Raw genomic sequence first — 115,343 nt, forward strand, 5'->3', positions numbered from 1 at the left:
CCCCGGCGGTCGCGTGCTCGACGGTGACCTTCAGCCCCTGGGACGCCACCTGGTCCCAGGCGTAGACCTCGTCCAGGGTGCGCACCTTCCCCGCCGGCACGCCCGCGGCGTCCAGCCGGGCCAGCAGCTCGGGCGCGGGATCTCGGCGAACGCGCCCTCCAGCAGCTCGATCACCTGCGCGCGGTGCTCGACCGCTCACCGTTCGTGGCCATGCGCGGCGCTGCGGGGTCCAGCCCGAACTCGTTGCACAGCCGGCGCCACAGGCCCTCGCTGCCGCAGGACAGCTGCACGCTGCCCCGGCGCAGCGGAAGAGGCCGTACGGGGCGATCGAGGGGTGGTGGTTGCCCTGGGCGCGGGGCACCGGCCGGCCACCGTGTGCGCCGTGCCCTGGAAGGCGTGCACCCCGACGACCGAGGCGAGCAGCGAGGTGCGCACCACCTGGCCGCGGCCGGTGCGCCTCCCGCTCGTACAGCGCGGCGAGCACGCCGTAGGCGCCGTACATGCCGGCCAGCAGGTCACCGATCGGCACGCCCACCTTCTGCGGGTCGTCCGGGCCGCGCCGGTCAGCGACATCAGCCCGGCCTCGCCCTGGGCGATCTGGTCGTAGCCGGCCCGCTGCCCCTCCGGGCCGTCGTGCCCGAAGCCGCTGATCGACAGCTGCACCAGCCGCGGGTTCAGCTCGGCGAGCACGTCGGTGCCGAAGCCGAGGCGGGCCAGCGTGCCGGGCCGGAAGTTCTCCAGCAGCACGTCGGCGCGGCGCAGCAGCTCGGTGAGCACCGCCTTGTCCGCGTCGTCCTTGAGGTCGAGGGCGATCGACTCCTTGTTCCGGTTCGCGGAGAAGAAGTAGGTGGACTCCGCCCTTGGGCCGTCTCCACGAACGGCGGCCCCCAGCCGCGGCTGTCGTCCCCGCTGCCGGGGTTCTCCACCTTGATCACCCGGGCGCCCAGGTCGCCGAGCATCATCCCGGCGTGCGGCCCGGCCAGCGCCCGGGTCAGGTCGACGACGAGGACGCCGTCCAGTGCTCCGCTCACGGTCGTTCCTCTCTCAGGGTGGTTCACAGCCAGCCCGGCACGACGAAGACCAGCCACGCCAGCAGCGGCCCGGCGACGACGACGATCCCCGAGTAGCCCAGCATCTGCTTGTAGAACCGGTCGCGGTCGACGTCCTGCGCGTTGGCCAGCACGAGCGCGCCGTTGGTGGAGAACGGGCTGACGTCGACGATGGTCGAGGCCACCCGACAGGGCGACCACCACGCCGACGGCGCCGATCTGCCCGCTCATCAGGAACGGCACGGCCAGGGCGATCGCCACCCCGATGATCGCGGTGGAGGACGCGAACGCCGAGACCACGCCGCCGATGTAGGCCAGCAGCAGCGCGACCAGCAGCGGGCTGCCCAGACCGGTCACGGCCTCCCGACGTAGTCGATGGTGCCGGCCTCCTGCAGCACGAAGACGAAGGTCAGCACGCCGCCGATGAGCAGCACCGTCGACCAGCTGATCTGGGAGACCGCGCCCTTGTGCCGGGCGGCGGAGAACAGCGCCAGCACGGTGGCGATGGTGATGGACACGAAGCCGATGTCCAGGTCGAAGGCCAGCGCGAGGACGGCGAGGGTGACCAGCCCGATCAGGGTGAGCACCTGCTCGGGCGTGACCCGGGGTCGTGGCGTGGCGGTGTCCACCGTGCTCGTGGCCACCCCGCCCGGGCTCGCGGTGTCCGGGCCGACGCCCGGCCCGGTCGCGGCACCGTGGCCGCTGACCTCGACGTCGTCCGGGTGTCGTCGGCTGCGACACCCCGGCCCGCGTCGGTGACCCGCCGGCCGATCAGGCCGCGGCCGCCCAGCACGAGAACAGCACCAGCGCGATCGCGATGTTGAAGAACAGGCTGCCCAGGAAGACGGTGAGCGGGCTGCTCGGCAGGTCGTTCTGCTCGACGACGCCGTTGACGGTCACCCCGTAGACGCTGATCGGGGAGAAGCCGCCACCCTGGGCGCCGTGCACGACCATCATGCCCATCAGCAGCGGGTTGATCCCGTAGCGGGAGGCGAAGCCCAGCGCGATCGGGGCGATGATCGCGACCGCGGCGGGGGAGAGCGCGCCGATCGCGGTGAGCACCGCGGGTGACGGCGAACATCACCCACGGGATCAGTGCGATGTACCGCCGACCAGGCGCACGGCACCGCGGACCAGCAGGTCGACGGTGCCGTTGTTCTGCGCGATGGCGAACAGGTAGGTGACGCCGATCAGGGTCAGCACCAGCTCGGGGGGAAGCCGGCGACGATGTCGTCGGTGCTCATCCCCACCGCCAGGGTGCCGACCAGGAAGGCGGCCACGAAGGCCAGCGCGCCCATGTTGATGGGCAGCACGGTGGCGATCGCGAAGATCACCCAGCGCGATGATCGAGATGATCTCGGGTGACACGTGACCTCCAGGACGTCGTCTCGCCGGTCGGACGCCCGGAGACGGAGGTCACCTTCTCTCACGTCGTTGGGTCCTGCACCTCCGGGAAAGGACGGCGGTGCCCGGTGCGGGTGTGCGCGGCGTCGCCTGCTGCTTCACCACCTCGGGGAGTCGACCACCCGCGCGGGGCTGGCTAGGGTGGCCCGCATGCCGAGCCAGCCTGCCGAGCGCCCGACCACGACGAAGGCCGTCATCCCGGTCGCCGGGATGGGGACCCGGTTCCTGCCCGCGACCAAGTCGGTGCCCAAGGAACTGCTCCCGGTCGTCGACCGCCCGGCGGTCCAGTACATCGTCGAGGAGGCGGCCCCGCGCCGGCCTGGGCCAGGTGCTCATGGTCACCGGCCGCAACAAGGGCGCCATCGAGGACCACTTCGACCGCACCCCGGAGCTGGAGACGGCGCTGGAGGCCAAGGGCGACCAGGGCCGGCTCGACGCCGTCGCCGAGTCCACCGACGTCGCCCAGGTGTTCTTCGTCCGGCAGGGCGAGGCCCTGGCCTGGGGCACGCCGTCCTGCAGGCCGACGGTTTCGTCGGGGGACGAGCCGTTCGCCGTGCTCCTGGGTGGACGACATCATCGACGCCCGCGACCACCTGCTGGAGCAGATGATCGCCGTCCAGGCCGAGCACGGCGGTGCGGTGATCGCGCTGCTCGACGTCGGCGCGGACAACATCTCCAAGTACGGCGCGGTCGCCGTCGAGACGCGCACGTCTCCGGCGACGCCGCCGGCGACCCGGTCTTCCGGTGACCGGCATGGTGGAGAAGCCCCCGGCCGACGAGGCCCCAGCTCGCTGGCGATCATCGGCCGCTACGTCCTCCCGCCGGAGGTCTTCCCGGCCATCCGCGACACCCCGCCCGGCCGCGGCGGGGAGATCCAGCTGACCGACGCGCTGCTCAAGCTGGTCGACGACGGCGTGCCGGTGCACGGCGTGGTCTTCTCCGGCCGCCGCTACGACACCGGTGACAAGCTCGACTACCTGAAGGCCGTGGTCCGGCTCGCCTCGAGCGCGAGGACCTCGGCCCCGCGTTCGGCCCTGGCTGCGTGAGTTCGTCGCCGACCTGCCCGCCGAGGGCGCGTCGCCCGCCTGACCGGACCCTCCAGGGGGGCACCATCGGGGGCCAGGTCCGTCGAACGGCGGCCCGGCCGGGCACCCCGGCCGGCGGAGATGACCGACGACGGTCGGACGACGGTGGTGGGGATGAGCGAGGACGACACCCGGGCTGGCTGGCCACCGGGACCCGGGAAGCGAGCGGGACCGACCCGGCGGTGGTGGGCGTGCCCACCCCGCGGGACACCAGTTGATCGACCCCGGCAGCGGTCCGCGACCGCTGGGCCGGGACACCGTGCAGGTCGACCGGTCGGCGTTCGCCTCCGACCGGGTGCCCTCCCCGGCGGTCGCCACCGGCGATCGCACCCCCGACCCGCAGGCCGACACCGGCTCGGTGGACGTCTCCGGGGTGCGGCTGCGCACCGTGGAGCACCACCTGGACGTCGTCCTCGGTGCCGTGCCGCAGCCCGACCCGATCGAGCTGGCCGTGCTCGACGCCCAGGGGCTGCTCTGCGCCGAGCTGGTGACCAGCGAACTGGCGCTGCCGGCGTTCGACCAGGCCGGCCTCGACGGGTACGCCGTGCGGTCGGTGGACGTCACCGCCGCCACCGTGGAGGAGCCGGTCGACCTCGCCGTCGTCGGGGACACCGAGGCCGGGTCGACCGGCGCGCCGGGGATCTCCGCCGGGCTCGCGGTGCGGGTCGCGGTGGGGGCCATGCTCCCCGCCGGGGCCGACGTCGTCGTCCCCGCCGCCTGGACCGACCAGGGCGTCGCCCGGGTGCGGGTCTTCGCCGCCCTGGCGCCGGGCAGCTACGTGCGCCGGGTCGGCGACGACGTCGCCCCCGGCGACGTCGCGGTCCAGGTCGGCACCCCGATCGGCCCCGCGCAGATCAGCCTGCTCGCCGCCGTCGGGCGGGAGCGGGTCGCGGTGCGGCCGCGCCCCCGGATCTCCGTGCTCTCCGCCGGTGACGAGCTGGTCGACGTGGGCACCCCGCCGGCGCCGGGCCGGGTCGTCGACGTCAACAGCTACGCCCTGGCCGCCGCGGCCCGCGACGCCGGCGCCGAGGCCTACCGGGCCGGCATCCTGCCGCCGGACCGGCGCCGGATGGTGGAGCTGATCGAGGGGCAGACCCTGCGCAGCGACGTCGTGCTGATCGCCGGCACCTTCGCCAACGCCGGCCCCGACCTGCTGCAGGAGGCGCTGGACGAGCTCGGTGGGCTCACCTTCACCCAGGTCGCGATGCACCCGGGCCCGGTGCACGCCTTCGGCAAGCTCGGCCCCAACCAGGTCCCGGTGATCTGCGTGCCGGGGGAGCCGGTGGCCGCGCTGGTCGCCTTCGAGGTGTTCGTGCGCCCGGCGATCCGGCTGATGCTGGGCAAGCGGCAGCTGTTCCGCCGCACCGTGCAGGCCGTGTCGGCGCAGCAGCTGCTCTCCCCGCTGGGCTACCGCCAGTACCTGCACGGCCAGGTGATGCGCCACCCCGACGGCGGGTACGTGGTCGAGCCGATCGGCGACGGCGACCAGGCGATGCTCGCCCGGATGGCCAAGGCCAACTGCCTGATCGTCGTCGACGAGGACGTCACCGAGGTCGCGGCCGGCGGGCTGGTCACCGTCATGCCCATGCTGCTGGGCGGCTGAGCTGGACGCGTCCCCGCACCCGGGGTGGCCGGCCCGGCTGGCGTGGGGTGCCGTCGAGCTGCACCCCCTGCAGCGCTCCGACGCGGCCGCCTGGTCCCGGTTGCGGCTGGACAACGAGCAGTGGCTGACCCCGTGGGAGCCCACCTCCGAGCTGCCGTGGTCGCAGCGGCACACCCCGGCGGCGTACCGCGCGATGCGGCGGATCTCCGACCGGCGGGCGCGGACGGGTGGCTCGCTGCCGTTCGCCATCCGCTGGCAGGGCCGGCTGGTCGGGCAGGTGACCGTCGACAACATCGTGCGCGGCGCCCTGCGGTCGGGGCACCTGGGCTACTGGGTCGACCGCTCGGTGGCCGGGCAGGGGGTCACCTCGCTGGCGGTGGCGCTGGTCTGCGACCACGCGTTCGGCCCGGTGGGGCTCCACCGGCTGCAGGCGGACATCCGGCCGGAGAACCGGCCCAGCCGCCGGCTGGTGGAGCGGCTGGGCTTCCGCCAGGAGGGGCTGCTGCGCGGCTACCTGGACATCGACGGCGCCTGGCGGGACCACCTGGCCTACGCGCTGCTGGCCGAGGACTCACCCGGTGGGGTGTTCCACCGGTGGCGGGCCCGGGTCCCGGACTGAGTCGACCGACGGTGATCAACTGGGTACGGGCCGTTACCGCTCCGAGACCGGGGGAGGACGCCGACACGCCGGTGTGGACCGGCATCGCGCCGACACACCGGTGAACGTCCCCTTCATCGGCAGACCGCAGCCTTACCTTGACTCCGCGAGTGACTGATGTGACTCGTGTGGCCCCAGGGATCGGGGTCGGATCGTGGTGCCAGGGATGGATCGGGGTGTTCGTGATGGGATCAGGCGTACTGCTGGCCGCTCTCGTCGTGTTGTGGTTCGTGGTCCTGGTGCCGATGGTGGTCACCCGGGGCGACGGCTCCAGCAGGACGGCGGCTCCCGACTCGGGGCGCACTCTCCAGCGGCGGCGGACGGTGGACCCGGTGGTCCACGCCGAGACCGAGCGGGTGTCGATCGACCGCGCCCAGCTGCGCAGCAGCGGTGAGCTGCAGGTCGACGTGCACGCGGTGCGCCGGCGCACGCTGGCCGGCCTGGTCGCGCTCGCCCTGCTGGCCCTCGTCGGCGCGGTGGCCTGGCGCAGCTGGATGTGGGCCCCGCAGGTGCTGCTCGACGTCGCCGTCGTCGGCTACCTGATGGTGACCCGCGCCGCCGCCCAGCGGGAGCGCCGTGCGGCGGCCCGCCGGGCCGCCCGCGCCGCCGCCCACCGTCCGGTGCGCCGGCCCGCGCCGCGCGCCGCCGCCCACCCGAGCGCCCGTCCCGCCCCCGGCTGGGACGACGCCCGCCCGGTCGTGCCGGTCCAGGCGCCGGCGGCGCAGCACCCGAGCGTGCCGCTGGCGCCGGTGCACCCGCTGCGCCCCGGCCGCGTCGTCGCCGCCCGGACCCCCGCGCCCGCCGGCTGGCAGCACAGCGCCGTCGTGGGCCTCGACGACGACGACATCGGCTTCGCCGACGTCGACGTCTACCAGCCGCGCCGCGTCGCCAACGGCTGAGCGACCCGCCGGCGCCGCCCCCCGTGGCAGCGCCGGCGGGAGCGGCAGGTAACCTCGTTCCCGCACCACGGGGCTGTGGCGCAGACCGGTAGCGCACCTCGTTCGCATCGAGGGGGTCAGGGGTTCAAATCCCCTCAGCTCCACCACCCAGGCCGGGTCCCGTCAGGGGCCCGGCCTGTTGCGTTCCCCGGGACGGGCCCGCGCGCAGTGCTCCGTCAGGACCCCGACACGCTGTGTGGCGGAGGGCGGCGGGTCGTGGGGCGCGCGCTCCGGGTCGTCGGCGCTGTCCGTCGCCTCTGGTTGCCTCTGCCGGGTGGGCCCGGGGAACCAGCGCAGCCGCACCACGTCGTCGCCCGCGCGCACCTGGCAGCTGCCGCGCGCACTGCTGGTGCTCGCCCTCCTGGTGACGGCCACGCTGGTGGCAGCACCCGGGCGGGCCGTCGCCGCGCCGTCGCTGCCGGCGGGCTTCGTCGTCCGGGACCTGCCCAGCGGTCAGGACGGGCTGCTCACCGACTTCGCCTTCGCCCCGGACGGCAGCTGGTACACGACCGGCAAGAACGGCCGGGTGGCCTGGGTGTCGCCCGACGGGCGGGCCCGGACGCTCGCCGAGCTGTCCGTGGTGACGGTGCAGGACCTGGGGCTCACCGGGCTGGCCGTCCCCGCCGACCACGCCACCAGCCGGCGGATCTTCACCGCGCGCACCCTGCTGGTCGACGGCCGGTGGACGATGCGCTTGAGCTCGTGGGCCGTGACGGGTGCGCCGGAGCCCACCGGTCTGGCGGACGAGCGGGTCATCTGGGACCTGGAGAGCCACGCCGACGTGCACACCATGTCGAGCCTGGTCCCGGACCCGGACGGCTCGCTGTGGGTCACCATCGGTGACGCGGCCGACTTCCGCTACGTCGACGAGCGTGCGCTCGGGGCGCTCGACATCGACGACGGACGGGGCAAGGTGCTGCACGTCCTGCCCGACGGTCGGGGCGTGCCGAGCAACCCGTTCTACGACCCGGCCGACCCCTCGTCCTGGCGCAGCCGCGTCTACGCCAGCGGCTTCCGCAGCCCCTTCCGGATGAGCCTGGACCCGGCCACCGGTGCACCCGTCCTCGGGGACGTCGGCTGGAACACCTGGGAGGAGATCAACCTGGTCCGCCCCGGGGCGAACTACGGCTGGCCCTGCTGGGAAGGGGCGACCCGGACTCCCGGCTACGCCGACCTGCCCGGTTGTGACGGCGTGGTGCAGACCCCGCCCCTGCACACCTACGAGCACGGGCCGGCGGGCACCAGCGTCACCGGTGGCATCGTCTACACCGGCGCGGCCTACCCCGAGCGGTACCACGGCGCCTACTTCTTCGGCGACTACGCGTCCCAGCGGGTCTACACGATGCGCTACGACGCGCAGGGGCAGGTGGTCCGCCCGCCGGAACCCACCGGCTTCGGGGTCGAGAACGGCCTGCCGGTGAAGTTCGCGGCCGCGCCGAACGGGGACGTGGTGTACGCCGACATCGGCAGCAGCGTCCTCAAGCGGCTGGCCTACCTGCCGGGCAACCGGGCACCCATGGCCGAGGCGACGCTGGTCTCCGATCCGGCGACCGGGACGGTGACCTTCGACGGCAGCGCCTCCGCGGACCTCGACGGCCAGCCGATCACCCACGCCTGGGAGTTCGGGGACGGGACGAGCGCCACCGGGCCGCGGGTCGTGCACACCTATCCGCCGGGGGACCGCACCTACACCGCGCGGCTCACGGTCACCGACCCGCTGGGAGCCACCGGTACGACCGAGCTGACGGTCCAGCCGGCCAACGGCACCCCGGTCATCTCCCTCACCGCGCCCCCGGCGGACCGGCGCTTCGCCGTCGGGGAGACGGTGACGGCCGGCGCGACCGCCACGGACCGGGAGGACGGCGCGTTGCCGGTCACCTGGAGCGTGCGGCTCGTGCACTGCAGCGGCGGCTACTGCCACGACCACCCCGGCGAGTCCGCCACCGGCCCGTCGTTCTCCCGGCCCTTCGACGACCACGGGGACCAGACCCGGCTGCAGATCGTGGCCAGCGCCGTGGACTCCGCCGGGGTGCGGGTCCAGCAGGCGTTCGAGGCCGCGCCGCGGTTGCGCACGCTGGCCGTGGACCCCAGCACGCCGAGTGCCGTCACGGTCAACGGCGTCGCCCGGGCGAGCGTCCCGGTCACCGTGGGAGCGACCGTGTCGCTGACCGCGCCGACGGTCGCCGTCGACGGCGTGGCCACGTTCGAGCGGTGGTCCGACGGTGCACCCCGGGCGCGCACGCTGACGATGCCCGACCAGGACGTCGTGCTGAGGGCCGAGTACCTGACCCCGATCGACCGCCGGTACGCCACCGATCCGCAGGTGCGGACGGTGCTGGGGGCGCCGGCCGGCGCCGAGGCGGGTGACCAGGAGCTGCGCTACCGCCCGCACGCCGGGGGACGGATGTACTGGTCACCGGCGGCCGGCGTGCACGAGGTGCACGGCGCGATCGTGGGCACCTACCTGGGCGAGGGCGGCCACCTCCGGCACGGGGAGCCGCTGACCGACGAGTCGACCGCCCCCGACGGCGTCGGCCGGTACAACCACTTCGCGGGCGGCAGTTCGGTCTACTGGACGCCGGCGACGGGTGCGCACCAGGTCGGCGGGGACATCCGGAGCCGCTGGGCGGCGATGGGCTGGGAGCGGAGTGTCCACGGCTACCCCCGCAGCTCCGAGCGGAGCACCCCGAACGGCCGTGGGCGGTACAACGACTTCCAGGACGGCGGAATCTACTGGCTGCCGGGGCTCGGCGCTCGCAGCGTGCACGGCAGCATCTACCAGACCTGGGCCCGCTCGGGCTGGGAGGGCGGCCGGCTGGGCTTCCCGGTGACCGACGAGACCGGGACCCCTGACGGGGTCGGCCGGTTCAACCACTTCGAGGGCGGATCGGTCTACTGGACCCCCAGGACAGGGGCGCACGGTGTCGAGGGCGCCATCCGGGACAGGTGGGCGGGTCTCGGCTGGGAACGCTCGTGGTTGGGCTACCCGACCAGCGACGAGTACTCGGTCCCCGGCGGACGACGGTCGGACTTCGAAGGCGGCTCCCTCGTCTGGGACGCGTCCACCGGGCAGGTCACCGAACTGCGCCGGTGACGTCGGGCCGCTGGGAGCCCGCCGGGTCCGCGGCGACCCGCGCCCGGCTGCCCGGCGGATCAGAACCAGGAGGGGAACCACATCCGCTGCAGCCACTCGGCGTGCGACAGCGGCGCCCCGGTGAGCACCGGGTGGAAGAAGACGAACGTCATGGCGACCACCGCCAGGTACAGGCAGACCGCGCCCAGGCCCACCTGCCGGCGGAACGTGCTCGCGCCCGGGCGGCCGAGCACGTCCTGCAGCACCAGCGTCACCGCCAGCACGAAGAACGGCACGGCGGGGGCCATGTAGAAGATGAACATCGTCCGGTCGGTGTTGAGGAACCAGGTCAGCCACCCGGCGGCGATGGCGGTGGCGGCGACGCCGGCGGCCCGGTCGTGGCGCGCCACGATCCGCCAGAGCAGCCACAGCGTCGCGGGCAGGAACAGCCACCACAGCGTCGGTGTGCCCAGCATCAGGATGTAGCGGACGATCTGCCCGCCCGCGGCGTCGGTGAGCCCCTGCGGGTTCCACAGCAGGATCGGCCGGCCGTCGACGATCCACGACCACGGCCCGGACTCCCACGGGTGCGGGCTGGACAGCCCGCTGTGGAACGTCAGCCACTCCCCGTGCATGTGCCACAGCGCCCGCAGCGCCCCGGGCACGAACGGCCAGTCGGTGTCCGGGTTCTGCGCCGCCCAGTGCCGGCCCTGCGCGTTCTCCCCGCGGAACCACCCGACGAAGGTCGCCAGGTAGGTCAGCACCGGGACGGCCGCCAGCGCCCAGGTGGCGCCGGGCAGGCCCCGGCGCAGCGTGGCCACCGTCGGCCGGGCCGCGCCGGCCTCGCGCCAGGTGGCCCGGTCCCACCACAGCGACAGGACGGCGAAGGCGGCCAGGAACCAGACCCCGCTCCACTTCACCCCGCACGCGCAGCCGAACAGCACGCCCGCGGCGATCCGCCAGCCCCGTGGCCCCAGCCGGAACCCGGTCGCGGTCACCCGGTCGGCGCCGTCGCGGACCCGCTGGGCCACCCGGTCGCGGTCGACCACCAGGCAGGCGACCGCGGACACCACGAAGACCTGCAGGAAGACGTCGAGCAGGCCGATCCGGCTGAGGGTGAAGGAGAAGCCGTCCAGCGCCAGCAGCAGGCCGGCGACCAGGCCCAGCAGCGTCGAGCCGGTGAGCCGGCGGGCCAGCCGGGTCAGCACCACCACGGCGATCGTCCCGGCGATCGCGCTGGGCAGCCGCCAGCCCAGCGACTCGTAGCCGACCAGGTGCTCGCCCGCCGCGATCAGCCACTTGCCCAGCGGCGGGTGGACGATGAAGGTGTAGCCGCGGTTGTACTCGTAGCCGAGCTCCAGCAGCTCCGCGCCCTCCGGCGGGTAGTACGCCTCGTCGAAGACCAGGTCCTGCGGGTAGCTGATGCCCCACAGCCGGGACACCAGCGTGGCCAGGCCCAGCAGCGCGGTGAGCACCGCGGCCAGCCGCCGGTCGCCGGGCAGGGGGCGCACCGCCTGCCGCCGCGGCCGCGGCGGCCGGCGACGCCGCCGGGCCGGAGCCGGGTCCTCCGGTGCCGACTCGGTCCGCTCGGGGGCCAGCACCGCCATGCGGGCAGGGTATGTGCCGAGCCTGTCAGCGCCGGCGTGACAGGCTCGGCGTCGTGACAGGACGACTCGTGCTCGGCGGCGCCCCGCTGGGCCAACCCGGCGACGTCGGCCCGCGGCTGCGGCAGGCGATGGCCGAGGCCGACGTCCTGGCGGTCGAGGACACCCGGCGGCTGCACCGGCTGGCCAAGGACCTCGAGGTGACCCTCACCGGCAAGGTGGTCACCTTCCACGAGACCGTCGAGCGGGCCCGGCTCCCCGGGCTGGTCGCAGCGATGACCGAGGGCCGCACCGTGCTGCTGATCACCGACGCGGGCATGCCGTCGGTGTCCGACCCCGGCTACACGCTGGTGCGCGCGGCCATCGAGGCCGGCGTCGAGGTGACCTCGGTGCCCGGCCCCTCCGCCGTCGTCACCGCGCTGGCCGTGTCCGGGCTGCCCTGCGACCGGTTCACCTTCGAGGGCTTCCTGCCGCGCAAGGGCGGGGAGCGGCGCTCGGCGCTCGCCGCGCTGGCCGCCGAGCCGCGCACGATGGTCTTCTACGAGTCCCCGCACCGGCTGGCCGACGCGCTCACCGACGCGGCCGCGGCCCTCGGCGCCGACCGGCCCGCCGCCGTCTGCCGGGAGCTGACCAAGACCCACGAGGAGGTCCGCCGCGGCGGGCTGGGGGAGCTGGCCGCGTGGGCCGCCGACGGCGTGCGCGGGGAGATCACCCTGGTGGTGGCCGGCGCCGTCGCCGGGCCGGTGTCCCTCGAGCCGGCGGAGCTGGCGGCCGAGGTCGCCGCCGAGGAGGCCGCCGGCGCCGACCGCAAGGAGGCCATCCGCACCGTGGTGGCGCGCACCGGGCTGCCCCGGCGGGTCGTCTACGACGCCGTCGTCGCCGCCAAGTCCACCTGACCGCGCGCCGTTGTGCGCTGATCGTCGGTCCACCGGTGCTGGCGTGACGATCAGCGCACAACGGCGAGCGCGGCGGCGATCCGGGCGAGGAGCTCGGCCGGGCGGTGGAGGTCACGTGCGGTGACGAACACGACCCGCCAGCCCGCCGCCGTGAGCCGGTTGAGCCGCTCGCGGTCGTCGCCGAACTGGCGGGGATCGCGGTGCCACAGCCCGTCGTACTCTACGGCCAGCCGCCGGTCGGGCCACGCGAAGTCCACCCGGGCGACGAACCGGCCGTCTCGCCGCACCTCGTGCTGGGCGACCGGCCGGGGGAGGTTGCTGCGGTGCACCAGGAGGCGCAGTTCGGTCTCCTTCGGGGACTCGGCCAGGCCGTCGGCCAGCGCCACCGCGCGCCGTGCCCGACGGCAGCCCGGCCCGAGCGCCGCACCGGCCTGCCAGCGGATCTCGGCCAGGTCCGCATCGGCGAGCACGACGAGCTGGTCGACCGCCGCCACCGCGTCGTCCAGTGGCAACGCACCGGCCAGCCGGACGGCGGTCGCCTCCGGGGTGGTCAGGTGGACGCCTCCGTCCCAGACCACGGTGCGTTCCTCGAGGTCCGTCCGCCGGACGCGGAGGCCGGGCACGCGGACAGGGTGGCTGCCCGGCCAGCGGCTCACCTCCACGTCGTCGTCCGGGCCGGCGAGCGGGACACCCCACAGGGCGGCCGCGCTGACGCCGGTGACGACGTCGTCGGGGAGCAGCAGGGCGCCGGCCGCGCGAGCCCGCAGCGCGTGCGTGACCTCGACGTCCCGGTGCACGTAGACGTCGGGGAAGAGGCGGACCCAGCAGCGCCTGCGCAACTGCGCGTGGGTCAGGGCGCCGTCCCGCACGGCCACGGAGCCGCGGAACGGGACGGAACGGAGGTGGTCGGGGACGGCCAGCACCCGCAGCACCCTGCCGGTCCCGACCGGTGTCCCGCCGTCACCGTCCACAGGCCCCGCCGTTGTGCACGAGTCGTCGGTCCGGCAGCGGCGGACCGACGATCAGCGCACAACGGCGGAACAACGAGCGGGGGAGAGGAGGGTCAGATCCAGCCGCTGCGCTTGAAGCCGCGGTAGAGCCCGAAGCAGACGGCGACCATCAGCAGCACCGCCGCCGGGTAGCCCCAGACCTCGTCGAGCTCGGGCATGTACTCGAAGTTCATCCCGTAGACGCCGGCGATCAGCGTCGGGGTGGCGATGATGCCGGCCCACGCGGAGATCTTGCGCATGTCCTCGTTCTGCGCGACCGAGATCCGGGCCAGCGCCGCCTGCAGGATGTTCGACAGCAGCTCGTCGAGGCCGGCGACCTGGTCCCGGGTGCGCAGCGCGTTGTCCTGCACGTCGCGGAAGTAGGAGCGCATGCCCTCGGGCACCAGCTCCAGCGGCCGGTCGGCCAGGGCGGACAGCGGCAGCTCCAGCGGGCCCACCGCCCGGCGCAGCTGCATCAGCTCGCGCTTGAGCTGGTAGATGCGCGGGGTGTCGTCGGTGCGCTCGGGGCTGAACACCGAGACCTCGAGCTCCTCGACGTCGTCCTCGACCGCCTCGGCGACCTCCACGAAGTCGTCGACGACGTGGTCGGCGATGCCGTAGAGGACGGCGGCCGGCCCGTGGCAGAGCAGGTCCGGCTGCTGCTCCAGCGCCTTGCGCAGCTGGCTGAGCTCGCCGTGGTGGCCGTGCCGGACGGTGATCACGTGGTCCGCGCCGACGAACACCATGATCTCGCCGGTCATCACCACCTCGCTGGTGGCGGTGAGCTCGTCGTGCTCCACGTAGCGCGCCGTCTTCAGCACCATGAACAGCGCGTCGTCGTAGCGCTCCAGCTTGGGGCGCTGGTGGGCGTAGACGGCGTCCTCCACCGCCAGCGGGTGCAGGCCGTAGTGCTCGGCGATCGCGCTGAGCTCCTCCTCGGTGGGTTCGAACAGCCCCAGCCACACGTAGCCGCCGAGCTCGCGGGCCACCTCCAGCGCGCGGTCGGGCTCGACGTCGTGCCGCTCGCCCCGCACGTACACCGCGCAGTCGACGAGCGGGTCGGGGGTCTCCCGGGTCGTCTCCCGCGGCAGCCGCGGTGCGCCGGCCGGGCGCGGGCGCACCGTCTCCGGGAGCGTCGCCGCCGGCGGGCCCGCGGAGGGGCGCACGGCGCTGCTGTCGGTCTCGCTCACGGTTCTCCTCGTGGTCGTGGGGACGGCGGGTGGGCGCCTGCCGCGACCCGGGGCGCGGTCCCCACGTCGATGATCACCGCTCCGGCCCGGTGCCGCCCACCCGGGCCCGGTGCCGCTCCTCACCCCTCCGGGTGAGCTGGGCACCGGTGGTCCTCGGGGGCCGGCCCGCGGAGGTCGACGGAAGCGGTGACACCCCGTCCCCGGCCAGGAGCGACCCCCGTGACCAGCGCAGTCCTCGACGTCCCCCGCCCGGCCGCCCGCCGGCCGGCACCGGCCGTGGCACGCCCGCCGCGGCTGCCGGTCACCGTGGCCGCCGCCGGGCTGCTCGCCGTGGTGCAGGCCCTGGGTCTGCTCGCGCTCGGTCTGGCCGGCCTGGACGGCGTCTTCGGCACCGGCGTGCGACCCTCCGGGGCCCTGGTGGCGGGCAGCCTGCTGCTCCTGGCCGGCTGGGTGGTGCTCGCCGCCGGCGGCGGGGCCAGCCTGGTCGACGGCGCGGGCCGCGGCCTGCTGGTCGGCGTCAGCTGCGCGGAGATCGTGCTGCTGGTCGTGCTCGGTACCGCCGGCCTGCTGGGCGCCGAGCCCACCGTCGCCGGGGGGCTGCCGCTGCCCGGTCTGGCGCTGGTCGCCCTGGGCGTGCCGACCGGGAAGCTGCTGCTGGCCACCAGCCCGTCGGCCGCGGCCTGGGTCGCCACCGGTGGACGCCCGCGGCCCGCCCGGCGCGCCGTCCCCGCGGTCGAGCACCGCGACCTGCGCCTGGTGACGGTCGCCTGCATCGGCCTGGCGCTCACCGCCGTCGCCCTGCTGGGCACCCCGGCGGCGGAGGCCCCCGCGCCCAGCACCGCTGCCGTCGTCGACGCCCCCTGACCTCCCCGTACCCTCGTGCCGTGACTGATCGGCACATCCTCACCGCCGTCGCGTGGCCCTACGCCAACGGCCCGCGGCACATCGGCCACGTCTCCGGGTTCGGCGTCCCCTCCGACGTGTTCAGCCGGTTCCACCGGATGAGCGGTGACCAGGTGCTGATGGTCAGCGGCACCGACGAGCACGGGACCCCGATCACGGTCGCCGCCGACGCCGAGGGGATCACCCCGCGGGAGATCGCCGACCGCAACAACCGGGTGATCGTGGACGACCTGGCCAGCCTCGGGCTGAGCTACGACCTCTTCACCCGGACGACGACGCTGAACCACCGCGACGTCAGCCAGGAGATCTTCCTGGGCCTGCTGAAGAACGGCTACGTCTTCCCGCAGACGACGCTGGGCGCGATCAGCCCGTCGACCGGGCGCACGCTGCCCGACCGCTACATCGAGGGCACCTGCCCGATCTGCGGCTACGACGGCGCGCGCGGCGACCAGTGCGACAACTGCGGCAACCAGCTCGACCCGACCGACCTGGTCAACCCGGTGAGCCGGATCAACGGCGAGACGCCGAAGTTCGTGGAGAGCGAGCACTACTTCCTCGACCTGCCGGCCTTCACCCGCGCCCTGGGCGACTGGCTGGCCACCCGGAAGAGCTGGCGGCCCAACGTCCTGAACTTCAGCGTCAACCTGCTGGAGGACCTCAAGCCGCGCAGCTACACCCGGGACATCGACTGGGGCGTGCCCGTGCCGCTGGACGGCTGGCGCGACCGCAACGACAAGCGCATCTACGTGTGGTTCGACGCCGTGGTCGGCTACCTGTCGGCGTCGATCGAGTGGGCCCGCCGCTCGGGTGACCCGGAGGCGTGGCGGCAGTGGTGGCAGTCGCCGGACGCCGACGCCTACTACTTCATGGGCAAGGACAACATCGTCTTCCACTCCGAGATCTGGCCGGCCCAGCTGCTCGGCTACAACGGCGCGGGCGACAAGGGCGGGACGCCGGGCTCCTACGGGGCGCTGAACCTGCCCACCGAGGTGGTCTCCAGCGAGTTCCTGACCATGGAGGGGCGCAAGTTCTCCTCCTCGCGCAACGTGGTCATCTACGTGCGCGACTTCCTGTCCCGCTACGACGCCGACGCGCTGCGCTACTTCATCGCCGTCGCGGGCCCGGAGAACCAGGACACCGACTTCACCTGGGCGGAGTTCCGGCGCCGCAACAACGACGAGCTGGTCGCCGGCTGGGGCAACCTGGTCAACCGCTCGGTCTCGATGGCCGCCAAGAACGTCGGCGCCGTCCCGACCCCGGGTGAGCTGACCGACGCCGACCGGGCGCTGCTGGCCACCACCTCGGGTGCGTTCGCGCCGATCGGTGACCTGCTGTCCCGCAACCGGCAGAAGGCGGCGGCCACCGAGGCGATGCGGGTGGTCACCGAGGCCAACCGGTACCTGTCCGACCAGGCGCCGTGGAAGCTCAAGGAGGACCCGGCCCGCCGGGACACCGTGCTGCACACCGCGCTGCAGGCGATCAAGGACTGCAACGCCCTGCTCACGCCGTTCCTCCCGCACTCGGCGCAGCAGGTGCACGAGCTGCTGGGCGGCACCGGCACCTGGTCGGTCGCCCCGCAGGTGGTCGAGACCGAGGACCTGGACGACGGGTCGCCGTACCCGATCATCACCGGCGACTACGACCAGGGGCAGGCGGTCTGGGCGTCCACGCCGCTGCCGCCGCCGGGCACGCCGCTGGCCCCGCCGAAGCCGGTGTTCACCAAGCTCGACGAGTCGATCGTCGAGGAGGAGATCCGGCGGCTCGAGGAGGGCGGCCAGGGCGGCTCCGGCAACGGCGAGGCATGAGCCGGTCCGCCGCGTCCCGCGCCAACCGGCGGGGTGAGCCGCCGCCGTCCCCGGAGCCGCTGCCGGCGCCGGCGGTCGACAGCCACACCCACGTCGACATCGCCGTCGGCGGTGAGGACCGCACGCCCACCGAGGCGGAGGTGGACGAGGCGATCGCGGCCGCGGTCGCCGTCGGCGTCCCGCGCCTGGTGCAGGTCGGCGTGGACGTGGAGTCCTCGCGCTGGTCGGCCGAGCTCGCCGCCCGGCACCCGAACGTGCTGGCCGCCGTCGCACTGCACCCCAACGACGCGGGCGCCGGCGCGGCCACCGAGGCGGCGCTGGCCGAGATCGACCGGCTCGCCGCCCAGCCGCGGGTGCGGGCGGTGGGGGAGACCGGCCTGGACCGGTACCGCACCGGCGAGGACGGCTGGGCCGCCCAGGAGGCCTCGTTCCGGGCGCACATCGACATCGCCAAGCGGCACGGCATCGCCCTGGTCATCCACGACCGCGACGCGCACGAGCACGTGCTGCGGGTGCTCGAGGAGGAGGGCGCGCCGGAGCACACGGTGCTGCACTGCTTCTCCGGCGACGCCGCCTTCGCCCGGCAGTGCATCGACCGCGGGTACGTGCTCTCCTTCGCCGGCACCCTCACCTTCGGCAGTGCCGGGTACCTGCGGGAGGCCGCGGCGCTCACCCCGCGCGACCAGTTGCTGGTGGAGACCGACGCGCCGTTCCTCACCCCCGCGCCGCTGCGTGGGCGGCCGAACTCGGCCCGGCTGGTGCCGCACACGGTGCGGGCGCTGGCCGAGGTGACCGGCACCGACCTCGCGCAGCTGTGCGACGCCCTCACCGCGACCGCGGAGCGGGTCTTCGGCCCCTGGGGCTGAGCCGGCAGCGCCGGCGCCGCACGGGCCCGGGAAAGAGGGGACACTGGAGGCGTGGGTCGCCTCATCGCCGTCGTGCTGTTCATCGCCCTGATGGCACCCGCCGCGCTGCTCGTCCGGGGCTGGGCGCACGCGGGCGGCCGGCGGGCCGTGGCCGCGGCCGCCGTGGCCTTCGTCCCGGTGAGCGCCGGGACGGCGGCGGAGCTGCAGCGCCAGGCGGCGCACGGCCGCCGGTTGCGGCGGCTGGGGCTGCTGCTGGGCCTCACCGGGGTCATCGCCTCGCTGGCGGTGCTCGGCGAGGCGTCGGTGTTCCTCTGGGTCCCGGTGCTCGGGGTCGGGCTGCTGATCGGCGTCCTGCTGGCCGAGGCCACCCGGCCCCGGCCGCGCTGGCCCCACGCCACCCCGGCCCGCCGGCCGCACCGGGGCGATCAGATCTCCCCGTGGCTGCTGTGGACCATGCGCGGCGCGGTCGCCGGGGCGGTGGTCACCGCCGTGCTGCTGCGCGACGACCTCGCGGACCCCGTGCTGGCGGCGGCCCTGGCCGTGCCGCTGGCCGGCTGGCTGCTGGCCGAGGTCGCCCTGCTCCGGGTGCTGGTGCGGTCCCTGCCCGCCGGGGGCGCCGACGTGCCGGTCGACGAGGCGGAGCGCACGTGGACCGCGCACCTGGTGGTCGCGGCCGCCAGCGTGCTGGCGCTGCTGCCGGCGGGGGTGCTGCTGCTGCGCGCGGCCATCGACCTCGACGACCGGATCACCTCCACCGCCGGTGGGCTGGTGCCGGTGGCGTTGGTCGCCGGCGGCTTCTCCACGCTGGTCGCCGGGCTCGCGGTGGCCGGCTTCCTGGTCACCTGGCTGCGGCCGGTCCAGCAGCGCTCGCCGGCCCTGACCTGAGCGGTGCGCGGGCTGTACTCCTGTGCGGTTGCCCACGCGGCCGATCGGTGGACGACGCGCTGACACGCCGTCCAGTGTCACCGAACGTGTCGGCGTGCCTGCGAAGCGATGTGTCGACACGGTGATCTGCTGGTTCAGCACGGTTGTGTCAGCGAGCCCGTTCGTTATCGTGTCGTGACCGACAGCCGGGGTGGGGAACGCCCAGGTGGTCGTCCACCGTCCCGGGAGCCCGGGATCACGACGACGACGGGTCCGCATGGTCCCGGGCGCCACCTCACCGGTGGGGTCCACCGCCTGCTGCCCGGTTCCCCTGCCCGGGTCCTGTGAACCTGGATGTGTTGTGCGCCGATCGCTCCGAGTCAGCCTGTTCGCCCTGGTCCTGCTGGGCCTCGTGGGCGGGTCCGCTGCCTTCTACCTCGCCCAGAAGTCGCTGACCCTCACCATCGACGGCCAGTCGCGGGAGATCAGCACCTACGCCGGCACCGCCGGTGAGGTGCTCGCCGACGAGGGGCTGACCCCGACCGCCCACGACGTGGTGCTGCCCGCGGCCGACGCCACGGTGCACGACGGCGACACCGTCGTGCTCAACCGGGCCCGGCCGCTGACGCTGACGGTCGACGGCGTGCGCAGCGAGGTGCACACCACGGCCCTCTCGGTCGACGGGGCGCTGGCCGAGCTCGGCTTCCGGGCCGACAACCTCGTCCTCTCCGCCTCCCGCAGCGAGCGCCTCCCGCTGGACGGCATGGACCTGGCGATCAGCACCAGCAAGGACGTCACCCTCATCGCCGACGGGCAGCAGCGCGTGCTCACCACCACCGCGGCCACCGCCGGTGACCTGCTGGCCGAGCAGGGCATCGCCCTCTCGGCGACCGACCGGACCTCGCTGTACCCGACCCAGCCGCTGCTGGACGCCATGGTCCTGCAGGTCACCCGGGTCCAGGTCACCGAGGTCGTCGAGGTGCAGCCGGTCGACTACAGCACCGTGGAGAGCCCGGACGCCGACGCCCTCACCGGGCAGCAGACGGTGACGCAGAAGGGCGTCCCGGGCGAGCAGACCGTCACCTGGCGGGTCACCGTCACCGACGGCGTGGAGACCGGCCGCGAGCAGCTGTCCAGCGTCGTGACCAAGGCTCCCGTCGACCAGCTGGTCACCGTCGGCACCAAGGCCCGGCCCGCCGGTGCGGTCCCCGCGACCGCTGACGGGCTGAACTGGGCGGCGCTGGCCGCGTGCGAGTCCGGCGGTCGCCCCGACGCCGTCAGCGGCACCGGCAAGTACCGCGGCATGTACCAGTTCTCCACCGGCACCTGGGCCGCGGTCGGCGGCTCCGGTGACCCGGCGGCCGCCTCGGCCGAGGAGCAGACGCAGCGCGCCCAGATGCTCTACGCGCGATCCGGTGCCGGTCAGTGGCCGCACTGCGGGTCCCGCCTGTTCGGCTGACCGGCACGCTGAGCACCGACCCGGAGCCCGGTGGGCTGCTGGGCCCGGTCGCCATCCGCGACCTGGCCCAGCGGCTCGACGTGCGACCCACCAAGACCCTCGGGCAGAACTTCCTGCACGACGCCAACACGATCCGCCGGATCGTGCGCACCGCGGACCTCACCCCGGACGACGTCGTCCTGGAGGTCGGCCCGGGGCTGGGCTCGTTGACCCTGGGGCTGCTCGGGGCGAGCGCACACGTCACCGCCGTGGAGATCGACCCGCGGCTCGCCGACCAGCTGCCGCACACCGTCGCCGACCGGGCACCGGAGCTGGCCGACCGGCTGACCGTCGTGACCGCCGACGCGCTGCGGGTCACCGAGCTGCCCGGCCCGCCGCCCACCGCGCTGGTGGCCAACCTGCCCTACAACGTGGCCGTGCCGGTGCTGCTGCACCTGCTGGAGCTGCTGCCCTCGCTGCGCACCGCGCTGGTCCTGGTCCAGGCCGAGGTCGCCGACCGGCTCGCCGCCGGGCCCGGCACCCCGGCCTACGGGGTGCCCAGCGTGAAGGCCGCCTGGTACGCCGACGTCCGCCGGGCCGGGAACGTCCCGCGGCCGGTGTTCTGGCCGGTGCCCAACGTCGACTCCGGGCTGGTGGCGCTGACCCGCCGCCCGCACCCGCCCGGCGACCGGGCCGCCACCTTCGCCGTCGTCGACGCCGCCTTCGCCACCCGGCGCAAGGGCCTGCGCGCCGCGCTCGCCCGCTGGGCAGGCAGCCCCGCCGCGGCCGAGCAGCGGCTGCGCGCCGCCGGCATCGACCCCACCACCCGGGGTGAGCAGCTCTCCGTCGAGCAGTTCGCCCGGCTGGCCGCGACCGAGCCGGCCGGCGGGTAGCGGATGCCGGCGACGCGGGGCAAGGTGCTCCGGTGAGCAACGCGACCGCCGGCGGACCGGGCCGCCTCGCCGGCAACGGTGCGGTGAGCGCACGGGCGCCGGCCAAGATCAACGTGCACCTGGGCGTGGGCCCGCTGCGCCCGGACGGGTTCCACGAACTGCAGACGGTCTTCCTGGCCGTCTCGCTGTTCGACACCGTCACCGTCCGCCCCGGCGACGGGCTGTCGCTGAGCCTGCACGGCGAGGGCAGCGAGGCCGGCCGTGGTGCCGGCTCCGTGCCCACCGACCGGGGCAACCTGGTGTGGCAGGCGGCGGAGCTGCTGGCCCGGCACGCCGGGGTGCGGCCCGACGCCCACCTGCGGATCGACAAGTCGATCCCCGCCGCGGCCGGCCTGGCCGGGGGCAGCGCCGACGCCGCCGCGGCACTGGTCGCCCTCGATGCGCTGTGGGGCACCCGGGCCACCCGTGGCGACCTGACCCGGCTCGCCGCCGAGCTGGGCAGTGACGTGCCGTTCAGCCTGCTCGGCGGCGTCGCGCTGGGCACCGGGCGGGGCGAGCAGCTCTCCCCGGTGCTGGCCCGCCGCCGGTGGGACTGGGTGCTCGGCATCGCCGGCGAGGGGCTCTCCACGCCGACGGTGTTCCGGGAGCTCGATGCGATGCGGGCGGCCGGCGCCGTGCCCGACGGCGCCGCCGAGGCCGGCACCGAGCCGGTGATCGCGGCGCTGCGGAGCGGACCGCCGTCGGCGCTGGCCGCGGTGCTCGGCAACGACCTGCAGGCCCCGGCGCTGCGGTTGCGCCCCGAGCTCGGCCGGGCCCTGCGCGCGGCCACCGACGCCGGCGCGCGCGCCGCGCTGGTCAGCGGATCCGGGCCGACCGTCGCCGCGCTCGCGGAGGACGACGCCGCCGCCGTCGCGCTGGCCGCCGAGCTGGCCGGCGCCGGGGTGTTCCGGACCGTCCGCGCCGTGCACGGGCCGGTGCACGGGGCGCGCCTGGTCGGCTGAGGGGTCGGCTGAGGGGTCGGCTGAGGGGGTCGGCTGAGGGATTGGCCGAGGGGTCGACTGGGTCAGCGGGGGTCGACGAGCCGGGGTTCCGGGTCGAGGTGGGACAGCCCGTTGTAGGCCAGGTTCACCAGGTGGGCGGCCACCTCGCGCTTGTCCGGGGAACGGGTGTCCAGCCACCACTGCCCGGTCAGCGCCACCATGCCCACCAGCGCCTGGCTGTAGAGCTCGGCCAGCCGCGGGTCGTAGCCGCGCAGCGCGAAGTTCTCGGCCAGGACGTGCTCGACCTTGCTGGCCACCTCGCTGATCAGCGAGGAGAAGCCGCCCTCGGTGCCGGCCACCGGGGAGTCCCGGGCCAGCACCCGGAAGCCGTCGGTCTCCTCCTCGATGTAGTCCAGCAGCACCAGTGCGGCGCGCTCGGTCAGCTGCCGGGGGTGGCCACCGGTCGACAGCGCCGCGGCGAAGCGGTCCAGCAGCTGCTGCATCTCCCGGTCGACGACGACGGCGTAGAGCCCCTCCTTGCCGCCGAAGTGCTCGTACACGACGGGCTTGGAGACGTCCGCCCGGGCGGCGATCTCCTCGATCGAGGTGGCCTCGTAGCCGCGTTCGGCGAACAGCTCACGTCCCACGTCGAGCAGCTGCCGGCGACGCTGGGCGCCGGTCATCCGCACCCGGGCCGGCCCGCTGCGGGACCGGGGCTGCCGGATGCGCTGCTCATGCGCCCATCGTCCCCCGGGGCGGCCTCGGCCGTGGGATCAGGTCCGGGTGCCGGTGGCCCCGAGCCGCGGACCGGCGGACCTGTCCGCCTCCGGACGCCAGGTGCGATGACCCACGTGCCAGCCCAGGGTCCACAGCAGGGCACCCGCGCCGGGCCGGGCCCGCAGCAGGTCGCGGACCCCCGCGAGCGGGGACCGGGCGGCGGTGGCCTCGACCCCCACCCCGACGGTGCCGCCGGCCGGCACGGCCACCTTGCTGGCGGGGGTCCCGGTGCTGTTGGTGGTCTCGGTGCCGGCGGGGGTGGCTGGCCTCGCCGACGCCGGGTAGCGGTGCTCCAGCTCGGCGGTCGCCGCGCCGTACCGCCGTCCCTGGGTGAGCATGCCGGCGAGGGACGAACGCAACCGCATGTGCAGCAGGGCCTCGGGGACGAAGGTGAGTGGCCATCCCGCGAGCTGCACCCGCCAGCAGAAGTCGGTGTCCTCCAGGCACAGCAGGCTCTCGTCGAAACCGCCGACGGCGTCGAACACCTCCCGGTGGACGCCCATGTTGCCGGCTCCGGCGTGCGGCAGCCCGGGCCCGTAGCGGGACTCCTGCAGGGCGCTGCGCTGCTGGATCGGGCGGGAGCGGAGCACAGCGGGGTCGTTGAGCCGTGCTCCGTCGAAGCGCCCGGCCACGAACGGGTGCCGGGCCAGCGCGTCGACCATCGCCGCGACCCAGCCGGGGGCCACCTCGTCGTCGGCGTCCACGAAGGCGATCCAGTCGGCGCGGGCGGCGCGGACCCCGACGTTGCGGGCATGGGCCGCCCCGGCCCGGTCGGCGGCGGCCACGACGCGGACGTCCAGCCCACCCTGGTGGGCGAGAGCCACGCCGGCTGTCCCGTCGGTGCAGCCGTTGTCGCAGATCAGCACCTCGAACGGGACGACGTCGCGCTGCGCGGCCAGCGCGTCCAACTGCACCCCGAGCGTCTCCGCGGCGTTGTGGCAGGGGATCACGACGGTGAGCGACGGGATCACGGGCAGCTCCTCGCGGGTCGATCGGACCGCCCGTACGGCAGCGGCGCCGGGCGCACCTCCTGTTCGAGTGTCGCCGACGAAACGGATTCCTGGTTGACCGACGCACCCATGTGGGTGACGGCGCGGCGACGGACGGGGACCTGGCCCTAGGGTCGCCAGCGCGGGACGGGCACGGCTGCTCCCGCGACGGGAGGACGGTGGACGTGGGAGCAGGAGCGCAGCGGCCGGTGCTGGTCCGGCGGAGGTACGTGTGCGCCTACGAGGTGGGACCGCGCCCTCTCCCCGCGCCCGACCCGGTGCTGCGCTGGGGCCGGCCGGGGGTCCTCGCGGTCAGCTCGCTGACCAGCGTCGCGACCGACGACCCGGTCGTGGCGCTCACCTTCGACGACGGACCGGACCCCGACCAGACCCCCGGCGTCCTCGACGCGCTGGCCGCCGCGGGCGTGCCGGCGACCTTCTTCGTCCTCGCCGACCGGGCCGAACGGCACCCCGACCTCGTGCACCGGATGGTCGCCGAGGGGCACGTGGTCGGCCTGCACGGGGAGGACCACACCCGGCTGAGCACCCTGCCCGTCCACGAGGCGCTCACCCGGATCCGGCGTGGCCGGCGACGGCTGGAGCACGTGCTGGGAGCGCCGGTGACCCTGTACCGCCCCGCCTACGGCGCCCAGCGGCTGCTCCAGGCCGTCGGCACCCGCCTGCTGGGCCTGGAGATCGTGCTGTGGACGGCCTGGGCCCGGGACTGGGAGCCCGCGACGGCCGAGGCGGTCGCCGACCGCGCCGTGCGCGCCGTGCACCCGGGGGCGGTGGTCCTGCTGCACGACGCCACCGGCGACGCCGAGCCGGGCAGCGCACCGCTGCTGTTCGACCGCGCCGCCATGACCGCCTCCCTGGTGGCCCGCCTGGCGGACGACGGCTGGTCCCTGTGCACCGTGCCGGACCTGCTGAGCGGTCGCTCCGCCGTCCGAGCTCTGTGGGCCGAGCGCCCGGCGGCGGCCCGGGCCGCCGCCGGCGGGGACGGCGGCGCCCCGGTGTGAGCCGGGGCCGTCTCCCGTGGCCCGTGCCGACCGCACCGGGTACCGCCTAGGCTGCAGGCGCCGTCCGGCATCGATGGGGGATGGGGTAATCGGCAGCCCGCCGGCCTTTGGAGCCGGGAAGTCTCGGTTCGAGTCCGAGTCCCCCAGCCAGCCCGACCGGTGTGGCGACCTCCCGCCCGACGCCCCCGGTCACCGTCGTCCGCGAGGAGTTCCGTGAGCCCGTCCCCGTCCCCCCGCCCGGACGGCGCCGTCGGCGCCGTCGTCGTCCTCGCCGCCGGGCAGGGCACCCGGATGCGCTCGCGCACCCCCAAGGTGCTGCACGAGATCGGGGGCCGCAGCCTGCTCGGGCACGTCCTCGCCGCTGCCGAACCCCTGGGCGCGGCCGAGACCGTCGTCGTCGTGGGCTCGGGGCGGGCGGCTGTCGAGGAGCACCTTGCGCGGACGGCGCCGCTGGCCCGCCCGGTGGTGCAGGAGGAGCAGCGCGGCTCCGGTCACGCCGCCGCCGTCGCCCTCGACGCGCTCGCCGAGCTGACCGGCGCGGTGCTCATCCTCAACGGCGACGCCCCGCTGGTGCGCCCGGAGACCCTGCGCGAGCTCGTCGCCGGCCACTCCGCCGCGGGGGCCGTGCTCACCGTGCTCACCGCGGAGGTCGCCGACCCCACCGGCCTCGGGCGGATCGTCCGGAACGGCAGCGGCGCGGTGCGGGCCATCGTCGAGGAGAAGGACGCCGACGCCGACCAGCGGGCCATCACCGAGGTCAACGCCGGCGTCTACCTCGGCGACGCCGCCGCCGTCCGGGAGGCGCTGACCCGCGTCGGCTCGAGCAACCAGCAGGGCGAGCAGTACCTCACCGACGTGCTCGGCCTGCTCGTCGCCGACGGGCGGCCGGTCGGCGGGCACCGGGCCGCCGACCCCGACGACACCCTGGGCTGCAACGACCAGCGCGAGCTGGCCGCCCGCCGCCGCACCCTCAACGACCGGGTGCTCGACCGGCTGATGCGCGCCGGCGTCGTCGTCGTCGACCCGCTGACCACCTGGGTCGACGTCACCGTCGACGTCGCCGCCGAGGCCGTGCTGCACCCGGGCACCCAGCTGCTGGGTGCCACCACCGTGGGCGCCGGCGCCGTCGTCGGCCCGGACACCACGCTCGTGGACACCGAGGTGGGGGAGGGGGCGTCGGTCGTCCGGTCGCACGTCCACTTGGCCGAGATCGGCCCGGAGGCCTCCGTCGGCCCGTTCAGCTACCTCCGCCCCGGCTCCCGGCTGGCCCGCAAGGCCAAGGTGGGCGCCTACGTCGAGACGAAGAACGTGCAGCTCGGTGCCGGGTCGAAGGTGCCCCACCTGTCCTACGTGGGTGACGCGACGATCGGCGAGGGCACGAACGTCGGCGCCGCCACCGTCTTCGTCAACTACGACGGCGTGGCCAAGCACCACACCACGGTGGGTGACCACGTCCGGATCGGCTCGGACACCATGCTGGTGGCGCCGGTCACCGTCGGGGACGGTGCGTACACCGCCGCCGGGTCGGTGATCACCGGCGACGTCCCCCCGGGCGCCATGGGCGTGGCCCGGGCCACTCAGCGGAATGTGGCAGGCTGGGTGAGTCGCCGGCGCCCGGGATCCCCCGCGGCCCAGGCCGCCGAAGCGGCGCAGCGATCAGCAGCACCGGCCGCGGATGCGGCGGGCGCAGGACCGATCCCGGCCACGGACGAGGGCACCACCTCGTCCGGTGCGTCGGGGGCCGACCAGTAGGGGCGGGGACATGAGCGCCATCCGGCAGACCACCAACAAGAGCCTGATGCTCTTCTCCGGGCGCGCGTACCCGGAGCTGACCGACGAGATCGCCGGGCACCTGGGCGTCACCCCGACCCCGACCGCGGCCTACGAGTTCGCCAACGGCGAGCTGTTCGTCCGCTTCGAGGAGTCGGTGCGCGGGTGCGACGCCTTCGTGGTGCAGAGCCACACGGCGCCGATCAACACCTGGCTCATGGAGCAGCTGATCATGGTCGACGCGCTCAAGCGCGCCTCGGCCAAGCGGATCACCGTCGTCGCCCCGTTCTTCCCCTACGCCCGGCAGGACAAGAAGCACCGCGGCCGCGAGCCGATCTCCGCCCGGCTGGTCGCCGACATGTTCAAGACCGCCGGCGCCGACCGGCTGATGACCGTCGACCTGCACACCGCGCAGATCCAGGGCTTCTTCGACGGCCCCGTCGACCACCTGTTCGCCATGGACCTCCTCATCGAGGAGGTCAAGCGCAAGTGGGGCGACCGCGACCTCACCGTCGTCTCGCCCGACTCGGGCCGGGTCCGGGTCTCCGAGCGGTGGAGCGACAAGCTCGGCGGCACCCCGCTGGCCTTCATCCACAAGACCCGCGACGTCAGCCGGCCCAACGAGGTCGTCGCCAACCGCGTCGTCGGTGAGGTCGAGGGCCGGGTCTGCATCCTGGTCGACGACATGATCGACACCGGCGGCACCATCGCCAAGGCCGCCGAGACCCTCTTCGCCTCCGGCGCCGCCGACGTGATCATCGCCGCCACACACGGCGTGCTCTCCGGCCCGGCCGTCGACCGGCTCAAGAACAGCCGGGTCAGCGAGGTCATCGTCACCAACACGCTGCCCATCGAACCGTCCCGCCGGTTCGACAAGCTGACCGTGCTCTCCATCGCCCCTCTCCTCGGCCGCGCCATCAAGGAGGTCTTCGAGGACGGCTCGGTGACGAGCCTGTTCGGGGGAGCTAGTTAAGTTGCGACCCTCCGGGCCGCATCGCGGCCAGGAGCCGTGCCCGACGTGAGTTGAGCCGTTGCCCGCCGCGTCGGCAGGGACCCTCCGGGCCCCGTGCCGGCGCGGCGGACGGCCGTTCCGGCCGGGGACCGTCCTGCCCGTCCCGGCGGGAGCCTGCGGCCCCGCGCCGCCCCGGGCAGTCGTCCCTCCGGGACGGGCGGTCCCGTCCCCCCGCTGGTTGCGTCGGGGCTCGGTGTCGGTTCCGATGGCTCGCTTCCGATCGTCTTCCTGTAACCTCGGTCGAGTTGCCCGGCGAGGGAGCGGTTCTCCGACTCCGTGATCGACGTGCGCCTGCCCTCCAGGGTGTGCCGCGCTCGTGCGCCTGAGCACACAGTCCGATCCACCTGTTGAGGAGCACACCACCGTGGCTGACTTCCGCCTCGCCGCCGAGCCCCGCACCGAGTTCGGCAAGGGCAGCGCCCGCCGCACCCGCCGGGCCGGCCGCATCCCCGCCGTCATGTACGGACACGGCCAGGACGTCGTCCACCTGTCCCTGCCGGCGCTCGAGTTCGCCGCCGTGCTGCGCAACGGCGGCACCAACGCGCTGATCACCGTCGCCCTGGACGGCAAGGACCAGCTCGTGCTGATCAAGGCCGTGCAGCGCGACCCGTTGACCCGCGTGCACGAGCACGTCGACCTCGTCGTCGTGCGCCGCGGCGAGAAGGTCACCGTCGACGTGCCGGTCGTCATCACCGGCCAGGCCGCCCCCGACGCGATCAGCAACCACCAGCTGAACAGCGTCTCCCTCGAGGCCGACGCGACGAACCTGCCCGAGTCGATCGAGGTCGACATCACCGGCCGCACCGCCGGCAACGGCATCACCGCCGGCGACCTGACGCTGCCGGCCGGCGCCACGCTGATCACCGACCCGGAGGCGCTGGTCATCGGCTTCCTGGGCGCACCCACCGCCGCCGAGCTCGAGGCCGAGCTGGAAGAGGCCGAGGCCGAGGCCGGCATCGAGCGCGAGGAGTCCGACGCCGACGGCGACGTCGTCCCGGAGCCGTCCGACCAGGGCAGCGGCGAGTCGATGGACGCCGCCTCGAACTCCGCCGACAACTGAGTCCTGCGCTGAGCGAGAGCACGACCCGCAGGGGCGCCGGCACTGCCGGCGCCCCTGCGGCGTCTCCCGTCCCCGTGCCCCCCGTGTCGGAGGGGCCGTTCCTCGTCGTCGGGCTGGGCAACCCCGGCCCCGGCTACGCCGGCAACCGGCACAACGTGGGCGCCATGGTGCTCGTCGAGCTGGCCGCCCGGGCCGGGGTGAAGCTCTCCGCAGGCAAGGGGCCCCGCTCCCGGGCGCTGTCCGGTGAGGGCCGCCTGGCCGGCCGCCGGGTGGTCCTGGCCCAGCCGCTCACCTACATGAACGAGTCCGGTGGTCCGGTGCGCGGGTTGCTGGACTACCACCACCTCCCCGCCACCGACCTGGTCGTGGTGCACGACGAGCTGGACATCGCCTTCGAGGCGGTCCGGCTCAAGCGCGGCGGGGGAGAGGGCGGACACAACGGGCTCCGCTCCATCACCCGGTCCACCGGCACCAAGGACTACCTGCGGGTGCGCGTCGGCATCGGCCGCCCGCCCGGGCGCCAGGACCCCGCGGACTTCGTCCTCAAGGACTTCTCCGCCACCGAGCGAAAGACCCTCGACCTGCTGATCGTCGAGGCGGCGGACGCCACCGAGCTGCTCCTGGAGCGCGGCCTGGAGGCCGCGCAGAACGTGGTGCACCCCCGCAGCTGACCGATCCGGTCACTCTCCGCCAGGTGCGAACGGGTGACTGCCGCCTCCCAAAGGGTGAACGTCCCGCCGGCCGATTGCTGTGTGTTGCACCTTTCTGTGATCGTCACTGTGCGTTGTCGCGGGCGCCATCTCCGGGTCATGAAACCCGATGGATCCGGCCCCGACGGCAGCTTCCACACGCTGAGTGATCGACCGGGGGGGACCATGCTGCTGCTGCGCACCGAGTCGACGGAGGCCGTCACCCGCCTCGTGCCCTCCCCGCGCACCGACGGCGATGCCACCGCTCCCCGGCTGACCATCGGCCCCGCGGCCCGCCGCGAGCGGACGGCCTGGGTCGGCCGGCACCGGCTCGGCCTGGTCGCCGTCGAGACCGGCCTCGCCGGCGCGGCCGGTGCCGCCGTGCTGGTCGCCCGGGACGGCGCCACCGGTGGCGCGCTGTGGTGGGCCTGCCTGTCCCTGGTGGTCGTCTGGCCGCTGCTGCTCGGTGCCACCGGCGCCCACCAGGAGCGGTTCTTCGGTGTGGGCAGCGACGAGTTCCGCCGGATCGGCCGCGCCGGCCTGCTGCTGCTCGCCGGACTCGGCTTCCTCAGCTACGCCGCCGCGCTCGAGCTCAGCCGGGCCCTGGTCGTCGTCGCCGTCCCGCTGCTGACCCTGGCGACCCTCGTCGCGCGGTACGCCGCCCGCCGTCGGCTGCACCGGCGGCGACTGCGCGGGGAGTGCACGAAGCGGGTCGTCGTCGTCGGCCGTGGCGGCGCCGCACTGGAGCTGGTCGACCGGTTGCGCAGCACCGGCCACGCGGGACTGGACGTCGTCGCCCTGTGCGTCACCCCCGCCGACCGGGGGCGCGTCGCCCAGGTCACCGACCTGCCCGTCGCCGGCCTCGACGACGTCCTGGCGACGGCTGCCCGCACCGGTGCCGACACCGTCGCGGTGACCTCCGCCTCGGAGACCGCCGCCCAGTACCTGCGGGCACTGTCCTGGCAGCTGGAGGGCACCGGGCTGGAGCTGCTCGTCGCCCCCGGCCTGGTCGAGGTGGCCGGTCCGCGGCTGCACATCCGGCCCTTCGAGGGGCTGCCGCTGCTCGCGGTGGAGCAGCCCCGGTTCGAGGGCTGGCGCCGGGTGGTCAAGGGCGCCCTGGACCGCTCGGTGGCGCTCACCGCGCTCGTCGCGCTGGCCCCGGTGTTCGCCGCCCTGGCGGTCGCCGTCCGGCTCTCCGGACCCGGCCCGGTCTTCTTCCGTCAGCAGCGGGTGGGCGTCGGCGGCGCGGGGTTCACCATGCTCAAGTTCCGCAGCATGGTCGACGGTGCGCACCGCCAGGTCGCCGGCCTCTCCGACGGCAACGACGCCGACGGGCTGCTGTTCAAGATGCGCTCGGACCCCCGGGTCACCCCCGTCGGCCGGTGGCTGCGCCGGCTCTCGCTGGACGAGCTGCCGCAGCTGGTCAACGTGCTCACCGGGTCGATGTCGCTGGTCGGGCCGCGCCCACCGCTGCCCGAGGAGGTCGCCCGCTACGACTCCTCGGTGAGCCGACGGCTGCTGGTCCGCCCCGGGCTCACCGGCCTGTGGCAGATCTCCGGCCGCAGCGACCTCGCCTGGGAGGAGGCGGTCCGGCTCGACCTGCGCTACGTGGAGAACTGGTCGCTGGCGCTGGACGCCCAGATCCTCTGGAAGACCGCCCGCGCGGTGGTCTCCGCCAGCGGGGCCTACTGAGCGTCGGGGGCGACCCGGTCGGGTGACGCGAGTTGCTCGCGAGCCTTCCTCCCTCCGGGTGACGGCAGCGTCGCAGACGGCGACGTGAGCCTCCCGGCGGGGCAGGGTCGGAGCCGGAGCGGCCGGTCCCTGCACCGGCCCACCGCGTCCGGACCCGCCCGGACCGGGACCACGCACCCCTGACGGGGTCGCTGACCGCACCACCGGAGAAGGGGAGCCGCAGACCATGCCATCCAGGAGGTCGCACCCGCTCCGCATCGCGCTCGTCGGGACCCGGGGGGTCCCGGCCCGCTACGGGGGCTTCGAGACCGCGGTCGAGGAGGTCGGCCGCCGGCTCGCCGACGCCGGCCACGACGTCGTCGTCTACTGCCGGACGGCGGAGGGCCAGCCGCGCCCGGCCACCCACCTGGGCATGCGCCTGGTGCACCTGCCGGCGCTGCGCCGCCGGTCGCTGGAGACGCTCAGCCACACCGGGCTCTCGGTGGCCCACCTGCTCACCCACCGGGTCGATGCCGCCGTGGTGTTCAACGCCGCGAACGCGCCCTGGCTCCCGCTGCTGCGCGCCGCCCGCATCCCGGTCGCCACCCACGTGGACGGCCTGGAGTGGAAGCGCGCCAAGTGGGGCGGGGCCGGCAAGCGCTACTACCGGGTGGTCGAGGCGCTGTCGGTCCGGTGGTCGGACGCGCTGATCGCCGACGCGCAGGGCATCGCCGACTACTACCGCGACGAGTTCTCCGCACCGACCGAGCAGATCGCCTACGGCGCTCCGAAGCTCGACGACCCGGCCGACGGCAAGCTCGCCGAGGTCGGCCTCACCGCCGGCGGGTTCCACCTGGTCGTGGCCCGCTTCGAGCCGGAGAACCACGTCGACGTCATCGTCGACGGGTATCGGCGCAGCGACGCCCGCCTCCCGCTGGTCGTGGTCGGCTCCGCCCCGTACGCCGACGACTACACCCGCCGCGTGCACGCGCTCGCCGACGACCGGGTGCGGTTCCTCGGTGGCGTCTGGGACCAGGAGCTGCTCGACCAGCTCTACCGGCACTGCGCCACCTACCTGCACGGTCACTCGGTGGGCGGGACCAACCCCTCGCTGCTCCGCGCCATCGGCGCCGGCGCGGCCACCACCGCCTACGACGTCTCCTTCAACCGTGAGGTGCTGGAGACCAGTGGCCGGTACTTCCGGACCGCCGGCGACGTCGCCACCGCCCTGGCCGAGTCCGAGGCCGACGTCGCGGGCACGCGGCGGCGCGGCAAGCGGGCCCGGCTGCTGTCGGCCCGCTACGACTGGGACCACGTGGCGACGGCCTACGAGGCGCTGTGCCGGCGGCTCGCGGCCCGCGACTTCCCGCGCTCCCGGCCCAGCGGCCGGCGGCTCCGGCTCGAGCCGGCCGCCTCGTCCGTCGATCGCGAGCCGGCAGTGCTGCGGCCGCGCCCCGCGCCCGCGCCGGCTCCCCGCACCCCCGTCCGCGCCGCCGAGCGACCCGTGCCGCACGCGGCCGCCGACGCGCCGTCCGCCCGGTCGGCCGGGGCATGAGCGACGTCCTGGACCGGGCCGACCCGGCGCCCCGGCCGAGCGCAGGCGGGGAGTCCCTGCGGACGACCGTCCGCCGGCTGAGCACCGCGCAGAAGGGTGCGACGGGGGCACCGGCCTACTCGCGGTTCGTGAACCGGAAGCTCGGCCGGCTGCTCGCGGCGCTGGCCTTCCACGCCCGGCTCACCCCGAATGCCGTCACCGGCATCAGCGCGCTGTTCACGTTCTCGGGGATCGCGGTGCTGGCGCTGGTCCCGCCGTCGGGCTGGACGGGTCTGCTGGTGGCCGGCTGCCTGGTGCTGGGCTATGCGTTCGACTCGGCGGACGGGCAGCTGGCACGGCTGCGCGGCGGGGGCTCCCCGGCCGGGGAGTGGCTCGACCACATGGTCGACGCGCTCAAGATCGCCAGCCTGCACCTGGCGCTGCTGGTCGGGCTGTACCGCTTCGAGCCGGTCGAGCGCGGGCCGTGGCTGCTGCTGCCGCTGGGCTTCTCGGTCGTCTCGGTGGTGCTCTTCTTCGGCACCCTGCTCAACGAGTCGCTGCGCGCCCAGCACGGTGCCCGCACCCGTGCTGCGAGGACCGCGGGGGAGCGGCCCAGCGTGCTGCGCTCGCTCGTCGTCGTGCCCACCGACTACGGACTGCTGTGCCTGGTCTTCGTGCTGCTCGGCGCACCGGTGGTCTTCCTGACCGCTTACGCCCTGCTGTGTCTGGCCACGGCGGGCTACCTCGCCCTGGCGTCCGTGAAGTGGTTCTCCGAGATGGGTGGGTTGGCGTGACGAGTTCCTCCCCCGTGGGCGAGCAGCCGCTCGCACCGCGCCCCCGGCGGCGTGTCCGCGGCCTGCTGCTCGGTGCTGCGCTCGCCGCGGTCCTGGTCGCCGCGGTGGTCCTCGCCGTGGTCCTGGTGGGCCGGGACGGGGCGGACGCGGCCCCGGGGCGACCGGCGGGTGCCTCCACCGCGCCGAGCACCGCGCCGAGCACCGCGCCGGCACCGTCCGCCGCGGCCGGGCCGGAAGACACCGCGGACGCAGGACCCGGTGCCGGCTCCGACCCGGGCGCCGGCCAAGGCGCCGAGCAGGACGCGGAGCCGGCCGGGTCCGTGCTGCCGCCTGCCCTGCCGGCGGTCCCCCTCGACGCGGTGTCGGCAGCGCAGGACGGCACCTCCGCCCGCGTCACCGGTGTCGAGTCGATCGACGGATCGGGGACGGGTCCGGGCAACGTCGGTGGCCCGGCCCTGCGGGTGGGGCTCCGCATCGTCAACGGGTCCACCGGACCGTTGCCGCTCGACGCGGTCGTGGTCGAGCTCTTCCACAGCGGCGGGGCGATCCCGGCCTCGCCGCTCGAGGACCCTTCCCGCAGGCCGTTCTCGGGCACGCTCGCCCCGGGGGAGAGCGCCGACGGCGTGTACGTCTTCAGCGTCCCGCAGGACGGCCGGGACCTCATCCGGGTGTCGGTCGCCTACCAGCCGGGATCGCCGTTCCTCGTCTTCACCGGCAGCCCGGCCTAGCTCCCTGCCGCCCCTCGGTCGGGGCACACCCAGGTGCACCCGTGCGCGCCCCGCGCTGCACGGGTGCACCTGCACGTACCGGCTCGGGCCGGTGCACGTCCACCCGGCCGCGGCCGTCCGCGGCCGTCCGCGGCCGTCCGCGGACCCGCTCACCCGCTCCGGCGGGAACACGGTCGATGGGGGTCCGTGCGGTCGTGCCCGGCCGCCCGGGACGGGTGGGTGGGCACACGTCCTCCTCACGCCCGGTGACCTCCGTCTTGCGGAGATCTTGCGGTTCACCAGGGCATTGTCACCGGTTCAGGGGATGTCGGGCTGGCGATCGTCACCCTTAGTGTTCATCCGGTGGGTCGCGTGAACGTCATGCGGGCCGTGGATGACGGGGGAACCCAAGAGTGTCTGCACGAGTGAGCGCGAGTCCGCGAGGACTGGTCGCAGCGGTCATGAGCATGCTCCTCATGTTCGGGGCGGTCGGGGGTGCGCTGTTCCCGTCCACCGCCCGCGCCGACTGGGCGCCGGCCGAGCCCGGCAACCCGGTGACCCCCACGACCGTGACCGCCGACGCGCTGCCGACGGTGCAGATCAACGGCGTGGCGTGGGCACAGGTCGTCATCGGCAACACCGTGTACGTCGGTGGCCGGTTCACCAGCGCCCGGCCGGCCGGTGTCCGGGAGGGGACGCAGGAGTCCGCCCGTACGCACCTGCTCGCCTACGACATCCGCAGCGGTGACCTCATCACCTCCTTCGCGCCCACCCTGGACGGGCAGGTGCTGGCGCTCGCGGCATCGCCGGACGGCTCCCGCCTGTACGTCGGGGGCGACTTCTACACCGTCGACGGGAAGGCCCGCTCCCGCGTCGCGGCCTTCGACGTCGCCACCGGCCAGCTGAGCTCCACCTTCCGCCCCGCGGTCACCGGCCAGGTCCGGGCCATCGCCGCGTCGCAGTCCACCGTCTACCTCGGCGGTGGCTTCTCCGCGGTGGGCACGGAGGGGCGCAACCGCCTCGCTGCCGTGTCCGCGGGCAACGGCGAGCTGCTGCCCTGGGCGCCGCAGCCGGGCGTGGGCTCCACCGCGGGCAACACGCTGCCCAACAACAACCCGGCCAACAAGCTGACCAGCAACGACGTCATGGCGATCACGCTCGCCGGCCCGGCCGGCCAGGTCGTCGTCGCGGGCCGGTTCGACTCGCTGAACGACGTCAAGGCCACCGGTGTCGGTGCGCTCGACGGTGTGACCGGGGAGACGCGACCGTTCGCGGTGAACACCCGGATCAGCAACCAGGGCGTCAACGCCTCCATCTGGAGCCTGAGCACCGACGGCACCAACGTCTACGGCACCGGCTACGACTACTACGGGCCGGGGAACCTGGAGGGCCAGTTCGCGGCCCGCGCCGACGGCGGTGAGGCATTGTGGTTCAACACGTGCCTCGGTGACTCGTACTCGAGCTGGCCGGTCGGTGGGGCCCTGTACGTCGCGGGCCACTCGCACGACTGCAGCACGATCGCGGCCTTCCCCGAGCAGAATCCCCGGATCCACCAGTTCGGCACCGCGCTGAGCATCGAGCCCGCCGGTCAGATCGTCACCAGCAACCGGCCCGGTCCCTCGCTGGTCGGCCAGCGCTCCCCGCGCCTGCAGTCCTGGCTGCCGGACTTCGTCGCCGGTACGTACACCCAGCAGTACCAGGCGGGCTGGAGCGTCTCGGGCAACAGCGACTACGTCGTCTACGCCGGTGAGTTCCCCTCCGTGAACGGCACCGCCCAGCAGGGCCTCGTGCGCTTCGCGGCAGCCGCGCTGGCGCCCGGCAAGGTGGGGCCGACGGCGGGCACCGCGACCTTCGCACCCGCGGCGACCCTCGTCCCGGGCGCCGTCCGGCTGTCGTGGAAGGCCGCCTACGACAACGACAACGCGAACCTGACCTACCGCGTGTACCGGGACAGCGACACGGTCGCCCCGGTGTGCGAGATCGTCCGCCCCTCCACGTGGTGGGACCGGCCGACCCTGGGGTGCGTCGACACCGGCGCGACCGCCGGCGCGCACCGCTACCTGGTCACCGCGACCGACGCCTCCGGCAACCGGCTGGCCTCGTCCTGGACGACGGTCACGGTCGGTGCCGAGAACAGCGGCACCGCGAGCGCCTACGCCGCGCTGGTCTCCCGCGACGGTGCGATCGGGCACTGGCGGCTGGGCGAGACGGCGCCGGGCACGGCGTACGACGTGGCCGGTGGTGACGACCTGCGGATCGGCAGCCTGGTCACCCGCGGCCAGGCCGGTGCCCTCGCCGGTGACCCCGACGGGGCATTCGCCTTCCGCGGGTCGTCGAGCAGCGCCCTGACCTCGCAGGCGCGGGTGGCCGCCCCGATGACCTTCTCCGTGGAGGCGTGGTTCCGCACGACCTCGCGCACCGGCGGGAAGATCGTCGGGTTCGGCAACTCGGCCAGCGGCACCAGCGGCAGCTACGACCGGCACGTGGTGATGGACCGCACCGGCAACCTGCACTTCGGCGTCTACCCCGGCTACGAGTCCACCGTGAGCACCACCACGCCGCTCAACGACGGCACGTGGCACCACGTGGTGGCGACCCTCGGGAGCGGCGGGCAGAGCCTCTACGTCGACGGTGCCCTGGTCGGCACCAAGCCGGTCCACGCTGCCGAGCGGTACTCCGGCTACTGGCGGATCGGCGGTGACTCGGTGTGGAGCGGCATGGGCTCGCAGTGGTTCACCGGGCTGATCGACGAGGTCGCCGTGTACCCCGTCGCGCTCACGGCCGGCCAGGTCGCCACGCACGTGCAGACCGGGCGGACGGGTGTCGCCCCGAACATCGCACCAACGGCGTCCTTCACGGCCGACTCCACCGACCTCGCGGTCGCCCTCGACTCCGCTGCCTCGGCGGACCGCGACGGCGAGGTGGTCGGCCGGGCATGGGACCTGGGTGACGGGTCGACGGCCACGGGCACCACCGTGCGGCACGTCTTCGACGCCCCCGGCACCTACGACGTGCGGCTCACCGTCACCGACGACGACGGCGCAACCGCGACCACCACGCGCCAGGTGACCGTCACCGCGGCGCCGGTGGGGCCGGGGTCCGTCGCGGCCGACGCCTTCGGCCGGGTGGTCGCCCAGGGCTGGGGCAACGCCGACCTGGGCGGGGCCTGGGCGACGCTGGGGGCCACCTCGGTGTCCGGCGGCACGGGGCGGCTCGACCCGCCGGCGGGTCAGAGCGCCTCGGCGACCCTGAACGCGGTCCGGCGCATGGACACCGCCGTGCAGGCGGCCGTCACGTTGCCCTCGGCCCCCACCGGTGGTGGGACCTACCTGAGCGTGGCGACCCAGCGGGTGGGCACCAGTGACTACCGCGCGAAGCTGTACTTCACCGCGACCGGTCGGGTCGACGTGATGCTCGTCCGGATGCTGGACGGGGTCGAGACCATCCTCGGCGGGTACGCCCTCCCGGGCAGCTACACCCCGGGGACGTCCCTGACGGTGCGCTTCGAGACCAGCGGCGCGTTCCCGACGACGCTCCGGACGAAGGTGTGGGCGACCTCGGCGGGCGAGCCCGCCGACTGGGGGATCACCCGGACCGACGACACGACGGCGCTCCAGCGCAGCGGTTCGGTCCTGCTCTACACCTACACCTCCGGCAGTGCGACGCGGGCGTCCACCGTGCTCGTCGACGACCTGCGCGTCGAGCCCGCCGGCACCGTGGTGGTGCCGAACGTCCCGCCGACGGCCTCCTTCACCGCTTCGGCGACCGGGCTGGCCGTCGCCGTCGACGGCTCGGCGTCCACCGATGCGGACGGCGCCGTCACCGCCCTGACGTGGGACTTCGGCGACGGTGCGACGGGGACGGGTGCCAGGGCCACGCACACCTACGGCACCGCGGGCACCTACACGGTCCGGCTGACCGTCACCGACGACGACGGCGACACCGGGACGACGACCCGGCAGGTCACGGTGGCTGCTCCGCCGCCGCCGGCCGGTTCCCTCGCCGCCGACGCGTTCGACCGCCGGGTCACCACCGGCTGGGGTGCTGCCGACATCGGTGGCGACTGGACGACCGTGGGTGCGACGTCGGTGTCCGACGGGGTGGGGCGGCTGACCCCGGTGCCTGGGCAGAGCTCCTCCGCCCGGCTGGCAGGCATCTCCCGGACCGACGTCTCGGTGCGGACCACGGTCTCCCTCCAGGAGGCGGCCACCGGTGGCGGCACGTACGTCAGCGTCGCCACGCGGCAGGTCGGTGCCAGCGACTACCGGGTGAAGCTGCGCTTCACGGCCGCAGGGCCGGTGGAGGTCATGCTGGTCCGCATGCTCGGTGGCACCGAGACCGTCCTGGGCGGCTACGCCCTCCCGGGCACCTACCGGCCGGGGACGCCCCTGGCCGTCGCGTTCGAGGCGACCGGCAGCGCGCCGACGACCCTGAACGTGAAGGTGTGGGCGGCAGGCTCCGTGGAGCCGGCCGGCTGGGGCCTGTCCCGGACCGACGCGACGGCATCGCTGCAGCGCCCTGGCGCGGTGTACCTGTACGCCTACACCTCGGGGAGCGGGACCCGCGCCTCCGCGGTGCTCGTGGACGACCTGGTGGCCCTCGAGGTCGGCGGCGCGCCGCAGCCCGAGCCCCAGCCGGAGCCCCAGCCCCAGCCCGAGCCCCAGCCGGAGCCGGCGCCGAACGTCGTGCCGGTGGCTGCCTTCGAGGCGCTCCCGACCGGTCTGGACGTGGCCGTCGACGGTTCCGGCTCGAGCGACCGCGACGGCCGGGTCACCGCCTGGTCCTGGGAGTTCGGGGACGGAGCCACCGCGACCGGCACCACCGCCGCCCACTCCTACCGCGCGGCCGGCACCTACACGGTCCGGCTGACCGTGACCGACGACCGCGGGGCCACGGCGACGACCTCGCGGGAGATCACCGTCAGCGCACCGCAGCCCCCGGTCGGGCCCCTGGCCGCCGATGCCTTCGAACGGGCGGTCACCGGCGGCTGGGGCGAGGCCGACACCGGCGGTCCGTGGGTGATCGGCGGCCTCGCCGCCAACGCCTCGGTGGTCGACGGTGCGGGACAGCTGCAGGGCGGCGCCGGGCAGGGGACCAGTGCCACGCTGGGCAGCTTCTCCGGCAGTGACGTCGCAGTCCAGGCGGAGCTGACGCTCCCGCAGGTGGCGACGGGCGGCGGCACCTACGTCAGCCTGGGCACCCAGCGGGTCGGGTCGAACGACTACCGGGTGAAGCTGCGCTTCACGTCGGCCTCCTACGTCGAGGTGATGCTGGTCCGCGTGGTCGGGGGCGTCGAGACGGTGCTCGGGGGCACCGGTCTGCCGGGCGGCTACGCGCCCGGCTCGAGCCTGGCGGTCCGCTTCGAGACCAGCGGCACCGGCACCGGCGCCACGACGGTGCAGGCCAAGGTCTGGCGCACCGCCAGCGCCGAGCCGAGCTCCTGGTCGATCAGCCGGACGGACGAGTCGGTGGCCCTGCAGCGGGCCGGCGCGGTCTTCGTCGACCAGTACGTCTCCGGCAGTGCGAGCGCACCGTCGGTCGTGCGGGTCGACAACCTCTGGGTCGGTCCGTCGGGTACCGGCCCGTCGACGCGGTGACCCCGGTGCCCGCGGCTAGCGTGTCCGCGGTGAACCCGACGGACGAGACGCGCGCGGGCGGCGGTGGGCCGCGCAGGCTCGGCGTCGTGGTGGTCAACTACGGCTCCAGCGACCTGCTCCGCCGGAACCTGGCCGGTGCCGCCGCGCTGGGCGACGACGTCCGGGTCGTCGTCGTCGACAACCGGAGCACCTCGGAGGAGCGCTCGGCCGTGACCGAGCTGGCGGCGCAGCGTGGCTGGGAGCTCGTCGCGTCCCCGGGCAACCCCGGGTTCGGGGCCGCCACCAACGCGGGGATCGCGCGGGCCAGGGAGCTCGGCTGTGTCACCTTCTGCTGCCTCAACCCCGACGCGGTCGTGTCCCCCGAGGTGCTCGCCGAGCTCCGGAGGGCGAGCCTGGCCGACCCGGAGGCCCTGGTGGCGCCCCGGCTGGTCGACTCGTCCGGGCGGACCGTCTTCGCCGGCTCGACGGTGGGTCTGCGCGACGGCCGCACCGGGTCCCCGACCGGTACCGCACGCTCGCGGGGTCCGGTGGAGGAGTGGCTGACCGGCGCCTGCCTGGTCATCTCCGCGGTGATGGTGGACCGGACGGGGGGCTACGCCGAGGACTACTTCCTCTACTGGGAGGACGTCGACCTCAGCCACCGCGTGCAGGTCGCCGGCGGTCACCTCGTCGTGCGCCACGACCTGCTGGCCGTCCACGACGAGGGGGGCACCCAGGGCGAGCGGCAGGGGCGGGCCAAGTCCGACCTCTACTACCGCTACAACTGCCGCAACCGGCTGCTCTTCGCGGCGCGCAACCTCGGCCGCGGCGATCTGGTGCGCTGGGTGGTCCGCACCCCGGTGACCAGCTGGGAGATCCTCCTCCGCGGGGGGCGGCGCCAGCTGCTCCGTTCACCGCGCCCGCTGCTGGCGGCGGCCCGGGGCTCGCTGAGCGGTCTGGTGATCGCGCTCCTCGCGCTGGTCCGCCCCGGCGGGTGGACCGACGCCAGCAGGTCGGTGCTGGTCGCGCACCCCGGCGCCGAGCTGTACGGCTCGGACCGGGTGCTGCTCGAGTCGGTGGAGGCGCTGCTCGGCGCGGGACCGGTCACGGTGGCGCTCCCCGGGGAGGGCCCCCTGGCCGTGGAGCTGCGTGCGCGCGGGGCCCGGGTCCGGATCGTCGCCATGCCGGTCCTGCGCAAGGCGGCGCTGCGTCCCAGGGGTGCGGTCCGGCTGCTCGGGGACGCCCTGCGTGGTCTCCTGCCGGCGGCCCGCCTGATCCGTTCCGCGGGACGAGGCGGGGTCTACGTCAGCACCGTCACGGTGCCCAGCTGGGTCGTCCTCGCCCGTCTGCTGCGCCGCCGGGTGGTCTGCCACGTGCACGAGGCGGAGCGGGCCGCCCCCCTCCTGGCTCGCCGGGTGCTGGCCGTCGGGCCGTGGCTGGCCGACGCCGTCGTGGTGAACAGCCGGTTCAGCCTCGGCGTGCTCGGCGAGGTCGCACCCGGGGTCGAGGACCGGAGCACGGTGGTCTACAACGGGATCCGCGGCCCGGTCGCCGTCGTGCCGCCGCGGGACGAGCTGGACGGGCCGGTCCGGCTGCTCTTCGTGGGGCGGCTCAACCCCCGCAAGGGGCCCCAGGTCGCGGTGGCCGCGCTGCGCGAGCTCACCGACCGCGGCGTCGACGCCCGGCTGGCACTGCTCGGCTCGGTCTTCCCGGGCTACGAGGAGTTCGAGGCAGAGCTGCACGCCACGGTGGCCGCCGCCGGTCTCGACGACCGGGTCGATTTCCTCGGTTTCCACGCCGACGTGTGGCCCGTGGTGGCCGGCGCGGACGTCGTCCTCATCCCCTCGGTGCTCGACGAGCCGTTCGGCAACACGGCGGTGGAAGCGGTGCTGGGTGCCCGTCCGGTGGTCGTCAGCGACACCAGCGGGCTGCGGGAGGCAGCCGCCGGCTACGGCAGTGCGCAGGCGGTCGACCCGCAGCGCCCCGCCCTCTGGGCCGATGCGGTCGAGCGCGTCGTGGCGCAGTGGCCCAGTTTCCGCGAGCAGGCGCTCGAGGACGCGGGTGCGGCCCGGCGTCGGCACGACCCGGCCGCCTACCAGGAGGTGGTGGCCACGCTCGTGCGAGGTGCGACCGGTGCCGGCCGGGCCGCCGTGCCCCCGGTCGGGAGCACGGCGTGAGCGCCGAGCCGATCGGGGTCACGATCGCCGTGCCGACCTTCCGGCGTCCGGACGACCTGCGGTCGCTCATCCCGCTCCTGCAGGACCAGGCCGCGGAGGCGAGCGCTGGGGGCCGGTACGCCGTCGACGTGCTGGTGGTCGACAACGACCCCGTGGGCAGCGCCGCCGAGGCGGCGGACGCGTTCCCCGGAGTGCGCTACGTCGGTGAACCGCGGCCGGGCATCGCCGTGGTGCGGAACCGGGCACTCGACGAGGCGTCCGGCTCGCTGCTGGCCTTCATCGACGACGACGAGCGGCCGTGCCCGGGCTGGCTGGCCGAACTGCTCGCCACCTGGACCACGACGGGCGCGGCAGCCGTGTCCGGCCGGGTGCTCGCCGACTACGCCGGGGACCTCGACCCCTGGATCCGGGCCGGCGACTTCTTCGTGCGCCGGCGGATGCCGACCGGCAGCGAGATCGACGTCGCAGCGGCGGGCAACCTGCTCCTCGACCTCCGGCAGGTGCGCGGCTCCGGCGTCCGCTTCGAGTCCGCCCTCGGGCTCGGCGGCGGTGAGGACACGCTCTTCAGCCGCTCGCTCGCCCGCGCCGGAGGACGGATGGTGTGGAGCGACGAGTCCGCGGTGGTCGACCGGGTCCCGCTGGAGCGGATGACCCGGCGCTGGGTCCTCACCCGGGCGTGGAGCCACGGCAACGCCAGCGTGCTCACCGACCTCCGGCTCAGCCGCGGTCCGGCCGACCGGGTACGGATCCGGGTCCGGTCGGTGGCCCGCGGCCTGGTCCGGATGGGTGGGGGCGGGGCGCGCTGGTGCTGGGGCACCGTCCGGGGGTCGCTGCGGCACCGGGCGAGGGGGCTGCGGGCGGTCCTCCGCGGTGCCGGCATGGTGGGCGGTGGCCTGGGCGTCGTCTACGAGGAGTACGCGCGCAGCGGTCGGCGCTGGCGGCTGGCCCGGGTGGTGCCGCGGTGACGGCCTCCCGGCGGCAGCCGGCCCGCCGGACGGTCGTGCGCGGGCTCCGGCGAGCGGCCGGCCCGTGGGCGGGGTCCGTCGTGGCGGTGCGCACGCCCCGGCCGCAGGTCGCACTCACCTTCGACGACGGCCCGGAGCCCGGGGGCACCGATCGCATCCTCACCGCGCTGGCGGACGTGGGGGCGAGCGCCACCTTCTTCGTGCTGCTCACGCGGGTGCGACGCCACAGCGCGCTGTTCGACGAGGTCGTCGCTGCCGGTCACGAGATCGCGCTGCACGGGCTGGACCACCGGGCGCTGCCCGAGCTCCCGCCGGCCGAGGCGCGGGCGGCGCTGCGCGCCGGGCGCGCGGAGCTGGAGGACCGCACCGGGGCGGCTGTCCGGTGGTACCGGCCGCCCTACGGCCGGCAGACCCCGCGGACCTGGTGGGAGGTGGCCCGTGCCGGCATGGTGCCGGTGCTGTGGGGCCCCACCACCTGGGACTGGAAGGACGTCCCGGACGCCGAGCGGTTGGTCAAGGCGCAGGAGGGTGTGCACCCGGGGGCGATCGTCCTGGGCCACGACGGGTTCGCCGGGCCGGACGACCTCGCCTTCGACGGCCCCCCGCCGCTGCTCGACCGCGGACGACTCGTCGCGCGCGTCCTCGAGCAGTACTCGAGCCGGGGACTGCGGGCGGTCTCGCTGGGCACCGCGCTGGCCGACGGGACCGCGGTCCGCGAGGCGCGTTTCCGCAGGTGAGCCGGGGTCAGCCGCGCAGCACCCCGATCGCCTGGCGGTAGGCGGCCACGTGCGCCCGCCCGGCGTCGTCCCACTCCCGGCGGGACAGGTCGGGCCGGCCTGCCGGGGGCATCGCGCGCAGGCGGGAGACGGCGGCTGCGAGCGCCTGCCCGGTCAGCGGGCCGTCGAAGGTGAGCACCCATTCCGCCCCCACCTCCTCGGCGAGGCGGCGGTTCACCAGGTTGTCCGGGACGAGGACGGGGCGCCCCAGTGACAGGGCGGCCAGCGCGCCGCCGGAGTTGTGCATCTCCCGGTAGGGGAGGACGACGAGCTCGGCCGCCGAGATCTCGGCCACGAGCTCGGCGTCGGGCAGGAAGTCCAGCGACAGCGAGATCCTCGGGTCCGCGGCGGCGCCGGCTCGCAGTTCGTCGGCGAGCTCCCCGGACGTGGGCCGGCCGGCGATCCGCAGGCGCAACGTCGCGTCCTCCACCGACCGGAAGGCCTCGACGAGCCGGTCGACCCCCTTGTACCGGCGCACCTGCCCGACGAATGCCAGCCGGCCGGGCTGCACCTCCCGCCGGGGGTGCTCGGCGTACCAGTCGCGGTAGTGCCCGTGGACCACGGTGGCGACGGGCGTGCCGTCGTCGAGGGCGGTCGTCTCGTTGATCCGGATGCGCAGCGTGGTCCGGCGCTGCGCCCACCGGAGCAGGACCGACTGCCGCCGGGACAACCCCTGCGGGAGCTCGAGGTTGTGCACGGTCCGGACCAGCGGTGTACGGGTCACCCGCAGCCGGAGGAGGAGCAGGACGAACAGCGCCTGGCGGACGAACCGGCGCCCGGGGTCGCGACCGTCGACCAGGATCTCCGGCCAGTGCGCGTGGACGACGTCGTAGCGGGCCGTCAGCGCGCGGCGCCAGGAGAAGGTGAGGACCTCCACCCCGGGCAGGTCGTCCAGCGCGGAGCGCAGCATCACGACGTAGGGGTTGGTCGTGGGCCGGGGCTCGGGGAAGGACTGCAGCACCGTGAGGGGGCGGAGATCGGTGGACGGGTGACCGGTCATGAGCTGAGGGCCTCCCGACCGCTCGGGGTGGATGGTGGCGTCGGGGCGGCTGTGCGGCGCAGCATCGCGCGGCCGAAGGCGAGCACCCCGGACAGGTCGGCGCGCACCGTCCGGGACAGCAGGGGAGCCAGGGCGAGGGCAGCGACCCCGGCCAGGAGCGAGGCCGCTGTCGCGAGGACCGTCGGCAGCGCGGCCGCGGTGGACGCGACGACGAGGGACGCCCCGCCCGCCGGGACGGCGCAGGCCAGGATCCGCAGCGCCCCGAGGCAGAGGCTGCGGCCGGGGAACGCGGTCACGCGGGACAGCCACCACAGCGACACCGGCCACTCCAGGCAGGCCGCGAGCGCGTAGCCGGCCGCGACGCCCACCACGCCCCAGTGGCTGCCGCCGAGGACGCAGACGACCCGGAGGGACGAGGTGACCAGCGTGAAGCGGAACAGCTCGGCGCCGAGCCCGCGCGACAGGTAGACCCAGAAGCCGACGAAGGCCAGCGTCTGGGCGGCTCCCGCGATCGCCAGCAGCGCCAGGATGGGCGCCACCTCCGACCAGGTCGGGCCCAGGAGCAGGTCCACCAGCGGGCCGGCCGCGCCCGCGACGATCGCCAGCCCGGTGACGACCGTCAGCCCCAGGGCGAGCTGGGCGCGCCGGAGGTACTCGTCGAACCGCTCGGGCTCGTCCCGGAGCCGGGAGAGCACCGGGAGGGCGACGGTCGTCGCCGGGGACCGCACCTGGTTCAGCGGGGTCATGAGCAGCTGGAACCCGCGGTTGTACAGGCCGAGGGCGGATGGGTCGAACCGGAGCCCGATGGTGACGGCGTCGACGTTGTTGCTGGCGTAGCTCACCAGCTGGGTGCCCAGCAGGTGGCCGCCGAGGCGGAGCACGGGTCCCGTGCCGGCGGCCCACCGCGGCCGGCCGGGCAGCCACCCGGCCCGCCCCGCCACGACGATCAGCACGACGACCCCCTGGGTCAGCTGCTGGGCGACCAGCGACCAGTAGCCGGCGCCCCACCACGCGGCGGCGACCGCCACCAGCGCACCGGTCGCCTGCCCGGTCACGTCGGCCCCGACGAGGGCGCCGAACCGCATCCGGCGGGTGAGGGTGACCCGCGGCATCGTGGCCAGGCCGTTGAGCACGAACACCACCGACAGGGCGCAGGCGATGCCGGTCAGCTGGGGACGGTCGAACAGCGCCGACAGCAGTCCGCTCGCCGCGACCAGGAGCCCGCAGAGCGCGCAGCCGATGGCGGTGGTGGTCCAGAAGAGCGCATCGCGCACGGCCGGGGGGAGGGAGCCGGCCTGGACGGCAGCGGTGCTGATCCCCAGGTCGCGCACCATCTCGCCCACGCCCACCACGACCAGCACGATGGCCAGCAGCCCGTAGTCCTCGGGCAGCAGCAGCCGGGCGAGCAGGACGATCGAGCCGAACTGGATCGCGATCCGCAGTGCCTGGCCGGCCAGCGTGATGCCGGCGGCGCGGGCGGCGGGTGGCGGGGCGGCGGGGGTGGGCGCGGGGGCGGTGGTCACCGGAGCACCGCCTGGTCGGGCGCGATCGGTGCCGCTCCGGTGGAGGGCCGTGCGGCGTCCTGCTCGGGGAGTCCCCGGCCGGTGCCCAGGGTCAGCAGCACGACGGTGAGGACGGCGGTGGCGGTCCACTCCAGCACGTCGAAGGACAGGAACATCGCCACCATCAGCAGGGCCGCCGGCCGGGTCGCCCGGTGCCCGTGCAGGAGGCCGGCCGCGACCAGCCCGATGAGGGCGAGCGCGCCGACCAGCCCGGCCGTGGCGAAGGTGGCGACGAACTGGTTGTCCACGGCGAAGAACCCGTCGAGCTGGAGCAGGCCGGCGTCGAACAGGTCGCGCAGGGAGCCGGTCCCGCTGCCGAGCAGCGTCTGCGCCAGCGGTCGTTCCGCGAGCCGTTCGGCGGCGTCGAGCGCACCCAGCCGGTGGGTCAGCGACCCGGTCCCCTGCAGGCTCGTCACCACGCGCAGCGAGCCCACCTCGACGGTGAGCAGAGCCACCACCGCGCCGAGCAGCACGACGGTGCGCGCCACCGGCTGCACGCGGAGCGCGCCCGGTACGAGGGCGGCCACGAACACGGCCACCAGCAGCGCCAGGGCGGCGCTGCGGCTACCGGACAGGACCACGCCGAAGGCACCCCCGGCGGCGGCGAGCAGCCGCAGGGTCAGCGGCCAGCGCAGGACGGGTGAGAGCGCGAGCAGCACGCTGACGGCCATCAGGGTGCCGAAGGGGATGGGGTGGGCCATGGTCCCGGTGGCGCGGCCACCCAGCTCCGGGAGGAGCTGGTTGACCTCGAACGTGCTCCCGGCGGCGCCCAGGTAGCCCCACGGTGCCGGGGTGCCCAGCAGAGCGCTGGCGGTGGCCGCCACGAGCTGCACGACCGCGATGGCCATCACGCCACGGCTGAACCGCCGCACGTCCGCAGGGCCGGCGGAGGCCGCCAGCACGGCACAGCCCAGCAGCAGGAGCGCGGCCGACGCCGCGGTGGCCAGGTCCGCCAGCGTGCCGAAGTGGGCGACCGACAGCGTGCCGCACAGCAGGAGGACGGCGACCAGCGCGACCGGCCCGGACGGGCGCAGGCGCGCGCCGTGCCACCACAGCGCGTTCGCCACCAGCGCGAGCAGCAGCAGCGTGATCAGCCAGTTCAGCTTCGGGCTCGCCACCACGGAGGGCACGGCGGTCCAGGCCGCCATGACGGTGAGCAGGACGGTCCCGCGGCTGGTCAGCAGCGGTCCACCGGGCTCCTCGGGGGGCGGTGGCCCGGGCCGCCGCACGGCGGGTACCTCGTGCGCACCGGTGATCACGTCGTCGAGTCTGGCTGGCCCGGTGGGTGCCGACGGTGTCCTCGGGGTGGCTGCCACCCGGAAGGGTCAGCGCCGGCGCCGGGACGGGCTGCGCCCTCATCTCTTCGGGGCAGGCGCACCGCTGAGCGGACGCGGTACCGGTGGATCCGACCTAGCGTCCGGCGTGGTCGCACGAAGACCGGTGGGGCGACCAGCCGCGGCGCGCGACGGACGCGCGACCGGCCGACACGGGGGGACACATGAGCCTGCACCAGTACCTGAGAGTCCTGCGCCGCCGCTGGCGGTGGGTGGCCGGCCTCGCCTGCGCCTGCACGGCGGTCGCGGCGTTCGTCTCCTTCACCACCCCGCCGACCTACCAGGCCACCAGCACGCTCTTCTTCTCGCTCCAGTTCGGCAACTCGGCCAACGACCTGGCCCAGGGCTCCACCTTCGCCCAGAACCAGGTCGGCTCCTACGCCCTCCTGGCAACGACCCCGGCGGTGCTCGCTCCGGTCATCGACGAGCTGGACCTCGACGCGACCGTCCGCGAGGTCGCCGCGCAGGTGTCGACGAACGTGGTGCCCGACACCGTCGTCGTCGAGGTCAGCGTCGTGGACAGCACCCCCGAGCTCGCGTCCCGGCTCGCCAACGCGGTGACCGGCCAGCTGGCGGAGACGGCGGGCAGGCTCGCACCGGTGACCGCGGACGGGCAGCGGACGGTGGCGGCGACCACCGTTGCCCCCGCCACCGCCCCGACGGCGCCGGTCGGTCCCCGCACCGGTCTGGACCTGGCCATCGGGCTGCTCGCCGGGCTGGCGCTGGGCGTCGTGCTCGCCGTCGGGCGGGACCTCACCGACACCCGCGTCCGCACCGAGGACGACCTGGCGGAGCTGACCGACCGGCCGCTGCTGGCGACGGTGGACAACCCCCGGCAGCAGGGCGACCGGCGCGAGCTCGTCGTCGTCACCGATCCGCGGGGACCGGAGGCCGAGGCGTTCCGTTCCCTCCGGACCGCCGTCCAGTTCAGCGCCCGCCCGGGCCGGCCGCTCTCCCTGCTGGTGACGTCGTCCCGTCCGGGGGAGGGCAAGTCCACGGTCGCGGCGAACCTGGCGCTGACGATGGCCGAGGCGGGTCTGCGGGTCGTGCTGGTCGACGCCGACCTCCGTCGGCCCTCGGTGGCGACCACCTTCGACCTGGAGGGGGCGGCCGGGTTGACGAACGTGCTGGTCGGGCAGGTCGACGTGGCCGACGTCCTGCAGGATCACGGCAGCCCTGGCCTGGACGTGCTGGCGGCCGGTCCGCTCCCGCCCAACCCCAGCGAGCTGCTCGCCGCGCCGGCCATGGCGGAGCTGGTGGCCCGGCTGGGCGAGGACCACGACGTCGTGCTCTTCGACGCCCCACCCTTGCTCCCGGTGACCGATGCCGCCGTGCTGGCCCGGCTGGTGGACCAGACCATCGTGGTGAGCGACGCGTCGCGGACCCGCCGGGGATCGCTGACCCAGGCGCTCGGGCTCCTCGCACGGGTGGAGGGTCGGGTCGTGGGGCTCGTGTTCACCCACGTGCGCCGCCCACGTACGGACCTCTACGGCTACGCGGCAGCCCCCGTCGGGCCGCAGGCGACACCCGCCGGGTCCGCGGCGAGGGCGCCCGAGCCGGTCGGCTCGGGGCGGTCCCGGGTGCAGGGGTGACCCCCGGTCCGTCACGTCGGGACACCAGGGTGCTGCTGGTCTGCACCGGGAACGTCTGCCGCTCACCGGCCGCCGAGCTGCTGCTGCGCTCGGCGCTGGACGCGGTGGGCGCTGCGGGTGTCGTGGTGACCAGCGCCGGCACCCGGGCGCTCGTGGGGGAGCCCGTCCACCCCCCGATGGCGCAGCTGCTGGAGGACGCCGGGGCGCCCACCGGGTCGTTCACCGCCCGCCAGCTGACGGCGCAGGACGTGCGCGACGCCGACCTGGTCCTCGCGCTGGCCCGGGAGCACCGCTCGGCCGTGGTGACGCTCGTCCCGGGCGCGCTGCGCCGCTCCCTGCTGCTCAGCGAGGCGGCGGCGGCCGCCGCGGCTGCCCAGCACGCCGGATGGCCGGTAGGTCCCGGGCACACCGCGGCCGCGCGCCTGGGCTCGCTGCCCGCGCTGGCGTCCCGGCACCGGGCCCCGGACCGGGCCGCGGCCGTCGACGTCCCCGATCCCTACCGGGGACCGGAGGAGGTCTACCGAGCCTCGTTCCAGCTCGTGCGCGACACCGTCGACCAGTTGGTGCGCGCCCTCCGCTGAGCGGCACCGGGTCCGACCCGGACGGGGGACGGGGAGCTCGTCGATCGGGTGAACCCCGCCCCGGACGCTCCCCTTCGTGACACATCGTCACTAACGTCGACAGCGAAGACGACGACATGGCCGACGAGATCGGCCAGCTCGTCACCGAGAGTGAGGGTCCTCGCCGGACAGCGGCCGCCCTCCACCAGCTGGAGGTCGGACTTGACCGTCATCGGCTACGCGCCCGGGGCCTACGACCTCTTCCACATCGGCCACCTGAACGTCCTGCGGCATGCGGCCGACCACTGCGACCACCTCATCGCCGGCGTCGTCTCCGACGAGATGCTGCTGCAGACCAAGGGCCGGTTGCCGGTGGTGCCGCTCGCCGAGCGCATGGAGATCGTCCGCAACCTGCGCTTCGTCGACGACGTGCACGCCGAGGTGGTGCCGGACAAGGTCGACACCTGGCGCGAGGTCGGGTTCGACGTGATCTTCAAGGGCGACGACTGGCGGAGCACCGCCAAGGGCGACAAGCTCGAGCGCGACTTCGCCGCGGTGGGCGTCCGGGTGCACTACTTCCCCTACACGATGCACACCAGCAGCACGATCCTGCGCAGGGCGCTGGCCGCGATCGACGCCGAGGAGCCGGTGGGCCGGGTGGCCCGCGCACTGACCTCCTGAGCGGGGCCGCGCCGGTCCGGCGCCGGGACTAACCTGGACGCCGGCCCCCGCGCGCACCCCGCGCGCCCTGCCCGATGCGGACCCCGCCGTCGGCGCAGGCACGGCTGGGCCGTCACGAACCAGGAGTTGCCTCCGTGAGCTTGCGCGGCGTGCTCGACGTCGTCCTGACCGACGCCGGTGTCGCCTCGGTGGTGGACCGGGCCGGCTCCGCCGAGCTGGCGGTCACCGCCCCACCGTCGGTGCAGCCGCTCGTCGCCGCCGCGCTGGCCGCCGACCGGCCCGGTGCCGGGGTGCCGGTGCTGGTGGTCACCGCGGGGGAGCGCGACGCCGACACCGTCGCCGCCCAGCTGCGCTGCTTCGTCCCCGACCGCCGGGTCGAGGTGTTCCCGGCCTGGGAGACGCTGCCGCACGAGCGGCTCAGCCCCCGCGCGGACACCGTCGGCCGGCGCCTCGCCGTGCTCCGCGACCTGACCCACCCCGGCGACAACGGCACGATCGACGTGCTGGTCGCCCCGGTCCGCAGCGTGCTGCAGCCGCTGGCCCCCGGGCTCGGCGACCTGGTGCCGGTCGAGCTGGCCCCGGGCCAGAGCGCCGAGCTGGACGTCGTCGCCCGGGCGCTGGCCGACGCCGCCTACACCCGGGTCGAGCTGGTCGAGAAGCGCGGTGAGTTCGCCGTCCGCGGTGGCCTGCTCGACGTCTTCCCGCCCACCGAGCCGCACCCGGTGCGGGTGGAGTTCTGGGGCGACGAGGTCGACGAGCTGCGGTACTTCTCCGCGGCCGACCAGCGGTCGCTGGACGAGCGCCCGGAGCGGCTCTGGGCCCCGCCGTGCCGGGAGCTGCTGCTCACCGACGACGTCCGGGCCCGGGCCGCACAGCTGGGTACCGATCACCCGGAGCTGGCCGAGGTCACCGGCAAGCTCGCCGAGGGCATCGCGGTCGAGGGCATGGAGTCGCTCATCCCGGCCCTCATCGGGGGAGAGCGGATGCAGCTGCTCACCGACCTGGTCGCCCGGGGCACCCACGTGCTGGTCTGCGACCCCGAGCGGGTGCGCAGCCGCGCCGCGGACCTGGTGCGCACCGCCGAGGAGTTCCTCGCCGCCTCCTGGCAGACCGCCGCCGAGGCCGGGCAGGCGCCGATCGACCTCGGGGCGTCGTCCTTCCGCGACCTCGAGGACGTCGCCGCGGCCGCCCGCGGCCGCGGCCTGCCCTGGTGGACGACGGGCGTGTTCACCTTGCAGCCGGACGACGACGCCGCGCAGGTGACCTTGGACGCCACCGGCGTCGAGCGGTTCCACGGCGACCAGCAGCAGGCGTTCGACCAGTTCCGCCGCTGGGGCCGCGACGGCTGGCGGGTGGTGCTCACCTTCGCCGGCCCGGGACCCGCGCAGCGCGCCGCCGACCAGCTCACCGAGGCCGACCTCGGCGCCCGCCTGGTGCCCGGCATCGAGACCGCACCCGAGACCGGCGCGCCGCTGGTCACCCAGGGCAACCTGGACGCCGGCTTCGTCTTCCCCGGCGTCGGGGTCGCGCTGGTGACCGAGCACGACCTCACCGGCCAGCGCGGCACCAGCATGCGCGATGCGCAGAAGATGCCGGCCCGCCGCCGCAACGCCGTCGACCTGGTGCAGCTGCAGCCCGGCGACCTCGTCGTCCACGAGCAGCACGGCGTCGGCCGGTACGTGGAGATGGTCAGCCGCACCGTGCACGGCGGGCAACGCGACTACCTGATCGTCGAGTACGCCCCGGGCAAGCGGAACCAGCCACCGGACCGGCTGTTCGTGCCCACCGACTCCCTGGACCAGCTGACCCGCTACGTCGGCGGGGAGGCCCCGGCGCTGTCCAAGCTCGGCGGGGCGGACTGGCAGAAGACGAAGGCCCAGGCGCGCAAGGCGGTCAAGCAGATCGCCGCGGAGCTGATCCGGCTGTACTCGGCGCGGATGGCGACCACGGGGCACGCCTTCGGTCCGGACACCGTCTGGCAGCGCGAGCTGGAGGACGCGTTCCCGTTCCAGGAGACCCCCGACCAGCTCGCCGCGATCGACGAGGTCAAGACGGACATGATGAACCCGGTGCCGATGGACCGGATCATCTGCGGCGACGTCGGCTACGGGAAGACCGAGATCGCCGTCCGGGCGGCGTTCAAGGCGGTGCAGGACGGCAAGCAGGTCGCCGTCCTCGTGCCGACCACGCTGCTGGCCAACCAGCACTTCAAGACCTTCGCGGAGCGGTTCGCCCAGTTCCCGGTCACCGTCGCCGTCCTGTCCCGCTTCCAGTCGACGGCGGAGTCCAACGAGACGCTGCGCAAGCTCGCCGACGGCGAGATCGACGTCCTGGTCGGCACCCACCGGCTGCTCCAGCCCACCACCCGGTTCAAGGAGCTCGGGCTGGTGATCGTCGACGAGGAGCAGCGCTTCGGCGTCGAGCACAAGGAGTACCTGAAGACGATGCGGACGGCGGTCGACGTGCTGTCGATGTCCGCGACGCCGATCCCGCGCACGCTGGAGATGTCGCTGACCGGCATCCGGGAGATGTCGACGATCCTGACCCCGCCGGAGGAGCGGCACCCCGTGCTCACCTACGTCGGCGCCTGGGACGACAAGCAGATGGCTGCCGCGATCCGGCGCGAGCTGCTCCGCGACGGCCAGGTCTTCGTGATCCACAACCGGGTGCAGTCGATCGACAAGGCCGCGGCGAAGATCCGCAACCTGGTGCCCGAGGCCCGGGTGGCGGTCGGCCACGGCCAGATGAAGGAGCACGAGCTCGAGCGGATCATGGTCGGCTTCTGGGAGAAGGAGTACGACGTCCTGGTCGCCACCACGATCGTCGAGTCCGGGCTGGACATCCCCAACGCCAACACCCTGATCGTCGACCGGGCCGACACCTTCGGCCTCTCCCAGCTGCACCAGATCCGCGGCCGCGTGGGCCGTGGCCGGGAGCGGGCCTACGCCTACTTCACGTACGACCCCTCCCGGCCGTTGACCGAGACCTCGGTCGACCGGCTGACCACCATCGCGCACAACACCGACCTCGGCGCCGGGATGGCGGTGGCGATGAAGGACCTGGAGATCCGCGGCTCGGGCAACCTGCTCGGCGGGGAGCAGTCCGGGCACATCGCCGGCGTCGGGTTCGACCTCTACGTCCGGCTGGTCGGCGAGGCGGTCACCGACTACCGCGCGCAGGCGACCGGGGAGTCGCCGCCGGTGGAGCCGGCCGAGGTCCGGGTCGACCTGCCGGTCGACGCGCACCTCCCGCACGACTACGTGCCCGGCGAGCGGCTGCGGATGGAGGCCTACCGCAAGGTCGCGAGCGTGCAGGACGACGAGCAGGCGCAGGCGGTGCTCGACGAGCTCACCGACCGCTACGGCGCCGCGCCGGCCCCGGTGCTCAACCTGCTCGCGGTGGCCCGGTTCCGCGCGGCCATGCGCCGGCTGGGCGTCACCGAGGTGTCGATGCAGGGGCGCAACGTGCGGGTCGGCCCGGTCGAGCTGCGGGAGAGCCAGGTGATGAAGCTGTCCCGGCTCGCCGAGGGCGCCACCTACAAGGAGGCGGTCCGCACCGTGTCGATCAAGGTGCCGGTCGGGCCGGACCGGCGCACCCCGCTGCGGGACGTCGCGCTGCTGGAGAAGCTGCACGCGCTGCTGTCCGCGGTGCTCGAGCAGCCGGTCCTCGCCGCTTCCTGACCTCCCGCGGACCGCTGTCCTGATCCGAGCCACCCCTCGCGTGAGGGAGACGCAGGTCACATGCCTGTGGGACGCTGCGGGGCGTGACGCCCCGCAGAGCCCTCGCCGTGCTCGCCGCCGGACTGGTCGCGGTCGCCCCGCTGGCCGGCTGCCGCACGGCACCGACGGTGGCCGCCTACGTCGGTGAGGAGCAGATCGGCGTCGCGGAGCTCGACGAGGCCGTCGACGCGCGGCTGGCCGACCCGGCGATCGCCGACTACGCGGCGGGGCAGCGGGCCGACTACACGCGGCAGGTGCTGAGCCTGCGCATCGACGCGCAGGTGTACGCCGAGGCGGCCGACCGGCTGGGCGTGGCGGTGCGCGACGGCGAGGTGCGCGAGCGCATCGCCACGCTGCTCGGCGGCAGCGACCCCGACGCCGTCTACGCCCAGGTGGCCCAGCAGCAGGGGGCCACCCCCGAGGACGTGTTCGCCAGCGTGCGCCAGGAACTGCTGCGCCAGCGGATCGCCGACGCGGCCGGGCGGGTGGACCTCTCCGAGGCCGGCTTGCGGGCCCGCTACGAGGAGCTCCGCCCGCAGCTGCAGCAGGTGGCCGTCGGCTTCGTCACCGTCCCGGACCAGGCCACCGCCCAGGCGGTGCTCACCCAGCTGGTGGCAGACCCGGCGAGCTACCCGGCGGTGGCGGCGCAGTACCCCGGCCAGGCCACGCTGCCGCAGGTGCAGACCACCACGCCCGACCAGCTGGCCGGGCCGCTGGCCGAGGCGTTCGCCGCCACCCCCGCCGGGCAGGGCTTCACGCTGCCGGTCCCCGAGGCCGGCGGGGTGGTCGTCGGGTTCGTCGCGGCCCGCACCGAGCCGTCCTTCGCCGAGGTCCGCGGCCAGCTCGCCGAGCAGGCCGGGGAGCAGGCCGGCGAGCTGGGGGCGGAGATCGTCGCGGAGGTCCGCGAGGAGCTCGACCCGGTGGTCAACCCCCGCTACGGCGTGCTCGAGGACGCCCGGGTGGTCCGCCTCACCGAGGGCGTCGTGCAGCCACCCGCCGACGGCGAGGCGGTGGCTGTCGGAGACTGAGCGGGTGCCGATCGCCCTGCTGGTCACCGTCAGCCCCCGCCTGCCCGGACTGCTCGCCCCCGCCGGCTGGCGGGCGGTCACCACCGCGCCGCTCGTCCTCGCGCTGCCCGGCGCGGCGGCCACCGCCGCCGCCCTGCGCGCCGACGGCGAGCCGGTCACCGACGTCGCCGGCCCGGCCGAGGCCGCCGCCGCTGCCGCCCCGGTGCCGGACACCGTGCTGCTGGCCACCCCGGAGGAGGCCGCCGGCTGGACCGTGGTGCCCCGGGTCGCCGGCGCGCCGGAGCCGCCCGGCGCCCGGCTGCTGGACGTCGTCTCGGTGATGGACCGGCTGCGCTCACCCGGCGGCTGCCCGTGGGACGCCGAGCAGACCCACGCCTCGCTGCGCGCGTACCTGCTGGAGGAGGCGCACGAGGCCTACGACGCGATCGTCGACGAGGACCCGGTCGCGATGCGCGAGGAGCTCGGCGACGTGCTGCTGCAGGTCGCCTTCCACGCCCGGGTCGCCGCCGAGGCGGAGCCGGGGTTCGACGTCGACGACGTCGCCGGTGACCTGGTCGACAAGCTGGTCCGCCGGCACCCGCACGTCTTCGGCGATCGCGTACCGGGCTGGGCACCTCTCGACGTCGCGGCCGTCGAGCGCGGCTGGGACGAGATCAAGCAGACCGAGAAGCAGCGCCGCTCGCCGACCGAGGGCGTCTCCCGCTCGCAGCCGGCCACCTCCTGGGGTGCGGCGCTGGCCGGGCGCGCGGAGCGCGCCGGGCTGCCCACCCCGCCGGCCGGTGAGCTGGCCGCCCGCGACGCCGAGGAGCTCGGCACCCTCCTGCTGGGGCTGGTGGTGGCCGCCCGCCGGCGCGGTTGGGACGCCGAGGACGCGCTGCGCGGCGCGGTCCGCCGGTACGCCGACGAGCTGGACGCGGCCGCGGCCGTGCAGTCAGGGCACCCGGGCGGGTGAGGTGACGCGGCGCGGCGGTGGGCGGACGCCCTAGCGTGGAGGGCTGGCCGAACACCCCTGCTGCCTGAGGAGGCGCCCGCGTGCTGACCACCCTGCTCGCCGCCGACGACGGCGCGGTGACCGAGGTGCTGCCGACGAGCACCTGGCTGCTGCTGCTCGTGGTCGCCGGTGCCGCCCTCGTCGCCTGGCTGATCGCGCTGGTCGTCGGGGTGGTGATCACCCGGTTCGCGCGCAGCTCACCGGCGCTGGCCGACCTGTCCCGCCGGGGACGCCGGCCGTTCCGGCTGTTCGTCGTGCTGCTCGCGCTCACCGTGGTGCTCGACGCGGCGCCCGGGGTGGGGGACTGGCGGGACGTCGCCGTCCGGGTGCTCGGGCTCGCGCTGATCGCCGTCGCCGCCTGGCTGGTCGCCGTCGGCGCGTTCGTGATCGAGGACATGGCGCTGGCCCGCTACGACGTCGACGTCGTGGACAACCGGCACGCCCGCCGGGTGCGCACCCAGGTCACCCTGGTCCGCCGGCTCACCGTGGCGGTGATCGCCGTCCTCGCGATCGCCGGGATGCTGCTCACCTTCCCCTCGGCCCGGGCCGCCGGCACCAGCATCCTGGCCAGCGCCGGGCTGCTGTCGGTGGTCGCCGGCCTGGCCGCGCAGACGTCGCTGGCCAACGTCTTCGCCGGCATGCAGCTGGCCTTCACCGACGCGATCCGGGTCGATGACGTGGTGGTCATCGAGGACGAGTGGGGGCGGATCGAGGAGATCACGCTGACCTACGTGGTCGTGCACATCTGGGACGACCGGCGCATGGTGCTGCCCTCGACCTACTTCACCACCACGCCGTTCCAGAACTGGACCCGCAAGGAGTCCGCCGTCCTGGGGTCGGTGGAGCTCGACGTCGACTGGACCGTGCCCTTCGACGAGATGCGCACCGAGCTGGTCCGGCTGGTCGAGGGCGACGAGCTGTGGGACCGCCGGGTGCAGGTGCTCCAGGTGACCGACGCCGTCGGCTCGGTGGTGCGGGTGCGGGTGCTGGTCAGCGCCAAGGACGGCCCCACCCTGTTCGACCTGCGCTGCCACGTGCGCGAGGGGCTGGTCCGCTGGCTGCAGCGCGAGCACCCCGACGGCCTGCCGCGGGTCCGGTACGAGGGCTTCGCCGGCTCGCCGAGCCCGGCCGCCGGTTCGCCGAGCCCGGCCGCCGGTCCGCCGGCCCCGACCCGGCCGGCGCCCGCCGAGCCGACGCCGGTGCCGACCCGGCCCACGCCGCTCCCCGTCGGCGACGGCGGCGACCAGGAGGGCCGCCCCGCGCCCGCGCCCGGGCCGCAGACCGGGTTGTTCACCGGCAGCGTCGAGGCTCTCGAGCGCTCCCGGGCGTTCACCGGCCCCAGCGAGGAGGAGCTGGCCGACCGGGCCCGCGAGGACGCCGACCGGCGGCCCGCCGGGGAGTGAGCGGCCCGCCGGGGAGTGAGCGGCCCGCCGGGGAGTGAGCGGCCCGCCGGGGAGTGAGCGGCCCGCCGGGGAGTGAGCGGCCCGCCGGGGAGTGAGCGGCCCGCCGGGGAGTGAGCGGCCCGCCGGGGAGTGAGCGGCCCGCCGGGGAGTGAGCGGCCCGCCGGGGAGTGAGCGGCCCGCCGGGGAGTGAGCGGCCCCCCGCTCAGCCGGCGCGGGTGGCCACCGGGTCGGAGCCGAGCAGCTGGGGCAGCCAGAACAGCACGGCCGCCGAGACCGCCGTCGCCAGCACGAAGCCGCCCACGCCGCTGTCCATCACGTAGGCCCACAGCAGGCCCACGCCGGGGGCGCCGAAGGGCAGCACGGCGTCGGCGCGTGCCTGCCGGAGCAGCCCCACCCCGCCCGCGGCCGGGTCGACGGGGGCCGGCCGCAGCTCACCGCGCGGCGGCCGGCGGCGCAGCCGTCCGGAGGGCCACAGCTCGGCACCGTCGAGGACCGGCAGCACCAGGCCGTCCCGGGCCGGGTCGCCGCGCACCTCGACCGCGGTGTCGGGGACCAGCCGGTCCACCTCCGGTGCCCAGTGCACCGGCAGCCAGCGCAGGCCGGCCGAGGTGGACAGCTCCAGCCAGCTGCGCACCAGCAGGCCCTGCCGCAGCACCAGGTGCGCGGCGGTGACCCGGGTGGCCGGGCGCCGGCGCAACCGGGGCCGGCCGAGCAGCCGGCCGGCGGTCAGCGCGGCCGCGACGAGCAGGACGACGGCGACCACGACCAGCCCGAAGACGACGTCGGTCAGGCCGGCGGAGGTGGCGTCGCCGTCGGCGTACAGCGGGACCGGGCCCTCGCCGTCCGCCGCCGACGCGTCGTACCGGACGGCGACCTGGGCACCGACCGGCACGTCCTGCGCCTGCGGCAGCTCCAGCCGGCCGGTCCGCTCGGTGCCGTCGGGGCCGGGGAAGCGCAGCACCAGGCCGCGCCCCTCGGGCGGCGCGCCGACGCCGGTGACCGTGGCGGCCACCGTCGTGTCGGCGGCGGCGAGCGGCGCCCGGAGTTCGGCCAGCCGCAGCCCCAGCAGCACCAGCGCGACGGCGCCGACGACGAGCACCGGCAGCAGGCCCAGCAGCAACTGGTGCACGGCCCGCCGGTGCGGGCGCGGCAGCGGGGGAGCGCTCATCGCGGCCATGCTCCCAGGCGTCGCCGCAGGTCCGGCGCGGGTGTGCACGACCGGGGGACCGGCTGGCTAGGCTGCTCCCCGTGGCCAGCATCGATGCAGTAGGCGCGCGGGAGATCCTCGACTCGCGCGGTAACCCGACCGTGGAGGTCGAGGTCGCCCTCGACGACGGCACGATCACCCGTGCCGCGGTCCCGAGCGGCGCCTCCACCGGCGCCTTCGAGGCGGTGGAGCTCCGCGACGGCGGCGACCGCTACGGCGGCAAGGGCGTGACCAAGGCCGTCGACAACGTCCTGGACGTCATCGGCCCCGAGCTCGTCGGCTACGACGCCGCCGAGCAGCGGCTGGTCGACCAGCGGCTCCTCGACCTCGACGGCACCCCCAACAAGGAGCGGCTGGGCGCCAACGCCATCCTCGGCGTGAGCCTCGCGGTCGCCAAGGCCGCGGCCGAGTCCGCCGGGCTGCCGCTGTTCCGCTACGTCGGCGGCCCCTCGGCGCACCTGCTGCCGGTGCCGATGATGAACATCCTCAACGGTGGCGCGCACGCCGACAGCAACGTCGACGTCCAGGAGTTCATGATCGCCCCGATCGGGGCGGCGACCTTCGCCGAGGCGCTGTCGGTCGGCACCGAGACCTACCACGCGCTGAAGTCCGTGCTGAAGAAGCGCGGCCTGGCCACCGGTCTGGGCGACGAGGGCGGCTTCGCCCCGTCGCTGCCCAGCAACCGGGACGCCCTGGACCTGATCGTCGAGGCCGTGCAGGCCGCCGGCTACACCGTCGGCACCGACATCGCCTTCGCCCTCGACGTCGCCGCCACCGAGTTCCACACGGAGGGCGGCTACGACTTCGAGGGGCAGACCCGCTCGGCCGAGTACCTGGTCGACTACTACAAGGGTCTGGTCGACGCCTACCCGATCGTCTCGATTGAGGACCCCCTCGACGAGGAGGACTGGGCGGGCTGGGTGGCGATGACCCAGGAGCTCGGCGACCGGGTGCAGATCGTCGGTGACGACCTGTTCGTCACCAACCCCGCCCGGCTGGCCGACGGCATCGAGAAGGGCGCGGCGAACGCGCTGCTGGTGAAGGTCAACCAGATCGGCACGCTGACCGAGACCCTCGACGCGGTCAACCTGGCCCACCGCAACGGCTACCGCTGCATGATGAGCCACCGCTCCGGTGAGACCGAGGACACCACGATCGCCGACCTCGCCGTCGCCACCGACTGCGGGCAGATCAAGACCGGTGCCCCGGCCCGCAGCGAGCGGGTGGCCAAGTACAACCAGCTGCTCCGCATCGAGGAGGAGCTGGACGACGCCGCCCGGTACGCCGGCGCCGCCGCCTTCCCGCGGCTGGCCCGCGGCTGACGACGCCGTGAGCACCGCCCGCACCCGCCGCGGCCGGCCCGGAGGCGCTCGCCGCCGGGCCTCCTCGCGGCCGGTGCGGGCGGCTGCCCGCGCCAGCGGCGGCAGCCGGCCCGGACGGCGCAGCACGCGCAGCTCGGCCCGCGCCGCCGCCGGGCGTCGCGGCCCCCGGGTCACCGGCCGCGCCGTCCTGCTCGGCGCCCTCGTGCTGCTGCTGGCGCTGACCCTGGCCGGCCCGCTGCGCCAGTACGTGGCCGGCCGGCAAGAGCTGGCCGAGCTCGCCGCCGAGCACGACGCGCTGACCGCGCGGGCCGAGCAGCTGCAGACCCAGCTCGACCGTCAGGCCGACCCCGCCTACATCGCCCAGCGGGCCCGTGAGCGGCTCACCTACGTGCTCCCCGGTGACCGGCTGGTGGTCGTGGGGGACGCCGGCGACCCCGGGGACACCGCCGACGCCCCCGCGGCGACGACGCGGCAGGACGAACCGGTGCCCTGGTACGAGGGCCTGCTCGGCTCGGTGGCGGCCGCCGACGCCGACCCCGCGGCAGCCGGCGACTAGCCCTTCCCGCAGACTCGTGGGGTGCACAGTCCTGACCCCACGCCGGTCTCCCCGCCCGTGACGGCCGAGGACCGCGCGGTGGTCGCCCGCCAGCTCGGCCGCCCCCCGCGCGCCCTGGTCGGCGTCGCCCACCGCTGCCCCTGCGGCCAGCCCGACGTGGTGGAGACCTCGCCCCGGCTGGAGGACGGCACGCCGTTCCCGACGCTGTACTACCTGACCTGCCCGCGGGCCAGCGCCGCCGCGAGCCGGCTGGAGTCGGCCGGCCGGATGAAGGAGTGGCAGGCCGAACTCGGCACCGACCCCGAGCTGGCCGCCGGCTACCAGGCCGCGCACGAGTCCTACCTGGCCACCCGCGACGCCCGGGACGTGCTGCCCACCCGGGCCACCGCCGGCGGGATGCCCGACCGGGTCAAGTGCCTGCACGCCCTGGCCGGTCACGCGCTGGCCGCCGGGCCGGGCGTGAACCCGATCGGCGACCGCGCGGTGGCCGGGATGGGGGAGTGGTGGGCGGCCGGCCCCTGCGCGCAGCCCGAGACCGGGGAGAGCGCCCGATGACCCGTGTCGCCGCCATCGACTGCGGCACCAACTCCATCCGGCTGCTGGTCGCCGACGTGCCGCCGGAGGGGGCGCACACCGACCTGCTGCGGCGGATGGAGGTCGTCCGGCTCGGGCAGGGTGTGGACGCCACCGGCCGGCTGGCGCCCGAGGCGATCGAGCGCACCCGCCTGGTGCTCGCCGAGTACGCCGCACAGGCCCGGGAGCTGGGCGCCGAGCGGGTGCGGATGGTCGCCACCAGCGCCACCCGGGACGCCGCGAACCGCGCCGACTTCGAGCAGATGGTGCTGACCACGCTCGGGCAGCTGCCCGACGTCGTCACCGGCGTGGAGGAGGCGGAGCTCTCCTATCTGGGGGCGACCGCGTCGCTGGCGGCGGCCGCGGCCGCGCACGGGGCCGCGGCGCCGCGCCCGCCGTTCCTGGTCGTCGACATCGGTGGCGGGTCGACCGAGTTCGTGCTCGGCGACGCCGCCGGCGTGCGGGCGGCCCGGTCGGTGGACGTGGGCTGCGTGCGGCTCACCGAGCGGCACCTGCACAGCGACCCGCCCCCGCCGGACGAGGTGCAGGGCGCCGAGGCCGACGTCCGCGCGGCGCTGGAGCTGGTGCGGGCGGCGGTGCCGGTGCAGGAGGCGGTCACCCTGGTCGGCCTGGCCGGGTCGGTGACCACCGTGGCGGCGCTGGCCCTGGAGCTGCCCGGCTACGACCCGGACGCGATCCACGGGTCGCGGATCCCGGTCGGCGCCGTCCGCTCGGTGACCGCCGGGCTGCTGTCGGCCACCCGGGCGCGCCGGGCGGCGTACCCGGTGATGCACCCCGGCCGGGTCGACGTGATCGGCGCCGGGTCGCTGGTGCTCCGGGTGATCATGGACGCGCTGGACTTCGACGAGGTCGTCGTCAGCGAGCACGACATCCTCGACGGCATCGCCCTCCGCCTCGCCCGTCCACCCCGGGCATAGGAGGCTTTGCACGCGGTCTGAACGCCAGAACCGGGTGCAAAGCCTCCTATGCCTCGCGCAGGAGGCTGTTCCTCAGGCGGCGCTGTCGGCGTTGACGCCGGGCGGCAGCTTGCCGGTCACCTTCTGGTAGACGGTGGCGGCCGCGTTGGCGGCGACCAGCCGGCCGGCGGCGTAGAGCGCACCGGAGACGGCGGCCCAGGCCAGCGCGTCGGGCCAGGTCACCCCCGGCGCGGCGGGGTTCTTCGGCGGCGGGTAGCCGCGCACCTTCGTCCAGGCGGTGTCTGCTGCCTTCTTCACCACGATGCCGGCCGGGATCGCCATCGCCGGACCGAGCAGCTTGTACAGGAGCGGGGTCTTCACCTTCTGCTTCTTGGCCACCCCGCGATGATGCCGCCCGGGCCGGTGATCCGCCGCCCCGGGCCTCGGTGGTGGACTGTCCGGGTGGCACTGGACCCCGACGGCTACCCGGTCACCCGCACCCCGGCGGGGGTGCGCCGTGGCGCGGCGGCCGCCCGCGACCTCGCCGTCCTGGACGACCGGGTCTCCGGCTGCCGCGCCTGTCCCCGGCTGGTCGGCTGGCGCGAGGAGGTCGCGGTGACCAAGCGGGCCTCGTTCCGGGACGAGGAGTACTGGGGCCGGCCGGTGCCCGGCCTCGGCCCGGCCGACGCCCGGATCGCCGTCGTCGGGCTGGCGCCGGCCGCGCACGGCGGGAACCGGACCGGCCGGGTCTTCACCGGCGACCGCAGCGGCGACTGGATCTTCGCCGCGCTCTGGCGGGCCGGGCTGGCCAACCAGCCCACCTCGATGGCCAGGGACGACGGCCTGGAGCTCACCGACGTGCGGGTGGCCGCCGCCGTCCGCTGCGCCCCGCCGGCCAACGCCCCGACGCCGGAGGAGCGGGACGCCTGCTCCCCGTGGCTGGCCCGCGAGCTGGCGCTGCTGCCCCGGCTGCGGGTGGTCGTGGTGCTCGGCGGCTTCGGGTGGACCGCGTTGTGGCCGGTGCTCGCCGAGGCCGGGTACGCGATCCCGCGTCCCCGCCCAGCCTTCGGCCACGGCGTCGAGGTGACCCTGACGGGCCCGCGCGGCCCGCTCACCCTGCTGGGCAGCTACCACGTCAGCCAGCAGAACACGTTCACCGGCCGGCTCACCGAACCGATGCTCGACGCCGTCCTGACCCGGGCCACGGAGCTGGCCGCGGGGTGATCGGGCGGGCCACCGGTTAGGGTCCGGCACGGCCACGCCAGGTCGGCCCCCGTAGCCCAATCGGCAGAGGCAGGCCCCTTAAAAGGGTCCCAGTGTCGGTTCGAACCCGACCGGGGGCACCGGCGGACGCGCGGGAACTACCGGGTGACCGATGGCGTTGGAACCAGCAGTGTGAGGTGCGAAGCTGCACCTCACGGTCCACCCAGTCACCTCGAGGAGATGACGATGCCCAGCAGCAACCCGGCCTTCCGGGGGTTCCCGGCGGCCGGCAACGGCCAGAACGTCGGCTGGGGTGCAGGCCCGCAGCAGACGTACGGCGGGGCGCCCACCCAGCACGACCCGTACTCCGCGCCGTCGCCGTACGCGGCGACCGGCCGCGCCTACATGACGATGGACGACGTCGTCACCAAGACCGGCGTCAGCTTCCTGGTGACGGTGCTCTCGGCCGCGGCCACGTGGGCCCTGGTCCCCGACGGCCTGGCGATGGGCCTGGCCCTGCCGGCCGTGCTCATCGCCCTGGTCCTCGGCCTGGTGATCTCGTTCAAGCAGATCGCCAGCCCGGTGGCCACGCTGTCCTACGGCGCGCTCTACGGTGTCGCGCTCGGCGCGATCAGCGAGGCCTACAACGACCAGTTCTCCGGCATCGTCGTCCAGGCGCTCGTCGGTACCTTCGGTGTCTTCGCCGGGATGCTGTTCGCCTACAAGACCGGCGCCATCCGGGTCACCCCCAAGCTGACCCGCTGGATCGTCGGGGCCCTGTTCGGCGTCCTGGCGCTGGTCATCGTGAACCTGGTGGCCGGCTTCTTCACCCCCGGCGGCCTGGGGCTGCGTGACGGTGGCCCGATCGCCATCATCTTCAGCCTGGTCGTGATCGGCGTGGCGGCGTTCACGCTGCTGCTCGACTTCGACATGGCCGACGAGGCGATCCGCCGCGGCGTGGAGCCGAAGTTCGCCTGGTACATCGCCTTCGGCCTGCTCATCACGGTCGTCTGGCTGTACCTGGAGATCCTGCGTCTGCTCAGCTACTTCCGCGAGTGAGCTGACACCGGTTCGAACGCACCGTGGCCCGGTCCCCGCGAGGGGGCCGGGCCACGGTCGTGTCCGGGGTCGGAACCCTCAGCTGAGCCGCTCGAGCACCATCGCCATGCCCTGGCCGCCACCGACGCACATCGTCTCCAGGCCGAACTGGCCGTCGCGGGCGCGCAGCCCGTTGAGCAGCGTGGTGGTGATCCGGGCGCCGGTCATGCCGAACGGGTGGCCGACGGCGATCGCCCCGCCGTGCACGTTCAGCCGGTCGAGGTCGATGCCCAGGTCCCGGTAGCTGGGGATGACCTGCGCGGCGAACGCCTCGTTGATCTCCACCAGGTCCATGTCCGAGATGGACATGCCCGCCCGGGCCAGCGCCTGCTGCGACGCCTCGACCGGGCCGTAGCCCATGATCTCCGGCGAGAGCCCGGTGACCCCGGTGGAGACGACCCGGGCCAGCGGGGTGATCCCGAGGTCCTGGGCCTTCCGGTCGCTCATGATCACCAGGGCGGCGGCGCCGTCGTTGAGCGGGCAGGCGTTGCCGGCGGTGACCCGGCCGTCGGGGCGGAACACCGGCTTGAGCGCGCTGATGCCCTCCAGGGTGGTGCCGGCGCGGGGGCCGTCGTCGGCGGAGACCACCGTGCCGTCGGGCAGCGTCACCGGGGTGATCTCCCGGGCCCAGAAGCCGTCGGCGATCGCCTGCTCGGCGAGGTTCTGGCTGCGGACGGCGAACTCGTCCATCTCCTGCCGGGAGACGTCCTTGACCAGCGCCAGGTTCTCCGCGGTCTGCCCCATCGCGATGTAGGCGTCGGGCAGCTCGCCGTCCTCCCGGGGGTCGCGCCACCCGTCCGCGCCGCTCTCGGCCGCCTTCACGACCCGGGCCTTGGCGTCGGCGAACACCGGGTTCTCGGTGTCCGGCAGGGCGTCGGAGCTGCCCTTGGCGAACCGGGACACCATCTCCACGCCGGCGCTGATGAAGACGTCGCCCTCGCCGGCCCGGATCGCGTGCAGCGCCATCCGGGTGGTCTGCAGCGAGGAGGAGCAGTACCGGGTGACCGTCGTGCCGGGCAGGTGGTCCATCCCCAGCAGGACGGCGACGATGCGGCCCATGTTGAAGCCCTGCTCACCGCCGGGGAGGCCGCAGCCGAGCATCAGGTCGTCGATGTCGGTCGGGTCCAGCTGTGGCACCTGGTCCAGGGCGGCGCGGACGATGGTGGCGGTGAGGTCGTCCGGGCGCAGGTCCTTGAGGGACCCCTTGAACGCGCGGCCGATCGGGGATCGGGTGGCGGCGACGATGACGGCTTCGGGCATGGGTCCTCCACGATGAGGATCGCCGCCGGGACGGCGGCGGACGTCGGGTCGCCCCCGAACCTACTCCCGGGTAGCGCTCGCGACCGACGCCGCCGGGGCTCAGCGGTCGACCGTCTCCCGGGCCTCGTCGGCCTGCACCGAGGTGGGCATCTCCGGCGGTCGCCGGCGGCGCAGCCGGGCCCACGGCCCGCGGGGTCCGGCGCCCTCGCCGTGCACCTCGGTCGGCTGGACCTCGGTGCCGGGACGGCCCGCGGCCCGGGCCGCGGCCTGCGCGATCGGGCGGACGGTGTCCCGGCGCAGCCCCAGGCCCCGGTCGGCCGCGGCCGGCCAGACGCCGAGGGAGTCGGCGATCGAGGGCAGCAGCACCGAGGCCGCCGCGGCGTAGCCGGCGGCAGACGGGTGGAACTCGTCGATGCTGAACAGCGTCCGGTCGCTGGCGAACGACGGGCCGAGCACCGAGCCGAGGGAGACGGTGCGCCCACCTTCGGCGACGACGGCGATCGTCTGCGCCGCGGCCAGCTGCCGGCTCCAGCGCCGGGCGAACAGCCGCAGCGGCTGCCGGATCGGCCGGATGGTGCCCAGATCGGGGCAGGTGGCGACGACGACCTGGCACCCGGTGGCGGCCAGCGCCCGGACCGCCTCCGCGAGGTGCCGGACCGAGACGGCCGGCTTCGCCCGGCTGGTGACGTCGTTGGCGCCGATCATGATCAGTGCCACGTCGGGCTTCTCCGCCAGCGCCTGCTCCACCTGGGCGGCGAGGTCGCGGGAGACGGCGCCGGAGACGGCGACCCGCACCAGCCGCACCGGTCGCTCGGCCAGCTCCGCCAGCGCGGCGGCGATCAGCACGCCGGGGGTCTCCGCGGCCCGGTGCACGCCCAGGCCGACGGCGCTGGAGTCACCGAGCACGGTGAAGACCAGCGGCTTCCCCCGGCCGCGGCCGTAGACGCCGTTGCCGGTGGGCGGGTCGGCCTTCGCCGTCCGGGCGACGACCCGGCGCCGGGCGGCGCGGGCCTCCTGGCGCAACAGCGTGACCAGGCCGGCGCCGGCCAGCCCGAGGCCGCCGCCGCCGTAGGCAGCGCCGGTCGCCAGTCGTCGCGCGCGGTTGGCTCGCGTCACCGGGCCGTCGCCTCCTGCCGTTCGTGCCTCGAGCTCGATCACCCGGGACCTCCCTGCAGGCTAGCCACCGCCGGAGCGCGGACAGGGCACCAGAGTGCGTCCGCCCGCCGGGCGGACCGTGCCCGTGGGACCTGGTCTACCTCCCCGGGGTGACGTGCAGGCGACGCCCAGGCGACCGGGAGGTCAGCGGATCGGCAGCTCGATGACCATGCCGCGGTGCGGCCCGACCGGCCGCAGGTCGTACTCGTCGGTGACGGGCGTGAAACCGATCCGCGCGTAGAAGCCGACGGCGGCCGCGCGGGCGTCGCACCAGACCAGGTCGCCACCGCGGGCGGCCACCCGCACCAGGCCCTCGGCGACCAGGGCGCGGCCGGCGCCGAGCCCGCGCACCCGCGGGTCGGTGGCCATGCCGCGCAGCTGCCAGGAGCCCTCGCCCTCGCGCCACGGGCAGTCGCGCGGGTGGAAGCGGACCACGCCGACGATCGCGCCGCCGTCGACCCGGGCGGCGAGGTGGATCGTGTACGGGGCGTCGTCCTCGTCGATCTCCACCGGTCGCCCCTGCCGGAGCTCCTGGGCGCGCAGCGGGTAGGTGGCCGCTGCGTCGACCTGCTCGATGGTGATCGTGCCGGTGGTCCCCGGCGCCCGGCCCGCCTCGGTGCTCACCGGTCCAGTGTCCCCGAACCGTTGCGGGTGCCCCGCGTGGCCTTCAGCTCACCGGGAGCGTCGCCCCCTGCGGGCCCGGAGGTAGTCGGCGACGACGTACTCCCCGAGCCGTTCGGTGTCCGGGGAGAACACCCGGCCCCCGGCGCGGGCGGTGATGTCGTGCACGAACTCCACCAGCCCGGGCTCCGGGTCCAGCGCGAACACGTTCAGCGTCGCCCCCGAGCGGGCCACCCGCTCCACCTCGGCCACCGTGCGGGCGATCGTCTCCGGCATCGGCGGCCAGCAGAAGTACGGCGTCCCGTCGTCCTCCAGGTGCGCGGTCGGCTCGCCGTCGGTGACCACGAGGACCACCGGCTCGGCGTCCCGGTGCCGGGCGAGGAAGCGCCGGGCCAGCATCAGCCCGTGCTGCAGGTTGGTGCCCTGGAGGGTGTCGACGCTCAGTTCGGCGAGGGTCTCCGGGCGCAGCACCTGCGCGGTGGAGGAGAAGCCGATGATCTCGATGGCGTCCTGCGGGAACTGGGTGGTCACCAGGGAGTGCAGCGCCATCGCGGTCGACTTGGCCGCCCCCCAGGTGCCGCGCAGCGCCATCGAGTAGGAGAGGTCGACCAGCAGCGCGACCGCGGCACCGGTGCGCCGTTCGGTCTCCACCACCTCGAAGTCCTCGACGGCGATCTGCACCCGGCGCTGCCCCTCCTGGCGGGGGGTGCCGGCGCTGCGCAGCACCGCGTTGCGCACCGTGCGGACCACGTCCAGCGGCTGCTCGTCGCCGAACCGCCACTCGCGCGACGCCCCGGTCAGCTCCCCGGCCGCGCCGGCGTCGGCGACGTCGTGCTCGCCGCGCCCGGTGGCCGACAGCTGGGCGAACACCCGGCGCAGCGCGGTGGCGCCCAGCCGGCGGACCGCCTTCGAGGAGAGCTCCAGGCGCCCCTCGCTGCGGTTGAGGTAGCCCTGCCGTTCGAGTTCGCGCTCCAGCCGGCGCAGCGCCTGCAGGTCGTCGACGGCCGAGCGGCCGAGCGCCTGCTCCAGCAGCTCCTCGTCGACGTCGGCCAGCGAGGCGCCCGCGTACCCCTGGGACAGCTGCTGGGACAGCGACTCCAGGTCGGCCAGCTCGGCGACCGCGGAGGTCGCGTCGCCCAGGCCGAGCCCCTGCTCGCCGTCCGGCACCGGGCCGCGCTGCCCCCAGGGCAGGTCCGGGCGGGCCTGGCGCAGCGCGTCGTTGAGGTGGGCCATCTCGCTCTGCAGGCCGAGGTCGCCCATCGCCTGGCCCATCAGGTCCTGCAGCTCGGCGCGCTGCTCGGGGGAGAGGCCGGCCATCATCCGCTCCTGGGCGGCGGCGCGGCGGGCGAGGGAGTCGATCAGCTCCTCGACCGACTGGGGGTCGTCGGGGAAGAACTGGCCGTGCTTGCCCATGAAGTCGGCGAACTGCTGGTCGGTGTCCTCCCCGCGGTTGTGCGCGTCGACCAGCGCCGAGAGGTCGGCCACCATGTCCTTGACCGCCTGCATCGCCGCGCCGTCGCCGTCCTGCATCTGCTGCAGGGCCTGCTTCATGCCCTTGAACGAGCTGTCCAGCACCTCCTGGCGGAGCAGCTCCTCGATCTGCTGGTACGCCTGCGCGGCGTCCGGCGAGCACCACTGGTGGTCCTTGAGCGCGCGCACCGCCCCGGCGGTGTCCGGCGGCAGCGCGTCGAGCTCGGCCTCGGCCAGCCGCGCGGCGTCGTCCGGGTCGGGGAACAGCGCCGTCCGCTCGGCCTCGACCGCCTGGTCCAGCAGCTCGCGGACCTGCTCCAGGGTGCCGTCCATCCGCCCCGCCTGCCGGGCCTGGCGGAGCCGGTCGCGGACGTTGCGGCGCAACGCGTCCAGGCCGCGGCGCCCGTCGGCGCCCCGGCGCAGCAGGTCGCGCAGCGCCTCGCGGACGCCGCTGCCGGCGAGCACCTGGTCGCCGATCTCGTCGACCGCCGCGGCGACGTCGTAGGGCGGCGCGAGCGGGTCGGGCCCGCCCCGCCACGGGCCGTAGCGGTAGCCCCGGGGGCGTCGACCGGCCACCGTCAGGCCCCGTACACCGTGCGGCCGCCGTCGGTGTCCTTGGCCAGCCGGCGGGTCAGGTACAGCCCCTCGAGGGCGAACTCGACCGCGGCCGCCGCCTGCTCCGCGGACTCCTCGCCCTCGGGCACACCGAGCCGGCCCAGCAGCTGGGCCAGGTTCGGCACCGTGCCCAGCTGGCCCAGCAGCGCCGCCGCCGGCACCAGGTCACCGGACTCGACGGTGTCCCCGCCGGTGAAGTGCTCCTGCAGCCCGGTGAGGTCCAGGCCGCCGCAGCGGGCGCGGAAGGTCTGCGCGGTCGCCTGCCGCAGCAGGTGCTCGAGCACCTCCAGGTCGCGCTCGTCGTCGGGGTCGCTGCCGGCGTCGGCGAACTCGACCTTGCCCCGGCTGGCCGGGACGATGCTCGGCAGGTCGACGACCCGGGCCACCGGCCGGGTCTCCCCGGCCACCGCGGCCCGCCGGACGGCGGAGGCGGCGACCGTCTCCAGCCCGGCGATGGCGAACCGGGCGCTCACCCCGGAGCGCTGGTCGACGTGGCTGGACTCGCGGACCAGCCGGGTGAAGCGGGCGACGATCTCCACGAGGTGCTCGGGGACGAGCGGGGCCTCGGCGCCGGTGCCGCTGAGCCACCCGGTCCGCGCCTCCTGCTCCAGCAGCCGCACCTCGTCGGCGAGCTCGATCGGGTAGTGGGTGCGCACCTCGGCGCCGAACCGGTCCTTGAGCGGGGTGATGATCCGGCCGCGGTTGGTGTAGTCCTCCGGGTTGGCGCTGGCCACCAGCAGCAGGTCCAGCGGCAGCCGCACCCGGTAGCCGCGGATCTGGATGTCGCGCTCCTCGAGCACGTTGAGCAGCGCCACCTGGATCCGCTCGGCCAGGTCGGGCAGCTCGTTGACGCTGAAGATGCCGCGGTTGGTGCGCGGGACCAGCCCGTAGTGCACCGTCTCCGGGTCGCCCAGCGTGCGGCCCTCGGCCACCTTGATCGGGTCGACGTCGCCGATCAGGTCGCCGACGCTCGTGTCGGGGGTGGCGAGCTTCTCCCCGAACCGCTCGCTGCGGTGCAGCCAGCCGACCGGGGTCTCGTCGCCGTGCTCGGCGATCTGCCGGTGCGCCCAGACGCTGATCGGGGCCAGCGGGTGCTCGTTGAGCTCGCTGCCGACCAGCACCGGGGTCCACTCGTCGAGCAGGCCGACCAGGGTGCGGATCAGCCGGGTCTTGCCCTGGCCCCGCTCACCGAGCAGCACCAGGTCGTGGCCGGCGATCAGCGCCCGCTCGACCTCGGGGACGACGGTGTCCTCGAACCCGACGATGCCGGGCAGAGAGGGCTGCCCGGCGCTCAGCCGGGCGAGCAGGTTGTCGCGGATCTCGGCCTTGACCGGCTTGGTGGTGGCGCCCTGGGCGCGGAGCGCACCGAGCGTCGTGGGAGCGGGGGGAGCCGGGACCTGAGCGGTCCCCAGCGGTGCGGCGTCCGTCACCTCGACCACGGTACGACGGGGATGTGACAGCCGGGTGCTTCCCCGCCCCGGAGGCGGCCGGCTGCGAAGATCGTCGACGTGGTGGTCCCCGGTGCAGTCCCCCTGGTCAGCGGAGCCGACGTCGAGGCGGCCGCCCGGCTGCTGGACGGCGTCGTGCGGCGGACGCCGCTGGAGCACTCCCGCGCGCTCGCCGAGCGGGTGGGTGGCCCGGTCTGGCTGAAGTGCGAGAACCTGCAGCGCACCGGCTCGTTCAAGATGCGCGGCGCCTACACCCGGATCTCCCGGTTGAGCGCCGAGGAGCGGGCCCGCGGCGTGGTCGCGGCCAGCGCCGGCAACCACGCGCAGGGCGTCGCGCTGGCCGCCCGGGAGCTGGGGACGACGGCCACGGTCTTCATGCCGGTGTCCGCGCCGCTGCCCAAGGTGGCCGCCACCCGCGGCTACGGCGCCGACGCCCGGCTGGGCGGGGCCACCCTCACCGAGGCGATCGCCGCGGCGCTGGTCCACGCCGAGGAGACCGGCAAGGTCTTCATCCACCCCTTCGACCACCCCGACGTCATCGCCGGGCAGGGCACCGTCGGGCTCGAGCTGCTCGACCAGTGCCCGGAGGTGGCCACCGTCGTGGTCTGCACCGGCGGGGGAGGGCTGGTCTCCGGCGTCGCCGCCGCGGTCAAGGCCCGCCGTCCCGACGTCCGGGTGGTCGCCGTGCAGGCAGCGGGCGCCGCCGCGTTCCCCGCCTCGCTCGCGGCCGGGCACCCGGTGCCGTTGACCACGATGAGCACGATGGCCGACGGCATCGCCGTCGGCGCGCCCGGCGACCTCACCCTGGCGCACGTCGCCGGCCTGGTCGACGAGGTGCGCACGGTGACCGAGGGCGACCTGTCCCGGGCGCTGCTGTTCTGCCTGGAGCGGGCCAAGCTCGTCGTCGAGCCGGCGGGGGTGGCCGCGGTCGCCGCGCTGCTGGCCGATCCGGAGGGCTTCCCGGCACCGGTGGTCGCGGTGGTCTCCGGGGGCAACATCGACCCGGTGCTGATGATGAAGGTGGTCCAGCACGGCATGGCCGCCGCGGGCCGCTACCTCTCCCTGCGGGTGCAGGTGCCCGACCGGCCCGGGTCACTGGCCGCGCTGCTGCACGAGCTGGCCGGGCTGGCGGCCAACGTGCTGTCGGTCGAGCACGAGCGGACGACGGCGCGCCTGGACCTGGGCGAGGTGGAGGTCGCCGTGCACCTGGAGACCCGGGGGCCCGACCACGCCACCGAGGTGCTCGCCGCCCTCGCCGCGGCCGGGTACGCACCGCGCACGGACTGAGGCCCCCTGTTCCGGCGCCGATGAGTTCCGCCGGTGGCGGCGGTCTGTCCGGTGGGCCGCCGTGGCGGTCCGTCACGGTCCGTCGTCGTCTGGAGAAACCCCGTGCACGCCGCTGAGCCCGGAGCGAAAAGCGCTCGGATCTGTCGTACCCCGGCCCTACGGTCGCGGGCATGAGCAACGCCATCGTGGTCGAGGGTCTCGTCAAACGGTTCGGCGAGAACACTGCGCTCGGTGGGGTCGACCTCACCGTGTCCGAGGGCACCGTCCTCGGGCTGCTCGGGCCCAACGGGGCCGGCAAGACCACCGTCGTCCGGGTGCTCAGCACGCTGCTGCGCCCCGACGCCGGGCGTGCGGAGGTGGTGGGGCTCGACGTCCTCACCCAGGCCGACCAGGTCCGGGCCACCATCGGGCTCACCGGTCAGTACGCCGCGGTCGACGAGTACCTGACCGGCCGGGAGAACCTGGAGATGGTGGGCCGGCTCTACCGGCTCGGTGGCCGGGAGGCCCGGTCACGCGCCGGCCAGCTGCTGGAGCGGTTCGACCTGACCGACGCGGCCAACCGGCCGGCCAAGACCTACTCCGGCGGCATGCGCCGGCGGCTGGACATCGCCGCCTCGCTGATCGCCCGGCCGCGGGTGCTCTTCCTCGACGAGCCGACCACCGGCCTCGACCCGCGCAGCCGGCTGGGCATGTGGGAGTTCATCGCCGACCTGGTCGGCGAGGGCACGACGATCCTGCTCACCACCCAGTACCTGGAGGAGGCCGACCGGCTCGCCGACCGGATGGTGGTCATCGACCGCGGGCAGGTGATCGCCCGCGGCACGGCCGACGAGCTGAAGGCCCAGGTGGGTGGTGAGCGGCTGGAGCTCACCGTCGCCTCGGCCGAGCAGCTGGACACCGCGGTCGACTGCCTCGCCCCGCTGGCCGCCGGCGAGCTGCACCGCGACGCGCAGACCCGCCGGCTCACCGTGCCGGTCACCGGCGGCACCGGCGTCCTCGCCGAGGCGCTGCGCCGGCTCGACGCCGGCGCCGTGCACGTGCTGGACGTCGGCCTGCGCCGACCCGACCTGGACGACGTCTTCCTGACCCTGACCGGGCACGCCGCCGAGGACGACGCGCAGCCCGACGAGACCACCGAGGCCGACGGCGACCGGCCGCTGGCCCGCACGGGAGGAACGACCCGATGAGCGCCCTGGCCGCCACCGCGTCCGACAGCTGGACGATCACCAAGCGCAACCTGATCAAGGTCAAGCGGGTGCCCGACCTGATCGTCTTCGCGACGCTGTCGCCGATCATGTTCGTGCTGCTGTTCCGCTACGTCTTCGGCGGGGCGATCAACGTCCCCGGGGGGCTGCCCTACGCGGAGTTCCTGCTACCCGGCATCTTCGCCCAGACCGTGGTCTTCGGGGCCACGGTCACCGGCGCGAGCATCGCGGAGGACCTGCAGAAGGGGCTGATCGACCGGTTCCGCTCGCTGCCGATGTCCCGCTCGGCGGTGCTCATCGGCCGCACCGTCGCCGACCTGGGGCTGAACGCCATCTCCATCGCGGTGATGGCGCTGACCGGGCTGGTGGTCGGCTGGCGGGTCCGCAGCTCGGTCGGGGAGGCGATCGCCGGGTTCCTGCTGCTCCTGCTGTTCGCCTTCGCCGTCTCCTGGGTGATGGCGCTGGTCGGGCTGCTGGTGCGCACCCCGGAGGTGGTCAACAACGCCAGCTTCATCGTGATCTTCCCGGCGACCTTCGTCGCGATCACCTTCGTGCCGCTGGAGGCGTTCCCCTCGGTGCTGCGCCCGATCGCGGAGTGGAACCCGGTGTCGGCGGTGGTGCAGGCCTCCCGCGAGCTGTTCGGCAACACCCTGCCCGGCTTCCCGCAGACCGACGCCGGGTCGCTGGAGAACCCGGTGGTCTACACGCTGATCTGGATGGTGGCGCTGCTCGTGGTGTTCGTGCCGCTGGCGGTCCGGCAGTACCTGCGCACCTCCACCCGCTGACGGCGGGGCGGGCCCGGTCGGCCGCCGGGTGACGGCCGACCGGGCCCGGGGGTGAAGATGAACGCGATGAGCACCGTTGACCCGGCCACCTCGCCGGCCCCCGCTTCCCTGTCCCCGTCGAACCCGCTGGCCGTCCCGTCGGCGCTGCCCTACGAGCTGCCGCCGTTCGCCGACATCACGCTGGAGCACTGCCGGGAGGCGCTGCTGGCCGGGATGGCCGGGCAACGGGCGGAGGTGGCGGCGCTGCTGGCCGACCCCGCCGAGCCGACGTTCGAGAACACCGTCGTCGCGCTGGAGCGCTCGGGCCAGCTGCTCGGCCGGGCCGAGGCGGTCTTCTGGAACCTGTCCTCGTCGATGTCGAGCGACCGGCTGCGGGAGATCGAGCGGGAGGTCGCCCCGCTCTCGGCGGCCCACTCCGACGCGCTGCGCCTGGACCCGGCGCTGTTCGCCCGGATCGACGACGTCCACGCCGGCCGGCACCAGGCCGGCCTCGACGAGGAGGCCGTCCGGCTGGTCGAGCGCTACCACCTGGACTTCGTGCTGGCCGGGGCCGGGCTGGACGACGCCGGCCGCGATCAGCTGCGCGAGCTCAACCAGCGGCTGTCGGCGCTGTCGACGACCTTCGGGCAGAACCTCGTGGTGGCCACCGAGGCGGCAGCCGTCCTGGTCACCGACGAGGCGGAGCTGGACGGGCTGAGCCCCGCCGAGGTGCAGGCCGCCGCCGGTGCGGCCGCCGAGCGCGGCCACGAGGGCGGGTACCTGCTCACCCTCGTGCTGCCCAGCGGCCAGCCGGCGATGGCCAAGCTGCGCAACCGGGAGCTGCGCCGCCGGCTGCACGAGGCGTCGCTCACCCGCGCCTCGGCCGGGGAGCACGACAACGGCCCGATCGCGGCGGAGCTGGCCCACCTGCGGGCCGTGCGCGCCCGGCTGCTGGGCTTCGACACGCACGCCGACCTGATCGCCGCCGACCAGACCGCGCAGACCTCCGCCGCCGTCGACGAGCTGCTCGGTGCCCTCGTGCCGCCGGCGATGGCCAACGCGAAGGCCGAGGCCGAGGTGCTCGCCGAGGTGGCTGCCGCCGACGGGGTCGAGCTGGCCCCCTGGGACTGGTCGTTCTACTCCGAGCGGGTGCGCGCCGAGCGCTACGCCGTCGACAGCGCGGCGCTGCGGCCGTGGTTCGAGCTGGACCGGGTGCTGGTCGACGGCGTCTTCCGCGCGGCCGAGCTGCTCTACGGCCTCACCTTCACCCCGCGCCCGGACCTGCAGGGCTACCACCCCGACGTCCGGGTCTGGGAGGTGTTCGCCGACGGCCGGCCGGTCGGGCTGTACCTCGGTGACTTCTACGCTCGGGAGGGCAAGCGCGGCGGGGCCTGGATGAGCTCCTTCGTGCACCAGTCGGGCCTGCTCGGCACCGGGCCCGTGGTGTTCAACTGCCTCAACGTCACCCGCGGGGCGGCCGGGCAGCCGACCCTGCTGACGCTCGACGAGGTCACCACGCTGTTCCACGAGTTCGGCCACGCGCTGCACGGGCTGTCCTCGGCGGTCACCTACCCGCGGTTCTCCGGCACCAGCGTGCCGCGTGACTTCGTGGAGTTCCCCAGCCAGGTCAACGAGATGTGGGCGCTGTGGCCCGAGGTGCTGGCGCACTACGCCCGGCACGTCGAGACCGGTGAGCCACTGGCGCAGGAGACCGTCGAGGCGATCGAGGCCGCCGCGCTCTGGGGCGAGGGGTTCGCCACCGTCGAGTACCTCGGCGCCACGCTGCTCGACCAGGCCTGGCACCGCATCGGGCCGGAGACCGAGGTCACCGACCCGCAGGCGTTCGAGGCCCGGGCCCTGGCCGAGGCCGGCGTCGCCTTCGACCTGGTGCCGCCGCGCTACCGGACGACGTACTTCCAGCACGTCTTCGCCGGCGGCTACTCGGCCGGCTACTACTCCTACATCTGGTCGGAGGTGCTCGACGCCGACACGGTGGAGTGGTTCAAGGAGAACGGCGGCCTGCGCCGGGAGAACGGCGACGTCTTCCGCGATCGCCTGCTCTCCCGCGGCGGCTCGGTCGACCCGCTGGGCGCCTTCGCCGCCGTCCGCGGTCGCCCCGCCGACACCGCCCCCCTGCTCCGCCGCCGCGGTCTGGCCTCCGCCGCCTGACCCGGAACGCAGTACGGCCCCGCGGACGTCGTCCGCGGGGCCGTACTGCGTGTGGGGCGCCGACCCGCCGCCGCGCGGGATCTGCGTTGTCGTGGCATCAAGCGCCGAGAAGCCCCGAGATCGCAGAACTCGACAGCCGGAGCCGCTGCTCCGGCCCCGGGTGGGCGGCTGGTCGACTCACAGCCAGGGAAGTGAGAGCACCAGGTCCAGGTCGTCGGGGGCATCGCCGTCGCGGACGAGCCGGTTGGGCTGGCGGTGGCCGCACTGCGTGCAGCGGTGCACCACCTGCCAGCCCTTGCCCGACTTCTCCACCAGCCCGATCGGCTCCATCAGCGCCCGGCACTCGCTGGCCCGGTCGCCGGGCAGCTCGTCGACGTGCAGGGACCACAGGCACCACGGGCAGTGGTTGCGGTAGTGCCCGTCGGTGTTGGCCGGCACCGGGGTCGAGCAGTGGCCGCAGACGAAGGTGGTGTTCTCCGCCCGCCGGCCCCGGGTGTGCCCGCCGTCCACCGTGCTGGTCACCGCTGGGTCAGGGGACGAACGGCTCGACGGCCAGGACCTTCACGGAGATGTCCTTGCCGTTGGGCGCGGTGTACGTGACCGTCGACCCGGGCTTCGCGCCCACGATGGCCGAACCGAGCGCCGACTCGGGGGAGTAGACGGTCAGCTCCGTCGTGCCGGCGATCTCCCGCGAGCCGAGCAGGAACTTCTCGGTGTCGTCCTCGTCGCCGTCGAAGGCGATGGTGATCACGGTGCCGACGGCGGCCTTGGTCGCCGTCGTGGGCGGCTCGCCGACCCGGGCCTTGCGCAGCAGGTCGGTGAGCTGGCGGATCCGGCCCTCCTGCTTGCCCTGCTCCTCGCGGGCCGCGTGGTAGCCGCCGTTCTCCTTGAGGTCGCCCTCTTCGCGGCGGTCGTTGATCTCCTTGGCCATGGCCGGACGGTTCGCCACCAGCTCATCGAGCTCGGCGCGCAGCCGGTCGTGGGCCTCCTGCGTCAGCCAGACGCCCTGGTCCTGCTCGTCGGTCGGGGTGGACAAGGATGACTCCCGGTGCTCGTGTTGCGACCCCCTGTCGTGGGGGCCACCGTGCGGTCAATCAGAGCAACGTAACACCGGAACGTGACCGCACGCACTGTCCTGACGTCGAGGGGGCGCGTGACGACGCGCGCCGACGGGGGATGATGGTCGGCGTGAGCGAACCGGATCAGCTGCGCCTGCTCGCGGTGCACGCCCATCCCGACGACGAGTCGAGCAAGGGCGCCGCGACCATGGCCAAGTACGTCGCCGAAGGTGTCCGCGTCATGGTGGCCACCTGCACCGGGGGGGAGCGTGGCTCGGTCCTCAACCCCGCGATGGACCGCCCCGAGGTGTGGGAGCGGATGACCGAGCTGCGGATGGAGGAGATGGCCCGGGCCCGCGAGATCCTCGGGGTCGAGCAGGAGTTCCTCGGCTTCGTCGACTCCGGTCTGCCCGAGGGCGACCCCCTGCCGCCGCTGCCGGAGGGCTGCTTCGCCCTCGTGCCGATCGAGGAGGCCGCCGCCCCGCTGGTCGCGCTGATCCGCCGGTTCAAGCCCCAGGTGGTGACCACCTACGACGAGCGCGGCGGCTACCCGCACCCGGACCACATCAAGACCCACGAGATCTCGGTGCACGCCTTCGAGGCCGCCGGCGACCCGGACCGGTACCCCGACCTGGGTGACCCCTGGCAGCCGAGCAAGCTCTACTACCACATGAGCTTCACGCTGCCCCGGACCAAGGCGCTGCACGAGGCGGTGCTCGCCATGGGGGCCGAGTCGCCCTACGCCGAGATGCTGGAGAACTGGGACCCGGCCAAGGACATCTCGCACCGGGTGACCACCCGGGTGCAGTGCGCCGAGTACTTCCCGGTGCGGGACGCGGCGCTGATCGCGCACGCCACCCAGATCGACCCCACCGGGCGCTGGTTCTCCATCCCGATGGACGTGCAGGCCGACACCTGGCCGACCGAGGACTACGAGCTGGCCCGCTCGCTGGTCGACTCCCCGCTGCCCGAGGACGACCTCTTCGCCGGCGTGCGCGCGTCGGAGCCCGCGGCGTGACCGGGCTGGTGCTGGCGGCGGTCCGCCCGTTCGTCGACCAGGGGCCGGAGCAGGCGCCCGAGGACGTCGGCAAGTCCGGCCCGATCGGCCTGCTGCTGATCGTCGTGCTGCTGATCGCGATCCTGCTCCTGGTCCGGTCGATGACCACGCACCTCAAGCGGCTGCCGAACAGCTTCGACTCCGCCGACCGGGTGCCCGACAGCCCGGCCTCGCTCGTCGACGAGACCCCGGCCGCGGCCGCGGCGCCGGGGCAGGCGCTGCTGGACACCTTGCGGCGGGCGCCGAGGGCGATCGAGCCGCCGCGGGACGTCGACCGGGGCTGACCCGGACGGGGGAGTGCACCGGCGTCCCGGCCAGTCGTCGGGACGCCGGTCGGCCATCATCACCTGATGGCCCCCGCGCGCGCCCGCGACCCCGAACGACGTGACCACATCTCCGGGCTCGGGCGGTGGGGGACACGGCTGCTGGAGTGGGCGGAGAACCTCGTCTACGCCGGGATCGCGCTGTTCCTCGTGGTCACCGCGCTGGTCCTGCTCGTCCTGGCCGGTCGCACCACCTGGCAGCTGACCAGCGACTTCTCCCAGGCGCCGATCCTGGAGCTGCTCGACGTCCTGCTGCTGGTCTTCATCGTCGTCGAGCTGCTCTTCGCCGTCCGGACCACCGTGGAGCAGCGCCAGCTGGTCGCCGAGCCGTTCCTGCTGGTCGGGGTGATCGCCTCGATCAAGGAGATCGTGGTGCTCTCGGTCGAGGCGGCGAGCGCGCTGGGCCGCGGTCCGGAGTTCGACGACCGGATCACCGAGATCGCCGTCCTGGGCGTGCTCGTCGTCCTGCTCGGCGGAACGGCCTGGCTGCTGCGGCGCAAGGAACGCGAACCCGACGAGGGTGAGGCGGAACCCGCGCGCGGCTGAGGGGCTCCCAGGTCAGCGCGTCACCAGTGGTGGGCGACGTCCACGACCACCCGGGCGCCGTGCGGGGACCCCGGGGCGCCGTCGAGCACGAACACCCGGAAGGGCAGTCGCGCGCGGGTGCCGACGGCCAGCGACGTCTGCCCCTCGAAGGACCCCGCCCAGGCGACCTGCTCGAGCGTGCGCGCGCCGCGGACGTCGGCGACCCGCGCCGGGTCGGCGGGCAGGTAGGTCACGCCACGGGTCTCGTCGTAGGCCGGTGCCCGGACGACGACCTGCAGGACGGCGCCCCCCTCGACCGGCACCGGTTCGCCCGACCCCTGGGCGCTGACCTGGTCCACGTACCGCACGTCGTAGCCGGCCGGGGCACCTGACTGCAGGTCGACGACCAGCCGGTCGAAGCAGGGGTGCTGCCCGGCGCGGACGTCGGTCACCTGGCCGACGGGCGGGGCCGGGGTCGCGGTGGTCTCGGGGAGCGAGCCCCACCAGATGCCGCACCACGGGTCCTGGCCCGCGGACGCGGGAAGAGGGGCGCCCAGCACCACGAGGGCCGTCGCGACCGCCACCAGGGCGCCGCGTGCTCGGATGAACGTCATCGTCGACCTCCTCGTCGGTCCCTGGTGGGTGCTCCGTCGGGCCCCCCGCGAACCGCGGTACATCGGATCGTCATGTCCCGGCCGTGTCCGCTCTCGGCGCAGGCGCTCATCGCCGCACCAGCTGATTACACGATTACAGTGGTGCCTGTCGTCGTTTCTCCGAGGAGGACACCGTGCACGCTCACCACCACCGCTTCCCGCCCGACGGCTTCCCCGGCCGCGGCCGCGCCCGGGGGCGCGGCGTCGACGCCCCGCCGCCCGTCGACCGCGCCGAGGTGGCCGGCTGGTTCGCCGGCCGGCTGCCCGACGACTGGTTCACCGCCCCCGTAGAGCTGACCATCGACCGCGACGAGATCACCGTCGTGGGCGCCGTCCCCGAGCCCGACGCCGGTGCCGGCGACCCGGCGGCGGCCCGCGCCGGGCGGATCGCCCGCTTCCGGGAGCAGACCCGCCAGCAGCGGATGGCGATCGCCGACGCCGCCCAGGCCCGCTACGGCCGGTCGGTCGCCTGGGGCGCCACCTGCGGCGACGTCCGCGAGGTCTTCACCACCGTCTCCGTGCCGGTGATGACCCGGCTGCGCCAGCCCGAGCGGCTGGTGCTCGACACGCTGGTCGACGCCGGGGTCGCCCGCTCCCGCTCGGAGGCGCTGGTCTGGGCGGTGCGGCTGGTCGGGCAGCACGCCGACGAGTGGCTGGCCGAGCTGCGGGCGGCGATGGCGGCCGTGGAGGAGGTCCGCGCGCGCGGCCCGCAGTAGCCGGGGGCCACTCCGCGATCGGGGACACTGGGACCGTGTCGACCACCGCGCAGCCCGCCGAGACCGACGTCCTCGTGGTGGGGGCCGGGCCCGCGGGCTCCGCGGCGGCCGCCTGGGCGGCGCGGTCGGGTGCCGAGGTGGTGCTCGCCGACGCCGCCGTCTTCCCGCGGGACAAGACCTGCGGTGACGGGCTGACGCCGCGTGCGATGGCCGAGCTGGACTCGCTCGGGCTCGGTGACTGGGTGCGCTCCCGTGGCCGCAACCGGGGCCTGCGCGCGGCCGGGTTCGGCCAGGAGCTGCTGCTGCCCTGGCCCGGCGGCGCGCTGCCCGACCACGGCGGGGCGGTGCCGCGCACCGAGCTGGACGCCCGGATCCGGGACGTCGCCGTCGACGCGGGCGCGGTCCCGCTGGACGGTGCCCGGGCGGTCGACGTCGAGCGCGACGGCGACCGGGTGGCAGCGGTGGTGTTCCGCCGTCCCGACGACACGACGACGACGGTCGCCTGCCGTCGGCTCGTGGTCGCCGACGGGGTGCGTTCCCCGCTGGGCAAGGTGCTGGGCCGGGAGTGGCACCGGGAGACCGCCTACGGCGTGGCCGCCCGCGGGTACGTGCGCTCCGGTCGCAGCGACGACGAGTGGATCTCCTCCCACCTGGAGCTGCGCGGCGCCGAGGGCGAGCTCCTGTCCGGCTACGGCTGGGTCTTCCCGCTGGGGGCGCAGGCGGGCGAGGTGAACGTCGGCGTCGGCACGCTGGCCACCGAGAAGCGGCCCGCCGACGTCCGGCTGCGCAGCCTGCTGGAGCTCTACACCGACCAGCGGCGCGAGGAGTGGCAGATCGAGGGCCCCGTGCGGGCGCCGGCGAGCGCGCTGCTGCCGATGGGGGGTGCGGTCTCCGGGGTGGCCGGGCGGAACTGGGCGTTGATCGGGGACGCCGCCGGCTGCGTCAACCCGCTCAACGGCGAGGGCATCGACTACGGGCTGGAGACCGGCCGGAGCGTGGTCGAGCTCTTCGACGAGGCCGACTGGTCGCAGGCCTGGCCGGCGACGCTGCGGCAGCACTACGGCGAGGCGTTCTCCATCGCCCGCCGGCTGGCCGGGCTGCTCACGGTGCCGCGGTTCCTGCCGGCCGCGGGGCCGGTGGGGATGCGCTCACGGGTGCTGATGACGGTGGCGCTGCGGGTGATGGGCAACCTGGTCACCGAGGCCGACCAGGACGTCGTCGCCCGGGCCTGGCGCACCGCCGGCAAGCTGTCCCTGAAGCTGGACTCCCGCCCTCCGTTCGCCTGAACGGCTCAGGTGTACGGGCTGTTGTAGATCACGAAGTAGACGGCGATGTAGTGGCAGATGGCCGCCACGATCGTCATCGCGTGGAAGACCTCGTGGTACCCGAAGGTGCCCGGCCAGGGGTTGGGCCGCTTGCTCGCGTAGGCGATCGCGCCGACGCTGTAGAGCAGGCCCCCGGCGGCCAGCAGCACCAGGGCGGTGACCCCCGCCAGCTCGAGGATGTCGACCAGCACGAACACCGCCGCCCACCCCAGCGCCAGGTAGATCGGCACCCCCAGCCACCGGGGCGCGGTCGGCCAGATCACCTTCAGCGTCACGCCCAGCGCGGCCCCGGACCACACGGTGAGCAGCAGCCACCAGCCGGTGGGCTCGGGCACCGCGAGCAGGGCGAACGGCGTGTACGTGCCGGCGATGAACACGAAGATCATCGAGTGGTCGGCACGCTTCATCAGCTTCCAGCCGCGGGGTGACCACCGGCGCCGGTGGTACAGGGCGCTGACCCCGAACAGCCCGAGGATCGTGACGCAGTACAGCGCGACCGACCAGCCGGCTCGGGCACTCTGCGCCGCGGCCAGCGGGATCAGCACCGCCCCGGCGACGATCGAGCCGAAGAAGGCGAACAGGTGCAGCCAGCCGCGCAGCCGGGGCCGGGTGTCGGGGTGGTCGAAGTCCACGTCGCCGTAGTCGGCGACCTCCCAGCGGCCGTCCTGCTCGATCGCCTCGACGTGTTCGCCCTCGGCCCGGACGGCGTCGAGGGTCTGGTCGAGCGGGCCCTCCACCTGGGCTCCGTCGGCCTGCACCCGTGCGGGTCCGCGACGGTCGGAAGGTGCGCTCATGTGCCGAGGTTACGAAGCCGTAGGTCCGCCGTCACCTCCAGGCAGCTGTGACTCCGGCGGGCCCTCGCCCTCGGTGCCGGGTGTGCACCCAGCCGCGGGGCGTCCCGGGTCCTAGGGTGAGCGCCGTGGGGGTGCGAGCGAGGGTCCGGAACGTGCTCACCGCCGTGTACGAGCGCCGGCTGGCGCGTGGGCTGGTCGGGGCCGACACCCCCCGGCACGTCGGGGTGATCATCGACGGCAACCGCCGGTGGGCACGCGCGATCGGCCTGGAGGACGTCAGCGAGGGCCACCGCCGCGGCGCGGACAAGATCGCCGACCTGCTCCGCTGGTGCGACGAGGCCGGGGTGGAGGTGGTCACCCTCTTCCTGCTCTCCACCGACAACCTGCAACGGCCCGAGCCGGAGCTGACGCCGCTGCTGCGGATCATCGAGGGGGTCGCCTGCGACCTGGCCGGCCCGGACCGGCGCTGGCACCTGCGGGCGGTCGGCGCGCTCGAGCTGCTGCCCGCGGAGACCGTCGCGGTGCTGAAGCAGGCCGAGGAGGACACCCGCGACCGGCCGGGTGCCTCGGTGAACCTGGCGGTCGGCTACGGCGGCCGGCGGGAGATCGCCGACGCCGTCCGGTCGCTGCTGGCCGAGCACGCCACGCGCGGGACGACGCTGGACGAGCTGGTCGAGGTGCTCGACGTCGAGCACATCGCCGAGCACCTCTACACCCGCGGGCAGCCCGACCCCGACCTGGTCATCCGCACCAGCGGGGAGCAGCGGCTGTCCGGGTTCCTGCTGTGGCAGACCGCCCACTCGGAGTTCCACTTCACCGACGTCTACTGGCCGGAGTTCCGCCGCGTCGACCTGCTGCGGGCGCTGCGGGCGTACGCCGCCCGGCACCGCCGCTTCGGGAGCTGACGGATCCGGCTGAGAGACTGCCGGGCATGACCGCCGGAGCTCTCGACGTCCCCCTCGAGTACGTGCGGCTGGGGTTGCGCTTCGACCGGCTGGAGCCGGGCTTCGTCGACGCCTACACCGGCGACCCGCGGCTGCGGGCCCAGGTCGCCGACGAGCCGGCCCCCACCCCGGCCGGCCTGCGCGACCAGGCGCGGGCCCTGCTGGCCGAGCTGGACTCCGCGGCGCTGCCCACCGCGCGCGCCGAGTTCCTCCGCGGCCAGCTCACCGGGCTGGAGTGCTCCGCCCGGAAGCTGGGCGGGGAGCCCGTCGGCTACCTCGCCGAGGTGCGCGCCTACTTCCAGGTCGACGTCGCCCTGGGCGACCCGGCCGAGTACGCCGTCGCGCACGAGGCGCTGGGCGAGCTGCTGCCGGGCAGCGGCACCCTGGCCGAGCGGTACGCGGCCCACCGCCGCCGCGAGGAGTGCCCGCCGCAGCGGCTCGAGGCCGCCGTCCACGCGCTCTCCTCCGCGCTGCGCGACCGGGTGCGCGGCCAGTACGGCCTGCCGGAGGCCGAGACGGTCCGCTACGAGGTGGTCACCGACAAGCCGTGGTCGGGCTTCAACTACTACGAGGGCGGCTACCGGTCCCGGGTGGCGATCAACGCCGACCTGCCGCACCGGATGGCCCAGCTGCCGCACCTGGTGGCCCACGAGTCCTACCCCGGGCACCACACCGAGCACTGCCGCAAGGAGCGCGGCCTGGTCGAGCGCGACGAGCACCTGGAGCACACGGTGTTCCTGGTGAACACCCCCGAGTGCCTGATGGCCGAGGGGCTCGCCGACCTGGGGCTGGAGGCCGCGGTCGGCGACGGCTGGGGCGCCTGGTCCGCCGAGGTGCTCGGTGACCTGGGGCTGCGCTTCGACGGCGAGCTGGCCGAGCGGGTGGCGGCGGCCGCGGCACCGCTCAACCGGGTCCGGCAGGACGCCGCGATCCTGCTGCACGACCGGGGCGCCGAGGCCGACGAGGTGATCCGGTACCTGCAGCAGTGGGCGCTGGTCGGCCACGACCGGGCGGTGCAGCAGCTGCGCTTCCTCACCGACCCGCTCTGGCGGGCCTACATCACCACCTACGTCGAGGGCTACGACCTGCTGGCCGGGTGGCTGGCGGCGCGGCCGGCGGAGCAGCCGGTGGCCGACCGCTTCGTCCGGCTGCTGGACGAGCCCCTGACGCCGGCGGTGGTCACCACCGAGCTCGCGGCCGCCTGACCGTGCCGACGGGAGCGGCCGCGCAGGAGCGGCGGGTGCTGGGGTTGTGGACGGCGGGTTGGCTGTTCGTGCTGCTGGCGGCCGGGCTGCTGTGGCTGGGCGACCTGTCGCTGCAGTGGCCGGTGCTGCTGGTGCCGGTGGTCTGGGCCGTCGTCTCCGTCCGGCCCCGCCGGGAGGCCTGACCGGCGGGGGTTGTTTCCGGCAGGAGAACAGCCGATGGCGAACGCCCCACGAGTCACCCCTTCGCGTGTCATGCCGGCGCTTCCGTCGGTGGGAGGGCCTACCGTCCGAAGTGGACGGGGAGCCCGCCTCGCCGTCCTCGGGAGGCCCGGTTGGTGCGACAGCGATCGTCGACCAGAGGGGCCGAGTCCCGGCCCCTGCGCCGGGACCCGGTCACCCTCGAGCCGGGGCGCGCCTTGTCACCAGGGCGGCGCCCCACGGGAGTCGATCCGTGAGCACTCGCCGCCGCACGTACGTCCTCGACACCTCCGTCCTGCTCTCCGACCCCGGCGCGCTGCTGCGCTTCGCGGAGCACGAGGTGGTGCTCCCACTGGTCGTCATCGGGGAACTGGAGGACAAGCGCGACCACCCGGAACTGGGCTGGTTCGCCCGGCAGACGCTGCGCCGGCTGGACGACCTGCGCGTCCAGCACGGCCGGCTCGACGCCCCGGTGCCGGTGGGTGAGGACGGCGGCACCCTGCACGTCGAGCTCAACCACAGCGACCCCGCGGCGCTGCCGGCCGGTTTCCGCAACGACAGCAACGACTCCCGGATCATGGTGGTCGCGCTGAACCTGCGCGCCGAGGGCCGCGACGTCTGCCTGGTGACCAAGGACGTGCCGCTGCGGGTGAAGGCGGCCGCGGTGGGGCTGGCCACCGAGGAGTACCGCGGGCTGGGCATCGTCGACGCCGGGTGGACCGGCATGACCGAGCTGTCGCTGGACGTCGCGGAGATCGCCGAGCTGTACGACGCCGGGTCGGTGTTCCTGCGCGCGGCCGCCGAGCTGCCCACGCACACCGGACTGGTGCTGCTGTCCTCCCGGGGCTCGGCGCTGGGCCGGGTCACCCCGGACAAGCACGTGCGCCTCGTGCGCGGCGACCGCGAGGCATTCGGGCTGCACGGGCGCTCGGCCGAGCAGCGGATCGCGCTGGACCTGCTGCTGGACCCCGAGATCGGGATCGTGTCGATGGGTGGGCGGGCCGGCACCGGCAAGTCGGCGCTGGCGCTGTGCGCGGGCCTGGAGTCGGTGATGGAGCGGCGGGCGCACAAGAAGGTGGTCATCTTCCGCCCGCTGTACGCCGTCGGCGGGCAGGAGCTGGGCTACCTGCCCGGCAGCGAGGGCGAGAAGATGGCGCCCTGGGCGCAGGCGGTCTTCGACACGCTGGGCGCGCTGGTCTCCGGCGACGTCGTGGAGGAGATCCTGGCCCGCGGCCTGATCGAGGTGCTGCCGCTGACGCACATCCGCGGCCGGTCGCTGCACGACTCGTTCGTGATCGTCGACGAGGCGCAGTCGCTCGAGCGCGGCGTCCTGCTGACCGTGCTGTCCCGGCTGGGCACCAACTCGCGGGTCGTGCTCACCCACGACGTCGCCCAGCGGGACAACCTGCGGGTCGGCCGGCACGACGGCGTGACCGCGGTGATCGAGGCGCTCAAGGGGCACCCGCTGTTCGCGCACGTGACCCTGACCCGCTCGGAGCGCTCGCCGATCGCCGCCCTCGTCACCGAGATGCTGGAGGACCTGCCCATCTGACCGGAACGCCGCATCCCACGCCCTCCGGCCGCTCCTCCCGCGCACCAGCCCGGGGGAGCGGCCGGAGAGCGGGGGACGCCGCACCGGCACGGGGCCGGAGTGGTGTCAGGGAGCGGGGGCTGCTCGGGTGCGGGTGCGGGTGCGGGTGCGGGTGCGGGTGCGGATGCCGGCTCCGGCGCGGGCCGGCGGGCCGGGGTGGCCGCCCAGACCACCAGCCCGACGGCCACCCAGCCCGCGCCCAGGCACCACAGCACCCGGATGAGCACCTCGTCGGTGGTCAGGTCGCCCCGGAACCCCAGCACCAGGACGGGGATGGCCAGCACGAAGCCGGTCACCAGCACGTCCTTGCGCAGCGGCCCGATCACGCCTCCAGCTCCTCCAGCCGCTCGCACAGCAGCGAGGCCCAGCGGTGGGCGGTGGCCCGAGCGCCGTCGATCAGCGCCACCGGCACCTCGAGGTGGCCGAGGACGGCGGCCGGGTCAGCGGTCGAGTCGGTGTCCTGCACGACGACCGCGTCGACGCGGGGCAGCCCGTCCAGCCACGGCACCAGGTCCTCGGGCTTGCGGGTGGAGTCGAGCACGGCCCACACCGCCGTCGGCGACCAGACGGCCAGCATGTGCTCCAGCCACGGCCCACCGGCCGTGCGCAGCGGCGCGTCGACGGCGACGATCGTGACCGTGCCGGCCGAGGCGCTGGACCGGCGCCGTTCGAGGGCGGCCTCCAGCGAGCTGATCCGGCTGGCCTGCGGGGCGAGGTGCGCGAGCGCCCCGGAGCTCGCCCACTGCACGCTCTCGGGGTCCAGTCGCAGGGTGAGCGCCAGGGCGCGCGCCGTCGCGAAGGTCTCCGCGCCCGGCCCGACGACCAGCAGCACCTCACCCGGCTCCGAGGGGAACCGCGGTGCCGGCGGCAGGTGGTCGGTGAGCGTCCGGGTGAGCGCCGCGTACACCCCGCGCGCGGCGACGTCGGCGAGGAAGTCCGGGCCCAGCAGCGTGTGCGGCACGCCGAGGGTGAGCAGCCGGACGACGAACTCCTCGGAACGGCTGGCCGCGTAGGGCTCGAGCTCGGTCGACCGGACCGGCACGAGCCGGGTCACCGTCGCCAGCCGGCCCTCGGGCTCGGCCTCGGGCGCCGGGGCGGCCGGGGGCGCGGCGGTCAGCTCCATGCGCACCGGCCGGGTGACCAGCGGCAGCCGGCTGCCGGCGGGGCGGGCCGGGGCACCGGCGGGCGGCCGCCGCGGACCGGGGGAACCGCCGGCCGCGCCCGCAGCAGCGGCTGGCCGTCGAACCCGCCGGACCGCTGCGGGGGCAGCAGGGACAGCGGCGGGAGCACGGTGGTGGCGTCCAGCGGCAGCGGAGCGGGGTCGCTCGCGGTGCGGGCCAGCGCCGTGGAGACCACCGGGGCGGTCATGTAGAACTCCTCGACGGGCTGCGCCTCCCGGGCGACGGTGCGCCGCGGCTCCTCGACCACGCGGGGCGCCTCCTCCACCAGGACGGCGTCGACGACCCGCTGCGGGCCGGTCGCGGCCGGCGCCCAGTCGCCGTGCGCGTCGGTCCGGTAGGCGCCGGTGTCGTAGGCGCCGACCTCGTCGACGTCGTCGGCCTCGGCGGGGCCGTAGGCCCAGGGCTGCGGCACGTCGCGGACCGGGGGCACCGCGGGGCGCGCACCGGCCAGCCCGGGCAGCGCGAACTCGGTCGTGGCGGGGGCCTCGAGGTGGCCGGCGGCCTGCTCGGGGAAGCGGTGCCGCCCGCGGCCGGAGCCGTTGGCGGCCAGGACCTGCTCGAGCAGGTCGGCCAGCTCGTCGTCGGCGCTGCGCACCGAGTCGACCATGGAGTGGGGGGCGGCCCGGCGTCCGGCCTCGGCGGCGGCCTCGGCCTCCGCCGCCTCGCGGGCGGCCTCGGCCGCGGCACGCGCCGCCGCCTCGGCGGCCTCGGCCTCGGCCTGGGCGCGCGCGGCCTCCAGTCGCGCGGCCTCCAGCTGGGCGGCCTCGACCCGGGCCGCCTCCAGACGCGCGGCCTCGGCGGCGGCAGCGGCCTCCGCCTCGGCACGGATGCGGGCCGCCTCGGCCGCGGCCTCGGCGGCCGCGGCCTCGGCCTCGGCGCGGATGCGGGCGGCCTCGGCGGCGGCTTCGGCCTCCGCCTCGGCGCGGATGCGAGCTGCTTCGGCAGCCGCCTCGGCCTCGGCCTCGGCGCGGATGCGAGCGGCCTCGGCGGCGGCAGCGGCCTCGGCCTCGGCGGTGATCCGGGCGGCCTCCAGGCGCGCGGCCTCGGCCGCGGCGGCCTCCAGCTTGGCGGCCTGCAGGCGGGCGGCCTCGGCTGCCACGGCCTGGGCGGCGGCGGCCTCGATCCGGGCGGCCTCGGCGGCCGCTGCCCCCGGCGGGCGGCGTCGGCGGCCTCGGCCTCCAGGCGCGCCGCCTCCGCGGCGGCGGCCTCGGCCACGGCGACGTCGGCGACCGCCGACTGCACCTGCGCGTCGCTGGACACCATCCGGGTGAGCGCGGCGGCGAACGGCGAGGGGCTGGCGCCGGTGGCCGGCTCCTGGTCCTGCGCGGGGGGTGCGGCGAGCTCGTCGGGCGACAGCATCAGGGTGTGCCGGGCGGGGGTGAACGGCGTGGCGGCCGGCTGCGCGGACCGGCGCCCGCCGGACGACGCGGTGCCGGACGACGCGGTGCCGGACGACGCCGGAGTGCGCGGAGCCGTGGCGGCGCGGGAGGACGCGGACGTGCGGGACGACGGCGCCGCGGTCCGGGCCGGCGCCTCCGGCCGCTCCGTCACGGCGGTGCCGAACAGGCCGGCGGCGGGCCGGGCAGCGGGCACTGCGGCTGCGGGCACCTCGGCCTGGGGGGCACCGGCGCGGGAGTACAGCCCCACGGCCGGCTCGGCAGCGGCGCCCGAGCCGAGCAGGTCGGAGAGCTCGTCCATGCGGTCGGCCAGCGAGGGCTGGGCGGCCCGGGCGGCGGCCGCGGCGGTGACCCGGCGCGGGGCGTCGGGGGCGGCGGGGGCCTCGGTGGCCTTCGGCAGCTCGACCTCGGCGACGTAGCGCTCGGAGGCGAAGAAGCCGAACATCCCGCCGCTGCGGATGCGGCGCACCCCGACGACGCGGGCGGTGGGCCCGAACTCCTCGCGGGCGGCGGCGATGGCCTCGTCCCGCGTGGCGGCCTCAACGGATCGCGACGGCACCGCTCACCACTCCCAGTGACTCGATCTGGGCCGTGCGGGACACCTCGTTGTAGGAGATGACCGACAGCCGGGGCAGGACCTGGCGGACCAGGCGGGACAGCGCGGCTCGCACCTGCGGCGAGCACACGAGGACAGGGGAGAGGTTCATCCGGTCGGCCTCCTCCAAGAGGTCGGCGCAGCCGCGGACCAGCGCGTCGACGGTGTTGCCGTCCAGCGCCAGCACCTGACCGTTCTCGGTCGGCCGCACCGCCTCCAGCAGCCGCTGCTCGAAGGTGGGGTCCAGGGTGATCACGTGCAGCCGCTCGTCCGGGGTGACGTAGGGGTGGCTGATCGCGGCGCCCAGCGCCGCGCGCACCGCCTCGACCAGCCCGTCCAGGTCGGTGGAGAGCTTGGCCCGCAGCGACAGCGCCTCGAAGATCCGCACCAGGTCACGGATCGAGACGCCCTCGTCCAGCAGCGCCTGCAGCACGCGCTGCACCTCGCCCAGGCTGAGCAGCGTCGGGGTCAGCTCCTCGACGACGGCCGGGTGGGTGCGGCGGACCATCTCCACCAGCACCTTGACGTCCTCGCGGCCCAGCAGCGAGGAGGCGTTCTGCCGCACGACCTCGGCCAGGTGGGTGGTGATCACCGAGGAGCGGTCGACGACGGTGGCGCCGGCCATCTCGGCCTGCCGCTGCAGCTCGGCGGGCACCCACTTGGCGGCCAGGCCGAAGACCGGCTCACGGGTGGCCTTGCCGGGCAGCCCGTCCAGGTGGTCGCCGATGGCGAGCACGGTGCCGGCGGGGGAGGTGCCCTTGGCCGCGGGGACGCCGTTGAGCCAGATGACGTACTGGGAGGCGGGGAGGTCCAGGTTGTCGCGGGTGCGGACCAGCGGGATGACCAGCCCGGTCTCCATCGCGACCTTCCGGCGCAGCGCCTTCACCCGGTCCAGCAGGTCGCCGCCGCGGGCGGTGTCGACCAGCTCGACCAGGTCGAAGGCGACCTCCAGCTCCAGCGGGTCGACCCGCATCCGGTCGGCGATGGCCTCGGGGGAGTCCGGCTGCGGTTCCAGCGCCGCGGCGTCGCCCGGCGTGCTCTCGTCGTCGTCCTCCTCGACCTTGTCGGTGAGGCGGGTGGAGATGAACAGGACCAGGCCACCGATGAGCAGGAACGGCAGCTTGGGCAGGCCGGGGATCAGGCACAGCGCCAGCGCGGCGATCCCGGCGATGCGCACCGGCTGCTTGTTGCGGCTCAGCTGGCTGATCAGGTCCGAGCCCATGTCGCCCTGCGAGGCCGAGCGGGTGACGATCAGACCGGTGGCGGTGGAGATGAGCAGCGCCGGGATCTGGGAGACCAGGCCGTCGCCGACCGACAGCAGCGAGTAGGTGGTGACGGCCTCGCCCGGGGCCATGCCCCGCTGCAGCACGCCGATGGCGAAGCCGCCGATCAGGTTGATCAGCGTGACGATGATGGCCGCGATGGCGTCGCCCTTGACGAACTTGCTGGCGCCGTCCATCGAGCCGTAGAAGTCGGCCTCGGCGGTGACCTCGCTGCGCCGCTTGCGGGCCTGCTTCTCGTTGATCAGGCCGGCGTTCAGGTCGGCGTCGATGGCCATCTGCTTGCCGGGCATCGCGTCGAGGGTGAAGCGGGCGCCGACCTCGGCGACGCGGCCGGCACCGTTGGTGATGACGACGAACTGGATGATCGTCAGGATCACGAAGATCACCAGGCCGACGATCATCGAGCCGCCGATCACGAAGTGCCCGAAGGCCTCGATGACCTTGCCGGCGTAGCCGTCGGTGAGGACCAGCCGGGTCGAGGAGACGTTCAGCGCCAGGCGCATCAGCGTCGCGATCAGCACCAGGGACGGGAAGATCGCGAAGTCCAGCGGCCGCTTGATGTTCATCGCGACGAGCAGGATCAGCAGCGACCCGACGATGTTGAGCGCGAGCAGCAGGTCCAGCACGGGTGCCGGCAGCGGCACCACGAGCATCAGGACGATGGAGACGACCCCGATGGGGACGGCTGCCTTCGTCAGCTTGCCCACGAGACCTCGTTCCTGTGCTGTCCGTTGCCGGCGGTGACCGGGGACGCCGCAGCGCCCCTCCACCGCCGTTCTCGGCAGTCCCCGGAACGGCCGGTACCGGTGTGCCGGCGGCGGCACCGCCCGTCACAACCGCGTCGTCAGCCTCACCCGTGGCCCGGCCGCCGGCCCTCAGCGGCGCCGCCCGGCCTTCGGCAGCCCCTCGATCGAGGGCGCCTCGAACCCCGGCCGGTGCATCCCGCCGCGCACGCCGCGCGCCGACAGGTGCATGACGAAGGCCAGCACCCGGGCGACGGCGGTGAACAGCTGGGGCGGCACCTCCTGCCCGATCTCGCACGACCCGTGCAGCGCACGGGCCAGCGGCACGTCCTGGACCATCGGCACCCGGCACTCGTCGGCCCGGGCGCGCAGCCGCGCGGCCACCTCGCCGGCGCCCTTGGCGACCACCCGGGGCGCGCCCTTCATCGGGTCGTACTTCAGCGCCACGGCCACGTGCGTGGGGTTGACCAGCAACACGTCGGCGTCGGCCATCTCCGACATCATCCGGTTGCGGGACATCGACAGCTGGGTGGCCCGGCGCTGGGCCTTCATGTGCGGGTCGCCCTCGGACTGCTTGTGCTCCTGCTTGATCTCGTAGACGCTCATCTTGAGCTTGCTCATCGTCTGCTTGCGGACGACGAGGTAGTCGGCCACCGCGATGACCAGGCCGGTGATCCCGACGACGCGGAACATCAGCACGGCCGAGTCGGTGAACACCCGGGTGATCTCCGACAGCGGCAGCGCCCCGGAGGCGGAGACCAGCTGCTGGGCGTCCTCCGAGGTCATCACGATCACCACGGCGAGGGCGATGGTCTTGATGACGGCCTTGGCCGCCTCCCACAGTCCGTGCGTGCCGAACATCCGCTTCATCCCGGGGAACGGGTTGAGCTTCTTCAGCGTGGGCTTCATGCCCTTGGTGGCGAGGGTGACCCCGCCCTGGGACGCCGAGGCCAGGGTGCCGATGAGCATCATGGCCAGCGCCGTCGGCAGCACCGTGGTGAGGAACGCCGTCAGGGCGCGCCCCATCAGCTCCGACAGGGCCGCCGGCTCCGGGTCGTCCGCCACCGCCCCGATCTGGACGAAGAGCTCCTGCACCGAGTCGAACGCGCTGCCCACCAGCATCGGCAGCAGCACGCTCGCCGCCGCCGCCCCCAGCCACGTGCCCAGTTCCTGGGTGCGGGGGATCTGCCCGTCCTTGCGGGCCTCCTTGAGCTTCTGCGGTGTCGGCTTCTCTGTCTTCTCACCGCCGGGCCCGTCCTTGGCCATCAGTCCTCACCTCCCGGGGCGTGCACTAGCCGCTCCGCAACGAGGTCATCGCCCGGACCGCGGTCTCCATGAGGGAGTCCAGGGCGGGTGGGAGCAGGGGGAAGGTCAGACCGAGCAGCGTCAGGGTGACCATGATCTTCACCGGGAACCCGATGGCGAAGATGTTCAGCGCCGGGGCGGCGCGGGACAGCAGGGCCAGGGCGACGTCGGCGAGCAGCAGCACCGCCACCATCGGCCCGGCGATCTGCAGCGCGGCCAGGAACATCATCGAGAACGCGGTGACCAGCGCGGAGCCCAGCTGGTCGGTGGGCAGCGTGCCGCCCACCGGGAGCCCCTGGTAGGAGGTGGCGAACCCGCGCACCAGCAGCAGGTGCCCGCCGCTGGTGAACAGCAGGGTGATCGCCAGCAGGTAGTGCAGCTTGCCGATCGAGGCGTTCGTGGTCAGCGCGAGCGGGTCGTAGGCCGGTTGCAGCGAGAAGCCGCCGGCCAGGTCGATGAGGTCGCCGGCCAGCTGGACGGCGGTGAACAGCACCTGGACGACGAAGCCGAGCGCCGCCCCGATGACCGCCTCGAGGACCGCGGAGACGACGAGGAACCCGGCCGTGATCTCCGGCAGCGTGCCCGACAGCTGGGGGAACACGACCAGCGAGAGCGCCAGGGCGAGCGCGCCCTTGACCGGCAGCGGGATGCCGTTGGAGTTGAACGGCGGGGCCAGTGCGACGAACCCACCGGCGCGCACGGTGGCCAGCAGGAGCGCGGCCAGCGTCGCCGAGGGGACCTGGAGGTCCACCGCGGCTCAGCTCCTGCCGAGCAACCGCGGCAGCGACTCGAACAGGTGCTCGGTGAAGGAGACCAGCTCCGCGAGCACCCAGTTGCCGGTCACCAGCAGCGCGATCGCCACCGCGATCATCTTGGGCACGAACGACAGCGTCGGTTCCTGGATCTGGGTCGCCGCCTGGAACAGCGAGATCATGAACCCGACCAGCAGGGCGGTGAGCAGGATCGGGGCCGCCACCTTGGCCGCGACGAGCATCGTCTGGGTGGCGATCTCGGTGACGTCGGCGTCAGACATGCCGGCCCCCCGTCAGCCGGGCGCTCACGAGTACGACCCCACGAGGGCGGTGGTGATCAGCGCCCAGCCGTCGACGATCACGAACAGCAGCAGCTTGAAGGGCAGCGAGACCACCGTCGGCGGCACCATCATCATGCCCATCGCCATCAGCGAGGCGCTGACCAGCATGTCCAGCACCAGGAACGGGATGAACACGACCAGCCCGATGATGAAGGCGCTCTTGAGCTCGGACAGCACGAACGCCGGGACCAGGGTCGTCATGCTGACCGCGGCCGCGTCGGCCGGGGCCTCCTCGCCGGAGAGCCCGACCATCAGCTTCAGCTCGTCGTCGCGGGTGTTGTCCAGCAGGAAGGTCTTCAGCGGTTCGACGCCGGAGTCGTAGGCCGCCGAGGCGGTGATCGCGCCGTCCAGGTAGGGCTGCACCGCGACGTCGTTGATGTCGCTGAACACCGGGCCCATCACGAACAGGGTGAGGAACAGCGCGATCCCGGTGAGCACCTGGTTGGGCGGGGAGGTGGGCAGCCCCAGGGCGTTCCGGGTGAGCGCCAGCACCACGAGGATCTTGGTGAACGAGGTGACCAGCAGCAGCGCCGACGGCGCGATCGACAGCGCGGTGATCGCCAGCAGCAGGGTGACCGCGGTGCTGGGGCTGTTGCCCCCGATGTTGATGTCCAGCCCGCCGTTGTCGACCACCGGGGCGACCGGCGCGACCGGGTCGGTGGGCGCGGTCGGGGCGGCCAGCGCGGGGCCGGCCAGCAGCACCGCCGCGACCAGCGCCAGCACGCCCAGCAGCAGCACCAGGCCGGCCCGGCGGCCCCAGCGCGCCGGCACGACGCGGGGCGCGGGCGCGGCGAGCGCGCTCACGACCGGCGCACCGTTCGGTCACGCAGTTCCTGCACCGCCGTCGTCCACGTGCTGCGGTCGAGCACCGAGCCGGCCAGCGGGCCGGAGCTGGTGCGGGCCATCGCCGGCACCCGCGCGGGCAGCTCGCGGGTCTCCCCGTCGGCGGTGACCGCCTGCGGGCGGGGCTGCGCCGCCAGGGCGGTCTGCAGCTCCTCGTCCTCGAGCTCGGCGAGCAGGGTCACCTGCTCCTCGGTCGACCCGACCACCAGCACCCGGCCGGCGACCCGCAGCACCGAGACGCTGCTGGCGCGCCCCATCCGCTGCCGGCTCACCACCTCGATCACGCCGGTGGCCTGGCCCAGGCCCTTCTTCTTGGCGATCCGGGCGGCGAAGAGCAGCACCGCGGCGACGAAAGCCAGCGACAGCACCAGCCGGATGACCATCCACGTCATCGCTGCACCCCGGTCGTCGGGGGGCACGTCGTCGGGGTGGGCGTCATGCGCTCGGCCGCCCGTACTCGCCGGCGTCGGTCACGATCTCGCTGATCCGCAGCCCGAAGTCCTCGTCGACCACGACGATCTCGCCGCGGGCGATCAGGGTGCCGTTCACCAGCAGGTCCGCCGGGGCGCCGGCGGCGCGGTCGAGCTCGATGACCTCGCCGGGGTGCAGCGACAGCAGCTCGGAGACCGTCATCCGGGTGCGCCCGATCTCGACGGTGACCTCCATGGCCACGTTGCGCAGCAGGTCCAGGCTGCCCCGCCGCTCGCGCGGCTGGGGCAGGGTGACCTGCAGCGCCAGGGTGGCCGAGACCTCCCCGCCGGCGGCCAGCGGGACGGCGAGGAAGACGCCCTTGTCCCGCAGCCCGTCCAGCGCCGCGACGACGTCCTCGGTGCGTTCGGCGGCGACCCGCACCCGGCCGAGGGCGGCCGCGGCGGCCTCCAGGGCCGGGCGGAGCGCCGTGGGCACGTCCATCGGCCCGACCGGTGAGTTGGTCAGCGCGGCGACGATCTCGGCGGAGAGCACCAGCACGATGTCGCCGCTCACCTCGCCGCCCAGGGCGGCGGTCACCGCGACGCCCGGCTCGGCCGGGAGAGGGACGGCCTCCGGGTCGCTGACCGGGTCCCCGGCGCGCAGGTCCAGCTCCGCGGGGAGGGCAGCCGCAGCGGCCTGGGCCGCGGCGGCGACCGCTGCGGCGATGGTCTCGGAGTCCGACGAGCGGTCGGTGCCGTAGGCGGTGGTCATGCTGGGTCCTTTCCACCGGTCGCGGTGACGGGGACGATCTCGGCGGCCAGGCGGCGCCGGTGGTTGCTGGGCAGGGCGTGCGCGAACGTGACGTCGTTGGTCGTCACCTGCAGCGGGCTGTCCTGCGCGTGCCGCAGCAGCAGGACGTCGCCCACCGCCAGGGACAGCAGGTCGCCGGAGGGCACCTCGATCGGGTTGAACCGGACGCTCACGTCCACCGGGACGTCGTAGAGCCGCTCGGTCAGCGCCTCGAACGCCTGCTGCCGCTTGTGCCGTGCGGACTCCGACAGCTGCGGGGAGGCGGCGTTGTTCAGCGGGCCGGCGAACGAGGAGAAGGGGAGCACCAGCGTGGCCTCGGGCTCGCGGCTGCCCAGGCGCATGCTGTAGGTGGCGACCATGACCGTCTCCGAGCCGGAGGCGGCCTGGGCCAGCTGCGGGTTGTACTCGACGCTGTCCAGCGCGGGGGTCAGCGCGGTCACCGGGGCGAACGCCTCGCCGAGCTCGTCGAGGAGCCGGTCCAGCAGGTGGCCGGTGATGGCGCTCTCCATGCCGGTCATCGGCCGGGCGGGCTGCTCACCGCCGCCGGAACCGCCGAGCATGTGGTCGACCATCGCCATGGCGGTGTCCAGCGGCCAGGCGAGCACGCCCTTGCCGGCCAGCGGCTCGAGGGTGAAGGTCGCCACGAAGTGCGAGCCGGGCAGCGTGGCGATGTAGTCGTCGTAGGAGAACTGCTCGATGCCGACCAGCTCCACCCGCACCCCGGTGCGCAGCAGCGAGGTCAGCGTGGTGGTCGCCTGGCGGGCGAAGGACTCCTGCGTCATCTGCAGGATGCGGACGTGCTCGCGCGAGAGCTTCGTCGGCCGCCGGAAGTCGTAGGTGCGGGGCTCACGACGACGCGTGCGGCCCTGCCCCTCGGGGTTCCGGGGGGCCGCGCTGGGGGCGTCGGCCACGGTGTCGGACAGGCTCACGCATGTCCTCATCGGCGGGGGACCGCCGGACCCTGACCAGCCGGTGCCGGAACTCCGGCACCGGCTGGCACGGGTGTGACCCCAGGAGGTCGGTGGGGGAGGAGGCGCCCCGTGAGGCGCCGGGTGCTGCTACTGGGTGACGTACTCCGTGTAGTTGATCTCGTAGACGTCGCCGTGGTACGCCTCGACGATCTTCTCCTGGAGGGCGGCCTTCATCGCCTCCCGGTTGTTCTGCACGTCGGCGAGCGCGGCCCCGGAGAAGTGCGCGATGGCGATGTCGGTCGCCTTCGAGCCGTCGGGGGTGGCGCCACCGCCGTGCCCGCCGCCGCCGGCGTGCTCGTCGTAGGCGAGGCTGAACTGCAGCGCGAACCCGAGCTTCAGGTAGCTTCCCCCCGCCAGGTTGATCGCCACGGAGTCGATGGGCAGCACCACCGCGCCCGCCTCGGGCGCCGGCTCGGCCTCGGCCTCGCCGGAGCCGCTGAACAGGAAGAAGTAGGCGCCACCGCCGATCGCGAGCACCGCCACCAGGGCGATGATCAGCAGCTTCTTCTTGCCGCCGCCGCCGGCGGACTCGTCGTCCTCGACGTCGGCCTTCTTCTTCTTGGCCATGGTGACTGCCTCCTCGGTGGTGCTGTGGTCGGGTGCGGGTGGGGTGGGGTCCGTTGCCGAGCGCCTGGGCGGCGGCTCAGTTGCCGAGCGCCTGGGCGGCGGCTCAGTTGCCGAGCGCCTGGGCGGCGGCCTGGGCGGCCGCCTCGATCCCCGGCAGCAGGGCGTTGGCCCGGGGGGAGCCGGTGGACAGCAGGATCACGTCGACCCGCCGGTTGACGGTGACGTAGCTCGGGTCGCTGTCGGGCACCAGCGGGCGGGTGCTGCTGTAGCCCGCCGCGGACAGCCGGTCGTCGGGCAGCCCGTCGGTCTCGGTGAGGTGCCGGAGCACCGTCGTCGCCCGGATCGCCGACAGCTCCCAGTTCGACGGCCAGGGGCCGCCGGGGGTGACCGGCAAGGAGTTGGCGTGCCCCTCGACCTCGATCTGGTTGGGCAGCGCGGCCAGCGTCGGGGCCATCGCGTCGAGCACGACGGCGCCCTGCGGCTGGAGCACCGCGGACTCGGGGGCGAACAGCACCGGGTCGGAGACCACGTGCACCACCAGGCCGCGCTCGTCGATGACGAACTCGGCGGCGCCGGACATGCCGGCGGCGGCCAGGGCCTCCTGCAGTGCTGCCCGGGCGGCGGCGAGCTGGTCGTAGGCGCCCTGCGCCTCCGCGGCGGTCTGCCGGGCCTGCTGCTGCGCGACCGCCTCGGCGGCCGCCTGCTCCGCCGCGGTCTGCTCGGTGCCGTCGATGGCGGCGTCCGCGGCCACCTGGACGGGCTTGAGCGGGCTGTCGTTCTCCACCGGCGCGTCGATGGCGGCGCCGTCGTTGAGGATGGTCACCGGCGCGCCGGCGCCCTCCCGGGCGCCGTTGGCGAAGGCGGTGAACTTGGCCAGGTCGATCGAGCTCATCGCGTAGAGCACGACGAACAGCACGAACAGCAGCGTCATCATGTCGAAGCCGGAGACCAGCCACCGTTCGTGGTTCTCGTGCTCCTCGTGCTCCTCGTGCTTCTTGCGGCGGCCACCGCCGTGGCCGCCGTGCCCGCCGCTCTTGCTCATGCCGCCTCGCGTTCCTGCTCACTGGGCGGCACGAGGGAGGTGAGCTTGGCCCGGACGGTGCGCGGGCTGGTGCCGGCCTGGATCTCGGCGATCCCCTCGACGAGCAGCTCCATCTGGGCGGCCTGCAGCTCGCTGACCCGGGCGATCTTGGCGCCCATCGGCAGGAACCAGAAGTTGGCCGCCATGACGCCCCACAGGGTGGCGATGAACGCCGCGGAGACCATCGGGCCCAGCAGCTCGGGGTTGCTGAGGTTCCCCATCACGTTCATCAGGCCGACGATGCAGCCCAGGATGCCGATGGTCGGCGCGTAGCCGCCCATGGTGGTGAAGAACTTGCTCGCGACCTTGTCCTCGGCCTTCTTCGCCGCGATCTCGCCCTCCAGGATGGCCCGCAGGTCCTCCGGGTCGGTGCCGTCGATGCTCATCTGCAGCCCGCGCTTGAGGAACGGGTCGTCGATCTCCTTGACCTGGGCCTCCAGCGCCAGCAGGCCCTCCTTGCGGGCCTTCTCGGCGAGGCTGACCATCGTCTGGATCCGCTCGGTGGCCGGGGGCACCTTCGCCGGCAGGACGGCCATCTTGAACCAGACGGGGATCTTCTTCAGCTCGGCCATCGTCTGGCTGGCCAGCGCGGCACCGAAGGTGGCGATGATGACCAGGACGATCGCCGGCAGGAAGATCAGCGACGTCGGGTCCGCGCCTTCGAGGATCATGAAGACGAAGAACGCGATCAGCGAGATGGCGAACCCGATCAGGGTGGCGGGATCCATGCGTCAGCGCTCGTCTCGGCTCGGGAAGGGCACGACCGAGGAGTCGTCGGTGCCCTGCTGGTGGTAGGGGGTGGTGAGGTGGAGCTCGCCCCGATCCATCCGGAACGAGGTCGCCCGGACGCTGGCGTGCCAGGTGCGGATCTCCTCGACGACCTCGTCGACGGTCTCGGTGACCACGTACTTGGTGTCGTCGGCGAGGGTGATCACGGTGTCCGGGTGCCCCTCCACGCGCTGCACCAGCTCCGCGTTGAGCACGAAGTGCTTCCCGTTGAGGCGGGTCAGACGGATCACGGTGGAGCTCCAGTGGTCGTGGGTGGCGGTCCGCCGGGGCGCGCGTCGTCGCGGCGCACTGCTGTCATCGGCGGTCGGGAGAGGCTGCTTGAGCCGAACGGACCGGCCACCCCCGGTGGGGTGACCGGTCCGTCCGTGCTGCTCAGGGCTGTGCGGGTCAGGCGCGCGATCAGCGCTTGAGCTGGACCAGGTCCTGGAGGATCTCGTCGGAGGTGGTGATCACGCGGCTGTTCGCCTGGAAGCCGCGCTGGGCCACGATCAGGCCGGTGAACTCCTCGGCGAGGTCGACGTTGGACATCTCCAGCGAGCCCGCGGAGAGCTGGCCGCGGCCACCGGTACCGGCCTGGCCGACCACCGGCTGGCCGGAGTTGTCCCCGGCGCGGAACGAGCTGTTGCCCGCCTTGGACAGGCCGCCGGGGTTGACGAAGGTGGCCAGCGCCAGCTGGCCGAGGGGCTGCCGCAGTCCGTTGGAGTACAGGCCGACGATCGTGCCGTCGTTGCTCAGCGAGTAGCTCTCCAGCGTGCCCAGCGCCGAGCCGGTGTTCTCGTTGGCCTTGCCGGCCGCGGTGCTCGCCCCGCCGAACTGGGTCAGCCCGCCCAGGTCGAGGGTCACGGCACCACCCCAGCTGGCGTACCCGGCGGTGGCCGGGGTGAAGGTGGTCGAGCCCGCGGGGGTGACGAGCTGGCCGGTCGTCGGCGCGGTGCCGGAGAAGGTCAGCGCCAGGGCGTTGACCACCGGCGGCTGGCCGGCCTCCTGCACGGTCAGCGACCAGGTGTTGGTGCCGGTGCACTCCATGACCACGGACATCTCGTGGGCGTTGCCCAGGTCGTCGAACATCCGGATCTGCGAGGTCACCTGGGTACCGGGGACGGGGGCGGGCCGGCGACGGCGGCGGTGGCGCCGGCGGAGAGGTTGCCCTGGATCTGCGCGCCGCTGGTGGCCACCGGCGCGAGCACCTGGCCCTGCGGGATGCGCAGCGGCACGAGCGGGCCCTGCGGGTCGATCGTGCCGTCGAGGGTGGCCATCCAGCCCTGCAGGATCAGGCCGTCGGGGGTGACCAGGTTGCCGACCCCGTCGGTGTCGAAGGAGCCGGCCCGGGTGTAGAGGTTCTCGTTCCCGGACTTGGTGATGAAGAAGCCGTCGCCGGTGATCATGAAGTCGCTGGAGCGGCCGGTGCTCTGCGCCGAGCCCTGGGTCCAGTTGGTGGAGATGCCGGCGACCTTGACGCCCAGACCGACCTGGGCCGGGTTGGAGCCGGCGGTCTGCCCCTGCGGTGCGGAGCCGTTGCGGATGATCTGGGACAGCGTGTCCTCGAAGACGGTCTGGCTGCCCTTGAAGCCGACGGTGTTGACGTTGGCGATGTTGTTGCCGGCGACGTCGAGCTTGGTCTGGTGCGCCTTGAGGCCGGAGATGGCCGAGAACATGGAACGCAGCATCGGGGGAGCTCCTGGGGTCGGGGGTGGTCAGGCGGTCGGCTGGGTGGCGCCGGGGGTGGTGGCGGTCGGCAGGGTGACGGCGGTGACCCGGCCGAGCGGCACGGTGACCCCGTCGACGACCGCCTGCGGTTCGGTCTCCGCACCCGTGCCGGCGATCCGGACGGCGCTCACGACCCCGGTCCTGGTCTCGCCGGTGGTGTCGGTGTAGGTGACCTGGTGGCCGACCAGCGCACCGGCGCTGAGCGACCGCTGCAGCCCGACCAGGGCCTTGTTCTGCGCGGCGATCTCCTCGAGCTTCTCCACCTGGGTGAAGGTCGCCGTCTGCGCCATGAACTCGCTGCTGCTGGTCGGGTTGCTCGGGTCCTGGTAGCGCATCTGCGCGACCAGCAGCTTGAGGAAGACGTCCTTCCCCATCTGGTCGCCGCGGCTGACCGAGGTGCTGGCGGGGCCGGTCGCCGGGGCGCTGACCCCGGGGATCGGTGTGGTCATCGTTCCTCCGTCTCAGGCGAGGACGTCCACGCCGGATGACGCGGACTGGTCGGTGGCGGGCAGGACGGCGGGGCCACCGGCCTGGTCGGCGGGGGAGTCCCCGCTGCGGGGCCGGCCGTCGTGCTGGCCGGGCTGGCCCTGCTGCCCGGCCGTCTGCTGACCGGGGAACTGACCCTGCTGGCCGGTGCGGGCGTCGAGCAGCTGCTGGGTCGAGCGCTGGGCGTTGCTCAGGTCGGCGGTGGCCGGGTCGACGGCGAGGCGGCCGAGGGTCAGCCCGGCGCCTTCCAGCTCGCGGCGGAGACCGGGCAGCGCGTCGGTCAGCGCGTGCCGCCCGGCGTCGGAGCCGCCCTGCAGGGTCAGGTCGAGGCTGCCGTCGGTCACCGTGACCTGGATGGAGACCGGGCCGAGCTCCTCCGGCGTGATCACCAGCGTCATCGTGGAGCTGCCGTCGGGTGCGTTGCTGAGCACCGCCAGCTGGCGGCCCAGCTGCTGGGCGACCGGCGGCTCCGCGGTGGGCGGTGTGGCGCTGGCTCCGAGCGGGTCGGTGCGGACGGCGGTGGGCGCGGCGGTCGCGGCGCCGACGAGGCCCACCGCGTCCGGCTCGGTGGCTGCGCCACCGTTGCCCGGACCGGTCTCGGTGCCGGTGTCGGGGGTGTCGCCGGCGGCCACCGGGACGACCACCACGGACAGGTCGGCGGGGAGCCCGGCGGGACCGGCCCCGGTGGTCCCCGGGGGAGCGGTGGCCGGGTGCGCGGCGAGCGGGCCGGTGAGCCCGAGGGCGGACAGCAGCGCGGCCGGCGTGCCGGGCGCGGGTGCCGTGCCGGCCCCGACGCCGGGACGGTGGTGGCCGGCGGGACGGTCGGGTCGGCCGCGGGCGGCTGCCCGCCGAACGACGGCACGGCGAGCGGCTGTCCGCCGGCGACCGCGGTACCGGTGACCGCGCCGATGAGCGCGGCGGCGGCAGCCGTGGCCTCCGGCTGGGCGCCGGTCGAGGTGACGAGCGGCGCCCCGGCGGCGAGCAGCGCCCACAGCCCCGGGGGCAGCTCGGACGGGACGGCGACCGGGGGAGCCGCCGGGGCGCCGTCGGCACCCTCGTCGGAGGCCCCACCGGAGGCGTCCCCGGAGTCGGTCCCGGGCCGGCGGGAGGGGTTCCCGGCGCCGTGCAGGGCGTCGTCCAGGGCGCTGGCGAAGCCGGCTGCCTGGTCGGCCGAGCCGGTGGTCGAGCTCCCGCCGCCGCCCGGGCGACTGGCCGCCGGGGTCATCGGCAGGGCGGACATGGGCGCTGTCATCGGTAGGCCTCCGCGGCGCTGGTCACCTTCTGGACGTAGGACCGGGTCTCGCTGATCGGCGGGATGCCCCCGGCGCGCTGCACCGTGCCGGGGCCCGCGTTGTAGGCGGCGAGCGCCAGCTCCGTGGAGCCGAACTGCTCGGTCAGGCTCGCCAGGTACCGGGCGGCGCCGTCGATGGCGGACGCCGGGTCACCCGGGTCGACGCCGAGGCTGCGGGCGGTGGCCGGCATGAACTGCATGAGCCCCCGCGCACCGGCGGGGGAGACCGCCGTGGTGCGGAAGTTCGACTCGGTCTTCGCCATCGCGGCCAGCACGGCCGGGTCGACGCCGTGCCGGCTGCCCGCGGTGCGGAACAGGTCGGCGTACGGGACGCCGCCCAGACCGCCACCGCCCGTGGCCGCGGCGGGGGCGGACGCGGCGCCGTCGGGCAGCACGCGGCGGATCACCGTCGGGTTGCCGACGTCCTGCACCTTGACGACGTCGCCCTCCTGCGGGGCGGCGATCATCTTGCCGCCACCGATGTAGAGCCCGACGTGGTCGATGCCCGGCCGGCTGCTGGTGTTGTCGAAGAACACCAGGTCACCGGGTCGGGCCTCGGCGAGCGAGGCGACCGGGCGGCCGGCGGTGGCCTGCTGCGAGGAGGTGCGGGGGATGCTGACGCCGAGGTCGGCGTAGACGCGCTGGGTGAACCCGGAGCAGTCCAGCCCGCTCTTCGGGTCGGTGCCGCCCCAGCGGTAGGGCACTCCGAGGTACTTCTGCGCCGCGCCCACGACCTCCGCGCCGGTGGCGGTGGCCGCGAAGCCACCGAGCCCGGTCGACGCCGTCGCCGCGCTCCCGGTGAGGCCGGCTGCCGAGGCGGCGCTGGACCACGCGGCCTCCTGCGTGGGCGGGGTGCGCAGGAAGCGGGAGTGGATCTCGCTGATCCGGCTGTGCACCGCGGTCAGTCCCTCCACGTCTCCTCCTCCGTCGTCCCCGTCATGTGGTGCTCCGTCGTGTACCGGCCGGTCACCAGGTCGTCGACCGCGCGTTCGGCAGCCGCCTCGGCGGCGGTGCGGGCGGCTTCCAGGTGCCGCTCGCGCAGTTTCTCCAGGCCCTTGGTGCGCTGGGCCGCCGCCGTCCAGCGGGCCCGGACCAGTTCGGCCTGTTCCGCGTGGGCGACGGCGAGCGCCCGTGCAGCTGACACATCGGCAGCCGCGGCCGACGATGCGACCATCGCGGCGACGAAGGAGGCCCCGGAGACGGCCGAGGGCGGCCGGCGGGCCTGCAGCGCCAGGGCGTCCTCCTCGGCCCGGCGGGCGGCGTCGGCCGCCTCACGGGCGGCGGCGGCCGCGGCCAGCGCGGCGGCGCGCTCCTCGGTGCGGCGCAGCCGCAGCACCGGCTCCAGCCGGAAGGCGGGCTGCTTCACGCCGCGGACACGAGGCCGTGCAGCCGGGCCCACGCCTCAGGGGGCGGCGTGGAGTCCGACGTGGCCTGGCGGAGGAACGCGTCGATGTCGGGCAGCAGCCGCCGGGCCCGGTCGACCAGCGGGTCGGTGCCGGTCTGGTAGGCGCCGATCTCGATCAGTTCCCGGACGTCGCGCAGCGCCCCCAGCATCCGGCGCAGTTCGCGCGCGTCGGTCATCTGCGGCGGCGGCACGACCGCGGTGGCCACCCGGGAGATCGACTCGAGCACGTCGATCGCCGGGAAGTGGCCGGCGGTGGCCAGCCGGCGGCTGAGCACGACGTGCCCGTCGAGGATGGAGCGCGCGGTGTCGGCGATCGGCTCGTTGTGGTCGTCGCCGTCGACCAGCACGGTGTACAGCCCGGTGATCGAGCCGGTGGTGCTGGTGCCGGCCTTCTCCAGCAGCTTCGGCAGCATCGCGAAGACGCTCGGCGGGTACCCGCGCGTGGCCGGCGGCTCGCCGGCGGAGAGGCCGACCTCGCGCTGCGCCATCGCGGTGCGGGTGATCGAGTCCATCATCAGCAGCACGTCGCGGCCCTGGTCGCGGAAGGCCTCGGCGATCCGGGTGGCGACGAAGGCCGCCTTCAGCCGCACCAGCGGTGGTTCGTCGGAGGTGGCGACCACGACGACGCTGTTCGCCAGGCCCTCGGGGCCGAGGTCCTCCTCGATGAACTCCCGCACCTCGCGGCCACGTTCGCCGATCAGCCCGATCACCCGGATGTCGGCGTCGGTGCCCCGGGTGATCTGGGACAGCAGCGTGGACTTGCCGACACCCGAGCCGGCGAAGATGCCCAGTCGCTGACCGCGGCCGGCCGGGACCATGGTGTCCAGCGCCCGCACCCCGGTGGCCAGTGGCCGGCGCACCCGTTCCCGGGTGAGCGCGTTCGGCGTCTCGCTGGTCAGGTCGACCCAGGACACCAGCGAGCCCAACGGGGGACCGCCGTCCATCGGTCGGCCCAGCCCGTCGAGCACCCGGCCCAGCAGGGCCTCGCCGACCGGCACCTGCAGCGGCCGCCCGGTCGGGCGGACCCGGGCGCCGGCGCGCACGCCGGAGAGGTCGCCCAGCGGCATGCAGGTCATCCGTTCCCGCTGCACCGCGACCACCTCGGCCAGCAGGGGACGCCGGCCGGAGCTGACCTCCACCAGGTCACCGACGGCGGCGGGCACGCCCTCGACGCTGAGGGTCAGGCCCATCGCGCCGGTCACGACGCCGGAGAGCTCCGGGCCGGCGGCGCCGCGCGCACGGGCGAGCAACCCCCCGGTGAGCACGGTCACGAGCGCAGCACCGAGCGGACCCGTTCGAAGGCCGCGCCGAGCTGGGCGTCCACCCGCAGGGTGCCGGCCTCGGCGAGAGCGCCGGCCCGTTCGACGCCGGGGTCGCCGATGACCCGGACCGACGGGGGCAGGTCGGCCAGCGCGGCCGGGGGCACCTCGGCGAGGTCGTCGGGGTGCAGCCGGACGACGACGGGCACGTCGTCCGGGCACAGGGTCAGCGCGCGGCGCATCGCGTCCAGCCCGGCGGCGTCGGCGGTGGCCACCTCGCGGGCGAGGAGGTCACCGACCAGCGTCACGACGGCGTCCAGCACGGAGTCCCGGAGCTCGTCGACCACCGGGGCGGCCGTGGCGTCCAGCCGCTCGACGGCCGCGCCCATCGCCGCGGTGGCCGAGGCCAGCCGGCGCTCCCAGCGGGACTGCACGTCGGCCAGCCGCTCCTCGGCCGCGCGTTCGGCGGCGGCGACCACCTGCTCGGCGGCGACCAGGCCCTCGGCGTGCCCGGCGGCCCAGCCCTCGCGGCGGGCCTCCTCGCGCAGCCGGGCGAGCTGCTCGGCGTAGACCTCGCCCAGGCGCGGGCCGGTGCGGGCCGCGGTCTGCTGGGCGACGGTGTCGACCGGGGTGACGGCCGGCGCCCACGGGCGGGCCTGCGCCGGGTCGCCGGTCAGCGGGAGGCGGGGGTCGACGGGAGGGGCGGCCGCCTGGGACCGCCCGACGGCGGCGTCGACCGCCGCGTGCACGGTCGCGGCAGCTGCCGGCGGTACGGCCGGCAGGGAGCCGACCGGCAGGGGGTCCACCGGTGCGGCCGGCGCGGGCACCACCGGGGGAGTGGTCCCCCGCTGGTCGCGCGCGCGGCGTCCCCACGGCGCGCCGTCGCCGGTGCGCTGGTAGGGGACGGCGTCGGCCGCCGACGAGCCGCGCAGCAGCAGCGACTCGCGCGATCCGGACGGGGCGTCAGGCGACGAAATCGTCCTCACCGCCCCGCGCGATGGTCAGCACGCCCTGCTCCTCCAGCGTGCGGATGACCGCGACGACCTTGGCCTGCGACTCCTCGACGGTGCGCTGGCGGACCGGGCCGAGCAGCTCCATCTCCTCGAGCAGGTTCTCGCCGGCGCGCTCGGAGAGGTTGCGGACCACCTTGTCCCGGACGTCCTGCTTGACGCCCTTGAGCGCCGTGGCCAGGTCGTTGGCCTCCACGTCGCGCAGCACCAGCTGCAGCGACCGGTCGTCGATGGTGACGATGTCCTCGAAGACGAACATCTGCGAGCGGATCCGCTCGGCGAGCTCGGGGTCGCTGTTGTCCAGCCACTCGAGGATGGAGCGCTCGGTCGGGCGGGGGGAGCGGTTGATGATCTCGACCAGGGTGTCCACGCCGCCGACGGTGGCCATGTCCTGGTAGGCCAGCAGCGAGCCCATCCGGCGGCCGAGCTCCTCCTCGACCATCCGGACCATCTCCGGGGCGGTGCGGTCCATCATCGCGATCCGGTAGGCGACGTCGGCCTGCTGGTCCGGCGGGAAGCCCGAGAGCACCTCGGCCGACTGCGGGGCCGGCAGGTGGGCCAGCACCAGGGCGATGACCTGGGGGTGCTCGTCCTTGAGGAAGGTGACCAGCTGGCGCACGTCGCTGTTGCGCAGCGAGGCGAAGGGCAGCTCGGTGTAGACGACGTTGAGCCGGGACAGGATGCCGTCGGCCTTCTCCTCGCCCAGACCGGCGGCGAGCACCTCGCGGGCGAAGTCGACGCCGCCGGTGCCGACGAACCGGCGGGCCATCATCAGGCCGTGGAACTCGCTCAGCACGTCGTCGACGTCCGAGCCGCTCACCTTGTCCAGGCGCATCAGCTCGCTGGTCAGCTGCTCGACCTCCGAGGGCCGCAGCTGGGCGAGGATCGTGCCGGCCTCCTCCTTGGTCAGCTGGGCCAGAAAGAGCGCCGCCTTGCGGATGCCGGGCATGTCCGTGCGGGCGACCGGCGCCTTGGTCCGGACGGCCGGCGGCATGCCCGCCATCTGCTCCACGCTCGCGATGCTCACTGTCGGATCTCCCCGGTGCTCTCGGACGCCGGCGTGGCGTCCGCTCCCGTCATCGGCAGTCCCGGGCCCCGTCGGTGTGCGACGGGGCCCGGGAGGTGGGTCACTTGGACTCGGCGAACCAGCCGCGCAGCATGGTGGCGACCTCGTCCGGGCGGTCGCTGACCATCTCGGAGATCTCGCCGCGGACCTTCTCCCGCTGCGCGGACTCCAGCCGGGCCTGCTGGTCGTCGAGCTCGGGGTCGCGGATGCTCTCGACCTGGATCCGGGCCTGCTCCAGCGCGTCGACCTCGTCGTCGTACTCCTCGTACTCCTCGCGGTTGCGGCGGGAGCGGAGCCAGACGACGAGCACCAGGAGCGCGATGCCGAGCGCGATGCCGCCGGTCTTGATCATCGACCACATGGCGGCGGTCTTCTCGGCCTCCTCCGCGGCGGCGAGGTCCGCGGCCGCCTGGTCGGCGGCGGTGGTGTCGAAGGGCATCGCGGCGACGGTGATCGCGTCGCCGCGGGCGACGTCCAGGCCGACGGCGTTGCCGACCAGCTGCTGCACGGCGGCCTGGTCGACGGCGATGCCGGCGTCCATGACCACCGAGACGGTGAGCCGGTTGACCGTGCCGGGGGAGCCGGTGATGGTCTCCACGGTCTTGTCCACGGCGTTGTTCGAGGTGGTCGATTCCTTCTCGTAGGTCGACTCACCCTGGCCGTTCACCGCGAGGTCCTCCGCACCCAGCACGCCACCGACCGCACCGCCGGTGCCGGTGTAGTTCTCCGTGGTCGTCGACTCCGACAGCGCCGGGGTGCCCTCGTTGTACTGGTAGCTCTCGGTGGTGGAGTCGCGCTTGGAGAAGTCCAGGTCGGCGCGGACCTTGACCACGGCCTTCCCGGGGCCCGCGACGGTGTTGAGGATCTGCTGGGCGTTGTCGGCCAGCCGGGCCTCGTAGGTCTGCTCCATCTCGGTCCGCGCGTCGCCCCCGGCGCCCGTGACCTCGCCGGCGGCCGAGAGCACCGAGCCGTTGGCGTCGGCGACGGTCACCCCCTCGGGGGCCATGCCCTGGACGCTGGAGGAGACCAGGTGGGTGACGGCCTGGATCTGCTCACCCGACAGCGTGGTGCCGGGCTTGAGGTCCAGCAGGACCGAGGCGGTCGGCTCGCCCTCGTCGGTGGCGAACACCTCGTCCTTGGGCAGCGCGACGTGCACAACCGCGGTGCGCACGCCGCTGATGGACTTCAGCGTGCTGGACAGCTCGCCCTCCAGCGCCCGCTGGTAGGAGATCTGCTGCTGGAACTCGCTGGTGGTGATGCCCTGCTCGTCGAGCAGGGCGTAGCCGGTCTCGTTGCCGGCCGGCAGGCCCGCGCCGCTCATCGCCAGCCGCAGGTCGTACACCTTGTCCTGCGCGACCATGATCGTGCCGCCGCCGTCGGCCAGCTCGTAGGCCGCGCCCTGCGCGTTGAGCTCCTCCACGATCGCCGAGGCGTCGGCGGAGGACAGGTTGCTGAACAGCGGCGACATGGTCGAGGCGGTGACCCAGCGGGTGAAGACGAAGCCCCCGAGGAGGAGCCCGGCCAGCAGCAGACCGATGACGATCTTCTGGCCGAGGCTGATCGTCGACAGCGTCGAACGGACCCGGTCGAGCGGGCCGGCGAGAGCGGCGGGCATCAGATCTGCATCCTCATGATCTCGGTGAAGGCGGCCACCGCGGAGTTCTTCAGGGTCACCACGGTGTCGGTGGCCAGCCGGGCCTCAGTGCTGGCGATCATGTAGTCGTGGGCGTCCTGCAGGTCGCCGGTGGCGGCCTGCAGGGCGAGGGAGTCCGCGGTCGACTGCACGGCCTGCAGGTTGTCCACGGCACCGGTCAGCACGGCGGCGAACCCGCCGGCCCCGTTGGTCGACGGGACGGCGGCGGCCGAGGCGATGCCGGCGGTGCCGGTGAGGTCCTGCACGCCGGTGACCCCGGCGGTGGGCATGCCGAAGGAGATGGGGGCGATGGGGGAGGTCACGGTCAGCCCTTCCCGAGCTGCAGGGCCTGCTGGTAGGCCGAGGTGGCGCGCTCGATGGTGGCCAGGTTGGCCTGGTAGCCGCGCTGGGCCATCAGCAGCTGGGTCATCTGCTCACCCAGGTCGATGTCGGGGTAGCGCACGTAGCCGTCGGCGTCGGCCATCGCGTTGTCCGGCTCGTAGACCAGCCGGCCCTCGGCGCTGCCGAGCTCGGTGCGGGCCACCCGCACGCCGCCCTCGCCGGAGCCGTACTGCACGGCCTCGGCGACGATCATGCGTTCCTGGAAGGCGTCCTCGCCGGCCGGGCGGACGGTGTTGATGTTGGCCATGTTGTCCGCGACCGCGTCCATCCACTTGCGGTGGACGAACAGCGAGGAACCGCCGATGCGCAGCGTGTCGAAGACGCTCATCACTGCGTCCGCAGGGCAGAACGCAGCAGCGCGTACTTGCCGTCGAGGGCGTTGATGGCCAGCTGGTAGCGCAGCCCGGTCTCCTGGGCGATCACCGTCTCGGTGTCCAGGTTGACGTTGTTGCCGTCCATCCGGGTGGGGTCCATCGACCGGGTCACGGAGCCCTGCCCGACCCGGGCGGCCTCCCCGTTGGCGATCTCGCTGCGCAGGGTGGACTCGAAGTCGACCCGGCCGGCGAGGTAGCCCGGCGTCTGGACGTTGGCGATGTTGTCGGCGGTCACCCGCGAGCGCTGCTGCAGGCCGGTGAGCGAGGCGTGCAGGGCCGTCATGGTCGAGTCGGTGATCACCGGACGCCCAGCGTGGAGCGACGGAGCACGAGATACCTCCGGGTACGGCGGGTCGCGCGCACAGGTGAGCCTGCGCGCGTGGGGAGGGGCCGCCGATCCATGGCGAGGTGGTGCATTCCGTGCACTGCAGTCATCGGCAGTACGGGCCGGCCACATGACCACGTGCACCCGTTCGTGCACCGTCAGTCACACAACGCACACGTCCCCCGGAACAGAAGTGGCCGCTTCTGTCCCGGGGGACGGGGGTGGCGCGTGGGAGGGGACGGGCTGGGTGGGATGCGGCGGGCTGGGTGGGAGGGAATCGCCTCAGAGGGCCCGGTCGATGAAGGAGGCCACCGGTCGTGACGGTGCGTAGCTCATCCGGGCGGCGACGTCGCGCTGCTTCTGCGACTGGGTGATCCGCTCGACGAGCGCCTCGGCCACGGCCAGCTGGTGCTGCAGCAGCCGGGCGGCGCGCTCGCGCAGGTCGTCGGGGACCGGGCCCAGGTTGCTCGGCGGGATCCAGTCCGTGGACCGCCGCCCCCAGGCCGCGATCTCCTCGGCCCGGCCACGGGCGAGGGTCTCCTCGGCGTCGTGCACGTCGCCCTCGAGCGCGTCGAGGACCGCCGGCCAGGTGCGGGCCTGCTCCACCAGCGCGGGGAAGTCGCCGACCCGGTTGCGGGCGGGGCCGTCCCCCGACCGGGCGCCGATCATGCGGGTGCCGACGCCAGGGAGGCCGCGGCCTCCCGCCAGGCGTCCCGCAGTGGCTCGACGACCTTGCGGCAGTCGCCCACCCGGCGCAGGTCGCCCTTGACGGCGGCCTGGCCGAGCTCGGCGATCAGCCAGTTGTAGAGGGCGGCCAGCCGCGGGGCGCCCTCCCACGCGTCGACCTGCAGGCTCTCCAGCAGGCTGAAGACGATGTCCTGGCCGTGCTGCAGCTGTTCCTGCGCCGCCTGCCGGTCGCCGTTCTCCAGTGCGGCGTGGCCGCGCTCGAGGTCCAGGGCGAGCCGGTCGTACAGCATCACCAGCAGGCGCTGCGGGGAGGCGGTGGTGACCGTGTCGCCGAGGTAGCGGGCGCGGAGGGAAGCGGTGCTCATCGGGAAGATGCTCCAGGTCGTTCGCGGATCGGCGGGGTCAGGACTTGGCGGACTTGGACCAGGATGGGAGACCGGCGATCTGCGAGGCCAACCACGAGGACTGGTTCTGCAGGGTGCCCAGCGCCGTCTCCATCGCGGTGAACTGACGGGTCAGCGTCTGCTTGCGCAGTGCCAGCCGGATGTCCCAGTTGGCGATCCGGTCCTGCAGGTCCCGGGCGGTGGTGTCGCTGCCCTTCGCCAGCAGGGTCAGCGACCCGGTCGTCGTGTCGGAGGCACCCTTGGCCAGCGCTTCGAGCTTCGCGACCAGCCCGACCGGGGTGGTGACGTCGTCGGCGTTGCCGCTGATCCCGTCGGCGCCCGGGCTGACGATCGTCTTCTCGGTGAGGAAGGTGCGGACCTTCGCCGGGTCGTCCGCGAGCGCGGTGGTGAAGACCGCCTTGTCGAACGTCAGCGTGCCGTCCCGGGTCAGCTGGATGCCGACGGAGGAGGCCGAGGTGCCGCCGATCCCCGCGGAGATCGTGCTGAGGACCTGGCTGGTGAGTCCGCGCAGCGTGCTGTCGCCCTTGAGGATCGCCGTGCTGCTCTTCGGGTCGGTGTAGGAGGCGATCGACTCCAGCAGTCCGTTCGCCGCGTCGACCAGGCTCTGCACCTTCGCAGCGGCGGCCGAGGGGTCGTCGGTCACCGTGACGCTCACGGGCGTGAAGGGATCGGCCTTGGTGACGGTCAGGGTCACGCCGGGGACCAGGTCGGTGAAGGTGTTGGTGGCCGAGGAGGCGACCAGGCCGCCGCCGAGGTCGAGCTCGGCGTTGCGCCCTTGCTGGGTGAGGACGAAGGCCGCCGAGGTGCCGCCGCCGGGTGGGATCACGTCGAAGACGCCCGCGGCGCCACCGGTGGCGGCGGTCAGCTGGAGCCGAACGTCGCCCTGGGCGACCTGGATGACCGAGGCCTTGACGCCGAGCTCGGCGGACCTCGCGTTGATCGCCGCGACCGCCTCGGTGAGCGTCGCGCCGGCGGGGACGTCGACCGTCCCGACCGTCGTGCCGTCCCGGGTTATCGTCAGCGGCCAGGCCTGCTGCGGGCTGGCGGCCGGGTCGCCGGCCGAGGCCCACGTCGCCCCGCTGACGACGGCGTGCGTGGCGGCCAGCTGGGTGACGGAGAAGGAGACCTCGCTGCCGGCCACCGCGGTGCTGCCCGCGCTCACCGTGACCGTGGTGCTGGAGCTGGCCACCTTGGTGGCGCCCCAGGCGGCGTCGGTCTGCAGGGCCGCGGCGGCGGAGCGCAGCGCGTCGAACCGGGTGTTCATGGCCCGGTAACTGGCGGCGTCGGCCTGGACGGCGGAGAGCTTCTGCTTCAGCAGGGTCTGCGGGTTCGCCTCGACCTGCATGAGCTGGCTGATCAAGGTGCCGGTGTCCATCCCGGAGATCAGGCCGGTGCTCAGGCTCATGCCTGCCATGCGGGGGTCCTCCGGTCTCGGGGTGGGGGTGGAGCAGTGAGGGGGGAGGCCCGGGGGCCTCCCCCCTCACCGGGTGGTGCTCAGGTGGTGCGGGTGGATCAGCCCAGCAGCTTCAGGATGCCCTGCGGGGCCTGGTTGGCCTGGGCCAGCATCGCGGTGCCGGCCTGGGTCAGGATCTGCGTGCGGGTGAAGTTGGTCATCTCCTGGGCCATGTCGGTGTCGCGGATCCGGCTCTCGGACGCCGACAGGTTCTCGACGGCGACGTTGAGGTTGTTGATCGTGTGCTCGAACCGGTTCTGGATGGCACCCAGGTCGGCGCGGGTGGTGCTCACGATCTTGATGGCGTCGTCGAGCAGGCCGATCGCCTCGGAAGCGCCCGAGGCGGCGGTGAAGGTGACCTCCGCGTCGGCCAGCTGCTGGGCGGTCGGGGTGGCGCCGGGGGCCGTGCCGGTGAAGGTCAGGCCGGTGGCGGTGGCCCCGGCGGTGACCGCACCGGTGCCGAAGGTGGCGTCCAGCGCCGACTGCACCTTGGTGAGCTTGTCGCCGGCGGTGTCGGCCGAGGTGAACTTGACCGAGGCCAGGTCCACGCTCTTGCCGTTGTAGGAGATCGACCCGTTGAGGCCGTCGAACCCGGCAGCGGTGGTGTAGTCGTTCGCCGCACCGACGGTGGACACCGAGGCGGTGCTGGCCGCGGCGTTCGTGGTCTGCGTGCCGGTGGTGGCCGTACCCGCGGCCGAGACGTCCACGTTCTGGACGCCCAGGCCCTGGGCGCCCATGGCGGTCGCGATGCTGACGCCGATGGTCTCCCCGGCGTTGGCACCGACCTGGAAGGTGGTGTTGTAGTTGCCGTCCAGCAGCTGCTTGCCGTTGAAGTTCGTCGTGGTCGCGATCCGGTCCAGCTCGCTCTTGAGCTGGGAGATCTCGGACTGGATGTTCTTCTTGGCGTCGCCGTTCAGCGAGCCCTCGTTGGACGCCTGCACCGACAGGTCGCGCATGCGCTGCAGGATCGAGTGCGTCTCGGTGAGCGCACCTTCAGCGGTCTGCACGACCGAGATGCCGTCCTGGGTGTTGCGGACGGCCATCTTCAGGCCACCGATCTGCGAGCGCAGGCCCTCGGAGATGGCCAGGCCGGCGGCGTCGTCGGCGGCGCGGTTGATGCGGAAGCCGGAGGAGAGCTTCTCCAGCGACTTGCTCATCTGGGTGTCGGTGACCGACAGGTTGCGGTACGAGTTCATCGCCGCGATGTTGTTGTTGACGCTCAGACCCATGGTGTTCCTCCGTGGACGTGGGTTTCGGGTACTCCGCTGCATCCGTGCTGCGGGGTGTTGCCTTACCGGGATCGGCGGGTGGCAACGGGTTCTTGACCCGAAACGTCGACCATCTCGCGGCGGTACCAGGGAGAGCGTCCAGCGTTGGCCGGCAGGTGCCCCGGTGCGCCGGTGAGGGGGGAGGTCACGCCTCCCCCCTCACCGGGTGGTGCTCAGGTGGTGCGGGTGGATCAGCCCAGCAGGCGCAGGATGTTCTGCGGGGCCTGGTTGGCCTGGGCCAGCATCGCGGTGCCGGCCTGGGTCAGGATCTGGGCGCGGGTGAAGTTGGTCATCTCCGCGGCCATGTCGGTGTCGCGGATCCGGCTCTCCGATGCGGTCACGTTCTCGATCGCGACGTTGAGGTTGTTCACCGTGTGCTCGAACCGGTTCTGGATGGCACCCAGGTCGGCGCGGGTGGTGCTCACGGTCTTGATGGCGTCGTCGATCTTCTTGATCGCCTCGGAGGCGCCCGAGGCGGCGGTGAAGGTGACCTCCGCGTCGGCCAGCTGCTGGGCGGTCGGGGTGGCGCCGGGGGCCGTGCCGGTGAAGGTCAGGCCGGTGGCGGTGGCCCCGGCGGTGACCGCACCGGCGCCGAAGGCGGCGTCCAGCGCCGACTGCACC

107 protein-coding genes, 3 tRNA genes and 2 pseudogenes (1 of these 112 running past the window's edge) are annotated in these 115,343 nt (G+C 74.5%); 56 read left to right on the forward strand and 56 right to left on the reverse strand.

What is annotated here, in order from left to right; genetic code table 11:
* The 5 genes and pseudogenes from JD78_RS00005 to JD78_RS22790 form a co-directional block, all read right to left on the reverse strand.
* Positions 1–792, reverse strand: a pseudogene (locus JD78_RS00005) (CoA transferase); the annotation flags it as partial.
* Positions 675–962, reverse strand: coding sequence for a CoA transferase (locus JD78_RS22785; RefSeq protein WP_424991699.1), 288 nt, complete (start codon positions 960–962; stop codon positions 675–677). The gene JD78_RS22785 and the pseudogene JD78_RS00005, both read right to left, overlap by 118 nt.
* Before the next feature lie 92 nt (positions 963–1,054).
* Positions 1,055–1,234 (reverse strand): hypothetical protein, encoded by a 180-nt coding sequence (locus JD78_RS21865; RefSeq protein ID WP_243730947.1) that lies wholly within the window; start codon positions 1,232–1,234, stop codon positions 1,055–1,057.
* A gap of 168 nt (positions 1,235–1,402) precedes the next feature.
* Positions 1,403–1,693 (reverse strand): SLC13 family permease, encoded by a 291-nt coding sequence (locus JD78_RS21870; RefSeq protein ID WP_243730948.1) that lies wholly within the window; start codon positions 1,691–1,693, stop codon positions 1,403–1,405.
* A 127-nt stretch (positions 1,694–1,820) separates the two neighbouring features.
* A pseudogene (locus tag JD78_RS22790) lies at positions 1,821–2,347 on the reverse strand (transporter permease).
* 669 nt (positions 2,348–3,016) lie between these two features.
* On the opposite strand from JD78_RS22790, the gene JD78_RS21880 reads away from it, so the two are divergent.
* The 6 genes from JD78_RS21880 (at position 3,017) to JD78_RS00045 (ending at position 9,831) form a co-directional block, all read left to right on the forward strand.
* Positions 3,017–3,499, forward strand: a complete 483-nt coding sequence (locus JD78_RS21880; RefSeq protein ID WP_243730949.1) for a sugar phosphate nucleotidyltransferase — start codon at positions 3,017–3,019, stop codon at positions 3,497–3,499.
* Between the two features lie 253 nt (positions 3,500–3,752).
* Positions 3,753–5,141 carry a molybdotransferase-like divisome protein Glp gene (gene glp, locus JD78_RS00025; protein ID WP_208103927.1) on the forward strand — a complete coding sequence of 463 codons (1,389 nt, stop codon included), beginning with the start codon at positions 3,753–3,755 and terminating at the stop codon, positions 5,139–5,141.
* Between the two features lie 67 nt (positions 5,142–5,208).
* The gene (locus tag JD78_RS00030; RefSeq protein WP_228394996.1) at positions 5,209–5,760 is read left to right on the forward strand and encodes a GNAT family N-acetyltransferase; all 552 of its coding nucleotides are present in this window, start codon (positions 5,209–5,211) and stop codon (positions 5,758–5,760) included.
* A gap of 224 nt (positions 5,761–5,984) precedes the next feature.
* Complete coding sequence (sepX, locus tag JD78_RS00035; RefSeq protein WP_153358101.1) at positions 5,985–6,698, forward strand: divisome protein SepX/GlpR; 714 nt, start codon at positions 5,985–5,987, stop codon at positions 6,696–6,698.
* A 69-nt stretch (positions 6,699–6,767) separates the two neighbouring features.
* A tRNA-Ala gene (locus tag JD78_RS00040) sits at positions 6,768–6,844 on the forward strand.
* Positions 6,845–7,011: 167 nt separating this feature from the next.
* The gene (locus JD78_RS00045) at positions 7,012–9,831 is read left to right on the forward strand and encodes a PQQ-dependent sugar dehydrogenase (RefSeq protein ID WP_228394986.1); all 2,820 of its coding nucleotides are present in this window, start codon (positions 7,012–7,014) and stop codon (positions 9,829–9,831) included.
* Positions 9,832–9,890: 59 nt separating this feature from the next.
* Here the strand turns inward: JD78_RS00045 and JD78_RS00050 are convergent, their stop codons facing one another.
* Positions 9,891–11,417 carry a dolichyl-phosphate-mannose--protein mannosyltransferase gene (locus JD78_RS00050; protein WP_153358103.1) on the reverse strand — a complete coding sequence of 509 codons (1,527 nt, stop codon included), beginning with the start codon at positions 11,415–11,417 and terminating at the stop codon, positions 9,891–9,893.
* Positions 11,418–11,470: 53 nt separating this feature from the next.
* Here JD78_RS00050 and rsmI point away from each other — a divergent pair, with 53 nt between their 5' ends.
* Positions 11,471–12,310, forward strand: a complete 840-nt coding sequence (rsmI, locus tag JD78_RS00055; protein WP_153358105.1) for a 16S rRNA (cytidine(1402)-2'-O)-methyltransferase — start codon at positions 11,471–11,473, stop codon at positions 12,308–12,310.
* A 50-nt stretch (positions 12,311–12,360) separates the two neighbouring features.
* On the opposite strand, the gene JD78_RS00060 is transcribed toward rsmI, so the two are convergent.
* Both JD78_RS00060 and corA read right to left on the reverse strand, forming a co-directional pair.
* Positions 12,361–13,233, reverse strand: coding sequence for an endonuclease domain-containing protein (locus tag JD78_RS00060; RefSeq protein ID WP_228394987.1), 873 nt, complete (start codon positions 13,231–13,233; stop codon positions 12,361–12,363).
* Positions 13,234–13,373: 140 nt separating this feature from the next.
* Positions 13,374–14,489, reverse strand: a complete 1,116-nt coding sequence (corA, locus tag JD78_RS00065) for a magnesium/cobalt transporter CorA (RefSeq protein ID WP_228394988.1) — start codon at positions 14,487–14,489, stop codon at positions 13,374–13,376.
* Between the two features lie 219 nt (positions 14,490–14,708).
* Between corA and JD78_RS00070 the strand changes: the two genes are divergently transcribed.
* The 7 genes from JD78_RS00070 to JD78_RS00100 all read left to right on the forward strand — a co-directional run bounded on the left by JD78_RS00070 (position 14,709) and on the right by JD78_RS00100 (position 22,259).
* A complete protein-coding gene (locus tag JD78_RS00070; protein ID WP_153358109.1) occupies positions 14,709–15,353 on the forward strand; it encodes a hypothetical protein in 645 nt (214 codons plus the stop codon).
* 20 nt (positions 15,354–15,373) lie between these two features.
* On the forward strand, positions 15,374–17,197 hold the full coding sequence (gene metG, locus JD78_RS00075) for a methionine--tRNA ligase (protein ID WP_153358111.1): 1,824 nt from the start codon (positions 15,374–15,376) through the stop codon (positions 17,195–17,197).
* The gene (locus JD78_RS00080; protein WP_153358113.1) at positions 17,194–18,063 is read left to right on the forward strand and encodes a TatD family hydrolase; all 870 of its coding nucleotides are present in this window, start codon (positions 17,194–17,196) and stop codon (positions 18,061–18,063) included. The genes metG and JD78_RS00080 overlap by 4 nt, the downstream gene beginning before the upstream one ends.
* A gap of 51 nt (positions 18,064–18,114) precedes the next feature.
* Entirely contained in the window at positions 18,115–18,948 is an 834-nt protein-coding gene (locus tag JD78_RS00085) for a hypothetical protein (RefSeq protein ID WP_153358115.1), read from the forward strand.
* 340 nt (positions 18,949–19,288) lie between these two features.
* Positions 19,289–20,386 (forward strand): resuscitation-promoting factor, encoded by a 1,098-nt coding sequence (locus JD78_RS00090; RefSeq protein ID WP_153358117.1) that lies wholly within the window; start codon positions 19,289–19,291, stop codon positions 20,384–20,386.
* On the forward strand, positions 20,353–21,258 hold the full coding sequence (rsmA, locus tag JD78_RS00095; protein WP_228394989.1) for a 16S rRNA (adenine(1518)-N(6)/adenine(1519)-N(6))-dimethyltransferase RsmA: 906 nt from the start codon (positions 20,353–20,355) through the stop codon (positions 21,256–21,258). The genes JD78_RS00090 and rsmA overlap by 34 nt, the downstream gene beginning before the upstream one ends.
* Positions 21,259–21,290: 32 nt before the next feature.
* A complete protein-coding gene (locus JD78_RS00100; RefSeq protein ID WP_153358119.1) occupies positions 21,291–22,259 on the forward strand; it encodes a 4-(cytidine 5'-diphospho)-2-C-methyl-D-erythritol kinase in 969 nt (322 codons plus the stop codon).
* Positions 22,260–22,321: 62 nt separating this feature from the next.
* Here the strand turns inward: JD78_RS00100 and JD78_RS00105 are convergent, their stop codons facing one another.
* Together JD78_RS00105 and JD78_RS00110 are read right to left on the reverse strand one after the other, a co-directional pair.
* Positions 22,322–22,921, reverse strand: coding sequence for a TetR/AcrR family transcriptional regulator (locus tag JD78_RS00105; protein WP_153358201.1), 600 nt, complete (start codon positions 22,919–22,921; stop codon positions 22,322–22,324).
* A gap of 90 nt (positions 22,922–23,011) precedes the next feature.
* A complete protein-coding gene (locus tag JD78_RS00110; RefSeq protein WP_166520873.1) occupies positions 23,012–23,986 on the reverse strand; it encodes a glycosyltransferase family 2 protein in 975 nt (324 codons plus the stop codon).
* A 203-nt stretch (positions 23,987–24,189) separates the two neighbouring features.
* On the opposite strand from JD78_RS00110, the gene JD78_RS00115 reads away from it, so the two are divergent.
* The 14 genes from JD78_RS00115 (at position 24,190) to JD78_RS00180 (ending at position 43,715) form a co-directional block, all read left to right on the forward strand.
* On the forward strand, positions 24,190–25,023 hold the full coding sequence (locus tag JD78_RS00115) for a polysaccharide deacetylase family protein (protein WP_153358123.1): 834 nt from the start codon (positions 24,190–24,192) through the stop codon (positions 25,021–25,023).
* Positions 25,024–25,097: 74 nt separating this feature from the next.
* Positions 25,098–25,173 (forward strand) — tRNA-Gln (locus JD78_RS00120).
* Positions 25,174–25,236: 63 nt separating this feature from the next.
* Positions 25,237–26,775, forward strand: coding sequence for a bifunctional UDP-N-acetylglucosamine diphosphorylase/glucosamine-1-phosphate N-acetyltransferase GlmU (glmU, locus tag JD78_RS00125; protein ID WP_228394991.1), 1,539 nt, complete (start codon positions 25,237–25,239; stop codon positions 26,773–26,775).
* A gap of 10 nt (positions 26,776–26,785) precedes the next feature.
* Complete coding sequence (locus JD78_RS00130) at positions 26,786–27,766, forward strand: ribose-phosphate diphosphokinase (RefSeq protein ID WP_153358125.1); 981 nt, start codon at positions 26,786–26,788, stop codon at positions 27,764–27,766.
* A gap of 403 nt (positions 27,767–28,169) precedes the next feature.
* Positions 28,170–28,865, forward strand: coding sequence for a 50S ribosomal protein L25/general stress protein Ctc (locus JD78_RS00135; RefSeq protein ID WP_153358127.1), 696 nt, complete (start codon positions 28,170–28,172; stop codon positions 28,863–28,865).
* Between the two features lie 74 nt (positions 28,866–28,939).
* Positions 28,940–29,536, forward strand: a complete 597-nt coding sequence (gene pth, locus JD78_RS00140) for an aminoacyl-tRNA hydrolase (protein ID WP_228394992.1) — start codon at positions 28,940–28,942, stop codon at positions 29,534–29,536.
* Positions 29,537–29,740: 204 nt separating this feature from the next.
* Positions 29,741–31,246: a sugar transferase gene (locus JD78_RS00145; RefSeq protein ID WP_153358129.1), complete on the forward strand. Its 1,506-nt coding sequence runs from the start codon at positions 29,741–29,743 to the stop codon at positions 31,244–31,246.
* 226 nt (positions 31,247–31,472) lie between these two features.
* A complete protein-coding gene (locus tag JD78_RS00150) occupies positions 31,473–32,780 on the forward strand; it encodes a DUF1972 domain-containing protein (protein WP_153358131.1) in 1,308 nt (435 codons plus the stop codon).
* On the forward strand, positions 32,777–33,553 hold the full coding sequence (locus JD78_RS00155) for a CDP-alcohol phosphatidyltransferase family protein (protein ID WP_153358133.1): 777 nt from the start codon (positions 32,777–32,779) through the stop codon (positions 33,551–33,553). The genes JD78_RS00150 and JD78_RS00155 overlap by 4 nt, the downstream gene beginning before the upstream one ends.
* A complete protein-coding gene (locus tag JD78_RS00160; RefSeq protein WP_153358135.1) occupies positions 33,550–34,281 on the forward strand; it encodes a DUF4352 domain-containing protein in 732 nt (243 codons plus the stop codon). Before JD78_RS00155 ends, JD78_RS00160 begins: the two co-directional genes overlap by 4 nt.
* A 440-nt stretch (positions 34,282–34,721) precedes the next feature.
* A complete protein-coding gene (locus JD78_RS00165; RefSeq protein ID WP_228394993.1) occupies positions 34,722–39,857 on the forward strand; it encodes a PKD domain-containing protein in 5,136 nt (1,711 codons plus the stop codon).
* A gap of 29 nt (positions 39,858–39,886) precedes the next feature.
* Positions 39,887–42,013: a glycosyltransferase gene (locus JD78_RS00170; RefSeq protein ID WP_153358138.1), complete on the forward strand. Its 2,127-nt coding sequence runs from the start codon at positions 39,887–39,889 to the stop codon at positions 42,011–42,013.
* Positions 42,010–42,978 (forward strand): glycosyltransferase family 2 protein, encoded by a 969-nt coding sequence (locus JD78_RS00175; RefSeq protein WP_153358140.1) that lies wholly within the window; start codon positions 42,010–42,012, stop codon positions 42,976–42,978. The genes JD78_RS00170 and JD78_RS00175 overlap by 4 nt, the downstream gene beginning before the upstream one ends.
* The gene (locus JD78_RS00180; protein WP_208103929.1) at positions 42,975–43,715 is read left to right on the forward strand and encodes a polysaccharide deacetylase family protein; all 741 of its coding nucleotides are present in this window, start codon (positions 42,975–42,977) and stop codon (positions 43,713–43,715) included. The genes JD78_RS00175 and JD78_RS00180 overlap by 4 nt, the downstream gene beginning before the upstream one ends.
* A gap of 7 nt (positions 43,716–43,722) precedes the next feature.
* Here the strand turns inward: JD78_RS00180 and JD78_RS00185 are convergent, their stop codons facing one another.
* The 3 genes from JD78_RS00185 to JD78_RS00195 are packed head-to-tail and all read right to left on the reverse strand — an operon-like array spanning position 43,723 to position 47,575.
* On the reverse strand, positions 43,723–44,754 hold the full coding sequence (locus tag JD78_RS00185) for a glycosyltransferase (RefSeq protein ID WP_153358142.1): 1,032 nt from the start codon (positions 44,752–44,754) through the stop codon (positions 43,723–43,725).
* The gene (locus JD78_RS00190; RefSeq protein WP_166520874.1) at positions 44,751–46,277 is read right to left on the reverse strand and encodes a lipopolysaccharide biosynthesis protein; all 1,527 of its coding nucleotides are present in this window, start codon (positions 46,275–46,277) and stop codon (positions 44,751–44,753) included. The genes JD78_RS00185 and JD78_RS00190 overlap by 4 nt, the downstream gene beginning before the upstream one ends.
* On the reverse strand, positions 46,274–47,575 hold the full coding sequence (locus JD78_RS00195) for an O-antigen ligase family protein (RefSeq protein ID WP_166520875.1): 1,302 nt from the start codon (positions 47,573–47,575) through the stop codon (positions 46,274–46,276). The genes JD78_RS00190 and JD78_RS00195 overlap by 4 nt, the downstream gene beginning before the upstream one ends.
* A gap of 239 nt (positions 47,576–47,814) precedes the next feature.
* On the opposite strand from JD78_RS00195, the gene JD78_RS00200 reads away from it, so the two are divergent.
* The 7 genes from JD78_RS00200 to JD78_RS00230 all read left to right on the forward strand — a co-directional run bounded on the left by JD78_RS00200 (position 47,815) and on the right by JD78_RS00230 (position 57,624).
* The gene (locus tag JD78_RS00200; RefSeq protein ID WP_153358147.1) at positions 47,815–49,242 is read left to right on the forward strand and encodes a tyrosine-protein kinase domain-containing protein; all 1,428 of its coding nucleotides are present in this window, start codon (positions 47,815–47,817) and stop codon (positions 49,240–49,242) included.
* Between the two features lie 29 nt (positions 49,243–49,271).
* Positions 49,272–49,823 carry an arsenate reductase/protein-tyrosine-phosphatase family protein gene (locus tag JD78_RS00205; protein WP_208103930.1) on the forward strand — a complete coding sequence of 184 codons (552 nt, stop codon included), beginning with the start codon at positions 49,272–49,274 and terminating at the stop codon, positions 49,821–49,823.
* Between the two features lie 201 nt (positions 49,824–50,024).
* Positions 50,025–50,483: an FAD synthase family protein gene (locus tag JD78_RS00210; RefSeq protein WP_153358151.1), complete on the forward strand. Its 459-nt coding sequence runs from the start codon at positions 50,025–50,027 to the stop codon at positions 50,481–50,483.
* Between the two features lie 134 nt (positions 50,484–50,617).
* Positions 50,618–54,163, forward strand: a complete 3,546-nt coding sequence (mfd, locus tag JD78_RS00215; RefSeq protein ID WP_153358153.1) for a transcription-repair coupling factor — start codon at positions 50,618–50,620, stop codon at positions 54,161–54,163.
* A gap of 83 nt (positions 54,164–54,246) precedes the next feature.
* The gene (locus JD78_RS00220) at positions 54,247–55,230 is read left to right on the forward strand and encodes a SurA N-terminal domain-containing protein (protein WP_153358155.1); all 984 of its coding nucleotides are present in this window, start codon (positions 54,247–54,249) and stop codon (positions 55,228–55,230) included.
* Positions 55,231–55,234: 4 nt separating this feature from the next.
* The gene (locus tag JD78_RS00225) at positions 55,235–56,182 is read left to right on the forward strand and encodes a nucleoside triphosphate pyrophosphohydrolase (protein ID WP_153358156.1); all 948 of its coding nucleotides are present in this window, start codon (positions 55,235–55,237) and stop codon (positions 56,180–56,182) included.
* An 80-nt stretch (positions 56,183–56,262) separates the two neighbouring features.
* Complete coding sequence (locus JD78_RS00230) at positions 56,263–57,624, forward strand: mechanosensitive ion channel family protein (RefSeq protein WP_208103931.1); 1,362 nt, start codon at positions 56,263–56,265, stop codon at positions 57,622–57,624.
* Positions 57,625–57,826: 202 nt separating this feature from the next.
* Here JD78_RS00230 and JD78_RS00235 read toward each other — a convergent pair whose 3' ends face one another.
* Complete coding sequence (locus tag JD78_RS00235) at positions 57,827–58,792, reverse strand: hypothetical protein (protein WP_153361042.1); 966 nt, start codon at positions 58,790–58,792, stop codon at positions 57,827–57,829.
* An 80-nt stretch (positions 58,793–58,872) separates the two neighbouring features.
* Between JD78_RS00235 and eno the strand changes: the two genes are divergently transcribed.
* The 4 genes from eno to JD78_RS00255 are packed head-to-tail and all read left to right on the forward strand — an operon-like array spanning position 58,873 to position 62,220.
* The gene (gene eno / locus JD78_RS00240) at positions 58,873–60,153 is read left to right on the forward strand and encodes a phosphopyruvate hydratase (protein ID WP_153361043.1); all 1,281 of its coding nucleotides are present in this window, start codon (positions 58,873–58,875) and stop codon (positions 60,151–60,153) included.
* A 7-nt stretch (positions 60,154–60,160) separates the two neighbouring features.
* On the forward strand, positions 60,161–60,709 hold the full coding sequence (locus tag JD78_RS00245; RefSeq protein WP_228395222.1) for an FtsB family cell division protein: 549 nt from the start codon (positions 60,161–60,163) through the stop codon (positions 60,707–60,709).
* A gap of 21 nt (positions 60,710–60,730) precedes the next feature.
* On the forward strand, positions 60,731–61,264 hold the full coding sequence (locus tag JD78_RS00250) for a DUF501 domain-containing protein (RefSeq protein WP_153361044.1): 534 nt from the start codon (positions 60,731–60,733) through the stop codon (positions 61,262–61,264).
* Positions 61,261–62,220, forward strand: a complete 960-nt coding sequence (locus tag JD78_RS00255; protein WP_153361045.1) for a Ppx/GppA phosphatase family protein — start codon at positions 61,261–61,263, stop codon at positions 62,218–62,220. Before JD78_RS00250 ends, JD78_RS00255 begins: the two co-directional genes overlap by 4 nt.
* A 72-nt stretch (positions 62,221–62,292) precedes the next feature.
* Here JD78_RS00255 and JD78_RS00260 read toward each other — a convergent pair whose 3' ends face one another.
* Positions 62,293–62,598 carry a DUF4235 domain-containing protein gene (locus JD78_RS00260; RefSeq protein ID WP_153361046.1) on the reverse strand — a complete coding sequence of 102 codons (306 nt, stop codon included), beginning with the start codon at positions 62,596–62,598 and terminating at the stop codon, positions 62,293–62,295.
* 63 nt (positions 62,599–62,661) lie between these two features.
* On the opposite strand from JD78_RS00260, the gene JD78_RS00265 reads away from it, so the two are divergent.
* From JD78_RS00265 to JD78_RS00275, 3 genes are all read left to right on the forward strand, one after another.
* Complete coding sequence (locus JD78_RS00265) at positions 62,662–63,423, forward strand: uracil-DNA glycosylase (RefSeq protein WP_194290494.1); 762 nt, start codon at positions 62,662–62,664, stop codon at positions 63,421–63,423.
* A gap of 45 nt (positions 63,424–63,468) precedes the next feature.
* Positions 63,469–63,542: transfer RNA gene (locus JD78_RS00270), tRNA-Leu, on the forward strand.
* Positions 63,543–63,648: 106 nt separating this feature from the next.
* A complete protein-coding gene (locus JD78_RS00275) occupies positions 63,649–64,461 on the forward strand; it encodes a Bax inhibitor-1/YccA family protein (RefSeq protein WP_153361047.1) in 813 nt (270 codons plus the stop codon).
* 78 nt (positions 64,462–64,539) lie between these two features.
* On the opposite strand, the gene JD78_RS00280 is transcribed toward JD78_RS00275, so the two are convergent.
* The 5 genes from JD78_RS00280 to JD78_RS00300 form a co-directional block, all read right to left on the reverse strand.
* On the reverse strand, positions 64,540–65,760 hold the full coding sequence (locus tag JD78_RS00280; protein WP_153361048.1) for an acetyl-CoA C-acetyltransferase: 1,221 nt from the start codon (positions 65,758–65,760) through the stop codon (positions 64,540–64,542).
* 99 nt (positions 65,761–65,859) lie between these two features.
* Complete coding sequence (locus tag JD78_RS00285) at positions 65,860–66,876, reverse strand: SGNH/GDSL hydrolase family protein (RefSeq protein ID WP_153361049.1); 1,017 nt, start codon at positions 66,874–66,876, stop codon at positions 65,860–65,862.
* A 183-nt stretch (positions 66,877–67,059) separates the two neighbouring features.
* Positions 67,060–67,539, reverse strand: coding sequence for a GNAT family N-acetyltransferase (locus JD78_RS00290; RefSeq protein ID WP_153361050.1), 480 nt, complete (start codon positions 67,537–67,539; stop codon positions 67,060–67,062).
* A 48-nt stretch (positions 67,540–67,587) separates the two neighbouring features.
* Positions 67,588–69,582: a vWA domain-containing protein gene (locus JD78_RS00295; RefSeq protein WP_153361051.1), complete on the reverse strand. Its 1,995-nt coding sequence runs from the start codon at positions 69,580–69,582 to the stop codon at positions 67,588–67,590.
* Positions 69,583–69,584: 2 nt separating this feature from the next.
* Positions 69,585–71,051, reverse strand: a complete 1,467-nt coding sequence (locus tag JD78_RS00300; RefSeq protein ID WP_166520876.1) for a sigma 54-interacting transcriptional regulator — start codon at positions 71,049–71,051, stop codon at positions 69,585–69,587.
* An 81-nt stretch (positions 71,052–71,132) separates the two neighbouring features.
* Here JD78_RS00300 and ilvA point away from each other — a divergent pair, with 81 nt between their 5' ends.
* The 4 genes from ilvA (at position 71,133) to JD78_RS00320 (ending at position 76,494) form a co-directional block, all read left to right on the forward strand.
* On the forward strand, positions 71,133–72,356 hold the full coding sequence (gene ilvA / locus JD78_RS00305; RefSeq protein ID WP_228395223.1) for a threonine ammonia-lyase: 1,224 nt from the start codon (positions 71,133–71,135) through the stop codon (positions 72,354–72,356).
* 170 nt (positions 72,357–72,526) lie between these two features.
* Positions 72,527–73,543, forward strand: coding sequence for an ATP-binding cassette domain-containing protein (locus JD78_RS00310; protein ID WP_153361054.1), 1,017 nt, complete (start codon positions 72,527–72,529; stop codon positions 73,541–73,543).
* Entirely contained in the window at positions 73,540–74,346 is an 807-nt protein-coding gene (locus JD78_RS00315) for an ABC transporter permease (RefSeq protein WP_153361055.1), read from the forward strand. Before JD78_RS00310 ends, JD78_RS00315 begins: the two co-directional genes overlap by 4 nt.
* 66 nt (positions 74,347–74,412) lie before the next feature.
* Positions 74,413–76,494 carry a M3 family metallopeptidase gene (locus JD78_RS00320; RefSeq protein ID WP_153361056.1) on the forward strand — a complete coding sequence of 694 codons (2,082 nt, stop codon included), beginning with the start codon at positions 74,413–74,415 and terminating at the stop codon, positions 76,492–76,494.
* Between the two features lie 177 nt (positions 76,495–76,671).
* Here the strand turns inward: JD78_RS00320 and JD78_RS00325 are convergent, their stop codons facing one another.
* Positions 76,672–77,016 carry an RNHCP domain-containing protein gene (locus JD78_RS00325; protein ID WP_153361057.1) on the reverse strand — a complete coding sequence of 115 codons (345 nt, stop codon included), beginning with the start codon at positions 77,014–77,016 and terminating at the stop codon, positions 76,672–76,674.
* 7 nt (positions 77,017–77,023) lie between these two features.
* Complete coding sequence (gene greA, locus JD78_RS00330) at positions 77,024–77,530, reverse strand: transcription elongation factor GreA (protein WP_153361058.1); 507 nt, start codon at positions 77,528–77,530, stop codon at positions 77,024–77,026.
* 152 nt (positions 77,531–77,682) lie between these two features.
* On the opposite strand from greA, the gene mca reads away from it, so the two are divergent.
* The 3 genes from mca to JD78_RS00345 all read left to right on the forward strand — a co-directional run bounded on the left by mca (position 77,683) and on the right by JD78_RS00345 (position 79,478).
* Positions 77,683–78,570, forward strand: a complete 888-nt coding sequence (gene mca / locus JD78_RS00335) for a mycothiol conjugate amidase Mca (protein WP_208103932.1) — start codon at positions 77,683–77,685, stop codon at positions 78,568–78,570.
* On the forward strand, positions 78,567–78,893 hold the full coding sequence (locus tag JD78_RS00340; protein WP_228395224.1) for a hypothetical protein: 327 nt from the start codon (positions 78,567–78,569) through the stop codon (positions 78,891–78,893). The genes mca and JD78_RS00340 overlap by 4 nt, the downstream gene beginning before the upstream one ends.
* 66 nt (positions 78,894–78,959) lie before the next feature.
* Positions 78,960–79,478, forward strand: coding sequence for a phosphate-starvation-inducible PsiE family protein (locus JD78_RS00345; RefSeq protein WP_153361059.1), 519 nt, complete (start codon positions 78,960–78,962; stop codon positions 79,476–79,478).
* 20 nt (positions 79,479–79,498) lie between these two features.
* On the opposite strand, the gene JD78_RS00350 is transcribed toward JD78_RS00345, so the two are convergent.
* Positions 79,499–80,071: an AMIN-like domain-containing (lipo)protein gene (locus JD78_RS00350; RefSeq protein WP_153361060.1), complete on the reverse strand. Its 573-nt coding sequence runs from the start codon at positions 80,069–80,071 to the stop codon at positions 79,499–79,501.
* A gap of 173 nt (positions 80,072–80,244) precedes the next feature.
* On the opposite strand from JD78_RS00350, the gene JD78_RS00355 reads away from it, so the two are divergent.
* Complete coding sequence (locus JD78_RS00355) at positions 80,245–80,826, forward strand: hypothetical protein (RefSeq protein ID WP_153361061.1); 582 nt, start codon at positions 80,245–80,247, stop codon at positions 80,824–80,826.
* A 35-nt stretch (positions 80,827–80,861) separates the two neighbouring features.
* Positions 80,862–82,112, forward strand: a complete 1,251-nt coding sequence (locus JD78_RS00360; protein WP_153361062.1) for a geranylgeranyl reductase family protein — start codon at positions 80,862–80,864, stop codon at positions 82,110–82,112.
* A 5-nt stretch (positions 82,113–82,117) separates the two neighbouring features.
* Here the strand turns inward: JD78_RS00360 and trhA are convergent, their stop codons facing one another.
* Positions 82,118–82,945 (reverse strand): PAQR family membrane homeostasis protein TrhA, encoded by an 828-nt coding sequence (gene trhA, locus JD78_RS00365; RefSeq protein ID WP_153361063.1) that lies wholly within the window; start codon positions 82,943–82,945, stop codon positions 82,118–82,120.
* A 131-nt stretch (positions 82,946–83,076) separates the two neighbouring features.
* Here trhA and JD78_RS00370 point away from each other — a divergent pair, with 131 nt between their 5' ends.
* From JD78_RS00370 to JD78_RS00385, 4 genes are all read left to right on the forward strand, one after another.
* Positions 83,077–83,850, forward strand: a complete 774-nt coding sequence (locus JD78_RS00370; RefSeq protein ID WP_279526869.1) for an isoprenyl transferase — start codon at positions 83,077–83,079, stop codon at positions 83,848–83,850.
* Between the two features lie 26 nt (positions 83,851–83,876).
* Positions 83,877–85,094 (forward strand): DUF885 domain-containing protein, encoded by a 1,218-nt coding sequence (locus JD78_RS00375; protein ID WP_153361065.1) that lies wholly within the window; start codon positions 83,877–83,879, stop codon positions 85,092–85,094.
* A gap of 2 nt (positions 85,095–85,096) precedes the next feature.
* Positions 85,097–85,276, forward strand: coding sequence for a hypothetical protein (locus tag JD78_RS00380; RefSeq protein ID WP_153361066.1), 180 nt, complete (start codon positions 85,097–85,099; stop codon positions 85,274–85,276).
* Positions 85,277–85,545: 269 nt separating this feature from the next.
* Complete coding sequence (locus tag JD78_RS00385; RefSeq protein ID WP_153361067.1) at positions 85,546–86,844, forward strand: RNA 5'-3' helicase PhoH2; 1,299 nt, start codon at positions 85,546–85,548, stop codon at positions 86,842–86,844.
* Between the two features lie 361 nt (positions 86,845–87,205).
* Here JD78_RS00385 and JD78_RS00390 read toward each other — a convergent pair whose 3' ends face one another.
* Both JD78_RS00390 and JD78_RS00395 read right to left on the reverse strand, forming a co-directional pair.
* Positions 87,206–88,006, reverse strand: coding sequence for a hypothetical protein (locus tag JD78_RS00390; RefSeq protein WP_166520877.1), 801 nt, complete (start codon positions 88,004–88,006; stop codon positions 87,206–87,208).
* On the reverse strand, positions 87,997–89,163 hold the full coding sequence (locus tag JD78_RS00395; protein WP_166520878.1) for a hypothetical protein: 1,167 nt from the start codon (positions 89,161–89,163) through the stop codon (positions 87,997–87,999). Before JD78_RS00395 ends, JD78_RS00390 begins: the two co-directional genes overlap by 10 nt.
* Before the next feature lie 168 nt (positions 89,164–89,331).
* Here JD78_RS00395 and JD78_RS00400 point away from each other — a divergent pair, with 168 nt between their 5' ends.
* Positions 89,332–89,880: a hypothetical protein gene (locus JD78_RS00400; protein ID WP_166520879.1), complete on the forward strand. Its 549-nt coding sequence runs from the start codon at positions 89,332–89,334 to the stop codon at positions 89,878–89,880.
* A gap of 120 nt (positions 89,881–90,000) precedes the next feature.
* Here the strand turns inward: JD78_RS00400 and flhA are convergent, their stop codons facing one another.
* The 30 genes from flhA to JD78_RS22475 all read right to left on the reverse strand — a co-directional run.
* On the reverse strand, positions 90,001–92,046 hold the full coding sequence (gene flhA, locus JD78_RS00405) for a flagellar biosynthesis protein FlhA (RefSeq protein WP_153361069.1): 2,046 nt from the start codon (positions 92,044–92,046) through the stop codon (positions 90,001–90,003).
* 168 nt (positions 92,047–92,214) lie between these two features.
* Positions 92,215–93,348, reverse strand: coding sequence for an EscU/YscU/HrcU family type III secretion system export apparatus switch protein (locus tag JD78_RS00410; RefSeq protein ID WP_153361070.1), 1,134 nt, complete (start codon positions 93,346–93,348; stop codon positions 92,215–92,217).
* A gap of 25 nt (positions 93,349–93,373) precedes the next feature.
* On the reverse strand, positions 93,374–94,138 hold the full coding sequence (fliR, locus tag JD78_RS00415; protein WP_153361071.1) for a flagellar biosynthetic protein FliR: 765 nt from the start codon (positions 94,136–94,138) through the stop codon (positions 93,374–93,376).
* Between the two features lie 6 nt (positions 94,139–94,144).
* On the reverse strand, positions 94,145–94,420 hold the full coding sequence (gene fliQ / locus JD78_RS00420) for a flagellar biosynthesis protein FliQ (RefSeq protein WP_153361072.1): 276 nt from the start codon (positions 94,418–94,420) through the stop codon (positions 94,145–94,147).
* A gap of 24 nt (positions 94,421–94,444) precedes the next feature.
* Entirely contained in the window at positions 94,445–95,284 is an 840-nt protein-coding gene (gene fliP, locus JD78_RS00425) for a flagellar type III secretion system pore protein FliP (protein WP_153361073.1), read from the reverse strand.
* Positions 95,281–95,715, reverse strand: a complete 435-nt coding sequence (locus JD78_RS00430; RefSeq protein WP_153361074.1) for a FliO/MopB family protein — start codon at positions 95,713–95,715, stop codon at positions 95,281–95,283. Before JD78_RS00430 ends, fliP begins: the two co-directional genes overlap by 4 nt.
* A 43-nt stretch (positions 95,716–95,758) precedes the next feature.
* Positions 95,759–96,505: a flagellar motor switch protein FliN gene (fliN, locus tag JD78_RS00435; protein ID WP_153361075.1), complete on the reverse strand. Its 747-nt coding sequence runs from the start codon at positions 96,503–96,505 to the stop codon at positions 95,759–95,761.
* Positions 96,502–97,473, reverse strand: coding sequence for a flagellar motor switch protein FliM (locus tag JD78_RS00440; RefSeq protein ID WP_153361076.1), 972 nt, complete (start codon positions 97,471–97,473; stop codon positions 96,502–96,504). The genes fliN and JD78_RS00440 overlap by 4 nt, the downstream gene beginning before the upstream one ends.
* A gap of 129 nt (positions 97,474–97,602) precedes the next feature.
* Positions 97,603–98,082 (reverse strand): flagellar basal body-associated FliL family protein, encoded by a 480-nt coding sequence (locus JD78_RS00445; RefSeq protein ID WP_153361077.1) that lies wholly within the window; start codon positions 98,080–98,082, stop codon positions 97,603–97,605.
* A 103-nt stretch (positions 98,083–98,185) separates the two neighbouring features.
* Positions 98,186–99,124 carry an OmpA/MotB family protein gene (locus JD78_RS00450; protein ID WP_153361078.1) on the reverse strand — a complete coding sequence of 313 codons (939 nt, stop codon included), beginning with the start codon at positions 99,122–99,124 and terminating at the stop codon, positions 98,186–98,188.
* Entirely contained in the window at positions 99,121–99,891 is a 771-nt protein-coding gene (locus JD78_RS00455) for a motility protein A (protein WP_153361079.1), read from the reverse strand. Before JD78_RS00455 ends, JD78_RS00450 begins: the two co-directional genes overlap by 4 nt.
* A 3-nt stretch (positions 99,892–99,894) precedes the next feature.
* Positions 99,895–100,182, reverse strand: coding sequence for a flagellar FlbD family protein (locus tag JD78_RS00460; RefSeq protein WP_153361080.1), 288 nt, complete (start codon positions 100,180–100,182; stop codon positions 99,895–99,897).
* A 169-nt stretch (positions 100,183–100,351) separates the two neighbouring features.
* Positions 100,352–101,038, reverse strand: coding sequence for a flagellar hook-basal body complex protein (locus JD78_RS22465; protein ID WP_279526824.1), 687 nt, complete (start codon positions 101,036–101,038; stop codon positions 100,352–100,354).
* Positions 101,035–101,619 carry a flagellar hook-basal body complex protein gene (locus JD78_RS22470; protein ID WP_279526825.1) on the reverse strand — a complete coding sequence of 195 codons (585 nt, stop codon included), beginning with the start codon at positions 101,617–101,619 and terminating at the stop codon, positions 101,035–101,037. Before JD78_RS22470 ends, JD78_RS22465 begins: the two co-directional genes overlap by 4 nt.
* A 27-nt stretch (positions 101,620–101,646) precedes the next feature.
* Entirely contained in the window at positions 101,647–102,108 is a 462-nt protein-coding gene (locus JD78_RS00470; RefSeq protein WP_153361082.1) for a flagellar hook capping FlgD N-terminal domain-containing protein, read from the reverse strand.
* 12 nt (positions 102,109–102,120) lie between these two features.
* Positions 102,121–102,792 (reverse strand): flagellar hook-length control protein FliK, encoded by a 672-nt coding sequence (locus JD78_RS00475; RefSeq protein WP_166520881.1) that lies wholly within the window; start codon positions 102,790–102,792, stop codon positions 102,121–102,123.
* Between the two features lie 601 nt (positions 102,793–103,393).
* Positions 103,394–104,350, reverse strand: coding sequence for an NlpC/P60 family protein (locus JD78_RS00480; RefSeq protein ID WP_153361084.1), 957 nt, complete (start codon positions 104,348–104,350; stop codon positions 103,394–103,396).
* Positions 104,338–104,802, reverse strand: a complete 465-nt coding sequence (locus tag JD78_RS00485; RefSeq protein WP_153361085.1) for a flagellar export protein FliJ — start codon at positions 104,800–104,802, stop codon at positions 104,338–104,340. Before JD78_RS00485 ends, JD78_RS00480 begins: the two co-directional genes overlap by 13 nt.
* Positions 104,799–106,112 carry a FliI/YscN family ATPase gene (locus JD78_RS00490; RefSeq protein ID WP_153361086.1) on the reverse strand — a complete coding sequence of 438 codons (1,314 nt, stop codon included), beginning with the start codon at positions 106,110–106,112 and terminating at the stop codon, positions 104,799–104,801. The genes JD78_RS00485 and JD78_RS00490 overlap by 4 nt, the downstream gene beginning before the upstream one ends.
* Complete coding sequence (locus JD78_RS00495; protein WP_153361087.1) at positions 106,109–107,086, reverse strand: FliH/SctL family protein; 978 nt, start codon at positions 107,084–107,086, stop codon at positions 106,109–106,111. Before JD78_RS00495 ends, JD78_RS00490 begins: the two co-directional genes overlap by 4 nt.
* Entirely contained in the window at positions 107,064–108,137 is a 1,074-nt protein-coding gene (gene fliG, locus JD78_RS00500) for a flagellar motor switch protein FliG (protein ID WP_208103933.1), read from the reverse strand. Before fliG ends, JD78_RS00495 begins: the two co-directional genes overlap by 23 nt.
* Before the next feature lie 100 nt (positions 108,138–108,237).
* The gene (gene fliF / locus JD78_RS00505; protein ID WP_153361088.1) at positions 108,238–109,791 is read right to left on the reverse strand and encodes a flagellar basal-body MS-ring/collar protein FliF; all 1,554 of its coding nucleotides are present in this window, start codon (positions 109,789–109,791) and stop codon (positions 108,238–108,240) included.
* Complete coding sequence (gene fliE / locus JD78_RS00510) at positions 109,791–110,132, reverse strand: flagellar hook-basal body complex protein FliE (RefSeq protein WP_208103934.1); 342 nt, start codon at positions 110,130–110,132, stop codon at positions 109,791–109,793. The genes fliF and fliE overlap by 1 nt, the downstream gene beginning before the upstream one ends.
* Before the next feature lie 2 nt (positions 110,133–110,134).
* Entirely contained in the window at positions 110,135–110,539 is a 405-nt protein-coding gene (locus JD78_RS00515) for a flagellar basal body rod protein FlgC (protein ID WP_153361089.1), read from the reverse strand.
* Positions 110,539–110,886, reverse strand: a complete 348-nt coding sequence (flgB, locus tag JD78_RS00520; protein WP_208103935.1) for a flagellar basal body rod protein FlgB — start codon at positions 110,884–110,886, stop codon at positions 110,539–110,541. The genes JD78_RS00515 and flgB overlap by 1 nt, the downstream gene beginning before the upstream one ends.
* 306 nt (positions 110,887–111,192) lie before the next feature.
* Positions 111,193–111,579, reverse strand: coding sequence for a hypothetical protein (locus JD78_RS00525; RefSeq protein WP_153361090.1), 387 nt, complete (start codon positions 111,577–111,579; stop codon positions 111,193–111,195).
* Positions 111,576–111,962: a flagellar export chaperone FliS gene (gene fliS / locus JD78_RS00530; RefSeq protein WP_153361091.1), complete on the reverse strand. Its 387-nt coding sequence runs from the start codon at positions 111,960–111,962 to the stop codon at positions 111,576–111,578. The genes JD78_RS00525 and fliS overlap by 4 nt, the downstream gene beginning before the upstream one ends.
* A gap of 37 nt (positions 111,963–111,999) precedes the next feature.
* Positions 112,000–113,415 (reverse strand): flagellar filament capping protein FliD, encoded by a 1,416-nt coding sequence (fliD, locus tag JD78_RS00535; RefSeq protein WP_153361092.1) that lies wholly within the window; start codon positions 113,413–113,415, stop codon positions 112,000–112,002.
* 98 nt (positions 113,416–113,513) lie between these two features.
* On the reverse strand, positions 113,514–114,683 hold the full coding sequence (locus JD78_RS00540) for a flagellin N-terminal helical domain-containing protein (protein ID WP_166520882.1): 1,170 nt from the start codon (positions 114,681–114,683) through the stop codon (positions 113,514–113,516).
* 230 nt (positions 114,684–114,913) lie between these two features.
* Positions 114,914–115,343 carry the 3' end of a flagellin N-terminal helical domain-containing protein gene (locus JD78_RS22475; protein WP_166520883.1) on the reverse strand. 740 nt of this gene lie beyond the right edge of the window, so the window shows 430 of its 1,170 coding nt (coding positions 741–1,170); its start codon lies beyond the right edge, outside the window — the gene reads right to left on this strand; it ends in the stop codon at positions 114,914–114,916.

Source organism: Modestobacter roseus, assembly GCF_007994135.1.
Taxonomy (GTDB): Bacteria; Actinomycetota; Actinomycetes; order Mycobacteriales; family Geodermatophilaceae; genus Modestobacter; species Modestobacter roseus.

What these genes read in the sequence shown, in the direction of transcription:
- JD78_RS22785 (WP_424991699.1), bottom strand. Translation starts at nt 962, where the DNA reads ATGATGCTCGGCGACCTGGGCGCCCGGGTGATCAAGGTGGAGAACCCC.
- sepX (WP_153358101.1), top strand. Translation starts at nt 5,985, where the DNA reads ATGGGATCAGGCGTACTGCTGGCCGCTCTCGTCGTGTTGTGGTTCGTG.
- JD78_RS00050 (WP_153358103.1), bottom strand. Translation starts at nt 11,417, where the DNA reads ATGGCGGTGCTGGCCCCCGAGCGGACCGAGTCGGCACCGGAGGACCCG.
- JD78_RS00080 (WP_153358113.1), top strand. Translation starts at nt 17,194, where the DNA reads ATGAGCCGGTCCGCCGCGTCCCGCGCCAACCGGCGGGGTGAGCCGCCG.
- JD78_RS00105 (WP_153358201.1), bottom strand. Translation starts at nt 22,921, where the DNA reads ATGACCGGCGCCCAGCGTCGCCGGCAGCTGCTCGACGTGGGACGTGAG.
- JD78_RS00130 (WP_153358125.1), top strand. Translation starts at nt 26,786, where the DNA reads ATGAGCGCCATCCGGCAGACCACCAACAAGAGCCTGATGCTCTTCTCC.
- JD78_RS00145 (WP_153358129.1), top strand. Translation starts at nt 29,741, where the DNA reads ATGCTGCTGCTGCGCACCGAGTCGACGGAGGCCGTCACCCGCCTCGTG.
- JD78_RS00150 (WP_153358131.1), top strand. Translation starts at nt 31,473, where the DNA reads ATGCCATCCAGGAGGTCGCACCCGCTCCGCATCGCGCTCGTCGGGACC.
- JD78_RS00155 (WP_153358133.1), top strand. Translation starts at nt 32,777, where the DNA reads ATGAGCGACGTCCTGGACCGGGCCGACCCGGCGCCCCGGCCGAGCGCA.
- JD78_RS00165 (WP_228394993.1), top strand. Translation starts at nt 34,722, where the DNA reads ATGAGCATGCTCCTCATGTTCGGGGCGGTCGGGGGTGCGCTGTTCCCG.
- JD78_RS00185 (WP_153358142.1), bottom strand. Translation starts at nt 44,754, where the DNA reads ATGACCGGTCACCCGTCCACCGATCTCCGCCCCCTCACGGTGCTGCAG.
- JD78_RS00200 (WP_153358147.1), top strand. Translation starts at nt 47,815, where the DNA reads ATGAGCCTGCACCAGTACCTGAGAGTCCTGCGCCGCCGCTGGCGGTGG.
- JD78_RS00235 (WP_153361042.1), bottom strand. Translation starts at nt 58,792, where the DNA reads ATGAGCGCTCCCCCGCTGCCGCGCCCGCACCGGCGGGCCGTGCACCAG.
- JD78_RS00255 (WP_153361045.1), top strand. Translation starts at nt 61,261, where the DNA reads ATGACCCGTGTCGCCGCCATCGACTGCGGCACCAACTCCATCCGGCTG.
- JD78_RS00275 (WP_153361047.1), top strand. Translation starts at nt 63,649, where the DNA reads ATGCCCAGCAGCAACCCGGCCTTCCGGGGGTTCCCGGCGGCCGGCAAC.
- JD78_RS00280 (WP_153361048.1), bottom strand. Translation starts at nt 65,760, where the DNA reads ATGCCCGAAGCCGTCATCGTCGCCGCCACCCGATCCCCGATCGGCCGC.
- JD78_RS00310 (WP_153361054.1), top strand. Translation starts at nt 72,527, where the DNA reads ATGAGCAACGCCATCGTGGTCGAGGGTCTCGTCAAACGGTTCGGCGAG.
- JD78_RS00315 (WP_153361055.1), top strand. Translation starts at nt 73,540, where the DNA reads ATGAGCGCCCTGGCCGCCACCGCGTCCGACAGCTGGACGATCACCAAG.
- JD78_RS00320 (WP_153361056.1), top strand. Translation starts at nt 74,413, where the DNA reads ATGAGCACCGTTGACCCGGCCACCTCGCCGGCCCCCGCTTCCCTGTCC.
- JD78_RS00345 (WP_153361059.1), top strand. Translation starts at nt 78,960, where the DNA reads ATGGCCCCCGCGCGCGCCCGCGACCCCGAACGACGTGACCACATCTCC.
- JD78_RS00350 (WP_153361060.1), bottom strand. Translation starts at nt 80,071, where the DNA reads ATGACGTTCATCCGAGCACGCGGCGCCCTGGTGGCGGTCGCGACGGCC.
- trhA (WP_153361063.1), bottom strand. Translation starts at nt 82,945, where the DNA reads ATGAGCGCACCTTCCGACCGTCGCGGACCCGCACGGGTGCAGGCCGAC.
- JD78_RS00375 (WP_153361065.1), top strand. Translation starts at nt 83,877, where the DNA reads ATGACCGCCGGAGCTCTCGACGTCCCCCTCGAGTACGTGCGGCTGGGG.
- JD78_RS00390 (WP_166520877.1), bottom strand. Translation starts at nt 88,006, where the DNA reads ATGGAGCTGACCGCCGCGCCCCCGGCCGCCCCGGCGCCCGAGGCCGAG.
- JD78_RS00410 (WP_153361070.1), bottom strand. Translation starts at nt 93,348, where the DNA reads ATGGCCAAGGACGGGCCCGGCGGTGAGAAGACAGAGAAGCCGACACCG.
- fliQ (WP_153361072.1), bottom strand. Translation starts at nt 94,420, where the DNA reads ATGTCTGACGCCGACGTCACCGAGATCGCCACCCAGACGATGCTCGTC.
- JD78_RS00430 (WP_153361074.1), bottom strand. Translation starts at nt 95,715, where the DNA reads ATGACGTGGATGGTCATCCGGCTGGTGCTGTCGCTGGCTTTCGTCGCC.
- fliN (WP_153361075.1), bottom strand. Translation starts at nt 96,505, where the DNA reads ATGACCACCGCCTACGGCACCGACCGCTCGTCGGACTCCGAGACCATC.
- JD78_RS00445 (WP_153361077.1), bottom strand. Translation starts at nt 98,082, where the DNA reads ATGGCCAAGAAGAAGAAGGCCGACGTCGAGGACGACGAGTCCGCCGGC.
- JD78_RS00450 (WP_153361078.1), bottom strand. Translation starts at nt 99,124, where the DNA reads ATGAGCAAGAGCGGCGGGCACGGCGGCCACGGCGGTGGCCGCCGCAAG.
- JD78_RS00455 (WP_153361079.1), bottom strand. Translation starts at nt 99,891, where the DNA reads ATGGATCCCGCCACCCTGATCGGGTTCGCCATCTCGCTGATCGCGTTC.
- JD78_RS22470 (WP_279526825.1), bottom strand. Translation starts at nt 101,619, where the DNA reads ATGCTGCGTTCCATGTTCTCGGCCATCTCCGGCCTCAAGGCGCACCAG.
- JD78_RS00470 (WP_153361082.1), bottom strand. Translation starts at nt 102,108, where the DNA reads ATGACCACACCGATCCCCGGGGTCAGCGCCCCGGCGACCGGCCCCGCC.
- fliF (WP_153361088.1), bottom strand. Translation starts at nt 109,791, where the DNA reads ATGCCCGCCGCTCTCGCCGGCCCGCTCGACCGGGTCCGTTCGACGCTG.
- JD78_RS00515 (WP_153361089.1), bottom strand. Translation starts at nt 110,539, where the DNA reads ATGAGCGTCTTCGACACGCTGCGCATCGGCGGTTCCTCGCTGTTCGTC.
- JD78_RS00525 (WP_153361090.1), bottom strand. Translation starts at nt 111,579, where the DNA reads ATGATCGGCGCCCGGTCGGGGGACGGCCCCGCCCGCAACCGGGTCGGC.
- fliS (WP_153361091.1), bottom strand. Translation starts at nt 111,962, where the DNA reads ATGAGCACCGCTTCCCTCCGCGCCCGCTACCTCGGCGACACGGTCACC.
- fliD (WP_153361092.1), bottom strand. Translation starts at nt 113,415, where the DNA reads ATGGCAGGCATGAGCCTGAGCACCGGCCTGATCTCCGGGATGGACACC.
- JD78_RS00540 (WP_166520882.1), bottom strand. Translation starts at nt 114,683, where the DNA reads ATGGGTCTGAGCGTCAACAACAACATCGCGGCGATGAACTCGTACCGC.